Here is a 115343-nt window from a genome sequence, read left to right as displayed (position 1 = left end):
GAAGAACAACAGCTGGAAGCGGGCATGAAGCTGCCCGCCGAACGCCAGCTCGCCGCCCAGCTTGGCGTGTCGCGCAATTCACTGCGCGAGGCGCTGGCGACGCTGGTCAGCGAAGGGGTGCTGCTGAGCCGTCGCGGCGGCGGCACCTTTGTGCGCTGGCAGCATGACGACTGGTCCGAGCAAAACATCGTTCAGCCGCTGAAGACGCTGATGGAGAACGACCCGGACTACAGCTTCGACATCCTTGAAGCGCGTCACGCCATCGAAACCAGTACCGCCTGGCACGCGGCCATGCGGGCAACCGACGCCGACAAAGAGAAACTCATCGCCTGCTTTGAGGCCACGCAGAGCAGCGACCCGGATATCGCCTCCCAGGCGGACGTCCGTTTTCACCTGGCGATTGCCGAGGCGTCGCACAACGTGGTGCTGCTCCAGACCATGCGCGGGTTCTTCGACCTGCTGCAATCCTCCGTTAAACAGAGCCGCCAGCGCATGTATCTGGTTCCGCCGGTGTTTGCCCAGCTGACCGAACAGCACGAGGCGGTGCTCAACGCCATTCTGGCCGGTGATGCCGAGGCCGCGCGTAAAGCGATGATGGCGCATCTCGGCTTCGTGCACACCACCATTAAACGATTCGATGAAGACCAGGCCCGACAGGCGCGTATTACCCGTCTGCCTGGCGACAGTGATATTTCCAGGGAGAACAAAGCATGATTATTTCAGCAGCCAGTGACTATCGCGCCGCGGCGCAGCGCATTTTGCCCCCGTTCCTGTTCCACTATATCGACGGCGGGGCTTATGCCGAATACACCCTGCGCCGCAACGTGGAAGATCTGTCGGAGGTGGCTCTGCGCCAGCGCGTGCTGAAGAATATGTCTGACCTGAGCCTTGAGACGAAGCTGTTCAACGAAACGCTCTCCATGCCGGTGGCGCTCGCGCCTGTAGGCTTATGCGGGATGTATGCCCGCCGTGGCGAAGTGCAGGCCGCCGCTGCGGCGGATGCCAAAGGCATTCCGTTTACCCTTTCCACCGTGTCCGTCTGCCCGATTGAAGAGGTCGCCCCGACCATCAAGCGCCCGATGTGGTTCCAGCTGTACGTCCTGCGGGATCGCGGCTTTATGCGTAACGCGCTCGAGCGCGCGAAAGCGGCGGGCTGCTCCACGCTGGTCTTTACCGTCGATATGCCGACCCCCGGCGCGCGCTACCGCGATGCGCACTCCGGCATGAGCGGCCCGAACGCTGCGCTCCGTCGTTACTTGCAGGCCGTGACCCACCCGCAGTGGGCGTGGGATGTCGGGCTGAACGGTCGTCCGCACGATCTCGGGAATATCTCGGCTTACCTCGGCAAACCGACCGGGCTGGAGGATTACATCGGCTGGCTGGCGAACAACTTCGATCCGTCGATCTCGTGGAAGGACCTGGAGTGGATCCGCGAGTTCTGGGACGGCCCGATGGTGATCAAAGGGATCCTAGATCCGGAAGATGCCCGCGACGCGGTACGCTTTGGCGCAGACGGGATTGTGGTTTCTAACCACGGCGGACGCCAGCTCGACGGGGTGCTCTCCTCCGCACGCGCCCTGCCGGCCATCGCCGATGCGGTGAAAGGCGATATTGCCATCCTGGCCGACAGCGGCATCCGCAACGGGCTGGACGTGGTGCGAATGATTGCGCTGGGCGCTGACAGCGTACTGCTGGGGCGTGCGTATCTGTATGCGCTGGCGACGGCGGGCCAGGCGGGCGTGGCGAATCTGCTCAACCTGATCGAAAAAGAGATGAAGGTGGCGATGACGCTGACCGGTGCAAGAACGATTAGCGAAATCAGTAAGGATTCCCTGGTGCAGGAGTTAAGCAAATTACCGGCGGCGCTGGCTCCCCTTGCTCAGGGAAACGCGGCCTGATCTTCTCCGGTTCCTCCCCCCTTTCTCATGCGCCCGATTTTCCCCTCGGGCGCTTTTTTATGCCAAAAATAACATCCAGATAACATATTGGATAAGAAAATTTGACATCCACCCGCCGTCCGCAATTGTATAGACAAGCAAATACAAGAACACAAAAACAACATCAGATCGGAGTGGAGCGTATGGCGTATTCAGGTAAGGTGGATATTCAGCAGGTGATCGATGAGAGTCCCTTTTCAGGGTTTCACTGGCTGCTCATTGTGCTGGGCTTTCTGGTTCTGGCGATCGATGGTTTTGATACGGCAGCGATGGGTTACATCGCGCCTACGCTGTCGGCAGAATGGGGGATACACAAACAGGATCTGGGGCCGGTGCTGAGCGCAGCGCTGCTGGGGCTGTCGCTGGGCGCGCTGATTGCCGGTCCGGTATCTGACCGGATGGGGCGCAAGCGGGTGCTGGTCTTTTCGTGTCTGTTCTTCGGCCTTGCGAGCCTGGGGACGGCCTGGGCGCAAAGTCTGAATACGCTCACGCTGTGGCGCTTTCTGACGGGCCTGGGCCTCGGCGCCGCAATGCCTAACGCCATCACGCTTATCTCCGAGTTTGCCCCCCAGCGCTGTCGCGCCATGGCGATCAATACCATGTACTGCGGCTTCCCTCTGGGCGCGGCGGGCGGCGGCGCGATCTCTTCCTGGCTAATCCCCCACCACGGCTGGCGAAGCGTGCTGCTGACCGGGGCGATTGCTCCGCTGGTTTTAACCCTGCTGCTGGCGCTGTTTTTACCGGAGTCCGTGAAGTTTCTGGTGCAGCGCGGAAAGGACGTCATGCAGGTCCGCCGCATCGCCAGCCGGTTTGCCCGCAGCACGCTGGATAGCGTCACGGGCTTTTTCCTCGCGGAGGAGAAAGTCGCGTCTAAAAAAGGGAGCGTGTCGCAGCTGTTTTCCATGCCCTGGCTGCCCGGCACCCTGATGCTGTGGGTGACCTATTTTATGGGCCTGGTCATTTACTACGTCCTGCTGAGCTGGATGCCAACGCTGATGCAGGGGATGGGTTATGCTCTGGCGGAATCCGCCTGGCTCACCTCGCTGTTCACCTTCGGCGGCACCGCAGGCATTCTGCTCGCGGGCTGGATGATGGACCGCTGGGAAGCGCACAGGGTGGTCGCGTGTGGTTTCGTGCTGACAATGGGCCTTATTCTTTTGCTTGGCATTGAGCATAACCATATCGCCCTGTTTGGCGGGTTGATTTTCCTGATGGGGATCGCGATGAACGGCGCGCAGTCGGGCATGCAAACCCTGGCCGCCACCTTTTACCCTACCGAGTGCCGCGCGACGGGCATCGCCTGGATGCAGGGGATCGGCCGCTTTGGCGGCGTGGCGGGAACCATGACCAGCGCCCAGCTTCTTTCTATGCAGTGGCAGGCAGACAGTATTTTAATGATCCTCAGCGTGCCTGCTCTGGTGGCCGCTGCGGCAACCGTCTATAAAATGCTGTACAGCCGCTCGCAGGAACCCGGCGTCGCGTAGTTCCTCTCTTTTCTGCTATTCTGCCCCCGCAATTAAGGGGGCAGCATGCTTAACATCGTTTTATTCGAACCAGAAATTCCGCCGAATACCGGCAATATCATCCGCCTGTGTGCGAACACCGGTTTTCGTCTGCATATCATTGAGCCGATGGGCTTTACGTGGGACGACAAACGTCTGCGTCGCGCAGGGCTGGATTATCATGAATTTACCGCCGTCGTTCGCCATCACGATTACGCCGCGTTTCTGGAAGCAGAGAAGCCGCAGCGCATGTTCGCCCTGACTACCAAAGGCACGCCAGCGCATAGCGCCGTGAGCTATCAGGCAGGTGACTATCTGATGTTTGGCCCGGAAACCCGCGGCCTGCCGGCCACGATCCTGGATGCCCTGCCCGCCGAGCAGAAAATCCGTATTCCGATGATGCCGGACAGCCGCAGCATGAACCTGTCGAACGCGGTGTCGGTGGTGGTGTATGAAGCCTGGCGCCAAATGGGGTATGCGGGCGCCATATTACGGTAGGCCCGGTAAGCGCAGCGCCACCGGGCAAAATATCAGATACCGTCACCATACTCGAACGTATGGTGAATGCCGTTGAAGTGCTGATCCATGTCCATGGACGGCTTATCGCTGTCTGGTTTACCGACGATGCGCGCCGGTACGCCAGCGGCGGTGGTATGCGGAGGCACGGGCTGGAGCACCACGGAGCCTGCGCCGATCTTCGCACCGCGCCCGACTTCGATATTGCCGAGGATTTTGGCACCCGCGCCAATCATCACCCCTTCACGAATTTTCGGATGGCGATCGCCGCTGGTTTTACCGGTACCGCCCAGGGTGACAGACTGCAGGATCGAGACGTCATCTTCAATCACCGCCGTTTCCCCGACGACAATCCCGGTGGCGTGGTCGAGCATGATCCCGCGGCCAATTTTTGCTGCCGGGTGAATATCGACCTGGAAGGTCACGGAAACCTGGTTTTGCAGGAAGATCGCCAGCGCGCGGCGGCCTTCATTCCACAACCAGTGGCCGATGCGGTAAGCCTGCAGGGCGTGGAAGCCTTTCAGGTACAGCAGCGGCGTAGAATATTTATCGACCGCCGGGTCACGCGTGCGCACGGCCTGGATATCGCAGGCGGCAGAGGCGATCATTTCCGGGTCAGCGGCGTAAGCCTCTTCCACCACTTCACGAATGGCGATAGCTGGCATGATCGAGGAAGCCAGCTTGTTGGCGAGCATATAGCTCAGCGCGCTGCCGAGATTTTCGTGCTTGAGTAGCGTCGCGTGGTAGAAACTGGCCAGCATAGGCTCGCAGTCGGCCAGCGCCCGGGCTTCGGCTTTAATATTGTTCCAGACGATATCCAGTTCTTCACACGGCATTGCTTACTCCAGACGATAGTTAATGACCAGCCAGTTCTGCGCTGGCTGGGTCATTCAGGTGACAACGGTTCCGACTAGTTACTGCTGCGCTCGTCCTTGCGCGCACGACCTAATAAGGTCAATGCTGCCTCGCGCGCATTTTTTCCGCAATACAATACCTGATAAATTTCCTCGGTTATTGGCATTTCGACACCGAAACGGTGCGCCAACTCGCGGACTTCTTTGGTATTGCGGTAGCCTTCAACCACCTGACCAATCTTCTCCTGCGCGCCTTTTACATCGCTGCCCTGTCCGAGCATCATGCCAAAGCGGCGGTTACGAGACTGGTTGTCGGTACAGGTCAGCACCAGGTCGCCCAGGCCAGCCATCCCCATAAAGGTGGCCGGATCGGCACCCAGCGCTTCGCCCAGGCGGGACATTTCGGTCAGCCCTCGGGTGATCAGCGCCGTACGCGCATTGGCACCAAAACCAATGCCGTCTGACATCCCGGCACCAATCGCAATCACGTTCTTCACCGCACCGCCCAGCTGCACGCCGATAAAATCGGGGTTGCTGTAGACGCGGAAGCTCTTGCCGCAGTGCAGCAGCTGTTGAAGATCGTCGGAGAAGGCCTGATCGGTGGAGGCCAGCGAAATCGCCGTCGGCAGGCCAGCGGCCAGCTCTTTGGCAAAGGTCGGGCCGGAGATGACCGCCAGCGGGATCGCATCACCCAGCGCTTCGCGGGCAACGTCCTGCAGCAGGCGTCCGGTTTCGGCTTCCAGTCCTTTTGTCGCCCAGACAATGCGCGCATCCGGGCGCATCAGCGGCTTAATCTGACGGAGCACGTCGCCAAAGACATGGCTCGGGACCACAATCAGAATGTTGCGGCTGGCCGCCAGCGCGGTCGCAAGGTCGCTTTCAAGGTGCAGGGAGTCAGGGAACGGAACGTCCGGGAGAAACGCGACGTTACAACGATCGCGTTGCAGCGTGGCGATATGTTTTGGGTCGTGGCCCCAGAGAACCACTTCGTGACCATTTCTTGCCAGCGTGATGGCAAGAGCGGTGCCGTATGAGCCGGCACCGATCACAGTCATTGACGCATTAACAGTGCTCATCAGGCATCCTGATGTTGTTCAGCACCTTCGCCAGCTTGCTGCTGCAGATAGTTCATGAACAGCGCATCAAAGTTAACTGGCGCAAGGTTCAGTTGCGGGAATGTACCGCGGGAAACCAGGCTGGTGATGCATTCACGCGCATACGGGAACAGAATGTTCGGGCAGTACGCACCCAGGCAATGCGCCATCTGGTTGCCTTCGATACCGCCGATAGAGAAGATGCCGCCCTGCTGTACTTCACACAGGAATGCAGTTTCTTCGCCCAGAGATGCGGTAACGGTCACACGCAGCACGACTTCATACACGTCATCTGCCAGTTGGGTAGATGCGGTATCCAGATCAAGTTTAACCTCTGGCTGCCAATCTTTCTGGAAAACATGTGGCGCATTTGGCGCTTCGAAAGAGACGTCCTTGGTGTAGATACGCTGGATCTGGAAAGTCATTTCGGTGTTGTTTTGTTCTGACATGGAAATACCCTTTTTAATTGTCCTAAAGTCTCTTAGCTCAGCAGCGGATCGAGTCCACCACGGGCGTCGAGCGCATACAAGTCATCACAGCCGCCAATGTGCTGCGCATCAATAAAAATCTGCGGAACCGTCGTACGACCACTACGTTTGATCATCTCTTCGCGTTTAATCGCGTCACCGTCAATCGGCAGTTCCTGGAACGTGACGCCTTTGCTGTTCAGCAGCGCTTTCGCACGATGACAGAACGGGCACGTCGCTTTGGTATAGATCTCAATATTGGCCATGACTGAACTCCTTATTTACCGCGAACCAAAGGAAGATTTTCCCCGCTCCAGCCGGAAATACCTTCTTTCAGCACAGTTACGTTTTCGAAGCCTGCTTTATGAAGCGCGCTGGCAGATTCCTGTGCCTGCATGCCGGTCGCATCGACAACGATAATCGGCTGGGCTTTGTGTTTCTCAAGCTCACCGACGTTGTTCGCTTTGATTTCAGCTGGCAGCAGGTTGATTGCGCCCGCAATGTGACCTTTACGGAAATCGTCACGCTGACGCAGATCGACTACGACGGCATCTTCTTTGTTGATCAGACGCGTCGCTTCACCACGGGTGATAACCTTAATTTTAGACGTCAGGCTCTTAAATGTGGTGAACAGCACAGCAGCCAGCAGGCCAATCCACGCGATGCTCAGAACCGGATGGCGGCTAACGAATTGCATAATTTCTTGCATGGAGGGTAACTACTCCCGACTAAGTGATAAAAAAAACCAGGACAGGAGTATACCTGTGCGTTCTGGCAAATACAGCCAGCGACCATAACCTAATCCATTTTCTGCGGCATGCCACCTAAAAAAATGCCTCAAAATGGTCTGGTCAGCACCTTGCCCCTGCGCTTTCTTTGATCTTCTGCGGCTATTTGATCGATTCAGCTGTAGTAAAATTACGCAAATTTTGACTCTTGAGCATGAGGTTGTCGCAATGTCGGTTTCTAAAAAACCTATGGTACTGGTGATTCTGGATGGCTATGGCTACCGTGAAGACAGCCAGGATAACGCTATTTTCAACGCCAAAACCCCGGTCATGGATGCGCTGTGGGCAAAACGTCCGCATACGCTGATTGACGCGTCTGGCCTGGAAGTGGGCCTGCCGGACCGCCAGATGGGCAACTCCGAAGTCGGTCACGTAAACCTGGGCGCCGGGCGTATTGTGTATCAGGATCTGACGCGCCTGGACGTTGAAATCAAAGAACGCACCTTCTTCTCCAACCCAACGCTGTCTGGCGCGGTCGATAAAGCCGTTGCCGCTGGCAAGGCCGTACACATCATGGGCCTGCTCTCTGCAGGCGGCGTTCACAGCCACGAAGATCACATCATGGCGATGGTTGAACTGGCCGCCGAGCGCGGTGCGGAAAAAATCTATCTGCACGCCTTCCTGGACGGTCGCGATACGCCACCACGCAGCGCAAAAGGCTCTCTGCAAGCCTTCGAAGAGAAATTTGCCGCGCTGGGTAAAGGCCGCGTAGCGTCCATCATCGGCCGTTACTACGCCATGGACCGCGACAACCGCTGGGATCGCGTTGAACAGGCCTATGACCTGATGACCCTGGCCAAAGGTGAGTTCCAGTTCGCAACCGCCGTTGAAGCCCTTGAAGCGGCTTATGCACGTGATGAAAACGACGAATTCGTGAAAGCGTCGGTGATCCGTGCTGATGGCCAGGCTGATGCCGCCATGGAAGATGGCGACGCGTTGATCTTCATGAACTTCCGCGCTGACCGCGCGCGCGAAATCACCCGTGCGTTCGTCAACAGCGACTTCGACGGTTTCGCCCGCAAGAAAGTGGTAAAACTGGACTTCATCCAGCTGACTGAATACGCCGCAGACATCAAAGCGCCTTGCGCGTATCCACCAGCATCGCTGGCAAACACCTTCGGCGAGTGGATGGCGAAGAACGACAAAACGCAGCTGCGTATTTCCGAAACTGAAAAATATGCACACGTGACCTTCTTCTTTAACGGCGGCGTTGAAGAGCCGTTCAAAGGCGAAGACCGCATTCTGATCAACTCCCCGAAAGTGGCCACCTACGATCTGCAGCCAGAAATGAGCTCTGCCGAACTGACGGAAAAACTGGTTACGGCCATCGAGAGCGGTAAGTACGACACCATCATCTGTAACTACCCGAACGGCGACATGGTGGGGCATACCGGGGTGATGGAAGCGGCAGTGAAAGCGGTTGAAGCGCTGGACAACTGCGTTGAGCAGGTAGCGAAAGCGGTTGAATCCGTTGGCGGCCAGCTGCTGATCACCGCTGACCACGGTAACGCTGAACAGATGCGCGACCCGGCGACCGGCCAGGCGCACACGGCTCATACCAACCTGCCTGTTCCGCTGATTTATGTGGGTGATAAATCACTGAAAGCAGTGGAAGGCGGCAAGCTTTCTGACATCGCGCCAACCATGTTGTCGCTGATGGGTATGCCGATCCCTGAAGAGATGACTGGTAAGCCGCTGTTCATCGTGGAATAATCGCTCCCCATGAGGGGAAAGGCGATTTTTTCAATCACATGGGTCGTGAAGCCGCTTAGGTTATCAGTCAGACCTCTGTTTTACGCCAGCGCACTCAGCGCTGGCGTATTGCTGTGCGCCGCATCCGCCCACGCGGATGACCGCGACCAGCTGAAATCCATTCAGGCCGATATCGCCGCCAAAGAGCGTGCGGTACGCCAGCAGCAGCAGCAGCGCTCCGCCCTCCTCGCCCAGCTTAAGCAGCAGGAAGAGGCGATCTCCGCCGCCACGCGTAAACTCCGAGAAACGCAAAACACCCTCGCCCAGTTGAATAAACAGATCGACGAGATGAACGCGTCGATTGCCAAACTGGAGCGCCAGCGTGATGCGCAGGAGCGCAATCTTGCCGCACAGCTTGATGCCGCATTCCGCCAGGGCGAACATACCGGACTCCAGCTGATCCTCAGCGGCGAAGAGAGCCAGCGCGGCCAGCGCCTGCAGGCCTACTTTGGCTATCTCAACCAGGCGCGTCAGGAGACGATCGCGCAGCTGAAGCAGACGCGCGAAGAGGTCTCCACGCAAAAAGCCGAGCTGGAAGAGAAGCAGAGCCAGCAGCAGACGCTACTCTACGATCAGCAGGCCCAGCAGGCGAAGCTTGAGCAGGCTCGCAACGAGCGTAAGAAAACCCTTTCCGGCCTTGAATCCTCCATTCAGGAAGGTCAGAGCCAGCTGAGCGAAATGCGCGCCAACGAATCAAAACTGCGTAACAGCATCGCCCGTGCGGAAGCGGCGGCGAAAGCGCGCGCCGAAAAAGAGGCGCGCGAGGCGCAGGCCGTTCGCGACAAGCAGCAGGAAGCCTCCCGCAAAGGGACCACCTACAAGCCAAGCGAGAGCGAACGTTCTCTGATGTCGCGTACCGGCGGTTTGGGCTCTCCTCGCGGTCAGGCTTTCTGGCCCGTTCGCGGTTCAATTCTGCATCGCTATGGCGAACAGCTGCAGGGTGAGCTACGTTGGAAAGGGATCGTTATCGGTGCGTCTGAAGGTAGCGAAGTGAAAGCCATCGCCGATGGCCGCGTGATTCTGGCCGACTGGCTGCAGGGTTACGGACTGGTGGTGGTGGTCGAACACGGTAAAGGTGATATGAGCCTTTACGGCTACAACCAGAGCGCGCTGGTCAGCGTCGGCACGCAGGTGCGCGCCGGCCAACCCATCGCCCTTGTGGGCAGCAGTGGCGGTCAGGGCCGCCCGTCACTCTATTTCGAAATTCGTCGCCAGGGTCAGGCGGTCAATCCACAGCCGTGGTTGGGAAGATAAGTTTTGCTTCAATTTCGTCGAATGGTTTTCTCCGTCGTCAGCGCGCTGGCGCTGGCTGCACCGGTATATGCAGGTAAACTCGCTATCGTGATTGATGACTTCGGTTATCGTCCACACTATGAAAATCAGGTGCTGACGATGCCGTCGGCCATCTCTGTCGCCGTCCTTCCGAATGCCCCCCACGCGCGCGAGATGGCGACCAAAGCCCATAACAGCGGTCATCAGGTGCTGATCCACCTGCCCATGGCCCCGCTCAGCAAGCAGCCGCTGGAAAAAGATACCCTGCGCCCGGATATGAGCAGCGAGGAGATCGAGCGCATTATCCGCGACGCCTACAACAAAGTGCCGTATGCCGTAGGGCTGAACAACCATATGGGCAGCGCGATGACATCAAGCCTGTACGGGATGCTCAAAGTGATGCAGGCGCTGGAACGCTACAACCTCTACTTCCTCGACAGCATGACTATCGGCAACAGCCAGGCAATGCGTGCCGCTCAGGGAACGGGCGTAAAGGTGATTAAGCGCAAGGTGTTCCTGGACGATACCCAGAACGACGCCGATATCCGCATGCAGTTTAATCGCGCGGTTCAGCTGGCCCGCCGCAATGGCTCGGCCATTGCCATCGGTCACCCGCACCCGTCTACCGTTCGCGTCCTGCAGCAAATGCTGCCGACCTTGCCTGCCGATATCACGCTGGTGCGCCCGAGCGATCTGCTGAACGAGCCGCAGGTGGATACCTCCACACCGAATTCTGCGCAGCCCGCCCCGACGGCGCCGCGTAATCCGTTCCGCGGCGTGAAGCACTGCGTACCGAAGCAACCGCTTGAACCGGTCTATGCGACCCGCTTCTTCTCCGTCATCGGAGACAGCATCAGCAACAGCACGCTGGTGAAATACGTCCAGCAGCAGTGGCAGGGATGGGGTAAGAAAGCCTGACGCTTATTTTGCAATCTGAGAGTCCGTCTGCTCGTTAGCAACGGGCTCTTTTTTTTCCTGATGCTGATACCAGGATTTGAAATACTTCAAAAAGCTATAGGCTGTGGCATACAGTCCTGTCGCCACCCCCACTTTGCCCTGACGCCAGGCACCGCTAAACAGATACCATTTGAAAAAAGCCCCGATAGCGCTGATCACGCCGCGCGCGATAGAGGGCCGTATTTTTTGATGCTGAACCAGGCGGGTTGTATAACAATTTAATTTATTAAAAAGCTCATGCAGCGTGGGAAACGTATCATGTTTTACATAACCCGGAATACGTTCACAACGGAGAAAACCTTCGACCTGATCGTCTACCGGTCGGTTATTAAATCGGGACTGTTTTCGGTTAAAAAGACGCACGGGATAATCAGGAGATGAAACAGGATAAATCGTCCGGACCTCTTCACCCAGAACAAACCAGTGGCGGCATATCCGCCATGCCATTCCGGGGTCTGGCTCATCGCCTGCTTTTAACGTTAAAACGGCATTAACCGTTTCCTGGTCAAGAATTTCGTCGCTGTCAATGCACAGGACCCAGTCATGGCTGGCTAAGGATATGGCATGGTTCATCTGATCGCCATGCCAGCCAAATTTTTTATAGACGGGTCGCAGGCCAAAACTTTCACAAATATATCGTGTTTTGTCCGTACTGCCGGAATCGACCACAACAACTTCATCCGCTATTTTTAAAAGAGGCGGGATAACATCGTGCAATAATCTTTCAGAATTAAACGTTAATAAGCAGACCGTTATTTTAAACATTTCCCCACTCTCAATAGCAGCCTAAATTAATATTATTAATACTATAGAATTGAGTTGAGACGATTAAAGTCCAGAATCACACTTTCTAAATAAGCACGCTTAAAATTTTGTCCAGTCGCGAAGCGCAATAAAATAGAAAAATCTATTTTATTTCAACAGATTCTTTATAATGCAGTCAGATGAAGGGTAGCACACGGATTCAGACATGCCGCACAAAAGTAAAATTCTCCTCCTGGATACGGGTAAAGAATGGGGGGGAGGCACCAACAGTATGCTTGAGCTCCTGAAGCGAATCAATCGCGATAAATTCGATATTACCTGTTGTTTTTACAGTGATTATAGTCGTGCTGAAGGTGAGACAATTGGCCAGGTGCTCAACGGCATCGGCATCCCGCTCATCGTGATCCCTCAACGTCCGCAGCCGGTCTGGGCCAAATTGCTGAAGGAAGCGGGACGTAGCCTGCTGTTTTTCTCACGCAGCGCCCGCAAGGCATTGACGCGTCATGTGGATATCATGTGGCGCATCAGGCCTAACGTCAGCAAAATCGAAACCCTTTTCACCCAGGGCGGTTTCGATACGCTCTATATGAATAACCAGCCGGGCTCAAATGAGGAAGGCTATCTCGCGGCGGCAAAGCTGCAGGCGCGGTTGATTCAGCACTGCCGCATTGAGCCTGTTTTGACCCCACCGCTGGTGAAGCTGGTTAATGCCCATGCCACAAAAATCATCGCCGTCTCTCACGGCGTTGAACGCGTGTTGCTTCAGCATGGCGTCCGGCCCGAACTGTGTACGACGGTCAATAATGCCATCGACATCCACCAGCCTTTGCCTGACCGACGCGCGATGCGCCAGCGCCTGAACATCGATGACGACACGTTTGTGTTCGGCAGTATCGGGTCGTTAATCCCTCGCAAAGCCAATCACCACACGCTGGAGGCGCTGGCGCAGTTCAGCCAGAAGCATCCGCAGGCGAAATGGAAAATGGTGCTGGTCGGCGAAGGTGCCGAACGCCGCGCTTTAGCGGAACAGGCCCGAGCGCTGGGAATTGAACACCATGTCATCTTCACTGGCTTTCAGAATACCCCGTTTGATTACCTCGCAACGTTTGACGCCTTTATTCTCGCCTCAAAAAGCGAAGGGCTGCCGCGCGTGGTGCTGGAAGCGATGCTTCTCAATATCCCCGTGATTGGCTCTCAGGTGACCGGCACGGCGGAGTTGATTGATCATGATTCGACAGGGCTGCTTTTCCCCTGGAGCGATGTTTCACAGCTTGCACAGCATCTGGACAATATCTGGGCAGATGCGGATCTGCGGGCTCGGCTGGCGGCGGCCGCATACCAGAACGTCTGTCATACCTATGCCATCGAAAACTATGTCAGCGGTGTCGAAGCCGTGCTTGGCGCGCACTAACCAAACGAGATAACTATGTTTAAATTTCTTAATGCTCGCTATCGTCATATCACCGGGCGACACAACATTCCTTACAGTTCTCTGCCCGTGACGGGCGCAGCTGCTGCGGTGGATTCTATTGTGATTCCGTGTACCGGCGCAGATTTCGTCGAAGAGGCATTACTCTCTGCCACCTTCGCGGAACGCTATGCCACCGGGGTGAGCGAAATCGTCATCGTCAGCGATCAGCCTGAATCGGCCTTCGGGGTACTGCCGCCGAAAACCCGCGTAGTGACGCTTAACCTTCCCGTTCGTGAGGAAGGTTACCGCTATAAGCAGATCTACCTCAGCCGTCTGGTGAAGCTTAACGCCCCGCTGCAGGCGCGCGGTGAAGGCGTATTGATGATCGATTCCGATCTCAACCTGCTGAAAATGCCAGAGATCAACATGGCCGACATGCACATCTACTCCAGCTTCCGTCAGGGCAAAATGATTGCCAAGCTGGACGGTGCGCCAGCGGAGAAAGTGCCGGCGTATTACAAAGAGACGGTACGCCCGTATCTGGTCGATCACGTTAACGGCGCGTTTCTTGCGGCAACTAAAAAGACCTGGCGCCGCATCTGCCCGCTGTGGCTGACGCTGTTCCAGGATACCTGGGAGCTGATGGACGACACGCAGCCGCCGACCGATCAGCTGCCGCTCGCCGCGCTGCTGGACATGCTGGATTTAAAAACGGTTAACCTGGGCGACTGGATGAACTGGCCGGTCTCGAAGAAGATCGGCGGTCAGGAAGCCGTTGTACCGAAAGAGGTGATTGGCGCGCACGGCGGTTTCCCTCTCTCCGAATGGCAGAAGTATCTTGAATCGCCGGATAACACGCTGCTGTTCAAAGGTCAGGACTACACCCGCAAGGTGCGTTACCTGACGGATGAAGAGAAAAAGAATCAGTAAAAAAGGGGCTCAGGCTAAGAGGAATCCCCAGAAATCTATAAGCAGAAGCAATAAAGCTGCTTTCATAATGACTGCAGGCTTTCAGCGATGCCCTGGTCCGGCTGTAAATCGCCGAAGCGTTTCCGTAAGGCCGGGGCGAGGCGCAGGGATGCGCCGAGAGGGCGTGGCCTGCAGGGATGCAGGCTCATGCCCGACCCGATAGCCTGAAGGAATAAGCTGAGGACACCGCGAAGCGGCGATTTACCGCCGGGAGCCCGGGTTGCCAGGGTGGTGGCGACTGAACCACCCTGGCACGTTCACCGATACAAGAATCACAGAGCAGCAAGGAACATAAAGTGAACGGAATGACTACCAGAGCTGTATGTTCCCCCTCACCCCAACCCTCTCCCTCAAGGGAGAGGGGGTCGTCCATGCAAGCATTATTTTGTGGGGATCCCTCAGGCCTCAGGCCCCTTTTTGATTATTTATCCCAGCTCAGGATAACTTTCCCTGACTGGCCGGAACGCATCGCGTCGAAGCCCTGCTGGAACTCATCGATGGAGAAACGGTGAGTAATAATCGGGGACAGATCCAGACCGGACTGGATCAATGCTGCCATCTTGTACCAGGTCTCGAACATCTCGCGGCCATAGATGCCCTTGATGAACAGCCCTTTGAAGATGACTTTGTTCCAGTCGATAGACATATCTGACGGCGGGATCCCCAGCATCGCGATACGGCCACCGTGATTCATGGTGTCGAGCATGGTGCGGAACGCTGGTGGCGCGCCGGACATCTCCAGACCCACGTCAAAGCCTTCGGTCATGCCCAGCTCTTCCATCACGTCGGTCAGGCTCTCTTTCGAGACATCCACCGCGCGGGTGACGCCCATTTTGCGCGCCAGCGACAGACGGTATTCGTTCACGTCGGTGATCACAACGTTGCGCGCACCCACGTGCTTCGCTACGGCTGCCGCCATAATGCCGATTGGGCCCGCGCCGGAGACCAGCACGTCTTCACCGACCAGGTCGAAGGAGAGCGCCGTGTGTACCGCGTTGCCGAACGGATCGAAGATGGAGGCCAGATCGTCAGAGATATTGTCCGGGATTTTGAACGCGTTAAACGCCGGGATCACCAGATATTCCGCGAAGCAGCCCGGACGGTTTACGCCTACGCCAATGGTATTACGGCACAGGTGCGTACGTCCGCCGCGGCAGTTACGGCAGTGACCGCAGGTAATATGGCCTTCACCGGAGACGCGGTCGCCAATTTGGAAGCCTTTCACTTCCTGGCCGATACCCACCACTTCACCGACATATTCGTGACCGACAACCATCGGTACCGGAATGGTTTTCTGCGACCACTGGTCCCAGTTATAGATGTGAACGTCAGTACCGCAGATAGCCGTTTTACGAATTTTGATCAGCAGATCGTTATGACCGACTTCCGGCTCCGGCACGTCGGTCATCCAAATCCCTTCTTCCGCTTTCAGTTTGGATAACGCTTTCATCACACGTCCTCAGGCAATTACGCCCAGCTGTTTGCCGATGCGGGTGAAGGCTTCCACCGCACGTTCAATTTGTTCAGGCGAATGCGCCGCAGACATCTGGGTGCGGATACGCGCCTGACCTTTTGGCACCACCGGGAAGAAGAACCCGGTGACGTAAATCCCTTCTTTCTGCAGCTCGCGGGCAAATTGCTGCGCGACGACCGCATCGCCCAGCATTACCGGAATGATCGCGTGATCGGCACCGGCCAGGGTGAAGCCTGCGGCGCTCATTTTTTCACGGAACAGACGGGCGTTGGACCACAGGCGGTCGCGCAGCTCAGCGCCGGACTCCACCATCTCCAGCACTTTGATGGAGGCAGAAACAATCGCCGGCGCCAGGGAGTTGGAGAACAGATACGGACGGGAGCGCTGGCGCAGCCACTCAACCACCTCTTTACGCGCGGCGGTATAGCCGCCGGACGCGCCGCCGAGCGCTTTGCCCAGCGTACCGGTGATGATGTCCACGCGGCCCATCACGTCGCAGTATTCGTGCGAGCCACGGCCGTTTTCGCCGACAAAGCCGACCGCGTGAGAGTCATCGACCATCACCAGCGCATCGTATTTGTCCGCCAGGTCGCACACGCCCTTCAGGTTGGCGATCACGCCGTCCATGGAGAACACGCCGTCGGTGGCGATCAGCACGTGGCGAGCACCTGCTTCACGAGCCTCTTTCAGGCGCGCTTCCAGCTCAACCATATCGTTGTTGGCGTAGCGGAAACGCTTCGCTTTGCACAGGCGTACGCCGTCGATGATGGAGGCGTGGTTCAGGGCGTCGGAGATAATCGCATCTTCTGCGCCAAGCAGGGTCTCAAACAGACCGCCGTTAGCGTCGAAGCAGGAGGAGTACAGAATCGCGTCTTCCATTCCGAGGAAGCTCGCCAGCTTTTGCTCAAGCTGCTTGTGGCTGTCCTGCGTACCGCAGATAAAGCGTACGGAGGCCATGCCGAAACCGTGTGTGTCCATGCCGTTTTTTGCAGCGGCAATCAGCTCAGGGTGATTCGCAAGACCTAAGTAGTTGTTCGCACAAAAGTTGATCACATGGCTGCCGTCGGCAACGGTGATGTCCGCCTGCTGGGCAGACGTGATAATACGCTCTTCCTTGAACAACCCTTCCGCACGTGCGGTGTCGAGGTCGTTGTTTAACTGTTTGTAAAAATCACCACGCATTGCAATTCTCCAGACTCGGCAAATTTCGGGACATATTACCCAAACCTATAGTTCATGACGAGATGACACGTCATCTCTTGTCGTTTTTGCAGCATAAATCACGCGTACCCCTGCGCTGTGAAGGTGAATGGCTGAAGGGCAGCCATACTAATGATATGATAGAGACATTAGCGTCCGGGATTGTCCCCGGGCTCCACACTTCAAAGGTTACAGTTATGATCATCGTTACCGGCGGCGCGGGCTTTATCGGCAGCAATATTGTTAAGGCTCTCAATGACAAAGGCATCACCGACATCCTGGTGGTTGACAACCTGAAAGACGGCACCAAGTTCGTCAACCTGGTGGATCTGAACATCGCTGACTACATGGATAAAGAAGACTTCCTTATCCAGATTATGGCAGGCGAAGAGTTCGGCGAGATCGAAGCCATCTTCCACGAAGGTGCGTGTTCTTCCACCACCGAGTGGGACGGTAAGTACATGATGGACAACAACTATCAGTACTCAAAAGAGATCCTGCACTACTGCCTGGAGCGTGAAATTCCGTTCCTGTACGCCTCCTCCGCGGCAACCTACGGCGGCCGCACCTCGGACTTCATCGAGTCCCGCGAATATGAGCAGCCTCTGAACGTCTATGGTTACTCTAAATTCCTGTTCGACGAGTACGTGCGTCAGGTTCTGCCGGAAGCGAACTCGCAGATCGTCGGCTTCCGCTACTTCAACGTCTACGGACCTCGTGAAGGCCACAAAGGCAGCATGGCAAGCGTAGCGTTCCACCTGAATACCCAGCTGAATAACGGCGAAAGCCCGAAACTGTTCGAAGGCAGCGACGGCTTCAAGCGCGACTTCGTTTACGTGGGCGACGTTGCCGCAGTGAACCTGTGGTTCTGGGAAAACGGCGTATCCGGCATCTTCAACCTGGGGACCGGCCGCGCGGAGTCCTTCCAGGCAGTGGCTGACGCAACGCTGGCGTATCACAAAAAAGGCAGCATCGAGTACATTCCGTTCCCTGACAAGCTGAAAGGCCGTTATCAGGCGTTCACTCAGGCGGACCTGACCAACCTGCGCGCCGCAGGCTACGACAAGCCGTTCAAGACCGTTGCCGAAGGCGTAACGGAATATATGGCCTGGCTGAACCGCGACGCGTAAGTATGAAGATTCTGGTGATCGGCCCGTCATGGGTGGGCGACATGATGATGTCGCAAAGTCTCTATCGCACGCTCAAGGCGCGTTATCCCCAGGCGATAATCGACGTGATGGCACCCGCATGGTGCCGTCCGCTGTTGTCGCGTATGCCGGAAGTGAATGAAGCCATCCCGATGCCGCTCGGCCACGGGGCGCTGGAAATCGGCGAACGCCGCAAGCTCGGTCATAGCCTGCGCGAGAAGCGCTATGACCGCGCGTATGTGCTGCCAAACTCCTTTAAATCCGCCCTGGTGCCCTTTTTTGCGGGCATCCCGCACCGTACCGGCTGGCGCGGTGAAATGCGCTACGGCCTGCTGAACGACGCGCGGGTGCTGGATAAAGAGGCCTGGCCGCTGATGGTGGAGCGCTATGTGGCGCTGGCCTATGACAAAGGCGTGATGCGCAGTGCGAAAGATCTGCCGCAGCCGCTGCTCTGGCCACAGCTTCAGGTTAACGACGGGGAGAAATCCCAGACCTGCAGCGCGTTTGGTCTTTCGTCAGAACGCCCGATGATTGGCTTCTGCCCTGGCGCCGAGTTCGGCCCGGCAAAACGCTGGCCGCACTATCACTATGCGGAGCTGGCGAAACAGCTGATCGACGAAGGCTACCAGATTGTCCTGTTCGGTTCGGCAAAAGACCACGAGGCGGGCAACGAAATTCTCGCCACGCTCAGTAATGAACAGCAGGCCTGGTGCCGCAACCTGGCAGGCGAAACGCAGCTTGAGCAGGCGGTTATTCTGATTGCCGCCTGCAAGGCCGTGGTCAGCAACGACTCAGGCCTGATGCACGTCGCTGCCGCGCTCAACCGCCCGCTGGTGGCGCTGTATGGCCCAAGTAGCCCGGACTTCACGCCCCCGCTTTCTCATAAAGCGCGCGTCATCCGCCTGATCACCGGCTACCACAAAGTGCGTAAAGGCGATGCCGCAGAAGGCTATCATCAGAGCCTGATCGACATTACGCCAGAGCGCGTTCTCGAAGAGCTTAACGAACTGCTGTTGAGCGAAGAAGGATAACGAATGCGGGTACTGATCGTTAAAACTTCTTCGATGGGCGATGTTCTGCATACGTTGCCGTCACTGACGGACGCCATGCGGGCCGTTCCCGGCATTCGTTTTGACTGGGTGGTGGAGGAAGGCTTCGCGCAGATCCCCACCTGGCATGAAGCGGTTGACCGCGCGATCCCGGTGGCGATTCGCCGCTGGCGCAAAGCGTGGTTCTCCGCGCCGATTAAAGCCGAACGCAAAGCCTTCCGCGAGGCGGTGCAGGCGCAGCGTTACGACGCGGTTATCGACGCCCAGGGGCTGGTGAAAAGCGCCGCGCTGGTCACGCGTCTGGCACACGGCGTAAAGCACGGCATGGACTGGCACACCGCCCGCGAACCGCTGGCGAGCCTGTTCTATAACCGCCGCCACCACATCGCAAAGCAGCAGCACGCCGTCGAACGTACCCGCGAGCTTTTTGCAAAAAGCCTGGGCTACGCGAAACCGGAAACCCAGGGCGACTACGCCATTGCGCAGCACTTTTTGCGCAATACAGATCCCTGTGCTCAGCCTTATCTTGTCTTCCTGCATGCCACAACGCGCGACGATAAACACTGGCCGGAAACGCACTGGCGAAGCCTGATCGAACTGATGCAACCCACCGGCATCCATATTAAACTCCCGTGGGGCGCTGAACATGAGCGGCAGCGCGCAGAGCGTCTGGCAGCAGGCTTTTCGCATGTCGAGGTATTGCCGAAACTCACGCTGGCACAGGTTGCAGCGCAGCTGGCGGGGGCGAATGCTGTTGTTTCCGTTGATACTGGCTTAAGCCATTTAACCGCGGCGCTGGATCGTCCGAATATTACGATTTTTGGTCCGACCGATCCTGGATTGATCGGGGGTTACGGTAAAAACCAGCATCAGATGGTTAGCCCGACCCAGCAAACGAAGGATATCAGCGCAGATGCTATTTTTTCATTTTTACAGGGCAGCCGTTGGCTTTCCAACAGGGATATCTAACGCATGAGTTACGTATTTCTGCTGATTTTACTCTTTCCGGTGAAACTCATCCGGAAGCTGTTCCGCAAAGAGACGGGTAAAAACCTGGTCATTCAGACGGCAAAAATCGGCGATTTTGTTAATGCCACGCCCCTCCTGGCATACCTGCAAAAAAGCGACGTGCTCGTCAGTCGTAGCGTGGGTGCATTGGCGAAGCATGATGAGACGATCGACGAGATTTTTTTTATCGAGCAGCATAAGCGTAACCTGTGGCGAAAGCTGGTCTTTGCCTGCCGGATCATGAACCGCTATGACAATGTCTATCTCCTGCAACCTAACAGCGTGAACCTCTTTTTCGCCTCCGTGTGTAATGCTAAAAACAAACAGTTTTTAAGCACTTACACGCGCAGATGGTATCACGGCATTTTCTATGCAACGGCAGACGGGACTGTTGAACACGGTAGAAAGACGCTGTCGGTCACGAACTATCTCAAACTGGCCGATCGCGCTCTGAGCTGGCAAGACTCGCCAAAGCACGCCACAAAGCCACTGTTTAAACCCGCAACCTATCCGGCAATCCTTGATAAACCGGGCGTTATCCGCATTGGCATTAGCGTTGCCGCCGGGAATAAAGCGAAAACCGTTCCGCCGGTCATCTGGAAGCAAATTGCCGATCGCCTCGCCGACCTGCCCTGCGAATTTTATGTGTTTGGCGCCCCAAATGAACAATCGTGGATGGACGATATCACCCGCGCCTACGGTGAACTGCCAAACTTTATTAATCTGATTGGCAAGCTCTCGCTTGAAGAGCTACCGTGGGCCATTTCTAAAATGGATTGTTATATCGCATCTGACTCAGGAAATGTCTACATCGCCGATGCGGTGGACGTGCCGGTCATCTTACTGTTCGGGCCGTGCTGCCACTACGAGCAGCGTCCGCTTGGCAACGTATTGTTGATTGGCAACGATGCCAATATTTGCTCGTATGTTTTTGAAACACGATATTATTTCTCACAGAGCCGGGAAGAACTCTTCGCGGTAACAGACGAATCGCTGGACGAACTCAAACATTTCATTTGCGGGCTGCCACCAGCAAACTCTGCCTTTGATGCTCAGGGAAACTGATTACTATGGCTTTTCTCAGCATCATTATTGCCGCACATAACGCCGAAAACACCCTTCACGCCACGCTGGAAAGTCTGCAAAACGCGATTGAGAATGCAGGTGATGATGTAGAAGTCATTATCTTTAATGACAGTTCCACTGATGCCACTCAGGATATTATTGAGACGTGGTTACCAAAGCTTCCGAATGCGCAATCCCGATACGTTGAGTACCGTAACGTAGGTCACGTTCGAAACAGCGCATTCTCTCTGGCGTCAGGTGAATACATCACCATGCTGGATAGTGATGACCTGTTGAAACCGGGTAGCATTCGGGACGCCGTGGCATACCTCAAAACAGAGCGCCCTGATATGCTCCTGACGCGCCTGCTGGAAATTCGCGACACCAAAAAAATCACCGCCGACTGGCAGGGGTTCGCTCCTGTTGCTTTGTCACAACATGAGGCAATAAAACGGTTCCTGCAGCACAAAGATTTTCAGGCACATCTCATCGGGCAATTCATTGATCGGAAATTGTACGTAAGCAACCCGATTCCTTCGATGGTCTGCTATGAAGATTTCGCCGTATTTCCCGGCATGCTGATGCAATCGAGTAAAATAGTCTATCAGCGTCAGGGACACTATTATTACATCAAACGTAGCGACAGTTTATCGAGCCGTCTCGACGCCAGTAAAATCGCTACGCTTATCGAATGCACCTTACAGATGGAAAAAACATTCCCGCCATCATTTAGACATCTTGTGAATTGTCACTGGTTTGATATCTACAGTAACCACCGGCAACATCTGACCGAGATACAACTCAAACTGGTTAAACAGCGGGTTAAAGAACTTTATTCTTTCTCTTTCTTCTTCTCCAGAGATGTACGTTTCAGCTACAAAAAAAGGGTCATCGAGGCATTATGGAAAAAGTAAAACTGCGCCTTTATCAGCTTACGCTGATTTTGAGCCTTATTTCGCTTGCGCTCGCACTGCTGAGTTCAGGTAAGCAACGAGAGTTTTTCTATATTGCGATTTATGCCAGCATTATCGGCTTAGCGTGCGAATATAAAAAAATCACATTACGTCCTTTTTCTATCGCACTACCGATTTTGCTCATTGGGTTGCTTAATCTTTGCTGGTACATGGTGTATGAATATCATAGCGAAGGTCTGAACGTTTATAGCGATTATCTCGGTGCAAGTAAAAAATTGATTCTGGCAAGTATTCTCATTTTCTATCTTGACCGGTTTAAGTTTTATATTGATAGAACATCCTTCCAGAAATATTTCTTATACGCCTCTGGTGCAGGGTTTATACTCGCCACTGGTTATGGCTTATGGCAGGCATCACAGGGTATGGGGCGTATCGAGATGGCCATAAATCGACCTACCGTGTCGGCCTATGTTTACTCAGTATTGTCACTGGCGTTGGTATACAGCCTTTATCTACAGAAAAATATCAAACTGTATGTAGCCGCAGGACTCATCATCTTAATATCTTATTTCGTCATTCTTCTTACGGGTACCCGTGCCGCAATGGGGTTATACCTACTCCTGGCGATTGTACTCACGCTTTATCACTTCAGAAGAATACATCTTAAATCAACGCTGATTTTCTTATGTATTGTGGCGGGTATTGTTATCGTTAGCTACAAGCCATTAATTTTACCTAAGATACAACAAACACAAGCTGAAGTTGAAAGTTATCAAAAAGGATATGATGCAACCTCACTCGGCGCACGTTTTTCTATGTGGAGCGTTGGTATTCAAAATGGGCTTGCCCATCCTTTGGGGCAGTCGGTTGAAGACCGCGAAGTATGGACACAGCAATATGTGAAAAATGGGCATCCACATCTCGCAGCCGCACTCGAGTTTATAAGGATACATCTGCACAATGAGTTTATCGAAAAATATTCTCTGCAGGGGATCCCCGGCCTGGCGATATTATTCTTTTTCTATATATCGATGATCGCTTACGCGCTTAAAAACAGAAATGGTCTGCTGCTGACGACCATGCTCCTTTTATTACTCTATGGCCTGACGGATGTCATACTGTTGAGCTCAGAAGCCTTAATCTTCTTTGTCACCGTGTTTGCGCTGAGTACACCTTTCTCGCAAACCAGACAACGTCAATAAGTGATAATGCCCGCGTCGCGGGCATTATTTTTTCTTGTGTTGATAAAACTCCGCCAGCGTCATCCCCACCGTCTTATCGGATAACCAGCTAAAGAGCGTTTCTAAATCCTGATACAGCCCTTCGATCGCCGCCTCATCTTTAAACGTAGGGCTTCCGCCAGGCATAAATTCCGACGAATGAAGCATAAACTCCACGTACTCACTTCCCTGAGACAGGCATTGCTGTGCGACCTGAATCATCTGCGCCGCATTCCCACCGGACGGTCTTAGCCAGTTGACCGAAGGTGAGCGATATTTACCACGAAGCCTGTCGTAACCCTGCTTGATCGTGTTCAACCAGGCCGGGTGTTTATACTGAATGCTCATCGGCACTTCGAGTAATGGGCTATTGCCCGCCCGGGAAATATTATCTAAATCCATAAAATAGGCGTGGTCGGGGAAATGCTGATAATTCGTTCCGCCATTACCCTGCGGCGCACCTTTCGCATTGCGCCAGTTCACCCGCGGCGTCACGGAGCAATCCACCTGGTAACCCAGTTCAACGAGCAATTTTGCGTAGCGACTGTCAAATGCCCAACGTCCGGCACGGTGGCTTAACATTTTGGTCTGGAATGTCTCTTCCAGCAGGCGGGTCATGAACAGCACTTTCTCGCGCATCACCTCATCCGAAAATTCAATCAAATAAGGCTGCCAGCGCCAGTCGTCTCCCGTGAGATCGTGTTCCGGCGGGCTATTCCAGGCATGAAGGTGCATCCCCACCTCGCCCTGACCGCGGCCAATCACGTCTCTGGCGAATTCAATGAAAACGGGTTCGATCGCCATCTCGTAATTGGTCAGCCACACGGGCTTAAAACCGAAACGCTCACAAAGCGTCTGGAACCGCGCCAGATAGCGCGCGTTTTCCGTTTTAATGACGCGGTGATTTTGCCAGAGATTATCGCCCTCAGTATCAATTGTGATGATAAACGCTGGTTTGTTCATAATGAGTCCGCAAGACAGGAAAGTTAGCGCTATGTTACGCACTCTCCAAAGCATGAGTAAACCCTTCCAGGGAAATTCCTGAGATTATGGAGAAAGAGTGCAAGTCGCTATCAGGTCTATTAGAATTGCCATCAGTACAACGCCGATAAGATGATGATGAATAACTTACCTGACACACCTGATTTGCGCATTTTACTTATCAAACTCCGCCATCATGGCGACATGTTGCTGACCACTCCCGTCATTGATTCGTTACGTCAAAAATGGCCGCAGGCGCAGATTGATGTCCTGCTGTATGAAGAAACACGCGATATGCTCGCCGCCCATCCGGCGATCGGTACAATTTATGGAATCGATCGTAAATGGAAGCAGCTGGGCACGCTGAAGCATCTTCAAAAAGAGTGGCAGTTGCTGCGTGCGTTAAGAAATCAGCATTATCATCTGGTCATTAACCTTGCCGATCAATGGCGTAGCGCTATCGTCACCCGTTTCACCGGCGCACCCATTCGCCTCGGATTCGCGTTTAACAAACGCAACAGTGCATTCTGGCGTTTTTGTCATACCGATCTGGTCTCTGTCGACGGCCACAAATCCCTGCATACGGTCGAACAGAATCTCTCCATTTTAACGCCATTACCGGTTGCGCCGCAGCCTGCCGTCACCATGGCCTACGCCGCAGACGACTGGGATTATGCCCGTCAAAGACTGACGCAGGCGGGCGTGGGCGAGCGCTATATCGTGATCCAGCCGACGTCCCGCTGGTTCTTTAAATGCTGGAGCGAAGACAAAATGGCGCAAACCATTACTGCACTGCAGCAGGATGGTCATACGGTTGTACTCACCGCGGGCCCGGATAAAAAAGAGCTGGCGATGATCGATCGCATTCTCGCTGCCGCACCGAAAACCGGTGTCGTTTCGCTCGCGGGCCAGTTGACGCTGCGCCAACTGGCGTCGCTTATCGACCATGCCTCGCTGTTTATTGGTGTTGACTCCGTGCCGATGCATATGGCCGCCGCGCTGCAAACGCCCTGCGTGGCGCTGTTTGGCCCTTCTAAACTGACGTTTTGGTCTCCATGGCAGGTTAAAGGGGAAGTGATCTGGGCCGGCGATTACGGCCCGCTCCCCGATCCGGATGCCATTGATACCAAAACGAAAGAACGCTATCTCGACGCCATTCCCGTTGATGCTGTCGTCTCCGCCGCAAGGAGATATCTGTCATGAAACCCCATCGCCTGGCCATTGTTCGCCAAAAGTATCGCCCTGATGGCGGAGCGGAACGCTTCGTTTCGCGCGCCCTCACCGCGCTGAGCAATCAGAACCTTGAACTCAACGTCATCACGCGTGAGTGGCAGGGAGAGAAGCAAGACGACTGGCATATTCACATTTGCAACCCTCAAAAATGGGGTCGCATCAGTCGTGAACGCGGATTTGCACAGGCCGCCCGCGCGCTATGGCAGCAACAGCAGTTTGATATTGTTCAAAGCCATGAGCGCATCCCGGGTTGTGATATCTATCGCGCGGGTGATGGAGTGCATCGCCGCTGGCTGCTGCAGCGCGCGCGCATTTTACCTGCCTGGCGTGCGCAAATGCTGATGTATGACCGCTATCACCGCTACGTGATGCGTGCGGAACGGGAAATGTATCAGGCGCCTGAGTTAAAAGCCGTAATTTGTAATGCGGAGATGATCAAACGCGAAATCGTTGAAGACTTTGATATTGACGCAAATAAAATTCATGTGATTTATAATTCTATTGATTCCAGCCGCTTCATTCCGGCCCAGGAGTCACAGCGTGCGATTTTGCGCCAACAATTTGGTTTGCCAGCCGATGCCGTTGTGTTCTGTTTTGTCGGCTCAGGGTTTGAACGAAAAGGATTGGCCAGCGCCATACGCGCTATCGCGGGAACATCAGCCTGGCTGATTGTGGTTGGACAAGATAAAGCAGAAAGTCGTTATCGCGACCTCGCCCGTTCGTTAGGCTGCGAGGGGCAAATCCGCTTCCTGGGGGTGCAAAAAGAAACTCTGCCTTTTTATCAGCTATCCGATGGTTTACTGTTGCCAACGCTGTATGATCCCTTTCCTAACGTCATTCTTGAAGCGATGGCCTGCGGCTTGCCCGTCATTACTTCAGAGAGTTGCGGTGGTGCAGAATTTATTCAACAAGGCCAGAACGGATTTTATTGTGACGCACTTGATATCAGTACATTGAAGGAAGCGGTAGCCGCCATCCCTTCACTGGAAAAAAATAACAATATGGGACGAGCGGCACGTGAACGTGTAAAAGACGCCACTCCCGAAAAACTATCAAGTCAGCTTATTACGCTTTATCAAAAATTACTGGATTAAAAATGCGCATCCTAATGATTATTGATGGTTTACCCGGTGGAGGAGCTGAAAAAACGGTTCTTACACTCTCCCGCGGGCTAATAGAAATGGGGCATCAGGTCTCTCTATTCTCTCTGCGGAAAGTGTGCGACTACGCCATCCCGGAAGGCATCGATTATCAGGTTGTTCAGGACACATGTAAAAAACCGTGGCGAAAGCTGACGGAGATCCCACGCCGCGCCCAATTGCTGGATCAGGCGATTGAACGGGCTGAGCGCAGCGGCAAATTTGATGTGGTTTTCTCTCATTTGCACAAAACCGACCGCATTGTGGCGCACTGCCGCGCGCTGGAACGTGACAAAGTCTGGTTCTGCGTGCACGGCATGTTCTCGTTCTCCTATCTTCGCCATCGCAGCGGACTTTCACGCTGGTTTAAACACCTTAAAATTCGTCATACCTACGAAAACCGAAACGTTGTCGCCGTCTCAGGCGCCGTGTTGAAAGATCTTTCCGAGACGCTGGCCCTCAATCTTCGACGCAAAGCGGTTATCCATAATCCTTTCGATATTCCTGAAATTCAGCGTCTGGCGGATGCTCCCTTCGAGATGCAGGGAAAGGATTACATTATTCATGTTGGCCGCTTCCATGAGCACAAACGCCACGACCGCCTCTTACGTGCGTTCGCCCTGAGTAAAATTGACACAACGCTGGTCATGATGGGCAATGGATCCGAAGCGCAAATTCAAAAGCTCAAGCAGCTTGCTGCCGAGCTGGGTATTGAAAACAAAACGGTTTTCCGCCCGTTTGATTCCAATCCCTATCCGTGGATTAAAGGGGCACGCCTTTTAGTGTTAAGTTCTGACTGCGAAGGTTTTGGTAATGTGCTGGTTGAGGCCATTATCTGCCAGACGCCACCGGTCAGTACAAATTGCCCCGGTGGCCCCGCCGAAATCCTTACCGGAGCCTTAGCGCGCGGGCTGGCAGAGTTAAATGACGCGTCACTGGCAAAAACGCTGGCGGATATTTATACCGCCCCGCCGGTCGTTGGCGATGCAACCATCGCGTCGTTCGGTATCAGTGCCATTTGCCAGCAATATATTGCTCTGGTCGACAATCAAAAATAATCAGGTTTCTTATGCAAAATTCAGCCCCATTGTTGAGCGTGGTGGTTGCCGTTTATAACGGTGAAGCTTTCCTGGATCAGTTCTTTACCTGCCTTGTGAATCAACGCATCGACAGCATGGAAGTCATCATTGTCAATGACGGCTCTACTGACCGCTCGATGGAGATCGTCGAAAACTGGCGAGAAAAACTGCCGCAGCTGCAGGTCATAGAACAGCAAAACCAGGGCGTATCCATCGCGCGTAACACCGGTCTGGCCGTTGCGACGGGTCAATATCTCTCTTTCCCGGACATTGATGATGTCTTTAAACCCGGCATGTACCAGCACTTGCTGGAGATGGCCGTCACGCAGGATCTGGATGTCGCCACCTGTAACGGGAACTACGTCTGGGAGAACAACAAGAAGCCCTCGCGCCCGATCTTCCCAGAAGACAAACTGGCTTCGACAGGGGTCATGGCTGGCCCGGCGTGGTTAAAAATGGCGCTGGATTCGCGTAAGTTCCTTCACGTCACCTGGTTGAACATTTATCGCCACGACTTTATCCGTAAACACAATTTCCATTTCGAACCCGGCCTGCGTCATCAGGATATTCCGTGGACCACCGAGGTGCTGCTCGCCGCCGAGCGGGTTCAGTACACCAGCGAGCGTTATTACGACTACTACATTCACTCCGCATCGGTGTCCCATATGCCGGACAATGACGACACGCTGATTCGCTCTGCGCGCCACTACATGAAAATCCTGCAGCTGCTCGATGCCATCAATCAGCGTTACCCGGATAAAGTGAAAGGGATCCCTGCCTGCCACTGGCAAATTGCCAAAGAGGGGCTGGGAATTATTCACACCTTCGACAACATGAAGGATGAGAAGAAGAAATCAATGATTATTAAAGAGTTCTTCGAAACAGGCATCTGGAAACTCATCTGGAAAAGTGCAAAAAGTCCGCGTCTGCGCTGGCGGCTGGGTCGACGTTATTTCCGTTTGAAACGGTATCTGGCATAAGAGATAGCTTTACCTGGCCTAAATGCTTAGAATTTGCCCGCCGAAACTAAAAAAACGGATAATCGCTTGGAATTGTTGTATACCGCTCTGCTCTACATCATTCAGCCACTGGTGTGGCTGAGACTGTTGCTTCGTAGCCGGAAAGCGCCTGCGTATCGTAAACGCTGGGCTGAACGCTATGGCTTCTGCCGCAATAAAGTCGTACCGGACGGTATTTTGCTGCATTCCGTTTCTGTCGGTGAAACGCTGGCGGCGATCCCGCTGGTTCGCGCTCTGCGTCACCGCTACCCTTCGCTGCCAATCACCGTCACGACGATGACGCCGACCGGCTCCGAGCGCGCGTTATCCGCTTTCGGTAAAGACGTGCAGCACGTCTATCTGCCTTACGATCTGCCCTGCGCCATGAATCGTTTCCTGAATACCGTTCGCCCGAAGCTGGTGATCGTGATGGAAACCGAACTGTGGCCGAACATGATTTCCGCCCTGCATGCCCGTAAAATTCCGCTGGTAATTGCCAACGCGCGCCTGTCAGAGCGCTCGGCGAAAGGTTACGGCAAGCTGGGGAAATTTATGCGCCGCCTGCTCAGCAGGATCACGCTGATTGCCGCGCAGAACGAAGAGGACGCGGCGCGCTTTATCGCGCTGGGCCTGAAACGCAACCAGCTTGCGGTAACGGGCAGCCTGAAATTTGATATTTCCGTTACCCCTGAGCTCGCCGCCCGTGCGATCACACTGCGTCGCCAGTGGGCCCCACGCCGTCAGGTCTGGATTGCAACCAGTACTCATGATGGCGAAGAAGAGATCATCCTGCAGGCTCACCGCAAGCTGCTGGAAAAATTCCCTGATTTACTGCTGATCCTCGTGCCTCGTCATCCGGAGCGTTTTAAAGATGCCCGCGACATGGTGCAAAAAGGTGGCTTCAGCTATACCCTTCGCAGCAGCGGTGAAATCCCTTCCGGCAGCACCCAGGTGGTGATTGGCGATACGATGGGCGAACTGATGCTGCTGTACGGCATTGCTGACCTCGCGTTTGTCGGTGGCAGCCTGGTCGAGCGCGGCGGTCATAACCCGCTGGAGCCGGCAGCCCACGCTATTCCGGTGCTGATGGGGCCGCACACGTTTAACTTCAAAGACATCTGCGCGAAATTACAGCAGGCCGATGGTTTAATTACCGTGACCGATGCGGATTCGGTGGTCAAAGAGGTCTCGACCCTTCTGACTGACGAAGATTATCGCCTGTGGTACGGGCGTCATGCCGTCGAAGTGCTGCACCAGAACCAGGGCGCACTGACCCGACTGCTGCAGCTTCTGCAACCTTATCTGCCCCAGCGGAGCCACTAATGTCAACGCGTCTGTCGGTCGTGATGATCGCCAAAAACGCCGCCGACCTGCTTCCGGATTGCCTGGCGTCGGTTGCCTGGGCTGACGAGATAGTCATTCTTGACTCCGGAAGTACGGACAACACGGTGGACGTTGCCCGGGCAGCGGGTGCAAAAGTCTTTGTCGACGTTGACTGGCAAGGCTATGGCATCCAGCGCCAGCGCGCGCAGGGGTATGCCACAGGTGATTATGTCCTGATGCTCGATACTGACGAGCGCATTACGCCAGAACTTCAGCAGGCCATTCAGGCGGTGCTTTCCTCGCCCCAGCCTGGCGCCGTATACAGCATTGCCCGCCGCAACTACTTCCTTGGCCGTTTTATGCGCCACAGCGGCTGGTATCCTGACCGCGTGATGCGCCTCTACGAGCGCGAGCGGTATCAGTACAACGACAATCTGGTCCATGAATCCCTGAGCTGCGATAGCGCTCAGGTGATCCCCCTGACGGGCGACCTGTTGCACCTGACCTGTCGGGATTTCGCCAGCTTCCAGCGTAAACAGCTCAACTATGCCACCGCATGGGCGCAGGAGCGTCACCAGCGCGGCAAGAAGGCCTCGCTGACGGGTATCTTCACCCACACGCTGGGCGCGTTCCTGAAAACGCTGCTGCTGCGTGGTGGTGTACTGGACGGCAAACAGGGCTGGTTACTCGCGGTAGTAAATGCCCAGTATACTTTCAACAAATACACCGAGCTGTGGGCGCTCTGCCGCGGCTACTCAGAGAAAACGTGAGCCATGAGCACAAAAGCGATTTATCCGGGTACCTTCGATCCGATCACCAACGGTCATCTTGATATCATCACCCGTGCGGCGTGCATGTTCGACAAGGTGATCCTGGCCATTGCCGCCAGCCCCAGCAAAAAGCCGATGTTTGATCTCAACGAGCGCGTGCAGCTTGCCACCGATGCGATTGCGCACCTGCCGAATGTTGAGGTGGTCGGGTTTAGCGATCTGATGGCTAACTTCGCCCGCGCTCAGCAGGCAAACATTCTGATCCGTGGTTTACGCGCGGTGGCGGACTTCGAGTATGAGATGCAGCTGGCGCACATGAACCGCCACCTGATGCCGGAGCTGGAGAGCGTGTTCCTGATGCCCTCCAAAGAGTGGTCGTTTATCTCTTCTACGCTGGTAAAAGAGGTGGCGCGTCATCACGGCGACGTTACCCATTTCCTGCCGACTAACGTCCACCAGGCATTGATGGAAAAGCTAAAGTAACCCTATTTCTGGCACTGCCGGCAGTAGAACGTGGCGCGCTGGGCGTGCTTCGTGGCAATAACGGGCGTGCCGCAGACTCTGCACGGTTCGCCTTTACGGCCATACACCTGAAGCTCCTGGGCAAAATAGCCAGGCTTGCCGTCACTCTGCAGGAAGTCCTTCAACGTTGTCCCGCCCTGCTCAATAGAGCGCAGCAGTACCGCCTTAATCACCCGGACCAGCAGCTCACACTCCTGCGCTGACAGCGAAGAGGCCAGCCGATCGGGATGGATCCCGGCCGCGAACAGCGATTCGCTGGCATAGATATTCCCCACGCCGACCACCAGCTTGTTATCCATCAGCCAGGGCTTAATCGGGCTTTTCTTCTTCGCACACTTCGCCTTGAGGTATTCCGCATTAAACGCGTCTGAAAGCGGCTCCGGGCCCAGATGTGCCAGCACGTTATGTCCTTCCAGCTCCTTCGTCCACAGCCACGCGCCAAAGCGCCGTGGGTCGGTGTAACGGAGCACTTTGCCGTTGCTCATCACCAGATCGACGTGGTCGTGCTTTTCCGCTGGCAGTTCTTCGGTAAGAATGCGCAGGCTCCCGGACATCCCCAGGTGGATAATAATCCAGCCGTCGGGAAGCTCCAGCAGCAGGTACTTAGCGCGACGCTGTACGCTAAGGACGGGTTTATCGCTCAGGGCATGGATCTCATCGGACACCGGCCAGCGCAGACGTCCATTGCGGACCACCGCGTGAAGAATCGTCGCGCCGACCAGATGGGGCTCAATGCCGCGACGGCTGGTTTCTACCTCAGGTAATTCAGGCATGGTTCCTCCGTTGAGATACAGAATGCAAAAAACCCCGCAGTTGCGGGGTTTTTCGATACAAGGAGACTAAAACTATTTGATTTTAGCTTCTTTGTACAGTACGTGCTGGCGTACAACTGGATCGAATTTTTTCAGTTCCAGTTTTTCCGGCTTAGTACGTTTGTTCTTCGTGGTGGTGTAGAAGTGACCTGTACCAGCAGAAGAAACCAGCTTGATTTTCTCGCGAATACCTTTAGCCATGATTTATTTCCTCTTTAAGTACTTAGTACTTTTCGCCACGGGCACGCAGTTCGGACAGAACTGTATCGATGCCTTTCTTATCGATTACACGCATACCTTTAGCAGATACGCGCAGGGTGACAAAACGCTTCTCGCTCTCAACCCAGAAACGGTGAGAGTGCAGGTTCGGCAGGAAACGGCGTTTAGTCGCGTTCAGTGCGTGGGAACGGTTGTTACCGGTCACCGGACGCTTGCCAGTAACTTGGCAGACTCGGGACATGTCTATTCTCCAAAAATCAAATTAGCTCGAGCTTCGTATGGGGTATCGGCGCCTCGTCAGGCTTTACAGCCCGGTCATCGCATAGTTCTAAGTGAACTCTCGATTGCCAGGCCCAAATGCCAAACCCGAGATTCTCAAAGGTGGCGTAGTATACGCTGACTCGGCGGTGTGCTCAAGTCCCGAACAGACAAAGATCCCGATGGATCGCGAGAAATAGCCTAAATCCAGCCATGTTCTGCGAAAGAAATGTACTCACCGCGGCCAATTATCAGATGGTCCAGCACACGAATGTCCATGAATTGACAGCATTTGATAATGCGTTCGGTGATTTCTTTGTCCGCTCTGCTCGGTTCTGCACAGCCAGAGGGGTGATTATGCGCGAGGATCACACCCGCTGCATTCACTTTTATCGCTTCCCGCACAATTTCTCGCGGATGCACCTCAACGTGGCTCAACGTGCCCGCAAAGAGACAGCTATGTTTCAGCACCCGATTTCTGTTATCGACAAAGATCACCATAAAGATCTCGCGTTCGATATCGGTTAACTGGCTTTGCAGGAATTCGCGCGTCATCGCGGGCGTCAGGATCGGATCCTCCTTCTCCATGCGGACATTGTAAAAACGGCGGGCAAGTTCAGCAATGCCCCTCAACTGGGCATATTTCGCCACGCCGATCCCCTCAACGTGCTTAAAGTGCGACAGATCGGCGGTCAGTAAACCGTATAGCGAACCGAAATGTGCTATCAGCTCTTTTGCCAGCGTAAATACCGTCTTTCCTGGCGTGCCAGTACGTAAAAAGAGCGCCAGCAGTTCATCGTCTTTTAACAGGGTGACGCCATAGCGCAGCAGTTTTTCGCGCGGCAGCAGCTGCTCATCCTCATCTTCCATGCTCTTTCTCCTTTTTTAACCTTATGCTGCCACAGGCCATTTCGTCGCTCGACGGCCACATTGCGTTCTTGCGTAGCGCCTCGCAAAGTGGTCGAAGGACAAAATCACCCCGCTTTGGGGATTGTGATAAAATGCCCGCTCTCTGGTGAAACCCAACAGGAAAGAATCATGATGAGCCTGGCCGGTAAAAAAATCGTTCTTGGCGTGAGCGGCGGTATTGCTGCCTACAAAGCGCCGGAGCTGGTGCGTCGTCTGCGCGAACGCGGGGCAGATGTGCGGGTCGCGATAACCGAAGGCGGTAAAGCCTTTATCACTCCCCTGAGCCTGCAGGCCGTTTCAGGATACCCGGTATCTGACAGCTTGCTCGATCCGGCCGCCGAAGCCGCGATGGGCCATATTGAGCTGGGTAAATGGGCTGACCTGGTCATCCTCGCCCCCGCCACGGCTGATTTAATCGCTCGGGTGGCGGCCGGTATGGCAAACGACCTGGTCTCTACCATTTGTCTGGCCACGCCTGCGCCTGTTGCCGTCGTTCCTGCCATGAACCAGCAGATGTACCGTAACGCGGCCACCCAGCATAATCTGGAGACGCTGGCCTCCCGCGGCCTGCTTATCTGGGGCCCGGACAGCGGCAGCCAGGCCTGCGGCGATGTTGGCCCGGGTCGCATGCTTGACCCGCTGACGATTGTTGATATGGCCGCAGCCCATTTTTCGCCTGTCAACGATCTGCAACATCTCAACATCATGATTACCGCGGGCCCGACGCGCGAGCCGCTGGATCCGGTTCGCTACATCACCAACCACAGCTCCGGCAAAATGGGCTTTGCGATTGCCGCCGCCGCCGCAAGGCGTGGCGCGCACGTCACGCTGGTGAGCGGCCCGGTATCGCTGCCTACCCCTGCGTTTGTGAAGCGAATTGACGTTACCACCGCGCTGGAGATGGAAGCCGCCGTGCAGGCACATGCGCAAAGCCAGCAGATTTTTATCGGCTGTGCGGCCGTCGCAGACTATCGTGCCGAGACGATCGCTGAGGCTAAAATTAAAAAGCAAGGCGATGAATTAACACTAAAAATGGTGAAAAACCCGGACATTGTTGCCGGTGTCGCCGCACTAAAAAGCCATCGTCCATACGTTGTTGGGTTTGCCGCAGAAACGAATAATGTGGAAGAATATGCCCGGCAAAAACGTACCCGCAAAAACCTCGATTTGATTTGCGCGAACGACGTATCGCTGGCCACACAAGGATTTAACAGCGACAGCAACGCACTGCACCTTTTCTGGCAGGATGGAGATAAACTCTTACCGCTTGAGCGCAAGGAACTCCTGGGCCAACAATTACTCGACGAGATCGTTACCCGTTATGATGAAAAAAATCGACGTTAAGATTCTGGACCCGCGTGTTGGCGAGCAATTCCCGCTGCCAACCTATGCCACCTCCGGCTCTGCCGGTCTTGACCTGCGTGCCAGTCTCGATGACGCCGTAGAACTGGCTCCGGGTGCCACTACCCTGGTTCCAACTGGCCTGGCAATTCACATTGCTGACCCGTCGCTGGCAGCGGTGATCCTGCCGCGTTCTGGCCTGGGCCATAAGCACGGCGTTGTGCTGGGGAACCTGGTAGGCCTGATCGACTCCGACTACCAGGGTCAGCTGATGGTCTCCGTCTGGAACCGTGGTCAGGACAGCTTCACCATTGAACCGGGCGAGCGTATCGCACAGATGGTCTTTGTACCGGTGGTACAGGCAGAATTTAACCTGGTGGCAGACTTTGACGCCACCGACCGTGGCGAAGGCGGCTTCGGCCATTCCGGGCGCAAATAACGGCCCGAAAGACACGTATCTCACAGCGTCATAATGCAATAACAAACCGCAAACGTCAGTTTGCGGTCGCTGTGTGGATGCCAGCCTGGCAAGTGCTTATTTTCAGGGGTATTTTGTAACATGGCAGAAAAACAAACCGCGAAAAGGAATCGTCGCGAAGAAATACTTCAATCTCTGGCTCTGATGCTTGAATCCAGCGATGGCAGTCAACGCATCACCACCGCTAAACTGGCCGCCTCTGTGGGCGTGTCTGAGGCGGCGCTGTACCGTCATTTTCCGAGCAAGACCCGGATGTTCGACAGCCTGATCGAGTTTATTGAAGACAGCCTGATCACGCGCATCAACCTGATTCTGAAAGACGAAAAAGACACCACCGCACGTCTGCGTCTGATTGTGCTGTTAATCCTGGGCTTCGGTGAACGCAATCCGGGCTTAACCCGTATCCTTACCGGCCACGCGCTGATGTTTGAGCAGGACAGACTGCAGGGCCGCATTAACCAGCTTTTCGAACGTATTGAAGCGCAGCTGCGCCAGGTACTGCGCGAAAAGAAAATGCGTGAAGGCGAAGGGTACACCATCGATGAGACGCTGCTGGCGAGCCAGATTCTGGCGTTTTGTGAAGGGATGCTCTCCCGCTTTGTGCGTAGCGAGTTCAAATATTGTCCAACGGACGATTTTGACGCCCGCTGGCCGTTAGTCGCTGCTCAGTTGCAATAACACTGTTGCCGGATGGCGGCTTCGCCTTATCCGGCCTACGAAATGCGTAGGCCAGGTAAGCGTCGCGCCACCGGGCAATTTAATTACACCCCGAACTCTTCCCGGTACGCACGTACCGCCGCCAGATGGTCCGCCATCTCAGGCTTCTCTTCCAGATACGCAATCAGGTCTTTCAGGGTAATAATCGACGTCACTTTGCAGCTGTAATCGCGCTCGACTTCCTGAATAGCGGAAATTTCACCGCGACCGCGCTCCTGACGATCCAGGGAAATCAGCACGCCAGCAAGCGTCGCACCGTTGGCCTGAATAATCTCCATCGATTCGCGGATCGCCGTGCCTGCGGTAATCACATCGTCCACCAGCATGACGCGGCCCTGCAGCGCGCTGCCGACCAGATTCCCGCCTTCCCCGTGGGTTTTAGCCTCTTTGCGGTTAAAGCAGTACGGCACGTCGCGGTCATGGTGTTCCGCCAGCGCCACCGCGGTGGTGGTCGCAATCGGAATGCCTTTATAGGCTGGGCCAAACAGCAGGTCAAAATCAATCCCGGAATCAACCAGCGCTTCGGCATAGAAACGGCCTAACAGTGCCAGATCGCGCCCGGTATTAAACAGCCCGGCGTTGAAGAAATAGGGGCTCTTACGCCCGGATTTCAGCGTAAACTCGCCAAACTTAAGTACCTGTTTATTAATTGCAAACTCAATAAACTGGCGCTGATACGATTTCATGGATTCGCTCCTTTGGTTTTTTCTGTCTTACAGGCAAAAAAAAGGCGACTCATTGGTCGCCTTTAAAATCAATTTTCTAACGCCGCTTTCTGCGTCGTTACAATGGATTCGATTCCCCCTCGGGCCAACGCCAGCAGGGAGAGAAGCTCTTCATGGGTGAACGGCTCGCCTTCCGCCGTACCCTGTACTTCAATGATGCGACCATCTTCAGTCATCACCACATTCATGTCGGTTTCGGCTGCGGAATCTTCAACGTATTCCAGATCGCAAAGCGCTTCGCCGTTAACGATACCAACAGAAACCGCCGCAACCATCCCTTTCATTGGGTTGGTTTTCAGCTTACCGGCTGCAACCAGCTTGTTCAGGGCATCGGCCAGCGCTACGCAGGCACCGGTAATGGACGCAGTACGCGTGCCGCCGTCTGCCTGAATCACGTCGCAGTCCAGCGTGATGGTGAATTCACCGAGGATTTTCAGGTCAACGGCGGCGCGCAGCGCACGCGCGATCAGGCGCTGAATCTCCATGGTACGACCGCCCTGCTTACCCTTTGCCGCTTCACGGGCATTACGGGTATGGGTCGCACGCGGCAGCATGCCGTATTCTGCGGTGATCCAGCCCTGGCCCTGACCTTTCAGGAAGCGCGGAACGCCTTCTTCGATGGACGCGGTGCACAGCACTTTAGTGTCACCAAACTCAACCAGCACGGAGCCTTCAGCGTGTTTTGTATAGTTACGGGTCAGGGTGACGGGACGCACCTGATTGGCGCTACGACCTGATGGACGCATGATGGATTCTCCGGCTTGAAACGAATGTGGCTGCGCATTATACGGATAAAGGACGCTTATTCCTATCCTGAGAAGCCCCCGAAAGCTATAATCCCCCCATCTCTCCTTTAAAAACGGGAATGTCTATGATCCGCAGTATGACCGCCTACGCCCGGCGTGAAATCAAGGGTAGCTGGGGCAGCGCCACATGGGAAATGCGCTCGGTAAACCAGCGTTACCTGGAAACGTATTTCCGTATGCCGGAGCAGTTCCGCAGCCTTGAGCCTGTCGTACGTGAACGTATCCGTACGCGTCTGACGCGCGGAAAAGTGGAATGTAACCTGCGCTTTGAGCCCGATGCCAGCGCACAGGGCGAGTTGATTCTTAACGAAAAACTGGCGAAACAGCTCGTGAATGCGGCGAACTGGGTCAAAATGCAGAGCGATGAAGGCGAAATCAACCCGGTTGATATTCTGCGCTGGCCTGGCGTCATGGCCGCCGGTGAGCAGGATCTGGATGCTATTGCCGCTGAAATCCTGGCAGCCCTCGACGGCACGCTGGACGACTTTATCGTTGCCCGCGAAACCGAAGGTCAGGCGCTGAAAGCGATGATTGAGCAGCGTCTTGAAGGCGTGAGCACCGAAGTAGCCAAAGTCCGCACCCATATGCCAGAAGTGCTGCAATGGCAGCGCGAGCGTCTTGTCGCCAAACTGGAAGAAGCGGAAGTTCAGCTGGAAAACACCCGTCTGGAACAAGAGCTGGTGCTAATGGCGCAGCGTATTGATGTCGCTGAAGAGCTGGACCGTCTGGAAGCTCACGTTAAAGAAACCTACAACATTCTGAAGAAGAAAGAAGCTGTGGGCCGCCGTCTGGACTTTATGATGCAGGAGTTCAACCGCGAGTCGAACACCCTGGCGTCTAAATCGATCAATGCCGAAGTGACGAATTCAGCGATTGAGCTGAAAGTGCTGATTGAGCAGATGCGCGAGCAGATCCAGAATATCGAGTAATACCTTTTGGGTGGTGTCGACTGCACCACCCATTACTATTTCTAATCCAGCTCAACGCCCATTTTTGCGCCTCACCGCCTACCATCAAGCCTACTCAAGATAAATTGATAAAATTTTATAGGGCAACCTGACTCGCCTTAGAAAATCTCAATCGTGATCTTGCGCACAAATCGCTAACCTCCCCCGCGTTCACACCGGAGGGTATATGCTACTTCACATCCTTTATCTCATTGGCATCACTGCAGAAGCCATGACCGGCGCGCTTGCCGCCGGACGTCGCCGTATGGACACCTTCGGCGTAATCATTATTGCTACCGCGACCGCGCTGGGCGGCGGTTCCGTGCGCGATATCCTGCTTGGCCATTACCCGCTCGGCTGGGTTAAACACCCTGAGTACGTGATTATCGTGGCCACGGCTGCCGTATTAACCACCATCGTAGCGCCCGTTATGCCCCATCTTCGCCGCCTGTTCCTGGTACTTGATGCGCTGGGGCTGATCGTCTTTTCGATCATCGGTGCGCAAATCGCGCTCGATATGGGGGAAGGACCGGTTATCGCTACCATTGCTGCCGTGGTCACGGGCGTATTCGGTGGTGTGCTGCGCGATATGTTCTGCAAACGCATCCCCCTGGTCTTTCAAAAAGAGCTGTATGCCGGCATATCCTTTGCGGCAGCGGTGCTTTATATCGCCCTGCAGCACTACGTTTCGAACCATGATGTGGTGGTCATCTCGACGCTGCTGTTTGGCTTTACGACCCGCATGCTGGCGCTGCGTCTGAAGCTCGGGCTGCCCGTTTTCCATTACAAACACAGCGCGCACTAGCTTCAGAACCCGTTGATGTGCTGTTCAGCGAGCCATTTCGCCAGCACATCAATCTGAGGCGCGTGCATCCAGTTAACGATTTGCCTTGCCTTCTCTTCGCCTGTTCCCGGCAGGGCCTGCCAGTCCTTTGCGTTGCGCCCGCTCATCTCCTGCCACGATATGTCGCCCATCGCCTTCAGCGAAGCCTGCGTCATTGGCACACTCAATGCCATGAGCCAGCGGATAAACGGCTTCTCGCGCACCAGATTGAATCGGTGCCAGAGTGCCAGCCCGCGTGCTGAGGAAAACCCCGGTGTAGCCTGCAGCTGCGCCTGCGTTAATAACAGCCATGAAAAGAGATGTTCAAAACGATGCGCCTGCCAGAGAGTCCGCCAGCCTGACTCGCCTAATCCTTCAATATCAAAGACCTGCTTTGAGCTGAGCCACGTCAGCCGGGCAAAGAACTGCTCCATACACTCCGGCGAAGCATAGAAACAGCTAAGCGCATGATAGCGCGGGGCCGGAGGTTCTGGCTTATGCCTGTCCGTCCCGCGCCAGAGCACCTTATCAAACCGGGGGATACCCTGCCCGGCCAGGCTGACCTGTATCTGGTCCCCCGGGGCAATATCCAGCCTCTGCCAGCGCCCAACCGAACCCAGACTCACCCGCTGCACCTGTTTATCATCCAGTTGCACGGATTCCAGCGCTGCTACAACGGAAATTTTGCCCGTTCGCCCCACGGAAAAATGAATATCTCTCACCTCAGCGACCTGGGCTGCAGGAGGATACTTCCATGCGACGACCCAGCTGCCTTCTCCCGGTAACCAGCCTTCGCCCGCGGGTTCATCCTGCGAACGCACCACAATGCCATCCGTGGCAAAGGGTAATGCGGTCGCGTGCCAGGCCGCGCGCTGTTTCTCGACGGTATCAACAGATTTAGCGGGAAGCGTATACCGTGCCGACAGCGTAAAACCGGCCTGAGACAGCTCAGCCAACGAAGTCTGCATATCTTTCGGACCGTCCGGCCAGGCCCAGATGAATACGCCGATCTTGCTTAATAGCGCGTTATCCTTTTGCCGCATCATCGCCCCCGCTACCTTTGCGCGAGCGTTCATTCCGCCCATCTGGTTCTGAATGTGGTTGTCGCGTAACCAAAAAAGCTCGCCCTGTAAGACGCTATTCGCCAGCGCGCCGGTGAGCTTTTGCGGAACCGACGGGATTAAACGCACCTTCCCGGTCCAGTCTTCCCCTTTCAGGCCATCACCGCGGCTGATGGCCTGGGTTAACTTTCCGTCACGATAGACCAGCGTCACCGCTACACCGTCAACTTTGGGTTGCAGCCACAGATGCTGTCGGGCACGCATCCACTGTCTTAGTTCCTCTTTGCTGGCCACTTTATGTACGCCCGTATGGGCAACAGGGTGTTTTACGCCCCCCGTCAGCGCCGGGAGTTTCTCTTCTGAAGGCTCACTGCCAAAACAGCGCCGCCACTGCGTTAACCGCCCGTGAAGCTGGTCGTAAGCCTCATCGTTGATCTCGCTCATGCCCTGCTTCCAGTAAGCCTCATCCCAGCGTTTGATTTGTGCGCTTAACGACGCCATCTCTTGCTCTGCTTTTGTCTGGGACCACACCGGACATACCGCCGCGCTATAGCCACACCACAACAGCATTAACCCGCTTATCCATCGCCACATCGTTACCTCTCCTTTGCATTGCAGGAGGTATACCCGGATGCCTGAAACAACGCTAACGGCAACGTTTCACAATGCGAGACGCTATCCGGGATTTCTTTTGGTTGCTGAAAACCACAGATAAAACCTGAAAACGGCACACAAAATTCAATAATCCAGGGGAAAAAGTGTGACAAAGGCTACGTCACGGTGCGCCGACGTGTATAATAAGCCCGTATGTAGGACTTCTTCGTTAACACATACAAAAGACTCTCATGGCTCAAGGCACGCTTTATATTGTTTCTGCCCCTAGTGGCGCGGGTAAATCCAGCCTTATTCAGGCACTGTTAAAAACCCAACCGTTGTACGACACACAGGTTTCTGTTTCTCACACCACGCGCCAGCCGCGTCCGGGTGAAGTGCACGGTGAACATTATTTCTTTGTGGATCACGACGAATTCAGAGCGATGATCGGCAGAGACGCGTTTCTTGAACACGCTGAAGTATTCGGTAATTACTACGGTACCTCGCGTGAAACCATTGAGCAGGTTCTGGCCACGGGCGTGAATGTGTTCCTGGATATCGACTGGCAGGGCGCACAGCAAATTCGCAAGAAAATGCCTGACTCGCGCAGTATCTTTATTTTACCGCCATCGAAAGATGAGCTGGATCGCCGCCTGCGTGGCCGTGGTCAGGACAGCGAAGAAGTGATCGCAAAGCGTATGGAACAGGCTGTTGCAGAAATGAGCCATTACGCGGAATATGATTACCTTATTGTGAATGATGATTTTGATGCCGCCTTGAGCGATCTCAAAACCATTCTTCGTGCAGAACGTCTGCGTATGAGCCGCCAGAAGCAGCGACATGACGCATTAATCACCAAACTGTTGGCAGACTGAACCCACTTTCAGTATCATGCCCAGTCATTTCTTCACCTGTGGAGCATTTTAAGTATGGCACGCGTAACTGTTCAGGACGCTGTAGAGAAAATTGGTAACCGTTTTGACCTGGTGCTGGTCGCCGCGCGTCGCGCTCGTCAGATGCAGGTAGGCGGTAAAGATCCGCTGGTACCGGAAGAAAACGATAAAACCACCGTTATTGCACTTCGCGAAATCGAAGAAGGTCTGATCAACAACCAGATCCTCGACGTGCGTGAGCGCCAGGAGCAGCAAGAGCAGGAAGCCGCAGAACTGCAGGCCGTAACCGCTATTGCTGAAGGTCGTCGTTAATTAAACCTGCGGGTCGCCCTTGTATCTGTTTGAAAGCCTGAATCAACTGATTCAAACCTACCTGCCTGAAGACCAGATTAAGCGTCTTCAGCAGGCGTATCTCGTTGCACGTGACGCTCACGAGGGCCAGACACGTTCAAGCGGTGAACCCTATATCACGCACCCGGTAGCGGTGGCCTGTATTCTGGCCGAGATGAAACTCGACTACGAAACGCTGATGGCCGCTCTGCTGCACGACGTGATCGAAGATACCCCTGCCACCTATCAGGACATGGAACAGCTGTTTGGCAAAAGCGTTGCCGAACTGGTGGAAGGGGTCTCTAAGCTTGATAAGCTGAATTTCCGCGACAAGAAAGAGGCGCAAGCCGAAAACTTCCGCAAGATGATTATGGCGATGGTGCAGGATATCCGCGTCATTCTCATCAAACTCGCTGACCGTACCCACAATATGCGCACGCTGGGCTCACTTCGCCCGGATAAACGTCGCCGCATTGCCCGTGAAACCCTCGAAATCTACAGTCCGCTGGCGCACCGTTTAGGTATTCACCACATTAAAACCGAGCTGGAAGAGCTGGGTTTTGAAGCGTTGTACCCGAACCGCTATCGCGTGATTAAAGAGGTGGTAAAAGCCGCACGCGGTAACCGTAAAGAGATGATTCAAAAGATCCTCTCTGAAATTGAAGGGCGCTTACAGGAAGCGGGAATTCCGTGCCGCGTCAGCGGTCGCGAGAAACATTTGTACTCCATCTACTGCAAAATGGTGCTCAAAGAGCAGCGTTTTCACTCGATCATGGATATCTACGCCTTCCGCGTCATTGTCCACGATTCGGACACCTGCTATCGCGTGCTGGGGCAGATGCACAGCCTCTACAAACCGCGTCCAGGGCGTATGAAAGATTACATCGCCATTCCAAAAGCGAACGGCTATCAATCTTTGCACACCTCGATGATCGGTCCGCACGGCGTGCCTGTTGAGGTGCAGATCCGCACCGAAGACATGGACCAGATGGCAGAGATGGGTGTTGCCGCACACTGGGCGTATAAAGAGCACGGTGGTGAAAGCAGCACGACCGCACAAATCCGCGCCCAGCGCTGGATGCAGAGCCTGCTGGAGCTTCAGCAGAGTGCGGGTAGCTCGTTTGAATTTATCGAGAGCGTTAAATCCGATCTCTTCCCGGATGAGATTTACGTTTTCACCCCAGAAGGCCGCATTGTCGAACTGCCTGCGGGCGCAACGCCGGTCGACTTCGCTTACGCCGTGCATACCGACATCGGGCATGCCTGCGTCGGCGCACGCGTCGACAGACAGCCTTATCCGCTGTCTCAGCCGCTCTCCAGCGGCCAGACGGTAGAAATTATTACCGCACCGGGCGCACGTCCGAACGCAGCCTGGCTGAACTTTGTCGTGAGTTCCAAAGCGCGCGCCAAAATTCGTCAGCTGCTGAAAAACCTCAAGCGCGATGATTCCGTCAGCCTGGGGCGTCGTCTGCTCAACCACGCGTTGGGCGGCAGCCGTAAGCTGGCTGAAATTCCGCAGGAGAACGTCCAGCGTGAGCTGGAGCGCATGAAGCTCGCGTCGCTTGATGACCTGCTGGCAGAGATTGGCCTCGGCAACGCCATGAGCGTGGTGGTGGCGAAGAACCTGCAGCAAGGCGACACGACAGCGGTGCCAGCAACCACGCAAAGCCACGGACACCTGCCGATTAAAGGCGCGGATGGGGTGCTGATCACCTTCGCAAAATGCTGTCGTCCAATTCCTGGCGACCCGATTATTGCGCACGTCAGCCCGGGCAAAGGGCTGGTTATCCACCACGAGTCCTGTCGTAACATTCGCGGCTACCAGAAAGAAGCCGAGAAATTTATGGCTGTCGAGTGGGATAAAGAGACCGCACAGGAATTTATCACCGAAATTAAGGTGGATATGTTCAACCACCAGGGTGCCCTGGCGAACCTGACGGCAGCGATCAACACGGCCTCTTCCAATATTCAGAGCCTGAATACGGAAGAAAAAGATGGCCGTGTGTACAGCGCCTTTATTCGTCTGACCGCCCGCGACCGCGTGCATCTGGCGAATATTATGCGCAAGATCCGCGTCATGCCGGACGTGATTAAAGTCACCCGAAACCGAAACTAGGTTTATGAATTCACAACGTTATGCACGTATCTGCGAAATGCTCGCCAGGCGTCAGCCTGACCTGACGGTCTGCATGGAGCAGGTGCATAAGCCTCATAACGTCTCTGCTATCGTTCGTACCGCAGATGCCGTCGGTGTGCATGAAGTGCACGCCGTCTGGCCGGACGGCCGTATGCGCAATACGGTCTCGGCGGCGGCAGGCAGCAACAGCTGGGTGTCTGTCAAAAATCATCACACCATTGGCGAAGCCGTATCGCACCTGAAAGGGCGCGGGATGCAGATCCTGGCCACTAACCTGTCCGCTAAAGCCGTAGATTTCCGCGAGATCGACTACACCCGCCCGACCTGCATTTTGATGGGTCAGGAGAAAACCGGGATCACCCGGGAAGCGCTGGATCTGGCGGATCGGGACATCATCATTCCGATGATCGGCATGGTCCAGTCTCTCAACGTCTCCGTGGCGTCCGCGCTCATTCTGTATGAAGCGCAGCGCCAGCGTCAGAACGCCGGGATGTACGAGCGCAGCAACAGCATGCTGCCGGAAGAGGAACAGCAGCGCCTGCTGTTTGAAGGTGGTTATCCGGTGCTGGCTCGCGTTGCGAAGCAGAAAAAATTGCCTTACCCCCACGTCAACGCGCAGGGCGAAATTGAAGCCGATGCCGAGTGGTGGGCCACCATGCAGTACGCCGGGTAAGCGATGAAAGGCCGCCTGCTGGATGCCATCCCGCTTAACAGCCTGACGGGCGTGGGCGCGGCGCAAAGCAATAAGCTGGCAAAAATTGGCCTGCACACCGTGCAGGATCTCCTGCTTCACCTCCCCCTGCGTTACGAAGACCGCACCCAGCTCTACAAGATTGGCGATCTCCTTCCCGCGATTTACGCCACCGTTGAAGGCGAGGTCCTGAACTGCAACATCACCTTCGGCGGACGCCGGATGATGACCTGCCAGATCAGCGACGGCACCGGCATTCTCACCATGCGTTTTTTCAACTTCAGCGCGGCGATGAAAAACAGCCTGGCGACGGGCCGCAGGGTGCTGGCCTATGGCGAAGCCAAACGCGGGAAATACGGCGCAGAGATGATCCACCCGGAGTACCGCGTGCAGGGCGATCTCAGCACGCCGGAAATGCAGGAGACGCTCACCCCGGTTTACCCAACGACCGAAGGCATCAAGCAGGCGACGCTGCGTAAGCTCACCGATCAGGCGCTGGAGCTGCTGGATACCTGCGCCATTACCGAACTGCTGCCGCCCGAGCTGGCGCAGGGCATGATGAGCCTGCCCGAGGCGCTGCGCACCCTGCACCGCCCGCCGCCAACGCTGCAGCTCAGCGATTTAGAAAGCGGCAAACACCCCGCCCAACAGCGTCTTATCCTTGAGGAATTACTGGCCCATAACCTGAGCATGCTGGCGCTTCGCGCGGGCGCACAGCGTTTCCATGCCCAGCCCTTAAGCCCGCGTGATGAGCTCAAAGATAAGCTGCTGGCCTCGCTGCCGTTTAAACCCACCGGCGCACAGGCGCGCGTCACCGCCGAAATCGAACGCGATATGGCGCTCGACGTGCCGATGATGCGCCTGGTGCAGGGCGACGTAGGTTCCGGTAAAACGCTGGTCGCCGCGCTGGCGGCCCTGCGCGCGATCGCCCACGGTAAACAGGTGGCGCTGATGGCGCCGACCGAGCTGCTGGCCGAGCAGCACGCCAATAATTTCCGCGCCTGGTTTGCGCCGCTGGGGATTGAAGTGGGCTGGCTTGCCGGGAAGCAAAAAGGCAAAGCGCGTCTTGCGCAACAGGAGGCTATTGCCAGCGGGCAGGTGCAGATGATTGTCGGCACGCACGCCATCTTCCAGGAGCAGGTGCAGTTTAACGGTCTTGCGCTGGTGATTATCGACGAGCAGCACCGCTTCGGCGTGCATCAGCGTCTGGCACTGTGGGAGAAAGGCCTGCAGCAGGGCTTCCACCCGCACCAGCTGATCATGACCGCCACGCCGATTCCGCGCACCCTGGCGATGACCGCCTACGCCGATCTGGATACCTCCACCATTGACGAACTGCCGCCGGGCCGTACGCCGGTCACAACGGTCGCGATTCCTGACACGCGCCGCAGCGATATCATCGACCGCGTGCGCAACGCCTGCACCCATGAAGGGCGTCAGGCCTACTGGGTCTGTACGCTGATTGAAGAGTCTGAACTGCTGGAAGCACAGGCTGCCGAAGCAACGTGGGAAGAGCTTAAGCTGGCGCTGCCGGAGCTGAACGTGGGTCTGGTTCACGGACGCATGAAGCCCGCCGAAAAACAGGCGGTGATGCAGTCGTTCAAACAGGGTGATTTGCATCTGCTGATCGCCACCACGGTGATCGAAGTCGGCGTGGACGTCCCGAATTCCAGCCTGATGATCATCGAAAACCCGGAACGTCTCGGCCTTGCCCAGCTCCACCAGCTGCGCGGGCGCGTTGGTCGTGGCGCGGTAGCGTCCCACTGCGTACTGCTCTACAAAGCCCCGCTCTCAAAAACCGCCCAGATGCGGTTGCAGGTGCTGCGCGACAGCAACGACGGTTTTGTGATTGCGCAAAAAGACCTGGAGATCCGCGGCCCGGGCGAACTGCTCGGCACGCGTCAGACGGGGAACGCGGAATTCAAAGTGGCGGATTTGCTGCGCGATCAGGCGATGATCCCCGAAGTTCAGCGCCTGGCTCGCCATATTCATGAACGCTACCCCGAACAGGCGGCAGCGTTAATTGAGCGCTGGATGCCGGAAACCGAGCGCTATTCCAACGCCTGATCTCAGGCAAACATCGGCAACATCAGGTACAGCTTGATCACCAGCGCGTTGACGATATCAATGAAGAAGGCGCCAACCATCGGGACCACCAGAAACGCCATGTGCGATGGCCCGAACCGTTCGGTGATCGCCTGCATGTTGGCGATAGCCGTTGGGGTAGCCCCCAGGCCAAACCCGCAGTGACCCGCCGCCAGCACCGCCGCATCGTAGTTTTTGCCCATCATGCGCCAGGTCACGAACATGGCGTACAGCGCCATAAACAGCGCCTGCACCGCCAGAATCGCCACCATCGGCAGCGCCAGCGAGGCCAGCTCCCACAGCTTGAGGCTCATCAGCGCCATCGCCAAGAACAGCGACAGGCAGACGTTGCCGAGCACCGATACCGCCCGTTCAAACACGCGGTAGAAGCCCATCAGCGCCAGACCGTTGCTCAGGATCACCCCGATAAACAGCACGCAAACAAACGTCGGCAGTTCAAACGCCGAGCCCGCCAGCCATTGCGCAACCACTTTGCCCACGGTCAAGCAGATGGCGATCGTCGCGATGGTTTCAATCAGCACCAGCGAGGTAATGCTGCGCCCGACGTCCGGCTTTTCGAACGCGGTCGGCACCAGCTCATCGTCAGGCCTGCCGTTGGGCGTGGTGGAGTGTTTAACCAGATACCGCGCCACCGGGCCGCCAATCAGGCCACCTAGCACCAGACCAAAGGTCGCACAGGCCATCGCCACCTCCGTCGCGTTTTCAAACCCGTAGCGCTCGATGAACAGCTTGCTCCACGCAGCTCCGGTACCGTGACCGCCCGAAAGGGTAATCGACCCCGCCAGCAGCCCCATCAGCGGATCCAGCCCCAGCAGCGTCGCCATCCCGATGCCGATGGCGTTTTGCATCAGCAGCAGCCCCACCACCACAATCAGGAATACGCCGAGCACTTTACCGCCCGCCCGCAGGCTTGCCAGGTTGGCGTTCAGGCCGATGGTGGCAAAGAAGGCCAGCATTAGCGGGTCTTTCAGGGACATGTCAAAATCAATTTCCCAGCCCATGCTTTTTTTCAGTATCAGCAGGGCCAGCGCCACCAGCAGACCGCCGGCGACAGGTTCAGGAATGGTGTATTTCTTCAGAAGGGAAACGCTATGTACCAGCTTACGGCCAAGCAGTAAGACCAGCGTTGCGGCAACAAGGGTCGACAACGTATCGAGATGAATCATAGAAGGCTCCTGTTATGCGCGTGTTCCATACACACGCGGCGTTATCCTGGGCCGGTTTGCGCTCTTCATGAGCTCCCGGCGCGAAAAAGTGTAATTTTTTTTCCCGATGCGTTGTAGAAAACCTGCTCACAGCGGCAGATTTTCTTCCCTTTTTTTGCTGGCAATCGTTTGCTTTTACCAGGTGGTCAGATAAAATGCCCGCTTTTCCACCGTGGGATTGCCGCCGATGTCCGTTAACACCATAGAGTCGCCTGATGCGCAACCGATTGCGCAGAAGCAAAATAGCGAACTGATTTACCGCCTTGAAGACCGCCCGCCGCTGCCGCAAACGCTTTTCGCCGCCTGCCAGCATCTTCTGGCGATGTTTGTTGCGGTGATCACCCCGGCGCTGCTGATTTGCCAGGCGCTCGGTTTACCGGCGCAGGACACGCAGCACATTATCAGCATGTCTCTCTTCGCCTCCGGCGTGGCCTCGATTATTCAAATTAAAGCGTGGGGTCCGGTAGGGTCGGGATTATTGTCGATTCAGGGCACCAGCTTTAACTTCGTGGCACCGCTGATCATGGGCGGTACGGCGCTCAAAACCGGCGGTGCGGATGTTCCGACCATGATGGCGGCGCTGTTCGGCACGCTGATGCTGGCCAGCTGTACGGAGATGGTGATCTCCCGCGTTCTGCATCTGGCACGCCGCGTCATCACCCCGCTGGTTTCCGGCGTCGTCGTGATGATTATCGGCCTGTCGCTGATCCAGGTGGGCCTGACGTCCATCGGCGGCGGTTATGCCGCAATGAGCGACCACACCTTCGGCGCGCCGAAAAACCTGCTGCTGGCGGGCGTGGTGCTGGCGATCATTATTCTGCTTAACCGTCAGCGTAACCCTTACCTGCGCGTCGCCTCGCTGGTGATCGCCATGGCGGCGGGTTACCTGCTGGCGTGGGCGCTGGGCATGCTGCCTGAGAACACCGCGCCGACCAACAGCGCGCTGATCACCGTCCCTACGCCGCTTTACTACGGACTGGGCATTGACTGGGGCCTGCTCCTGCCGCTGATGCTGGTCTTTATGATCACCTCTCTGGAGACTATCGGTGATATCACCGCCACCTCCGACGTCTCCGAGCAGCCGGTGTCCGGCCCGCTGTACATGAAGCGCCTGAAAGGCGGCGTGCTGGCAAACGGTTTGAACTCGTTTGTCTCTGCCGTATTCAACACCTTCCCGAACTCCTGCTTTGGTCAGAACAACGGCGTGATCCAGCTGACCGGCGTGGCCAGCCGCTACGTCGGTTTTGTGGTGGCGCTGATGCTGATCGTCCTCGGCCTGTTCCCGGCGGTAAGCGGCTTTGTGCAGCACATCCCTGAGCCGGTGCTGGGCGGCGCAACGCTGGTGATGTTCGGGACTATCGCGGCCTCCGGCGTGCGTATCGTCTCCCGCGAGCCGCTGAACCGCCGCGCGATCATGATTATCGCGCTGTCGCTGGCCGTCGGTCTGGGTGTTTCCCAGCAGCCGCTGATCCTGCAGTTTGCGCCTGACTGGGTGAAAAACCTGCTCTCTTCCGGCATTGCCGCGGGCGGTATCACCGCTATCGTACTGAACCTCGTTTTCCCGCCTGAAAAGAACTGATCCTCTTCACGGCAGGCAGTCAATGCCTGCCGTGACATCTAATTACACCATTCCCGCCTTGAGGATTGCGCATAAATCGTGCATAACTCCCTTATGTGCGTTTTGCGGGATGGAAGACCATGAAATTTATTGGAAAGCTCCTCATCTATCTTCTGGTAGCCCTGCTCATTGTGATGCTGGCGCTCTACATTCTGCTCCAGACCCGCTGGGGCGCGTCTCAGGTCAGCAGCTGGGTGACGGTGAATACCGACTACGAACTCAGTTTCGACAAGATGAATCACCGCTTTTCGTCGCCTTCCCACATCATTCTGGAAAACGTCACCTTCGGTCGGGACGGTAAACCCGCCACGCTGGTAGCCAAAAAAGTCGATATTGGCCTGAGCAGCCGCCAGATAACCGATCCGCTGCATATGGATACCATCACCCTGTTCGACGGCACGCTGAATCTCTCGCCCCAGACGGCGCCGCTGCCTTTCCAGGCGGATTGCCTGCAGTTGAACGACATGGCGTTTAACAGCCCGAATACCGAATGGGACCTGAGCGCGCAGAAGGTCACGGGCGGCGTCAGCCCGTGGCAGCCGGAAGCGGGCAACGTGCTGGGGAACAACGCGCAGATTCAGATGAGCGCAGGCTCGCTGACCCTGAACGGCGTACCGGCCACCAACGTGCTGATCGAAGGCCAGCTTAACGGCAAGGAGGTGGTGCTGAAAACGATTGGTGCCGATATGGCCCGCGGCTCGCTCACCGGCTCCGCCCTGCGCAACGCCGACGGGAGCTGGATTATCGACACCATGCGCCTGAACGAGATCCGCCTGCAGAGCGATAAAACGCTGATGGCGTTCTTCGCGCCGCTGGCCACCATCCCCTCTCTGCAGATTGGTCGTCTGGACGTGACCGACGCCCGGCTTCAGGGCCCGGACTGGGCGGTGACCGATCTCGACTTAAGCCTGCGCAACCTGACGTTAAGCAAAGGCGACTGGCAGAGCCAGGAAGGCCGCCTGTCCATGAACGCCAGCGAGTTAATCTACGGCTCGCTGCATCTTTTCGACCCGATCCTGAATGCGGAGTTTTCCCCACAGGGTATGGCACTGCGTCAGTTCACCTCCCGCTGGGAGGGCGGCATGGTACGCACCTCCGGCAGCTGGCTGCGCGACGGTAAAGCGCTGGTGCTGGACGATGTCGCTATCGCCGGGCTGGAATACACCCTGCCGCAGAACTGGAAAACGCTGTGGATGGAGCCTCTGCCGGAATGGCTGAACAGCGTCACGCTGCAAAAATTCGGCCTGAGCCGCAACCTGGTGATCGACATCGATCCCGCCTTCCCGTGGCAGATCACCTCTCTGGACGGCTATGGCGCAAACCTGCAGCTGGTGAAAGATCGCCAGTGGGGTATCTGGGACGGCAGCGCAACATTGAACGGTGCGGCCGCAACCTTTAACCGCGTGGACGTGCGCCGTCCGTCGCTGGCGCTGAATGCAAACGCCGCCACGGTGAACATTACCGACCTGAGCGCGTTTACCGAGAAAGGTATTCTGGAAGCCACGGCGACGGTTTCACAGCTTCCGCAGCGGCAGACCACGGTGAGTCTGAACGGTCGCGGCGTGCCGCTCAACGTACTGCAGCAGTGGGGCTGGCCTGCGCTGCCGATTACGGGCGACGGCAATATTCAGCTCACCGCCAGCGGCAGCGTGCAGGCCAGCGCACCGTTGAAGCCAACGGTGAACGGTAAGCTGAACGCGGTGAATATGGATAAACAGCAGGTGCAGCAGACGATGACGGGCGGTGTGGTTTCACCACCGATGCAATAAACAAGCCGGGTGGCGGCTACGCCTTACCCGGCCTACGATCCCATGTAGGCCCGGTAAGCGAAGCGCCACCGGGCATTTTTACGGCTCAGAAGTGAACCACCACCTCATTCCCCTCGGCTTTCAGCACCACACCCCACTCGCTGCCCGCGTGTGAACCGCCCTTCACGCCGCTCACCTTCTGCACGTTGCGCAAGCACACCGACCAGTTTTGCGCGTCTCCCGCGCCGGTAAAGGTCACGATGTCGCCCCGACGTGACGCCTTCAGCGTAAACGCCACGGAGCCGTCCGCCGCAGGGACTTCGCTCACCGCCGTTGCGCCGTCGTCCAGGTTAAACAGCTGGAAGGCCGTCCCCTCATTCCACGCGTAGTCCGGCTTCTGGTTATTGTTACCCAGCGCCAGCAGGGTGTTATCGCGCACGTAGACCGGCAGACTCATAAAATCGTGCAGCTGCTTATGCCAGCGGCTGCCCTGAATTTCGTCGTTGAGCCACAGGTGCGTCCAGCGTCCTTCCGGCAGGTAGAACTGCACGTCCCCCGCCTCGGAGAACACCGGCGCAACCATCACCGAATCCCCCAGCATGTACTGGCGGTCGAGGTAATCGCACGCCGGATCGTCCGGGAACTCCAGCATCATCGCACGCAGCATCGGCGTGCCGAACTCGTGCGCCAGCGCCGCCTGATGATACAGATACGGCATCAGCTGACACTTCAGCTGCGTGAAGTGGCGCACCACGTCGCAGGACTCGTCATCGTACGCCCACGGCACGCGGTAGGATTTGCTGCCGTGCAGGCGGCTGTGGCTGGAGAAAAGCCCGAACGCGCACCAGCGCTTGTAGACGTGCGCCGGAGCGGTGTTTTCGAACCCGCCGATATCGTGGCTCCAGAACCCGAAGCCGGACAGGCCAATCGACAGCCCGCCGCGCAGGCTTTCGGCCATCGATTCATAGTTGGCGTAGCAGTCGCCGCCCCAGTGCACCGGGAACTGCTGCGCACCGACGGACGCGGAGCGGGCAAACAGCACCGCCTCTTCTTCCCCCACCGTCTCTTTCAGCACGTTCCACACCAGCTCGTTATAGATGTAGGCGTAGTGGTTGTGCATCTTCTGCGGATCGGACCCGTCGAACCACTGCACGTCCGTCGGGATACGCTCGCCGAAGTCGGTCTTGAAGCAGTCAACGCCGATATCCACCAGGCCTTTCAGCCTGTCGGCATACCACCGGCACGCGTCCGGGTTGGTGAAGTCATAGATCGCCAGCCCCGGCTGCCATTTGTCCCACTGCCACAGGGAGCCGTCCGGGCGCTTGAGCAGGTAACCCTTCTCTTTTAGCTCCCGGAAGATCGGGGATTTCTGGCCGATGTACGGGTTAATCCACACGCAGACCTTCAGCCCTTTCTCCTTCAGGCGGCGAATCATCCCTTCCGGGTCCGGGAAGGTCACCGGGTCCCACTCGAAATCGCACCACTGGAAGGCCTTCATCCAGAAGCAGTCGAAGTGGAAGACGTGCAGCGGCAGGTCGCGCTCGGCCATACCGTCGATAAAGCTGTTTACCGTCGCTTCGTCGTAGTTGGTGGTGAACGAGGTGGTCAGCCACAGGCCGAACGACCAGGCAGGCGGCAGCGCCGGACGCCCGGTGAACTGGGTATAGCGGTTCAGCACCTCTTTCGGCGTCGGGCCGTCGATCACGAAATACTCGAGATATTCCCCTTCCACGCTGAACTGCACTTTGGAGACCTTCTCGGAGCCGACTTCAAACGAGACGTTTTCCGGGTGATTCACCAGCACGCCGTAGCCGCGGTTGGTCAGGTAGAACGGGATGTTTTTGTAGGACTGCTCGGTGCTGGTACCGCCGTCGCGGTTCCAGGTTTCGACCGTCTGGCCGTTGCGCACCAGCGCGGTAAAGCGCTCGCCCAGACCGTAGACCGTTTCCCCCACGCCCAGATCCAGCCGTTCGAACACGTAATTGCGGTCGGCGTTGCTGTCCTGCACGTAGCCGTTGTTTTTCAGCTGGCTGCCGGTAATGCGCTGGCCGTTACGCAGGAAATCCAGCGCCCAGAACTCGCCTTTGGTGACGCGCACGCTGACGCTGCCGCTTTTCAGCTCGGCAAACTCGGCGTTATTTTCAATCTCTACCTTCACGTCTTTCAGAACGTTCAGCGGATAGTGCGGGCCGTTATTCAGCACGCCCTGGAAGTGCTCGATACGCACCCCAACGATCCCTTCCTGCGGGGCAAACAGGCGCACCGTGAACATCAACGTGTCGAGCTGCCAGGTGCGCTCGCGCACGTCGCGCGGCGCCACATACACCACCAGGTCATTGCCCTGCTGCTCCACGTCGAACACCTGCACCGGATACGTCACGTTCAGGCCCGGTTGAATAAGCCAGTTTCCATCACTGATTTTCATACTCTCGTCCTCTTAGTTCTGTAATTCTTTGCTGACCGGCAGGTTTTCAAACTCCTGCTGATTGCGGCGCGCGCCCTGCGCCAGCTCGCCCAGGATTTTGGTCAGGAAAGGGGTTTTCAGCGTGTAGTAGCGTTTGGCGATGATGGCGCTCAGCACGTAGCAGACCGCTGGGGCCAGGGTAAACAGGCCGATAATGATGCTGATGGTCGCGCTGTTCTGAGTTTTGGCTGCCGCGTCGTAGCCGCCGCCTGCCAGCATCCAGCCGATCATCGCCCCACCCAGCGCCAGGCCGAGCTTCAGCACGAACAGCGTGCCCGCAAAGCTGATGCCGGTCAGGCGCTTGCCGTTGGTCCATTCGCCGTAGTCGACGGTATCGGACATCATCACCCACTGAATCGGCGTCACCAGCTGGTGCAGCACGCCGATGACGAAGATAAAGGCGAACATCAGCACGGTGGCATGCATCGGCACGAAGAACATCGCCACGCTGACCACCGCCAGCGCGGCGTTGGTCCACCAGAAGATGCTGACCTTGCACTTCCAGTCGGTGAGCGGTTTCGCCAGCGCGGAGCCGATCAGGTTGCCGACGCAGTAGGTGGTGAGGAAGGCGACGAACACCTCCGGCGAGCCCATGATCCAGGTGCAGTAGTACATCATCGCCCCGCCGCGCACGCAGACGGCGAGGATGTTGAGGATGGTGAGCACGCCGACGATGCGCCACTGGTCGTTGTGCCAGATGTCGCGCAGGTCTTCCCGCATGGAGGTGGTGCTCGGCGGCACCTGGATGCGCTCTTTGGTGGTGAAGAAGCAGAACGCCAGCATCAGGAACGCGACGACCGACAGCACGGCGATCCCGCCCTGGAAGCCGAACGCTTTATCGTCGCCGCCAATCAGGTTCACCAGCGGCATCATCAGCACCGTGGAGAGCATGCCGCCTGCCGTTGCCAGCACAAAGCGCCAGGACTGAAGGGAGATACGCTGCGTCGGGTCGTTGGTGATCACGCCACCGAGCGCGCAGTACGGGATGTTCACCACGGTATAGAGCAGGGTCAGCAGGGTGTAGGTAACGGCGGCGAAAACCATTTTGCCGTTGAGGCTGAGGTCCGGCGTGGTATAGGCCAGCACGCAGACGATGCCGAACGGGATGGCACCAAACAAAATCCACGGACGAAACTTGCCCCAGCGGCTGCGGGTGCGGTCGGCAATCAGCCCCATGCACGGGTCGGAGATCGCATCCAGCGCGCGCGCCAGCAGGAACATGGTCCCGACAAACCCGGCGGGAATGCCGAAAATATCGGTGTAGAAAAACATCATGTACAACATGACGTTATCAAAAATGATGTGGCTGGCGGCATCTCCCATGCCGTAGCCAATCTTCTCTTTTACTGACAATACTTCGCTCATCTTTTTTTATCCTTCACGCTGTAGGGGGCGCTGAGACCGGTTGCATTGGTTTTAAACCATTGTTTCAAAGGCGGGTATTGCGTTTTCTGGTTAGCAGATTACGTTTCTTGTTTTTTGTGATCGCGGTAAATGTTGGGAGTACGAGGGGCTAACATGAGGATTTTCTTAGGAATTAACTGAAACAGAGGTGTACAGGTCAAAAGAGAGGTGAAAAAAGTGTGTCGGGGTATGTGGTAAATGCCTGAAAGTAGCTATAATGCGCCCCGCCTCCATGTAGCAATCGAGGCGCGGAAGATCGTCATCTCCGGTGAGGTGGCTGGACTTCAAATCCAGTTGGGGACGCCAGCGTTCCCGGGCAGGTTCGACTCCTGTGATCTTCCGCCAAAGTTCCTCCCCCCCGTCCGAGAAAGTCTAAAAACTATTTATTTTCAATATAGTTAGCAAATAGATCATCCGTAAACGCTCGATAAGTTCTCCTTGAATCCACGAAATATATGTATAGTGATGTGTATAGATTTTTTATACGCATTTATGATTTATATACATGGCACTTAAAGACATATAAATCAAACGAGCAAAGTCCCAAGACAAGCCCTACCCATTGAACGACGGACAAGGTCGGTCATTGCTTATCAATCCCGATGGTACCTAGGGCTGGCGCTTCCGCTTCGCCGGGTAAGCGAGGTTAATGTCATTTGGTCACTACGATTTAGTAAGTCTTGCAGAAACACGTGAGAAGCGTGAGACAGCCCGTAAGCAAGTTGCAAATGGCATTGACCCTGTTGAAGAACGAAAAGCCCAAAAACCGACACAGCAACTCCCAACAGAGAATTCATTCGAAACCATATGTTGAGACTGGCACGCCAACAAAGCTGACCACTGGACAGTGGCTTATCGCGAAGAAATCATTAAGACGTTCGAGCAAGATGCGTTTTCGTTGATTGGTATATGTCCTATCAGTAAAATCAAGCCGTTAGAACTGCTTGTAGTATTGCGACGAATAGAGAAGCGTGGTGCACTAGAGAAAATCAGAAAAGTGCGATAAAGATACGGTAAGGTCTATCGTTATGCGATCATAACTGGCCGTGCTGAATACAATCCGGCCCTGATTTGGCTATCGCTTTGGCCGTTCACCCTTTTTTATCTGCCGAAGAGTTGCCTCATTTTATTCAGGATCTTGAAGCGTATACCGGAAGCATCATCACTAAAAAAGCGACGAAGATAGTTATGCTAACTGATGTGAGAACGCAGGAAATGCATTTTGCTACATGAGAAGAGGTTGAGCATATAATGTCGACAATTTTACATGAACAGGGATTTGATAGTGCTTGGATCGAAATTCAGTTAGCGCAAGTGGATAAAATCCTATAAGAGGAGTATATAACCATGATTTATATTTTAAACAGAGAAGGGAAATGATGCAGTGGCATGCTTCTTTTCTATATAAAAAAGCTTCGGGTTAAAAATTTACAGAGGTAATAAGTCATATGGATTTAAAAGAGAAGATAGATATTTATAAGCTCTGCATTGATATGGCAGATAAAACTAGTGAACGTAGACTAAAGACTAATGCATTCATTATAGCAATTAACACAGGTCTTATATCACTTAATAGCTATCTATCAACTGCGGGGTTATCACAAATTGCATGGAGTTCCATTATATGTCTTGTATGTATCATAGTGAATCTGTACTGGATGTTCCTAGTTTCAACATACAAAAAAATAAACGAAGCGAAATATAAAACAATAAACAAGATAGAAAATGACAATAACTTTCCTTTCAAGCCGTTTAATGAAGAGTATAATTACCTTAAGTCAAAACGTTATTTTCACCTAACCTCAATTGAACGTTTGATTCCCCTGACCCTTATTATCTTGAATGTAGTTATAATATCACTCACATTTAATTCGGAAACCAAATCCACACCACAAACGACAATAATAAACATTATTCCCGAAAGGGCCTAATTAGATTTAAGTATGGCATTGATCGCATCAACGCCATACTTTATTGTCATAGAATTGATAAATGCACTTTCAATATGCTTTGCATAAGAAAGATACCCTTTCAATTTATAAACATCCTCAGCACTCAACTTATTAAGCGTATAATGATGTATTAAGCTACTAATCTTTCTTTTATTTTTCCGACCTAATGATAATTGGCCATCATTGTTTATAACTATTCCCGTGACTCGGCGACTCACAGACTTTGATGTATAAATCGTTTTTTTATCATTCAGCCTTAAATGCGGCGAAGGTATTTTCCGTAAAATCTTGATTATGTTTTTTTGAAAGCCTATAAGCTTTCCTTTCTCATTGCATGAAAACGTTAGATCATCCGCATATCTTGTATAGGTAATGCCCTCTTTGTTACATAGTTCTGTAACTTGCACATCAAATTCGTAAAGAACAGCATTTGAAATAAGCGGCGAACTTGGGGCACCAACACTTAAAGTAAGGCCACTTTTTTTCGTTTTTTTATAAAAAAATATTTTATCGATTAATAAAAGACTATATGCATCATTTTCAAAACCATTTTTTATTAAGACATGTCGCAAATCACTGGGTTTTATACTATTGAAAAAATCTGAGAAATCTAGCTTAAGAAAATATTCATTTCTTTTATGTTTTTGTGCATTTTCTTTGATGCTTTTCCCTTTTACATATGCAAATGCGTTTTCATGGATTGGCAAGAAATCAACTATTTTTTCAATGATAATTCGTTGCATAACCTTCAACTCGCGTGAAGGTTGAGCAATTTCACGAACGCCACCGCTATTTTTTGGTAAAAAATATTTTTTATAGCGATATGGCGCTGTATTAATAAAAACCATAACGTTAGGTGATGGAAGCAGGGTCTTTTTAGAAATAATATCAATTATGTTCATTGATCATCTCCTTTATCGAATTCAATGCCAACCGCCTTTTCTTATCATCACATCTTGCTACATCATTAATAAAAAGTAGCAAATCAGCTTTTATACCAACCTCATCAACCGTAACGCCAGATTTGTTTTTACCCAATCTAATGCTTCCTTTTGAACTCTTGGTATAATAATATTTTGTACCTCCATATTCATATACTTCAATATGGAAAAAGGTTTCAAGCAGGAACAGCATTCGTTCTATGTCTTTTTGCAAAGTGGCATTGATACCTAATTCACTTACACACATCATGATTTCTTTTAGTCTAATTGGCATGGCTAAAGAAATAATATGTGTAAGTAAAAAGGCCAGATGGCCTGAGTTATTTACATCAAACCTATATTCCTTTCCGTCGGAGGGGGTCAATGATTTTACATCATCGAGAATTAACTCTAAATGTTCGTTGTAATCCTTACCGTCAACAGGTCCTGGGTAAACGATATATGATTTCTCATTAACCTTTTCACGAAGATAAGATAGCGGGCCGAGATAAATAAACGACTCTTTTTTACCATCCTTTACTTCGTGTTCGGGGACAATAACTAAGAGCTTTTTATTTATATCTTCCAAATTACAAAACAAGCCTAATTCTGCAATGGAGCCACTACTTTCTAAAAATATAATAATCAAAGAAGATAAATTTGCAATGTCTTTTTCAAATGAAATCAAGTCAGGATAATGACTGTCTTTTAGATAGTTTTTAAACGCTTCAGCAAGAAGAAGTTTATTAAAAAGCCTAGAGTCATTGTCTTTACAGAATTCATAAAACATCCCTCTCATTGTCGTTTGAGGCTCATTGAATGGTGCGACTTTAGCCCCGCAAAGAAAAATTATTTGCTCGTCATAACATACGCGAAAATTTTTAAGCTCCCACCCTGATACATGTTTTTTTAACTTTTCCTCATATTTTTCTTTCTGATTTTTTTCCATGAGTAAAGACTTATTTTAATTGTCATAAAAGAAGCTTACGCCACATAGTGGCGTAAGCTTTGTGTTGCTCTTACCTAGAGGAAGCGCTTGGTGTTCCTCTGGATTGCGCGACGACGTGCAACTAGGAGTGCAATCCAGAGGCACACCAAGCGCAACCCTAAAGCCGTTCAATATAAAAGTGTCTGGCTAAGCGCCCGACAAGCATAACTAAATATGCCATACACGTTTAGAGCTATTGATTTATAACTGATCATTTGGTGGTAGTCCAGAGCTTAAGCAACGTAATTGTGCTCAATGCTCTCCCCACCCCCTCTGCCCACTTAAGAAGTCGCTTTCAATGCAGATGCATGGCCTGCCTCAGGGCCCGACAATACTGGCGCAGATGGGGCGTTTCAGTGTCGGTAATACACATGCAAAACCATGCATCTTATGCGTGCATGGCGTTTTTACGGGAAATGACGGGGTTTTCAGGGATTTTTGTAAGGACTACTGCGCGGCAGCGGATGTAATTCAGGCTCTTGCAAGTGTGAATTTTTCACGATTATCATCATGTAAAGCCGCGTCGGGCCTGAATCCTATGGCCGTTATAATGTCATTCTTCTGAGCCGAATAATTAATTTTCACCGGCGACTAACCAGACCTGTAGTGCCTTATGCAGATAGTCAACCGAGTGCTGCATGGCTCAGCGCTGAACGACGGAATGTTGCCCGGAATAATTCATCAGCTCGGGGGCAGGGACAGCGCTCCGCACCGTGCGCATGCATAAATGGTTCAGGCGGTTACGGATTCTAATGTGCTTTACCTGCTCATGCGAGCGGATAAAACATCCTGCAGCCTGATTAATAGCTTTTTTGACAACAATAATGTGTACGGGAATATGATCAGTCTGAAAATGTACAGATTGGGGCTCCCCGTAATGCTGAAAGTCTGCGATCTAAATCATGAAAAGTGACACCCTTAACAGGGATTCAGACCAACCACTCACACAAACAGGAGAGCTACTATTGGCTAACAATATGAGACGCCCCCGCAGCGAATGCTCCTATCCCAGACCGGGGATAGTAGATCTTTTTACATCTTCTAATATGACGAAATTTAACAAGAAAGACGGATTAGGAATTTATTCTTATCAAACGAAGATAGTTTTGGTTATTATCGGGTAAGGATATGGTGATGGGATTTTATTATGGAAGAAAGTGGAATGTCCGTCGTTATGTCACCAGTACAACTGGCGGCGGTGCTTTCAGATAAGAGTGTGACAGAAGCGGAAACGCTGAGTAACCGATTACTGGGGGGGCTTGGTGTTTTACTCGGGGCAGTAGAAATGGCCGGTGCTACGGCACTTTGTATTGCACCAGAACCAACTGGCCTCACGAAAGCGGGATGTGTGGTTGTGGGTGCACATAGTCTAGACGCCGTTCAAAGTGCAGCCAGACAAGCAATAACAGGACAGGATACCCGCTCTGCTACATACCAGCTTGCCGTGCGTGCTGCAAAGGAGCTTGGGGCGGATGAAAATACGGCTCTCAATATCGGCATGACGGTTGATATTGCTGTTCCACTTGGGTTTGCAGCGGCTATCGGTGCCGCCAGAGTAGCAGCCATTAAAGCTGGCCGCATCAAACTTATCCAGCATGAATCAGTTACAGGTCCCAAACCAGGTGGTCATACAATCGCAAATCATGTAGGGAAAACTGACAATGAGTTACTTGCCCGATTCGAGCATAATAAGCGACTCATCATGTCTTCAACGTTTAAAAATTTAAACGTTGCAGAGAGCGTTATTTCAAGAGCTATTTATTATAATCGAACAAATATCAAATCATTACTTGGCGGTGGAAAGAGTGGGGGACGCCTCACTATCGTTTACCCGGCAGGTCAGGAGATTGGATATGGATTTTCACGAGGTAGCACACAACGTATCAGCATGCGAAGTGTGAGGATTGTTATTGAACTGAAAGAATATAACGGGAAGCCTTACTATATCCTTACTGCATTCCCGACCCCATAGGTGAATTATGCAAAACTTCTATCATCTTGATCAGTTGATTCATGGTTACTTCAATCAGGATTATGACCTCATTAATGATGGTGAGGATACAATTGAGGGAATAATTGGGCTATTTAAAAAGACGGCACCTGGTTGGATGTTAAAGGAGTTAGCCGAAGAGATTGATACTTTCATTGAGTGTTACGGAGACAAGCTGGATGATGAGTTCAAAAGCCGATATGGATTTGATTTTTCGCCTGAGCTGTGGGAAACAACCTCTTACGACTTCCTGATGACAGTGCGCAGACTTGCCCTTGCTTAGCAAGCGCGACTAATTGTCGAAGCACAATGAACCCATAGCGGATTAATCAACTTCAGACCGGCAGCAGCCGGTCTGTTTCTTTCTTGCAAATATGGCAAAGTGAATTTTCTGTTATTCGCTCACCTCAGAAAAATCCATTCTTAATTATTAAAAAATGGTTTATAAAACCCAAGATTGAAAATTTAATGCAGCCTTATTTTATCGTATTACATGAGAACATATACTTAACTTAAGTAATTAGCTGCATATGTAACAATAAATTCCTATTTTCTTATTAAGAATTTATTTGCGTGAATTATCCCTTCGGCTCTAAACCTTTTCGCCGTAAAGCCTCCCTCGCCAGTTCCTTCAACCAGCTGGCGAGACTCACCCCTTCTTCAGCCGCCACAGCATCCAACTGCTCCTTCAATGCCGGATCAATACGCATCTTAAACTGCGGAGACTGCCCGCCGCCTTTTGGTTTTTTTTCGCGCGATACGATTGACATGAGGCCACCTATCCATCTACTCTGACACCTATAGGAGGCCACATAAACCTCCTGTAATTGCAACGCCCCGATGTGCGGGAACACAACCGGAGCGTCTAACCTCACCAACTATCAAGGATTTGATTATGGCTGATTCGCATTCTACCCCAGACACCGACCAATCCGGAACCGAGCGTTCGTTAATTGTGGGATACCGCCCGAATGTTTTCGACAAATCCACGCCGAAAATCATCCTTTCCGGCAAGTGGCTGCGCGCGGCGGGTTTTGATACCGGGCAGCAGGTCACGGTAAAGGTCATGAAAGGATGCATCGTTCTGGTGGCGTATAACGAGCAGGAGCAGAGGTTGCAGGATGATTATAAACGGACGAAGGCAAAGCTTATTGAGATAGAGAACGCGCTTGCAGCGATCCAAATTCCGCATGCTGGAAAGCGCCTCGCAAAATCAAATACAAACCACCTGGCTTAGCGGCTGTTTCTGGCATACTACGAACTTACCGACATCAACCTTATGAGGTGGGGCAGCATGACATATGAAGAATTAATCAATTCACCAGCCGGTGAGTTCGTCATGTTTGCCAGCAAGGATGGAAAAGTTTGCATTGAATGCCGCTTCGAAAGCGATACTTTGTGGCTCTCACAGGCTACGATCTGTGAGTTATACGGCAAAGCCAAAGCAACGATCAGTGGGCATATCAAGAATATTTTTGATGAGGGTGAGCTGGTCGAAAATTCAGTTGTTCGGTTTTACCGAACAACTGCCAGCGATGGTAAAGTATATAACGTTCAATATTTTAGCCTGCCAGTCATTCTCGCCATCGGCTATCGCGTCCGCTCCACGCGAGGTACACAGTTCCGCCAGTGGGCCACCCAAACGCTGCAGGAATATCTGGTAAAAGGCTTCGTTATGGACGACGAGCGCCTGAAAAATCCACCTGTCGGATCATCCGCCGTACCTGACTATTTCGATGAAATGCTGGAACGCATTCGCGATATACGGGCCAGCGAACGCCGGGTCTATCTCCGCGTGAGGGAGATTTTTGCATTAGCCGCTGATTATCAGCCATCACTCAAAGAAACCACGCAATTCTTCCAGATCATCCAGAATAAACTGCATTTTGCCTGCACGGGTATTACCGCTGCTGAGTTGATTCACCAGCGTGCGGATGCCGCTCAATCGCATATGGGGCTGACCAGCTATAAAGGCGAAGAAGTCCGTAAAAGCGATGTCACCACAGCAAAAAATTATCTGTCTCAGGATGAAGTCAGTGAACTAAATCGTGTCGTTAATATGTGGCTCGACTTTGCTGAAGATCAGGCCAAACGCCGCAAGCAGGTATTTTTACGAGACTGGCAAACCAAACTCGATCAGTTCCTGCAATTTAACGACCGGGACGTTTTAGAAGGCGCAGGCAAAATCAGCAAGAAAGCTGCTGATGAAAAGGCGTGCTCAGAATACCTAGAGTTTGAAAAAAAGCAGCGCCTGCTGAAAGAAGCCGAAGGTGAGAAAGATATCGTCGGCTTATTAAAATGGGATAAGCAGGCTAAGCGCTAATCCCGGTATTAATGCTCAGCTTCATATGCAGCAACGGAAACGGATTCCCCTGCCCGTCCAGTTCCGAGCGTCCGACCTGCTCAAACCCCATATGGCGATAAAATCCTACACCCTGCGGATTCTGCTCGTTCACATCCACTTCGTTTACGCCAAACTCTGCGATGGCATGTTGCAGCAGTAATTTCCCGATGCCTTTTCCCCGGCTCGCATCATCAACAAACAGCATTTCAATGCGGTTTTCATCCACGCCTAAAAAGCCGTGAATAACGCCTGCGTCATCGCGGGCCATCACGACGGTGAGATTTGGCAGATACGCGTTGAGCAATAGCGGACGCAGCGCCGCAATATCGCTTTCCTGTAGAAAGTGATGGGTGGCGCGAACGGAAGATTCCCAGATGGTGACCAGGCGTTCAAAGTGTGTGGGGTGTGCGGTTTCTATTTTCATGGGGGGGATCATGTTTGGAAAACCCAACTAATGCAAGTCACTCTGTGCAGCCTGTTCCCCCTCACCCTAACCCTCTCCCTCAAGGGAGAGGGAACTGGACGCGCTACGCTTTAATCTCCATCACCGCATACACCCCATCCTTCGGCACTACCACGGTGACGTTTTCCACCGGCACGCCCGCCGCGAGGTGGATATCCTGCAGATGCTGTAACGACCTCGGGTAAATATCCTCCCAGCCGATACCCCGCAGCACAAAGTCAATTTGCGGGCTGCTGGTCAGCATGTTCGACACAATCACCGCGCCGCCGGGCTTGACCAGCCGCAGCGCGCGCTGGAGAAAAATCACCGCATCGGTATCGTTGAAGTATTCGAAGATCCCCAGCGCGTCGACCAGTTCGGCCTGATGCTCGCCCAGCTCCAGCAACAAGTCCTCGTTACGCACCAGCGTATGGAGCAGGTTGCGCCTGAGCAGCGTCAGCTGTTCGCCCACCACAATGCCTTCCTGCGCCGCCATGGTTTCGGCCCAGCTGAGCGCCACCGGGTCTTTGTCTACCAGCGTGAGATACACCTGCTGGCCGTCGAGCTTTGCTTCGCGCAGCGCCTCCAGCACCGGGATGGCGGCCCCACTCGCAAGGCTGACCCAGTTGTTCTCGCTCTCATTATGAATGTACTTATCCACCAGCGCGGCCAGCACCCGGGCGCGGGAACGCACGCCAACTGCATCGTTAGCGTGGATAAACCACTGGCGGCTGTCACTGTCCATTTTAGTGCCGTCGGGCAGGCGATCTTCCAGCGGGTTTTGCACCACAAACAGCGCCAGCGCGGAGGGGACAAGCCGCGTTCGCCACGCGGCAAGCGCCGGGCGGTTGCGGAAGGCCTGTTCGGAATAGCGGTTCTGGGGAACCAGCACGGCCTGCCCCCCTTCGTCGTATTCCACCCTCGGCGGCCGGAGCGCTGGCTCGGCTTTCAGGGCGCGGTCAAGGGAGGCGATCTCACGGGCAGCATCGTCTTTCATCGGCCATTGGTCGCTGACGTCGGGAAATGACGCGCTAAAAATCGTCATATTTTCCGGTGCATCGCCGCGAAAAGGCTGCCAGTTCATGTCGTCTTCCCTCCGTTGGGCTTTTAACGGAAGTCTATCCAGGCGGGCCAGTAATACCCTACGAAGAAAGCACGAAATCGGCACATCAGTTCTGCGACGTGCGCCATACTCCCGGCGTACAGCCGTACTCGATCTGAAAATGACGAATAAAGTGGGCGCAGTCGCTGAACCGCATCCGCCGCGCAATATCCGTCACGCTTTGCTGAGAGTTTTTCAGCAGCCAGCAGGCATAGCGCAACCTGGCGCTGCGGATAAATTCCCGCGCCGTTTTGCCAAACTCGGCGTGAAACAGGCGGTTGAGCTGACGTTCGCTCAGCTTGACGTCCTGAGCGAGCCTGGCGGCGTTTAGCGGATGAGTCAGATATTGTTCGATAATCGTCACCGCCCTGCGCAGCCGTGAATCAGGGATCATGGCGACATTCGCGGGCCGTGGCGTGGCGGCATCATGCGGAGGAAGAGACAGACGCCGGGAGGTAGTAGCCGCAATGTCGTCTCCCCCGTGGGCGCGGATCAGCGACGTTACCAGGGTGAGCGTTGAGATCCCGCCCGGGCAGGTCAGCACATCACCTTCGTCGATATAATCGAGGCCTTGCTCAGCATATACCTGCGGGAACCGCTGAGTGAAAACGCCATGGTGATGAGGATGAATCGAGGCGCGGCGCTCGTTCAGTAACCCTTCCTCCGCCAGAATAAAGCTGCCGGTACCAATACCTATCAGAGGAGTGCTGTTGTGATGAGCATCCGTGAGAAACGCTCTGTCGCCACGGTGTCCCTGGTGAAGATGCTCCAGACCTCCACCAATCACCGCAATGTAGTCGAAGTCACCGGGCGGTGCATGGGCAGCATCGGGCCTTACGCTGATACCAGAACTGCTTACAACCGGTAAGTCGGGGTGAATGCTTATCAGGCTGAGTTTAAAGCATATTTTCTGGCTACGCTTTTGGACGCTGGATGCAATGCGTAACGCCTCTATCAATCCTGAAAATGCTAAAAGCGAGAACTGTGGCCACAGAAGTAAACCCATATGCAGGGATTTATTCCGTGCAGGCGTCATTCTGACGCTATCATCAATTAAAGTTTTCATTAACTTGCCGAAGAAGAATAATTACATTATCGCAACATTATTGCTGCTATTATATTCCCATAATGTATATCATAGCTGTTAAATCAAGCATAAATGACGCCGGCAAAACTTAAAAGAATTTCTCCCTTTCGCTATCTGTTTTTTGACGTGTGGCACACATAGGTTGGCAGCGTCCCCAGAATAAATAAATAATTCTCATTCTGCTGTTTCTTAATACGCATATAAATATTCTTGTCCGGGTAGATAAAAAATAAGGGCTCGTACTTTTCAAGCCAGCTGTCGCTAATGTTGTCGTCCGGAAATTTTATATTGCGTACGGACGTCAGGTTATAGACGCTGTCTCTACGCTCAATCTGAAAGAACACTTTGCGATTTAGCCTCTTCGTTGGATCGCTTTTCAACTTGCCATTCATGCTGAGTATTCCGCTGTTACCCTCCACGCTGTAATTCAGCCACAGAGAGAGCGTCTCATCCCGATGATGCTGAATAAAGTTCACCTGACAGGCAAAGGGCTGTATGTAATGGCGATGCCAGAGGTAATACGCCGCCACAACAGCCCCCATCAGCAGGCACAGGCAGAGCGCAAAGAGCATTTGACGGTAGCGAATCATACTAGCGATCCTCTATAAAATAATCAGACATACAGCGGTTGGATTCCGTCATTGGCCTGTCACAGCGAATGACCGACGCGCGAGGTAGCAATGTGTAGCCGCTGACATATACCCAGGGATAGTTCACGCACTGATCCTTAAACGGGGTGGCATAGACCAGGGCTTTATCCCGATCGCGTTGCGTTTCAATATCGCGAGCAAAATAGAGCTGGCACTCGCCCAACTTCGTCGCGAAGCGGTATCCGTCCACAAAATAGCTGTCATGCATCAGGCGATGGCTTATCACGCTCACGCCAGCCAATACCAGCAATACTACCAGCGCGGCTGGCAGCCAGAAGCGGCGTGTCGATACCATCGGAGCGACAGTCTCTTCGCAGACATCCGGCGCAGCGTGTTCTTCCTCTTCAGCCTGCGGCTGCGTCTCTTTAATAGTGATTTGCGTATCGCTTGCGAGCGTGAGTCCAATGCGCGGGATAGTGACAATCGGATCGGTTTCGAAACCCACCTTCTTCAGCCCTTTACGCAGAATAGAAATGTTCTGGTAATAGGTATTAGGCGAAACCAACATCCCCCGGCGCTGCCAGACAATATCCATGCACTCCTGTTGAGTCACAATACTTCCGACTCTCTCTATTAATAACAACAAACAGCGGCCCGCCGGGGAATTTAATACCACTACCCGCTCGGGATTGTTCAGATCGCGTAATGTGCTGGCTGCTGGGTGAAACTCTACCAGGCCATTAATAATGTAATACTTATGCATAGAATGGGCTAAATACCTCCGGTCAACACCTGTTACTACAGTAAAATCCCTTTACGATTAACCTGCGTATCCCTCGCCTGTGTAAGGATTAATGTGACGGATAAATGCGCAACTGTATATCCTGACGCCTGGCGAAAAATCTTATTTTTCCTTTCTCCTTATCTATCAGTCTGAACTTTTCTTAATCGCCGCTTAAGCCGTCTTGACACTGACAAAACTCGACAAATGCGCCAGTTGAACGCTTTAGTCATCGCTGTCTGAATTATTCAGCATGCTTAATTTATTTTTTTAGCGAAAAGCAGAGAGGACGTGCCCTGCCACCGGATTTCGAAAACGCGACCAATTCGAAAGCTATCGTCTTAATTAACAATTTCAGCTCGAAACTGTTAGTAACCGTCAGTAACAATGCGCCTCGTATGACATCACCAGACAATCCCCTTACAAAACATTTATTAAAGCCAACTTTTTAATAAAAAATACCGGTATCATTATTTACAGGCAGATAAGTAAGAGACGGTTCAACGAGGAGAATTGACGCTACACGTAAATTGCACTTAAAACAAATTAAGATTAATTCAGGTTACCTCTTTTACGCCTTGAGTATAGTGAGCTCACACCGTGCAATGCTTAATTGCTTCGAGAATATCAGGCATCGCCTTACCATACAGGCGAGTCTCATTACAATTATAAATCGAGGGAATGTCATGGCGAATAAACACAACAACACACGTCATTTAAATATCGCGCTATTGGGTGGGGATCACTTTACGCGCCAGGGGATCGCCGCGTTATTAAAAAACATTGCCCCTGACATGCAGATTAATGCATCAAGCAATGATTACGCGGAGCTCGAAAAGATGTTAACGGCAACACCTGTAGACGTGATTTTTTTATCCGGCACGGATAAATATCACGCGGGTTATGATTGCCTGAAATATATCAAGAAGATGAAAGTGCTCTATCCCGGCGTGCTTATTTGCATGTATTCCGCACCAGCAAATTCCTGGCTGTGGATACGCGGTGAAATAGACGCTTATATCTCGCTGCAGGACCCGCTTTATCACTGGCGAGCCAGCGTATTAAAACTGGTCGATAGCCGTTATCGCCCAATAAAGAAACCCACGGCGTTATCGCTGACGCCGGGCGAATGGAGGGTATTGAAGGAACTGCGAAAGGGTCTGGATATGCGTTACATCGCCGAAACAGAGCAGCTTTCTTACCGTCGTGTCAGCGCGTTAAAAAGCTCAGCGATAAGAAAACTCGGGCTCAGGAACAAGACAGATTTGCTGGTCTTTTTAACCAGTTAAACCTGCTCCTTTCAGAGCAAATCTCGACATAACAACATAATGGAATCAGGACAATGAAAGCTCAATTCAATACCAAAACGCTGCTTGCGGTCGCTATTGCTGCATTACTGCCAGCTGGCACGGCGCTGGCTGCCGGCACCAGCGGCGGCACGGTGAACTTTAACGGCAAAGTGGTGACCTCCGCCTGCGCCATCAGCGCAGGAAGCGCCAACATTGACGTGGATATGGGTGAAGTACGTACCGCGACGCTGGCGAGTGCGGGCAGCGAAGCCAGCACGGCGAAAGCGTTTGCCATCACCCTGGAAGATTGTGAAATCGCCGACACCTCAGCCTCAACTGAAGAGAACCCGATTGCCGCGACAACTGTGGCCGTCACCTTCACCGGCACGCCGGACGGTTCCGATGTAAATAGCCTGTCCGTCGGGGCAAACGGCAGCGCCAACTCTGCGCAAAACGTGGCTATTCGCCTTTATGACGAGCAGGGCAACGTAGTGAAGCTGGGTGAACCTGCTTCGGCCATCCCTCTGCGCAAGGGTGCCAACACCCTGAACTTCAGCGCGAAATATTACTCGCCGAAGGGCGGTGCCACCGCGGGTGATGCCAGCGCTGTCGCGACCTACACCGTGACCTATTCGTAATCTTCAGGCCCGGTCTGCTGGCCGGGCCTGGCTTAGCTTTCAGGAGAAACACTATGCGCGTAAACACATTGATTTGCCTGGCGGGTACGTTATGTTCCTCCGCCGTCTATGCTGGCGGCGTGGGGTTGGGCGCAACGCGAATGGTCTACTCCAGCGCGACCACCCAGTCGATGATGCAGGTGAGAAACACCCATCCCGACGCCACGTTCCTGATCCAGTCATGGATGGAAAATGAGAAAGGCGAACGTACCAACGACTTCGTGATCACGCCACCGCTGTACGTCATGAAACCGGCCAGCGAAAGCGCGGTGAAAATCATGTTTAACGGTAAAGCCCTGCCAGAGGATCGGGAGACGCTCTACTGGATGACGGTCAAAGCCATCCCCCAGCAGGCGAAAAGCGGATCCGGGAATACGCTGCAGTTTGCGTCGGCTAACCGCATCAAGGTCTTTTATCGCCCGGCGGGACTCAGTGAGAGCCCAGGAGAGGCGTGGAAACGCCTGACCGGTTCCTACCGCGCCGGAAAGGTCACGCTCAGCAACCCTACGCCGTACTACCTCACCACCATCAATGTGAAAATTGACGGTATCCCGGTGCAGCCGGTGATGGTGCCCCCGAAAGGTAGCGTGACGCTGGCCGAAACCTTCAGCCATGCGGGCAGCATGAGCTTTCAGACCATTAACGATTATGGGGCATGGACCCCCGCCACGCGCGCATCGTTATCCCAATAATACAAACAGTAAGGCGTGACCACGTGAAAAGAAAAATCCTGTGCGCCACGGTGATCTCCCTGGTGATTCGGCAAGCCGTGGCTGCTGAAAGCGAGCTGCAATTTAACCCCGCGTTCCTCAACGGCGAGAGCGCAAACAGCGCCGATCTCGCCTGGGTCAACGCCGGGAGCGCGTTGCCACCGGGTGATTACAACCTCAACGTGTATATCAATACCAACTACGCGTTCACAGGTAACATCACGTTCCGCCTTGCTGAAGACAGTACGGGTGAAGCGCTGCCCTGCCTCACGCCTGAGCAATTCGACGCGCTGGGCATCGATAGTCATCAGGCAAAGGGCGGAGCGCTGCCGCTGGCGCAGCGCTGCATCTTCTTAACGAAGGCGTTTGCGGATACGCAGTTTGACCTGGACCAGAAGACGCTCACCCTGAGCTTCACCGTACCGCAAAGTGCAATGCGCAATCTGCCGCGCGGGTATGTCAGCCCGGAAAGCTGGGAGGCGGGCATTCCTGCCGCGTGGCTGAATTACGTGGTCAATGGCTCGAACAATGAGTATCGCGGCGAGACGCGCACGCGGGAACAGCAGCTTTTTGCGAGCCTCAACAGCGGCGTCAACCTGGGTGCGTGGCGGCTGCGTGATTTCACCACGTGGACCAAAGACAGCAATGAACTCACCCACGTGCAGACCTGGCTGCAGCGCGATATTCACGCCCTGCGCGCGCAGGTGTATGCCGGGGAAACGTACACCTCGGCGCAGGTCTTCGATTCCGTGGGCCTGCGCGGCATCGCCCTGAAAACCGATGACAACATGCTGCCCGCCAGCCTCAGCGGCTATGCGCCGGAAGTCCGGGGCATCGCGCGCAGCAACGCGACCGTAACGGTTCGCCAGAACGGCAACATCATCTATCAAACCTCTGTTCCACCAGGGGCGTTTGTGCTGAAAGATCTCTACCCGACCTCCTCGGGCGGCGATCTGGCGGTCACCATTCAGGAGAACGACGGCAGCAAAACGCAATACACGCTTCCTTTTGCCAGCGTGCCGAACCTGGTGCGTAACGGACAGGTGAAATATGCCCTCGGTGCCGGGAAATACCGTCCGACGGGCAATCAGGATGCGCCCTCTTTCGCGCAGGGCGAACTGTTTTATGGCTGGCAATATGGCCTCACATTTTACGGCGGGGCACAGTTTGCCGATCGCTATAACGGCCTGGCCTTCGGGTTTGGGCAGAACCTCGGCCGCTTTGGCGCCTATTCCATCGACCTGACCCATGCCCGCAGCCAGCTGGCGGACGATCGGCACTACAGCGGTGATTCGGTGCGCCTGCGCTACAGCAAGCTGCTGAACGACATTGGCACGCGGGTGAACTTCTTCTCGCTGCGCTACTCCACGAAAGGGTTTTATACCCTCAGCGACACGACGTACAAAGGGATGTCGGGCGGATCGCCAAAGCAGACTGTGGAAGACGATGGCACCGTCACCACCCATTACGACAACGTGTACAACCTGCGCATGTCGCGCAAGGCAAAAAACCAGCTGCTGCTGTCCCAGCCGATGGGACAATACGGCTCGCTGTCACTGTCGTGGGATCAGCAGACCTACTGGAACACGTCAGACACCACGCAAAGCCTGCAATTTGCGTGGAACGCCACGTTTCGCAACGTGTCGCTTGGCGTCAGCGTTCAGCGAAGTTCAAGCCTGTATGACGACAAGAAAGATAACATCCTGTCGATGTCGATTTCGGTCCCGCTGGGCAATCCGGCGCTGTCTACCCGCGCGCGCTTTACCACGACCCATGCGGACTCCACAGGTACAACCGCCAGCACGGGCGTGAGCGGCTACCTGCCGGGCCAGGAAAATCTGTTCTATAGCGTCAACCAGCGCTACAGCGCCCAGCAGCACTACGGCGGCGATGCCACCCTGCAGTACGAAGGCGCGCGGGGAGACTACAACCTGGGCTACAGCTACACCAGCAACTCCCGCAACCTCAGCTACGGCATCAGCGGCGGTGCGGTAGTGCATGAAGATGGCCTGACGCTGAGCCAGCCGCTCGGGAACACCAACATTCTGGTAAAAGCCCCGGGAGCCAGCAACGTCGCCGTGCTTAACCACAAAGGCATCAAAACGGACAGCCGTGGCTATGCGGTGATCCCATACGCCACGCCGTACCGCGTTAACCAGGTCGCGCTGGACGTGACGACCGCTGGCAACGACGTGGAGCTGGAAAACGCCATCGCCAACAAAACGCCTACCGATGGTGCCCTGGTTCGCGCCACCTTCACCACGCATCAGGGAGCAAAAGCGATGTTTATCGTGCGTCACGGCAACGACGTGCTCCCCTTCGGCACGCTGGTCTCGCTCGATAATGACAAAACCAGCGGCATCGTCGGCGATGGCGGCAGCCTGTATCTGTCCGGTTTGTCAGAGAAGGGCAAGCTGAACGCCGTGTGGGGTCGCGGCAACAGCCAGCGCTGCGCCATTACCTACGCCTTAAACAAGCAGAACTATAACGCCCGCACCGGTCTCTATTCTCAGGAGGTGGTATGTCAGTAACGTTTCGGATCGGCTGCATCGCACTGCTGGCTTTCGCTCTCCCCGTTCGCGGGTATGACGTGCTGGTTTCCGTCACCGGCAATTTGATCGGCAACACCTGCGTGGTGGCGCAGGACTCCGAGGAGCAAAACGTGCCGCTGGGTACCATTGGCATCAAACAATTTACGCGCGCCGGGGCCGTCAGCAATATCAAAACGCCCTTTACGCTCAGGCTTGAAGCGTGCGGGCCAACCTTTGCTGGCGTAAAAATCCACTTCAGCGGTACGCCTGATGATGCCAACCCGCAGCTGCTGAAAATTGCCGACGGTGGCGCTACCGGCGTGGCGGTGCAGATCCTCGATAAAAAGAGCGTACTCATTCCCCTTAACACGCAAACCACCGCGTACGGAACAGCGGGGGATGACAGCGTACAGATGACCTTTTACGCACAGCTGGTTGCCACCGGCGCACCCGTGAGCGCCGGTGATGTGTCAGCCTTCGCCACCTGGACAACGGAGTATCTATGATGCGTTTAGCGTTTCTTCTCAGCGGATTACTTTTCTGCGTCAGCGCGCAGGCTCTGGACTGGAAATCGGACATTACCCTCTCCCCTCAGCCGATGACCTACAGCGGGCCAGCGGATTCGGTGGCACCGGGCAGTATTATCGGATCGACGTGGAGCGCCACCGCCAGCGTGCAGCAGGTGTTCTGGTGCGGGCTTATTTTTACCTGTAACAAAGGCACGCTGCAGCCCAGCAGCAGCGCGATTTCGAGCGGTGCGACGGTTACCGTCGACGGCGTGAACTACACCATTTTTGAGACCGGCGTGCCGGGCGTGGGGTACATCATCGGGCTGAAGGATTTTAATGGTACAAAATATATTCCCCTGCAAAACGGTATCACGCAAAGTTACCCGGCAGAGGGCACCAGTGGGTATGCCCAGGATCTGGGCTGGTCAGCAAAAGTCACCTTTATTAAAACCGGTACGGCGCTGAAATCCGGCGTCTATAACATCCCGACTATCAACGCCGCGGTGTTAACCGCCTATAACAACGAGGTCAAAACAGCGCAGGTCATCATCAGCCCGACCACCATCACGGTAACCGCCAGCGGGTGTACGGTCGGCAGCAAAAACGCCAGCGTGGCGCTCGGCACCATTGATATACGCACTCTGCCCACGGTGGGAAGCACGTCGCCATCCGGGACGTTTACCGTCGGCCTGACCTGCGACGCGGACGTGGCGGTTCACGCGGTGATGACCGATCAGACCACGCCGTCGAACACCTCGTCGGTGGTGACGCTGACCGGAGACTCCACGGCGTCCGGCGTTGGGGTGCAGTTTTTCTACAACGGCACCGGACCGCTGACGATGGGACCGGACAGCTCGGCCGCGGGCACGACCGGCCAGTTCTTTATCCAGAGCACCGCGGCGGCGCAAACCCTGTCGTTACCGTTCCAGGCGCAGTACATCCGAACCGGTGAACTGGTCCCCGGTTCGGCCAACGCGCTGGCCAGCATTACGTTTTCCTACCAGTAGGGGCTACTGCTTGACCCACACCAGTTGGTCAACCCGGAAGCCCAGACTGCGCGCGGTGTTCAGGTAATCCTGCTTCACCGCATCCGGAATGGTTGGCGTGCGCGACAGGATCCACAGGTAGTCGCGGTTTGGGCCGCTCACCAGCGCGTACTGGTACTTATCGTCCAGCCTGATCACGTTATAGCCACCGTAGAACGGGCCGAAGAACGACACCTTGAGCGCGGCGGTGGTCGGTTCGCCGGTAAAGTACGCTTTCCCTTCGCTCTCGTTCCACTTGTTCTTCACCGGATCGTAGCCCCGGTTAAGCACGCTGATGCCGCCGTCGCTGCGCTTGCCGTAGGTGGCGGTTACCTGCTCCAGCCCGCGTTCAAAGCGGTTTTCCAGACGGGCGACCTCGTACCATTTTCCGAGATAGCGGCTGGCGTCAAAACCAGAAATCGGCTGCACGCCCTTCGGCGGCGTGGGGGATTTACAGGCGACCAGCGTCAGCGCAATGGCAACACCGGTCACAACAGGCCATAGCTTCATGAGAATTCCTTTCATTTGCACGGTTGGACGTTAAGTGTAGTGCACCGTTTCGGCGCTTCATCCCGTTCGGGAAAATTCGTAGTATATTGAGAGTATTCCTCCACTCTGGACACGGACATGGCTTACTCCATCGGCGAATTCGCCCGACTCAGCGGCATCACCGCCACTACCCTGCGGGCGTGGCAGCGTCGCTATGGTTTACTCAAGCCACAGCGCACGGAAGGCGGCCACCGCCAGTACAGCGATGAGGACGTCCAGCAGGCGCTCAAAATCCTCGACTGGGTAAAAAAAGGCGTCCCGATCGGCCAGGTCAAACCGCTGCTGGAACGCCCGATGCCGGGTCGGACCAACAACTGGCAAACCCTGCAGCAGAACATGCTGCAACGCCTGCAGGACGGCAAAGTCGAGTCACTGCGCCAGATGATTTACGACGCCGGACGCGAATACCCCAGGCCGGAGCTGGTCGCGAACGTGCTGCGCCCGCTGCGCAGCCAGGTTTCGGCCAACGTCGCTGCCGCCATGACCCTGCGCGCGATCCTCGACGGCATCATCATCGCCTACACCTCGTTTTGCCTCGAAGGCGATAAAAAAGCGCCGGGCGATAACATTCTGCTCAGCGGCTGGCACCTTAACGACCCGTGCGAGATCTGGCTCGAAGCTTTAACGCGCACCGGGCAGGGCCACCGGATCGACATCCTGCCGGTTCCGCCTGACGCGCTGGCACCGGAAATTTTCCCGGAGCGCAAATGGCTTCTGGTCACCAGCGGCAAACTCACCGCCGGGCGGAAAAAGCAGCTGGAGCAGTGGCAGCAGCAGGTATCGCTTGAAGTGATTATCCTCTGATAATTTTCTCCTGCGGGAATCTTCACGAAAAGTTGAATATTTTCCCGCGCCGCAGATGCTAACGTTTTCCTGTGACGAATAACTCCACAGGAAAACACCATGAAAAAAACTGCCCCTCTGCTGATCCTGGCCTCGATGGCCTTTGCCCCTGCTGCCTTTAGCGCCCCTGCCGGCACGCTGAGCGTCCACATTCTCGACCAGCAAACCGGGATGCCGCCGTCGGATGTGACTGTGACTCTCGAAAAGCAACAGCAGGACAAATGGACCCCGATTGCCAGCGGCAAAACCGACCACGACGGCCGTATCAAATCGCTCTATCCGCAGGATCGGGACATGCAGCCTGGCGTGTATAAAGTGACCTTCAAAACCGCAGATTACTTCCACGGCAAAAAGCTGGACTCCTTCTTCCCGGAGATCCCGGTGCTGTTTACCGTGACCCGCACCAACGAAAAGCTGCACATCCCGCTTCTGCTGAGCCAGTACGGTTACTCGACCTACAAGGGTAGTTAAGATGCATTGATTTTAAAGGATTATAAAAAATAGTTCCGCGAATACTTGGACAAATTAGTCATGTTGTGTAAGTTTTAGTTATATGAACGGGAGGACCACACCATGACAACGAAACCTGTACTCGGTATTAGCGGATGTTTGACCGGATCCGCCGTTCGCTTTGACGGCGGACACAAGCGTATGGGCTTCGTCATGGATGAGCTGGCCCAGTGGGTGAATTTCAGGCCCGTCTGCCCGGAAATGGCTATCGGTCTGCCGACGCCTCGCCCGGCCATACGCCTGACGCTGACGGACAGCGGCGAAACGCAGCTCCGTTTCAGCAAGCCGCCTCATGACGACATTACGCAGAAAATGGCCGACTTTACGGCGGACTATCTGCCAAAAATCGGCGATCTGTCGGGATTTATCGTCTGCGCAAAATCCCCAAGCTGCGGCCTGGAACGCGTGCGGCTGTACGATGAAAACGGCAACCGGGGCCGCAAGGAGGGCGTCGGGCTGTTCACCGCCGCCCTTCTTGAAACCTACCCGTGGCTGCCCGTCGAGGAAGACGGTCGGCTGCACGACCCGGTGCTGCGGGAAAACTTTATCGAGCGGGTATTTGCCCTGCACGAGTTGAACACGCTGCGTAAAAATGGCCTCACGCGCCGCGCGCTGCTGGACTTCCACAGCCGTTACAAACTTCAGCTCCTGGCACACCATCAGGCAGGCTACCGTGAAATCGGCCCGTTCGTTGCCTCGCTGCACGAGTGGGAAGATCTGGACGCCTTCTTCGTGGCGTACCGGGAAAAGCTAATGACCATCCTGAAAAAACCCGCCTCGCGGAAGAATCACACCAACGTGCTGATGCATATCCAGGGGTATTTCCGTCGCCAGCTGAACACCCGCCAGCGCGGCGAGCTGCGCGACGTGATCCTGCACTATCGCAACGGACAGTTGCCTATCCTCGCCCCGATCACGCTGCTGAAGCACTACCTGGCCGAATACCCCGACCGGTATCTGATGACGCAAAACTACTTTGATCCCTATCCTGATGATTTGGGTCTGCGTCTGGCAGTCAAGTGATCATAAAAATGCGAAGGCCCCATTGACCCATAGAGGCCCAAAGCAGTACCCCGTTTAGACGACATCCTCACTGTCGTCTCTTTTTTGCATTTCATCTCAAAGACTGTGATTATATACAGGCTTATTCTGCAAAAGGGGCCTGCCTGTGATCAACACCCTGCACATTCAAAACTACCGCTCCATCCGCGAGATGTCGCTGGAGCTGGAGCAGCTCAACATCGTCTTCGGGCCGAACGGTACCGGGAAATCCAATATTTACAAGGCGATACATCTGATGCACAGCGCCGCTCAGGGGCAATTTTCCCAGGCGCTTGCGAATGAGGGCGGCATTCTGAAGGTGTTCTGGGCAGGCAAAACCCGCAGCGACCAGCTGCGGCGGATGAATCTGGCGGTGGAAACAGAGGCCTACGAATACGAGCTGCAGGTCGGGTTTGTGGAGAAGCTGCCCTATCCCTCGCAGTTTCAGCTCGACCCGGTTATCAAAGAGGAGTCCATCTGGCTGAGCGGCCAGCACCGTCGTCCTTCGTCACAGCTGATGAAGCGAAAAAATCAGGCCGTATTTCTGAACAACGTGCATCACGAGAAAGTGACCCACAGCGGCACGCTGTATGAGAACGAATCGGTATTCGGACAGCTCGGTGAACCGCATCTTTACCCGGAAGTGTCGCAGATGCGCGAATCCCTGCGTAACTGGCGCTTTTATCATGAGTTTTCCGTCTCATCCGGCTCGGCGATGCGCGCCCCACAGGTCGGTTTCCGCTCTCCGGTGCTGGCCAGCGACGGCGCTAACCTGGCGGCCGCGTTTCAGACCATCGTGGAGATTGGCGACGAGCTGCTGCTGATGCGCATTCTCGACCAGGCCTTCCCCGGCTGCGTGTTTTACAGCGACAACACCGGCGGACGTTTTCGCATGATGATGCAGCGCGAGGGGCTGAGCAGGCCGCTGGAACCGGCGGAGTTCTCCGACGGCACCCTGCGCTTTCTGTGCCTGGCGGTGGCGCTGTTAAGCCCGCGCCCACCGGCGTTTATCGCACTGAACGAACCGGAAAACAGCCTGCACCCGCAGATGCTGCCCGCGCTGGCGAGCTTAATCGCCGAGGCCAGCCGCTACTCGCAGATCTGGCTCACCAGCCACTCGCCGGAGCTGGCGCAGTTGATTGAGAAGCAGAGGTCGTTCTCGCTGTATCAGCTGTCAATGGTGGAGGGGGAGACGAGGGTGGAGAGGCTGGGGTAGTCTCCAGGGGGCACGGAGACTGTTTTTTCGCATCTCGCTTCAGTGAAGCATGCCAATAAAGAACCCCAGATACCCGGCCCTGCTTAACCATAAAAAAGGACTGATGAGGCCGGACCGCCGGAGATTAATCAACTCTCTCATGGGGGCCAGGCCATCATTTTTGATAACGACATTTTCGTGAGCTAAAACCATCTTTACTGGATAAAAACCAGCCCAAATCATTTCCTAAAATGCTCATTATCCATATACATCATTTCACTGCGATAGTTAATTTCGACAACAACACCCGCATTATTTTCGGAATTTTAAGTGATTGTAGTGGCGAATTTCTTTGTATAACAATGGCCAACTACCACAACCAATCAAAACCCCACCAATGAAACCAATTTTTATATATTTTACAACATAATCTGTTGTAAATAAATCAGATGACAGCATCCAAATCCCAAAAATTAAAATAAATGAGCATATGCACATCATAAAAAATACCCAAACAAAAAACAAAACCAGGAGGCGTTTCATTTCTCACTTCCTTTTACTTTATCTTGAGTAATAGAACTAAATCCTTCCGATGAAAACGCACCAAGACTCCCACCTAAAATACCGGGAAGAGAGCTCATTTGGCCGCCCTGATATATACCATACCCGACATATTTTTCCGAATACTGCAGTGAATACTTGCTAGCATCCATACCCAACTGATTTTTTATGTACTGGGATTCAAGTTTATTGGTGACTGCGGCACCTATACCATAACCAACACCTGTACCTGCCATACTCCCGATCACTGAAGACGTGCTGTCCTGACCTTCAATCTGGCTGCTCATGTATGCACTGCCTGCGCCAAGCAACTGGTTAGCGTAATACCCCTTACCTGCCGTTCCTGCTCCGGTCAATCCCGATAGAGCAAAACTCAGGTAATCAAACTTATCTCCCGTATTGCCCGTTGCAATCTGCACTGCCCCGTTAGCGCCATAGCTCAAACCGGCACTGACAAATTTTTCAGCCCACGTTGCTGATGATGTTAACAGCGAACCTGCTCCGGCAACCGAGCCCCAGAAATTTTCAGGCTCACCAAAAAACGCCAGTGCGCGGACACCATCAGAAGTATTGCTGTTCAGATAAGCCAAGTCATAGCTATTGCCTTCAATAACATAATTCTTAACATCCTGGTTTTCCAACGAACCATACAGCCAGCCAGGTCGACTCGCCGCGCTGAGTCCACCTTCAATATTCCACTTATCTTCACCGGACAGAGCCGTCAGAGGGTCCGCTGCTACATCAATATGCATTTTTAGTCTATTATTAGCACTAATTACTGCATATTTATTCTGAATGCCGCCACACTCCCCTCCGGATTTACGACAGGCAGTCATTTCTTTATCGAAAGCCTGTGCCTCATTCCAGCTCAAAAAGTTATTCTCAACACTATTCTTCCCTGCACTGGCCCCAACCGCAGCACCAGCCGTATTTCCCCCGGCAATCCCACCAGCTATGCCCGCTGAAATAGAGGCCAACGTACTCACGGTTTGCTTCTGTTTTTCCGTTAACTTCGACGAGTCTGTGTCCGGATAAAACTGTTTGGCAATCGCTGTCGCAATCAGTTCGCCGGATGCGGCCCCCACAGCGCCCGCTGCGGCACTGTTGCCCTGAAGGGCGGCGGTTACGCCGCCAAGGATGGCATGGGCAATCGCTTTTGCCGCCGTATCGTCATCAATGCCTGCATGATGGCCGATGATGTTCGCCAGCTCCGGTGCTGACGCGCCCGCCAGCGCCCCTCCGATATTACCGCCCGCCAGTCCCTGCAGCGCTGCCGTGGCCGCCTGGATGCCGCGCTGCATGGCGCTGCCGGTTCCGTAGGTCACCATCACATTTTTGTATGCCTGGGTATCACGCAGTTTCGCCAGATAATCCTGGCGCTGTTTCTCTGTTGCGTTTGCAGGGAGTGTTGCGCCGGTTTCTTTCTGGGCCGCCTTAAGCCCGTTAAGATCACCCTGCGTCCTGGCAATATCCGCCACCTGGCTGCCAATATCGCTGATCATCCCAACTGCGTTCAGGCGGTTCTGCTCTTTCTCCTTGTCGAAGATCGGGCTGATGCTGTCGTTGGCATGTTCGGTATCGCGGCTCAGATCGGCCACGTCCTGCGTCTGGTTTGATTTGTCGCGGATAGTGAGGGAGCCCTCTGCCACGGCGGCCTGCGTGGTGCCTTCCTTATGACCTTTATTACCCGCAGCGGAGATCATGCCGCCCGGCAGGTTGCCCTGGAATTTATCCCCGAAGCTGCCGCCGCCGCTCAGGCTGATACCGGAGTGCGAGGTTTTAAAGTCCGCTTCGTTGTGGATATCGCTGAAGCCCAGCGTCCCGGTATCGAGGCTGTTTTTGTCCGGCGTGGCGGTAGACGCGATAACTGCGCCATCAAGCTGGGTATGATGCCCCACGGTGATATCGAAGCCGCCGTCCCCGGCATACAGCCCGGTCTGTTCGGCCACCGAATCAAAGCGGCTCTTCATCTTGTCCTGGCTGGCGTTGATATAGCCTGAACCGGACATAGTGCCGAAGGTGAAACTGCCACCCGCCGCAACGCTGGTCTGCTTGCTGTCGTAGTCGCTGTTGTTCTGCTGGCTGCGCATCAGCAGGTCGTGACCAACATCTGCCACGATTTTATTGCCGTTAACCTGAGCGCCATCAAGCACGGTGTCGTGCCCGCTTTTTAGGGTGACGTTTTTGCCGCTGTCGATTGTGGTTTCGGTCCAGTCGGTACCGTTGCCTTTATCCTTGCCGTGCGCGGCGTTAACGTTGGCAAACACGCTGATACCCGCGCCGTTGCCTCCGGCACCGATGCTCACGCCAATGCCGCCACCGCTGCTGCTGTTCTTGCCGCTGGTTTTTTGGGTATTCGCCGCGCCGGACAGCAGAATGTCGTTCTGTGCATCCAGCGTGGTATCGCCCCCGGCTTTCAGCTGGCTGCCCGCAATCACGATGTCGCCGCTGTTTGCAACTTTGTTTTTGCCGTTCGCGGTGATGGCAAGATTGTTGCCTGCGTCCAGCGTGCTGCCTGCCACCGCATCACTCTCAGCATGCTGCTGTGATTTCGACTTCTGGGTCGTCAGCGAGAGGCTCACACCCATTGCGTTCGGGTCGCCGGTGGTTGCCGCCATATCCGCTGCCTGCCCGGCCTGCACGCCGGACAGCACCGTTTTGGTGGCCTGAAGGGCTTTCAGACGGCCATCACTTTGCTCTTTGGTCTCCTGCGCCGCGCTCACGGCATTGTTAATAGCGCTACCGACGGTGCCGGAGAGCGCCACGGTGAGCCCGCTTTTCTTCTGCTCGAAGGTTTCATCCCGGGTGCGCTTGTCGTGCCCCGGCTCGATGATGACGCTGTCGCCGCTGAGGCTTAAATCCTTCCCGGCGATCAGATCCGCCCCGCCGATGTGGGCCTGGTTTCCGGCAGAAATCGCGACGTTACCGCCCGTCGAGCCCACCGTACTGAAGCTCTGGCTCTGGGTGGTGCCCTTCTCACGAAGATCGTGCGTGCTTTTGCTGCTGCCGATGGTGAAGCCAATCCCGCCTGAGCCCATCAGGCCGGATTTTTTCTCTTCCTTGAAGCGCCAGGAGGTGTCGCTGTTCGTGGCCGCCACGATATCGACGTTGTTGCCCGCCTTAAGCTGCACGTCGCCATCGCCCGCCACGGCGGAGCCGAACACCCGCAGGTTATTGCCCGCCACCACCTGCACGTTGTCGCCGCTCAGCAAAGAGCCGGATTCACGCGTCGCGCTGTCCTCCTCGATGGTGTGGGTGGTTTTCTTGCTGAGGAAACCTTTTTTGGTTTTGGTCTGCTCTTTGTAGTGATAATCGCTCTCGGTTGCGGTATTGAGATTGACGTCGCGGCCTGCCGCCACGCCGATATCGCCCTTCGCCGTCACCTGCGCGGCTTCGGTGGTGACATCGCGTCCGGCGAGGATTTGAGTATTCGACCCGCTGGCGATCTCGGTTCCCTGCTGGCGCAAGGACTGGTTGATCTCGACTTTTTTCTTCGCGCTGTATTTATCGCTGGTTGTGGACTCTGCCGCCAGCAGATCGATATCCCGTCCGGCCTGCAGCCCCACGCGATCCTGTGCGGCAAGCGCCGCGGCGTTACTGCGCAGATCGCGGCCTGCGGCCAGCGTCAGATCGTCGCCAGCGCTAATGACAGTACGCGTATTATCCGTCTTCAGGGAATCCTTTTTCGCGGTCTGGCTGTGGCGGCTATTCTGCGCCACATCCAGCACCAGATCGTTCCCCGCCCAAAGCGCAGCGCTGCTTCCGGCCGTCAGATTACTGCCCGTAACGCTCAGATCGTGCCCCGCCAGCAGGCCAAGGTTGCCCCCGCTGTTTAGCGTACTGCCCTGGTTGGTGACGGTCTCATTAAGATTGCGGCCAAAGCGATCGCGCGTCACCAGCTGATTCCCGGTAATAGAGATATCATCCAGCGCTTTTAACAACATATCGCCACCGGCGCTGAGGTTAGCGCCGGTATTGATGATATCTTTCCCGGCGCTCAGGGTCAGGCTGCCCGTCGCGTTGATGGAAGCAAGAGCGCCCAGGTCGGTTTGCGTCAGCGAGACGGCCTGGCTGTTCCATCCGTTCGTAGCGCCCGAGATAGTCCACTGGTTGGTCAGCGTCTGGTTAATAATGCTGCCGCCCACGCTTTCAAGGCTAACCGTCTGCCCGCTGATGGTGGAACCCACGTTATTGATATTGCCCAGGGCGCTGAGCTGCAGGCTTCCGCTGGAACCGATCAGGCCGCCATTGATGTTGTTGATTGTGTTCTGGCTGCTGGCAGCCAGCAGGCTTTTACCTTGCAACGTACTGCCGTCATTCGTGATGCTGCCGGCATTAAGGATCACCTGGTTCCCGGCGATAATGCTCCCTTTGTTAAACGCCACGTCCTTCGCCGACAGGTAAAGCCTTGGCACGAGGACATTTTGCCCCTCAATCACCGTGTTTTCCCACCACAGGATACTGGAATCCAGCGAGGCAACCTGCTCTTCCGACAGGCTGACACCGAGCTGTAACCCCAGCTTATCCCGGGCCTGAGCGGCGCGGTCGATCAGATACTGCATCTGCTCAAGGTCGGAGCCCACGCCGTTAACGTAGCGGCTACCGGTCTCGTTCAGGATCTGATTGCTGACGTAGCGGGTGTCAAAGGCCGCATCGCCCAGGAAACGGTAATCATATTCCGGACGCAGATTAAGACGCGCCAGGAAATAATCCGACCCCAGGAACTGCGTGGCGTCGGTATAGGTTGTTCGGGTTTCCTGCGGCGCCGAAGGCGGCGTCGTCCCGGCCAGCTTGTACAAATCATTAAACAGGCTGCTATCCAGCTGCCCTAAACCCGCCAGTTTCGGGTTGGTAACTATGAGATACGGGCTTTTCGGATCGCGGTTTGCCACAAAATAGCCGTTATTACTGGCCGGTAGCGGATAGTCACTCAGCTTAATCGGCGAACCATTGCTGGTCAGCGCTGGGGCAACCGACGAGATATCGGTAAGCGAAATAGGACGGTAGTGATAGCCCGGCGGCGGAGGCGTTTTCCCGCCGCTGGAAAGCGAAATAATCTGAGCCGTCACCGCAGCGATTTCACCGATCTTATCGCGAGAAGCGAGAGAGGATGTCCCGCTTGTCCCCGTCTGCTGCTGACCCGCCAGCGCCACGGCATCGCTGGCAATATTCGTATGCTTGCCACCCACGCTGCCGGGAACCACCAGGGCTGCACCGGTCCCGTTCAAATCAACCGGCGTGCCATTCGCACCGCTCTGGCTGGTTAAACCTGTAGTCTGCAGGTGAATGTCAGCCAGCTTGCCGCCAGCCTGGCCAAAATCACCGATGCTCTGTGGACGGTTATCAATCGATGCCAGACCGTTATTACCGGCATTGCGACTGGTGAGTGATTCCGCATTACCTATGCCATTCCCACTGCCGGGCAGGTTAATGGTTGCCTGGGGGGCTGTAACGCTCTGGCTGGTTGCCGCGCCGAGTCCGGTAGCCTTAGCGCCAGACGCAACGGTCGGGCCGCCCGACAGGTTCAGCCCGGGAGCACTGAGCTCAGGCTTATAGCCCGGAGCGTTCGCCGTGGTGGAGGTATTGCTGATATTGTTGCTGAAGCTGGCGACTACCGCGCCGCCGGCCTGGATAACGGCGCGATAAACGTCTCCGCTGGCCCCTTCAGTGGTCACACTATCAAGAACATAGCTAATCGACTTCGATACCAGCTTGTCATAGCTTCGCGTGGTCTCATCAGGTCTGCGGGCATATTTATCGCCTACCCCATAGCGATAAACGTTATAAACAGTCGACGTGCCGTTTAGCCATGACTGGTTGTTTAAGGTACTTCCTGAAAGCTGAATATTTCTGTTCGCCAGAATCGACGACGCCATATTTTCAACGTTATCAGACCGGGCGATGATGTCTCTGCCAGCCGCAATGCGGGACTGCTGCCCCTTCGCACTAACGGAAACCGAAACGGTTTTGACGGCAACTTTTTGAACATCCGCATCTTCATAAGGCGCATAGTTGCCAAGCATTTGGTACCAGTCGTCACCGTGGCCGTGATAACGATGTCCTTCCGTCACATACATACCGTACTTGCCGGTACCGGAAGAAGAAATCCAGTCCACAGGAATATCTGCCGTTCCCCCCTTAACCCAGGACGGCGCGATATTCGTTTCGCTCTGCACAGCATTGAGCCCATCACGCTCGTTTACTAAATGCCCGGTCAGAATCGAAATGTCGCCACGCTGGGTTTCAATACTGCCTGAAGTATTCACAACTTCCGCGTTAGCGTTACCCGCGCTGTCGCGCTGCATCCACAGGTTGTTGCCAGCCAGAATATCGCCACGCGCGTTACGGATACTGTTCGCCAGCAGGCTCATATTATTGCCCGCGTACATCAGGGCGCTATTCAGCAGCGTGCTTCCGGCGCTGGCGATCAGATCGCCTGCGGTTCCGACAAACCCTGCGTTATTAATCCCGTTCTGGCTGCTCAGGCGCAGCGTACCGCCCGCCTCGATGCTGCCTGTACCATTCAGGTTTAGTTGCCCTGCGCTGAGCTGGCTTTCGCCATAGCCCGCCCGCAGTTGGCCGTTATTATTCAGCGTACCCGCGGCGGAAAGCTGTATCCCCTTGCCCTGCATCAGGCCATTGGTCGTGATATCGCCCTGGCTGGTGACGGACAACGTATTCCCGGCGGCGAGCGTAGTCAGCTGATTATAGGAATTCCTGCTCGCGAGGGAGAGGTCCCCGAGCGCCACAACCTGCCCCTGCAGGCTGGTATTCCCGGCGTTAATCGCCAGGTTACCCTGGCTCAGCATCCGGGCAGCAGCAGCGTTATTGACCTGCGAGGCTGTGATCCCCAGATTCTGGGTTGCATACACCGTACCGTTATTATCGAGCTGGCCCGGATTAACCGTCAGGGTCGCGCCCTGCAGCATGCCGTTGTTTACAATATAATTACCGCCCAAGGTTCCCTGCTGCTGCGCCAGCACCGTACCGCTGTTATTCAGCGAACCGGCGTTGAGCCACAAGGCAAAACCCTGCACCCAGCCGCTGTTGGTCAACCCCGGCGTATTCAGCGTCAGCGTTGCGCCACTGAGCAATTGCCCCTGATTACTCCCGCGATCGCGCAGGTCAAGCTGCGTATTACCGTTCCCCTGTAGCGTACCGTCATTATTCAGCGTCTGTGCGCCCAGCAGGAAAGTGCCCTGACTCAGCATCACGGCATTACGTCCGTTATCGACGTTACCGCGCAGCGTGGCGTTGAGCGCGGTATTTGCCTCCATGCGGCCCTGGTTATTCAGGCTACCGGCATTCAGCGTCAGGGTGTGCCCCTGGATATGGCCGAGGTTGGTCAGGATATTGGCGCCCATGCTGAGCAGGCCGTTGCTTAACAGCTTCGCACCGGCCTGCTGGTCAAGATCGCCGCTGAGCGTGACGCCAAGGCCGTCAGCGCCGCTGATGCTGCCGCTGTTACTGAGCGAACCGCCCGACAGCGACATCTTCTTCGCCAGCATTTGTCCCTGATTTTTCAGCGTTGGCGCCCCGAGCGTGGCCGTCCCGTTCGCCACCATTGAGCCCGTATTGGTCAGGGAGGCGGTCAGTGCGAGATCCATATTCCCCGCGCTTTGCAGCGTGCCGTTGTTCTGTAACTGCCGCGCGTTAACCTTCAGGTACTGCGACTGCCACTGACCCTCATTCGTGATGCTCTGCCCACCCGCCAGCAGCGTTCCCTGGGTTTTCATCGACGCACCGGCCCGGTTGGTCAGCCCCTGAAGAGGTTGAAGCGTAAGGGCGTTCAGACCAATCACGGAACCGGCGTTATCGACCGTGCCGCTATTTACCGTCAGGGTATTGCCCTGAAGACTGCCCCCGTTTGACAGGCTGCCGCCGTCCACTATCAGGTCACCGTCAACCAGCAGCGAGCCCTGGTTATTCAGCGCCCCCGCAGTGACGCGCGTACTCCCCTGGCCAAGCAGTCGACCCGTGTTGGTCAACTGGTTATCAACCTGAGCGGTCAGCCCGTCGGTACCGAGCGCGCTGCCGCTGTTGTTCCAGCCACTCGCGTTCACGCCGAGCCGTTGCCCCTGCATTATCCCGCCATTCGCGAGCTGACCGGCCTTAAGCGTCAGCTGTCCGCCGGTAAGCAGTTTCCCGCCCGTCAGGTTATTCAGCGTCGGTGCGGTAATCGACAGCCCGCTGTCGCCCTGAAGCACGCCGCGGTTGTTCAGGATATTGACCGCCAGCGCGGCATTACTCGCCGCCAGCTGACCTGCGTTATCCAGCCGTGCGGCCGTCAGGGTCAAGCCCTGCTGAGCGAGCAGCCGTCCACTTTGCTGGTTCGTCAGCAGGTTACCGATGTTCAGGCCCAGATCGCGCGCCTGCACGATGCCCTGGTTATCGAGATTATCGAGGTTAAGCGTGAGCCCCTGCTGCGAAAGCAGCAGCCCCTGGTTGGTCAGCTGCGGCAGAGAGAGCGTCAGCGCCCCGCCGGTAATAATTTGCCCGCCGGTCTTATTGTTAAGTACCAGGGTGGAAGGCGTGAGGGAGTTCAGCGCCAGCGCGCTGTTGCCCTGCAGCAAGCCGACGTTGGTCAGCAGGTTGGTGATGATATTCACCGAATCTCCCGCTAACGTGCCCTGGTTGTTAAGGCTGGCCGCGCTCAGGGTCAGATCTTTTTGTGCCACCAGACGCGCATTGCCGCGGTTCACGACGTCGCCGGAGAAGCTTAGCCCCACGCGGCTCCCTTGTAGCGTGCCCTGGTTATCCAGGGTTGCTCCGGATAGGATCAGCGCCTCTTTTACAGACATCAGCCCCAGGTTGACCATCTGCGGGATGGAGAGATTCAGCGAGCTGCCGCTAACAATTTGCCCATTCGTCAGATTGTTGAGCCGCGGCGTGTGCAGCCCCAGCGCACCGTCTCCCTGCAGGATGCCGTTGTTGTCGATCTGACCGCTGGTGAGATCGACACTCTTCGCGGCAAGCACGCCGTTATTCGTCAGGCCGGCGCTCTGGCTGCTAAGCTCACGAGCCGCCAGCAGCCTGCCCCCGCTCTGGTTACTCAGCTGTTGCGCGACGTTAAGGTTTAACGCTCCGGCAGACAATGTGCCCAGGTTGTCAAAGCTGCCGGTCGTCAGCGTCATATCCTGACTCGCCTGCACGAGCCCGCCGTTGGTAAACTGCGGCAGATTGAGATTGAGTGAACCGCCGGACAGAATTTGTCCACCGGTAAGGTTATCCAAAGCCCGGGTATTGAACGTCAACGCCGCGCTGCCCTGCAATAAACCGCTGTTGCTGATGCTGTCCGATTGCAGGTTAAGCGTGCCCGCAGCCAGCTGCCCGATGTTTTCTAAAGCGCCTGCGTGAATATCAAACCCGGCCTGGCTGAGTAACGTTCCGCTGTTTGCCAGCTTGCTGCTGACGTTCAGGCTCGCGCCTTGCTGGCCGAGCAATGTCCCCTCGTTATTCCAGCTTCCGGCCTTAACATTCAGCGTCCGGCCCTGTAGCGTGCCAGCGTTATCGCCCTTATCCGCGGCTAGCGCTAAATCACCGCCGCTTAACAGCTGTCCGCCGATCAGGTTATTAATCACTCTGGCAGCAGGCGTCTGCGCGATGTTGGCACTTCTCAGGCCCGAGGTCTGTGCCGCTTGTCCCTGGATCGCCAGCCCGTTGTTTCCCTGCACCAGGCCGCTATTATTCAGGATCCCGAGAGCCAGACGCGCATTATCTGCCGCCAGCGTGCCGCTGTTGGTTAACGTATTGCCGTCAAAAGCCAACGCCTGGGTGGCAAGGACTTTGCCCGTGTCCCGGTTGGTTAGCGCATTTTTTACCGCGAGGGTCAGCGTGTCGCCCTGAATCACGCCGCTGTTCGTCAGCATTGCGCTCGTGAGATTCAGCGCCTGTTTGGCCAGAAGCGTACCAACGTTGCTGAACGCGTCCGCCACGAGGTCCAGGGCACTATTACTTTGCAGCGTCCCGGTATTGTTCAGCTCTCCGGTGCTCACGCTCACCGCATTCGCCGCCAGAATACCGTTATTATCAAGATGATTCGCGGCAAGCTGCAGCGTGCCCTGGCTCAATATTTGCCCGGTGACGATCGCGGTATTATCCACATTCAGCGTCAGACCGCCTTTGCCTGTCAGCGAACCCGCATTATTGAAATCCGCGCTGTGCAGAAGCGTGCTCTGCCCCTGCATCAGGCCATTGTTATTCAGCTGCTGGCCGGTGATATCCAGCAGCCCGCCGCTGACTATCTTGCCTGCTCGATCGTTATCGAGGCCGGTAACGGTAAGTTTAAGGCCGGTATCGCCCTGCAACAGGCCGCTATTTTGCCCCTGGCCGGACGTAATAATGACGTTGTTGCCGATAAACTGTCCGTCGTTACGCCAGCTTCCGGCGTTAAGCGTCAGCAGGTCGTCGGCAAAAAGATGCCCCTCAGGCCGGTTGTTTACCTGACCGGACAGATTCAGCTGCACATTCAGCGCTTCCAGACCACCACGGTTATCAAGAGACGTCCCGTCGAGACGCAGGTTTTTTCCCGTCGAAATCAGCCCATCATTGATCAGCGAAGGTGCCGTGAGCGCTATATCATCGCCTGCCACCAGCGAACCGCCCTTCTGGTTGGACAATGAGGCGGCGGCGAAGCTGAGCTTGCCGTCGGCCTGAATTAACCCGCTGTTTTTTGCCTGCGCCGCCGCGCTGTCGACGTCAATCGTCGCGGCAGCAATGACGCCGGTATTCGTAACCCCTCCGCTTTTCAGGCTGAGGTTACTCTGGCTGATAAGGCGCCCGTCGTTGTTGAACGCTCCGGCGAACAGGATATTCAGCGCCTCGCGGCCCAGCATTTGTCCGCGGTTAACGCCGCCAGACTGTCCGCCCGTGAGCGTCAGGCTTTTCCCCTGAACCCGACCAGCATTCTCCAGGCGGGCAACGTTCAGCCCGACATCGCCATCGCTCAGCAATTGGCCGCTGGCAATGTTGGTAAGCTGGCTGCCCTGCAGCCCGAGGGACTGGTTGCCCTGAATCAGCCCGCTGTTTGTTAAGCTGCTCACCGCAAGACGCGCGTTGCTGCTGATAAGCTTCCCGGCGTTATCACCGCTGGCAGCGTCAAGCGAGAGAGTATTGTCCGCCAGCAGTACGCCACTGGCCTGATTATTCAGCGTCTGTACCGATGTTAACGTCAGATTGCCCGCTTCAATATTGCCGCCATTCGTTAGCGTCAGCGCGTCGATAGCCAGCCCCTGGCTGACCGAGATCAGTCCGGCGTTGACCAACTGCTCAACATGTAAACTGCCTCCGTTGCCGCCCATTTCTGCGCCAGCAGTATTATTCAATTCCCTGGCGGTGAGCGACAGGTCGTTGATAGCAAGCATCTGGCCGCTGTTATCCAGCCGCCCCGCACCAACCTGAACCGTATCCCCCTGCAGGCGACCGGCGTTTTTTCCCAGCACGGTATTCAGGGTCAGCGCACCGCCGCTCAGGAGTTGCCCCCCTGAAAGGTTATCCAGCGTCTGGCTGCTAACGGAAAGCCCCTGGTTTCCCTGCAGTAACCCCGCATTTGACAGGGTATCAGCGATTATCGTGCCTGAGCGGCTAATCAGCTGCCCCTGGTTGGTAAATACAGGCGTCGACAGATGAAGCGTATCATCCGCCAGCAGCACACCTTTCGCCTGGTTATTCAGCTGCTGGCGCAGCGTCAGCTGTAAATCCTTCGCCTCGATGTTCCCGGCGTTGTCCAGCGTCGCGGCCTCGATAGCCAGCCCCTGGATGACTGAAATCAAACCAGCGTTAACCAGGTCGGGAATGGCAAGCCTGAGCCCGCTGCCGCTGATAATGCTGCCCTGCTTCTGGTTATGGAGTGAGGAGGCGGTAAAACCAAACAGCTGGTCACCCTGTAGCAAACCGTTATTGGTCATCTGCCGGGTGTTGATATTCAGCTCGGGCGCCGCGATCTGTCCCTGATTATCCAGCTGCTCGCTCGTAAGGCTCAGTTTGCCTTTGCTGAGCAAATTACCGCTATTGGTGAGGCTTTCGGTTCCGCTCAGGCTAAGCGCAGATAATCCCAGCATCTGGCCACTGTTATCCGCCTTTCTGGTATTCAGACCAATGGTCTCGCCCTGTACCTTACCGGCGTTGCTGAACCGCTGGGTCTCATTGAACGTAAGCGAACCGCCGCTGACAATTTCACCTTCAGAAGCATTGTTAAACTGCTCACCGTCAGCGATAAGTGCCGAATTCCCCTGCAGCAAACCCTTATTGACGAGCGTCTTCGCGTTCAGCGTCGCGCTTTCCGACATCAGACGTCCGTCGTTATTGAGCTGCGGCGTCACGAGATTCAGGCTGCGCTGGGCCAGAACGATCCCATCAGCCAGGTTATTCAGCTTTTCGCGCAGCGTCAGCTGCAGATCCTGAGCTTCAATCCGCCCGTTGTTATCCAGCGTTAACGCATCAAGGGCAGCGCCTTGATGAGCGGAGATCGCGCCAGCATTAACCAGCTGCTGTACGGTAACGGCCAGACCGCTGCCTGCCTGAACAGTGCCGGAAAGCCCGTTTGCCAGCGCGCCAGCGTTAAGATCCAGCGCCCCGCCGCTTTGCAACCAGCCGTCGTTATTCAGGCTGTTGCCGCTAATGCGCAGAGTGCCTGCCGTGACGCCGCCGAAATTAGCAAACTGCCCGGCGTTCACGCGGCCGCTCTGCTGGCTGACAAGTCGCCCGTCGGCGAGGTTAGTAAACGTATCGCGGACATTGACCGACAGATCGTCCAGCCCCGAAGCCTGACCCCCGTTGCTCCACTCCCCGGCGTCAATTGTCAGCGTTTTGCCCTGAACGCTGCCCGCGTTATCAAACGCCGGGGTGGTCAGCGCCAGCGACGCTTCCGCCAGCAGTACGCCGCCTTGCTGATTACTTAATTTCTGACCCGCTTTCAGCGCCATCGACTGGGCTTCAAAATTGCCGCTGTTCGTCAGCATCAGGCTTTCAATGGTTAGCCCCTGCTTCACCGAAATCAGCCCGGCATTCACCAGCTGTGGGATATTCAGCGTCAGCCCGCTGCCGCTGATAATTTTCCCCCCGCTCTGGTTAGCCAGCCTTTCGGAAGCGAGCCGCAACGTTTGCCCGCCCTGCAGCAGGCCGCTATTGTCGAGGATATTCGCGTTCAGGTTCAGAGCGGATGAGGCCACTCTCCCGGCGTTATTGAACACCGGTGCGGTCAGGTCGAGCGTATTTTCGGCGAGCACGCTGCCGGAGGCCGTGTTGGTAAACGCGTTATTCAGCGTCAGCGCCAGCGCGCTTGCAGCCAGCTGGCCGTCGTTAGTTAAGGTATTTCCCGTCAGCGTGAGTCCGTTGCGGGCCGTCATTTTGCCGCTCGCGTGGTTATCCGTATGCCCGGTAATGGCAAGCGTTAAGGCATCGCTATCAAGAGAACCGCTGTTGGTCAACTGGCTGGCATTAATCTGCAGCGCTTTCTGCGCCAGCAGCGCCCCTCCGGCCTGCTGAACAATGGTTTCGGCGCTCAGCGCCATGGCATTATCCGCCTGCAGGGTGCCGCTGGTGTCAATCTGGTTAGTCTGCAGAGAAACGTTGCTTCCGCGGCTCGCACCGCGATGCGTTAAGCTGCCGGTAGCGAGCGTCAGGTTGCCTTTTGCAGCCTGGACACCGTTCAGCTCGGCGGCGTTATGCGCCTGCAACAGCATATCGCCCTGCGACTGAAGCTGCCCGCTCGCCAGCGTCGTGAGCCGGTCGCCGCTGAAGGACAGGCCGCCCTGGGCCAGAACCTCCCCGGCGATCTGCGCATCACCCGCATTGAGCTGCAGGCTGCCCCCGCTCGTCAGCGTGCTCCCCTGAAGGGCGCTGAATTGACGGCTGGTAAGCGCGAGATTCTGTTTCCCACTGACCAGCCCGTTGTTTATGACGCTGTCAGACTGCAGCCCGAGCCTGCCGGTGGATAACAATTGCCCGTTTTGCCCGATATTCAGCGCGCCGGTACCGCTAACGCTCAGATCGCTATCGCTGCTGAGCATGCCGTCAATCCAGGCATCCCCCGTTGAGATCTCCAGCACGCCGCCGGCCAGCAGCTGACCAGTATGGTTAAGCGTGCCCAGATCGAGCCGGGTATTTTTCTGCGCCTGTACCGCACCGCTATTGGTAAAACCTCCCGCCTTCACGTTCAGATCGCCGTTCGCGGTCATTTTCCCGCTGTTAGCGAGCTGGCCTGCGGAAAGGGAGATACCGCTGCCTGCCGTCATCTTACCCGCATGGTTTGCAGCCCCTGCGACGTTAGCCTGAATGGCGCCAGCCGCATTAACCTCACTGGTAGTATCTGCGGTAAGCGAACCAGAGTTCAGGTTGATGTCTTTACCCGCCGTTAACGTACCGTTAGCGACGCTCAGCTTTCCATTTCCGGCAAGCGTAATATCCCCATCGCTAACCAGTTTGCCGTTCGTCACCGCCATGTCTGAACGGCTGTTGATCAGCATCGCTCCCGTACTTTTATGATCGCCGCTGAGGACAACGCTATCCGCCTTTGCCGTCAGGCTACCGCTTGCAAGGCTGTTATTCACCATCAGCTTACCGTTGGTATCCAGCGTGATATCACCCTGGCGAGCGTTAAGATCCCCGAGGTTAACCCCGACGCCTTTTTCACTGGAAACAAGATGGATACGGTTGGCGTACATTCCCCCCAGCGCGCCAGTGTCCACAGAAACCTGAGGAGCCGCACCTTCCCCTGCGACAGGCGTGACGCTGCCGTCGGCGGCAACCCGGTTGGCGCCCACGGTTACCGTGAGATCTTTCGCGTGAATTGCGGCGTTCACTTCCGTTGCGCGCGCAATAATCGACAGCGCGTCGCTCTTGCTGGCGTCCAGCCCCTGGCCTTCAACCGTGATGGCCCCTTTCGTCACGTCCAGCGCCAGCAGGTTACCGTTAGCGTCAAACTGCGGCTTGCCCGTGGTCAGCGTGGCGTTGGGGGTATTGATAAACCCGCATCCGTTACAGGTGATACCGTACGGGTTAGCCACCATGACGTTTGCCGCCTTGCCGGCGACTTCCGTATAGCCCTGCAGCTGCGAGCGGTTAGCACCTGTGACTTCGTTGATGATGCCTTTCGCTTCCCGCCCGGCCTGCAGGTTGGGGTTGTTCTGGATAAGCCCGCCCAGTTGGGTCTGGGTTAAGCGGTCGGTGCCGTTGTTGAGGATAAGCCCCTCTTTACCGACGTTGTAATCCTGGAACTGGTTATGCGAAATGCCTGCCTGGTTTGGCGTGGCGATGTTGATGACCGGAACCCCGTTCCCCGCCTGATCCATCCGGGTACCTGGCGTAACCGGGTTGATTGATGCTGCGACTGCAGGAAAGACTGGCTGCCCTGCCACCAGAAACATGACCAGATAACTAATCAGACGCTTCGCTAATCCAACGGGATGCTTATCCATGCCTTTACCTTAAATCATCAACCCAATACGGTAATAAATGTCGAGGTGCCCGGGTGCCAAATTGCCCGGATAATAAAGCCAAGCGCCCTGCCCGATATTAAGCAGGCGGCGAATATCACGTTCAGTCAGGAGAAAGAGATGCGTTATTGCCGAGAGAGCAATACAATAACGAACAACGAAAGACAGCCTGGCTGTAATTACGCATAAGCAGAGAGAATTTTTTTAGTTTTCTTCAGTATGCCACCCCTGGCATAAATAGGAATAGTCCCAAAGGAAGCACTACCAGAATTAGTAGTGATATTTAGGTTAAGGATAAAAATAATTAAAAACATGTGATATCGATGGGCAGCAGCGATGAAAATGGCATTATTCCGCTCATCTTACTTCGCTATTTAAATAGAGATGGGGGGTCGTCTGCTCTAATTTTTGATACGTAAGACGATTGTAAGTCTCTGCTATACGCGGGAAGAGGATGGTTCTGGTGGGATATGCTGGGGGGCGTCGGGGGTTTAAGGGAAGGGCATTTTTAATAGCCTTGATGGCTGGTAAACAATTCTCGGCTCTAGAACTGGGATCACTAGCAGAATTTACCTAAAGTAGAATCGCCTGTCTAATCGGAAATTAACGTCTAAATTCTTACAGGAAACGTAGATCCTGCTCAGTAAATTATCCATACTTTTGCATTTGACTTCTTAGCGCGTCTGTATCGCTGCATACGGTTAGTTACATCCGCTTTCTTGCGGCACGAAATCTTTCCTTTGCGCATTTCTAACTCTTTTTAAAAATGCTCCTGACGTTGGTGTTGGGTGCATTTGTACGTTTTAGCGGTTATTTTTCTGAATTTATATATGTATACCTACTATCAATTTCCAGACCAAGATCATTAGCTATTTTAAGCACTTGCGTGTACTCATCTTTACTGATCACAACATCATGATCAGCAATATGATCACATAGCGTTTCGAATGCTAATACATTCTCTGAAAACCCAAGATAACCAAGGGCAAAGTCAACTAATGAAGGATCCAGACGATTTTTTAATCCTTCACCAAATTTTCTAATTTCTTCGTTAATATCCATTTCACCCACACTATTTTTTAATAGGCTTTAAAGTTGGAGGAGTCGGATTACTATCCGGAAACGCTGTTACAATTTTCCCACTAGCGGGCTCGTATACCACACGAACTCTGACACCATCTCGTTCTTCCCAAGCAACCCACCTTGCCGGCCTTCCTGCGTTTGTATACGCCCCACCAGTTCCGGTCTGAGCAAACCATTGGGTATCGGGGGAGGTAGCAATGTCTTCTGCCTGGCCCGTACCGATGGCCGGTGCCAGGTTGCGGTTTTTGCGGTTTTCACCGTTTCCTCTGCCACCCGCGCTGCCAGAAAGCGCCACCGTGTAGCTGTTGCCGCTGGTCTGGCTCTCGTTGTGGAAATTACTGAAACCCAGCGTGGTGCAGCGGGAGTGCTAAACGATATCGGCGATGTGCCGGTGATTAGGGGCCTGGAAGGGCATTTTAGGTGAGCCTGACGGCTAAAAGAAGATCCCGGCCCGGTGGCCGGGATCTATTATCTTAGTGAGTCTTTGGCAAATAAAATAACTTTTCAGCAATTATACGATCCAAATCACTATCTCCATTCAAACACATATGATCCGTAGCAACCCAATGTAAATATTGATAAATATCTTCGATTTCTTTTCCCGCGTATAACATCTCACAAATAGGTTGTACATATGCATCATATTCATCACTGGCCTCAATGAGATCATTGATACCTATAGGATCCCATTCTTGTAATAGAACAGATCTAACTTGCTCATATAAAAATCGATCATTCATTTCGTAGGTGCTCCCGGAATTACAGTTACAACATCGCCTGTATTAGTGTTAATTATTACCCGAAGATTGTTGGTTGCATCGTAGTATCCCGTAGTTCCAGGTTTTGTCGGATAAATGTTTCCTGTCTTTATTGTATTTTCTACTGCTGAAGGCGGGACGCCACGCCCCTGCATACGATCAACAGCATGAGCTGAATATGCTCGCTCACCAATTACCGCAGGTGAATTAGAACCTTTGGTATTCATGGGATTACCACTTCTACCTGTAGGATTGTAAGCACCTCTGGAGCCTCCACCTTCAATCAGCGGATTATCGCGGCAGTCCCAAGGACTTTCCGCGCACATCATGCTCTTCAGAGAGTTATTCTCAACCTCCACCTTCGCCGTTTCCGACGCCGTCGCCGCCACAATACCGTGCAGCGCGGCACGGGCTGACGGGTCTTTCTGCTCTTTGACCAGGGACGCCAGAAGAGGGGCAGCACCCGCTGCCGCGCCTGCCTTCAGGTTACCGCCAAGCGCACCCGCCAGTAATCCCGCCGCTGCGCTGCCCTTCGTCCAGAAAGCACTCCCCGGACCGTATTCGGTATTCTGATATTCGGACTGCGTCTTCAGGAATGCCCACTGAAACAGACGCCAGCGTAATCACGATTTGCTACTGGTCTTCAGCCTTGATTCGCACATTGGATGAGCCTGACGCTACACTTTAACAAACTCGAGGAGATATATTATTTTTCATTTAGTTATATACACCTAAAAAACATTGACACTTGGTCCTCATCACACGTAAATCCCTCTTGTGGTGTATCATGAGGCGTACCCTTTGTTGACCAATAGCGAAGATTCGGTATGTTGTCTTCAATTGATTGACGTAATTCAGGGGTCAATCTTCCAGACATCTCAATTACCTGATTCATCTTTGACCATCCAGTAGACACGTTCTCAACGTGATACCCAACTGATAAAGCCAGCGCTACGGCATGTTCGATGTAAGGGGACATAATCATTCTTAATGCTCCAGATCTATCTTATTGATCAATTGTAAATTATCTCGGTAATCCTTGATAAAATATTGCGTTGCGCCTCCCGGGCCAAGTAATGGGTTTTCTTTCACAATACCTGATGGAATTGTAATATCATGGAGTACCTCATAAACACCCATTTGCGGACGATATCCGAATTCAGGATGCGGTGATACCTGCAGGCTCTGGAATATACTTGTTCGACTGTAATTTCCGTTTATGAGCGTATCCAATGAAGTGTAGTAAGACGATTGCCCAGGAATGCCACCGTATACTTTTTGTCCCGCAGGTATAGTTACTCTCTCCCATAAATCAGCAGCATAACCCCACTGAATTTGATCGGATTTAGCGATGTGAATATCAAAATTCGATGATTCTCTACCTGCCTGGCTAGCAGCAATATTGGCTTTTACATTGCTGGCTATTGTCTTCGCTGTTGTCGCTTCAGCAACTGACTTGCCTATCCCTATTGCACCACCAGCTCCGACCCCCCCAGGCACTATCGCCTCTGAAGCCATTATTCCTGCATTGTTGAGACACAGTACCGCATTACTTGTGCAGGCTGCTAATACAGCTTTTGCTGCAGCGGCTATTTCCGGCGAAGCTGCGGCCAGAACACCACCGCCCAATCCCGCCGGGAGCGCCACCATCAACGCTTCCTGCGTAGACAGACCTCTTTGACATGCTGCACCATCAGGATCAGTATTACAGGACATAACATTTTTCGTATGTTCCTGCATGGCTTTTATCTGACCTTCTTCGGTTCCACCGCCTAGTAAATTATTCTCCGCAGTGTTCTTCCCAGCACTGGCCCCAGCCGCCGCACCAGCCGTATTTCCCCCGGCAATCCCGCCAGCTATGCCCGCTGAAACAGACGCCAGCGTGCTCACGGTCTGCCTCTGCTCTTCCGTCAGCGTCGACGGGTCTGTGACCGAATAGAGCTGTCTGGCAATCGCTGTCGCAATCAGTTCGCCGGATGCGGCCCCCACAGCGCCCGCTGCGGCACTGTTTCCCTGAAGGGCGGCGGTTACGCCGCCGAGGATGGCATGGGCAATCGCTTTTGCCGCCGTATCGTCATTAATGCCTGCACGGTGACCGATAATGTACGCCAGCTCCGGTGCTGACGCGCCCGCCAGCGCCCCGCCGATATTGCCGCCCGCCAGTCCCTGCAGCGCTGCCGTGGCCGCCTGGATACCGCGCTGCAGATCGCTGCCGGTACCAAATTTTTCCTGCGTCTCTTTATACTCCGGCGTAGCACGCAGTTTCGCCAGATAGTCCTGGCGATCTTTTTCTGTCGCGTTAGCCGGAATATCACCGTATTTATCCTTTGCCGCCTTCAGCCCGTTAAGATCACCCTGCGTCCTGGCAATATCCGCCACCTGGCTACCAATGTCGCTGATCATCCCAACTGCGTTCAGGCGGTTCTGCTCTTTCTCCTTGTCGAAGATCGGGCTGATGCTGTCGTTGGCATGTTCGGTATCGCGGCTCAGATCGGCCACGTCCTGCTTCTGGTTTGCCTTGTCGCGGATAGTGAGGGAGCCCTCTGCCACGGCGGCCTGCGTGGTGCCTTCCTTATGGCCTTTATTACCCGCAGCGGAGATCATGCCTCCCGGCAGGTTGCCCTGGAATTTATCCCCGAAGCTGCCGCCGCCGCTCAGGCTGATACCGGAGTGCGAGGTTTTAAAGTCCGCTTCGTTGTGGATATCGCTGAAGCCCAGCGTCCCGGTATCGAGGCTGTTTTTGTCCGGCGTGGCGGTAGACGCGATAACTGCGCCATCAAGCTGGGTATGATGCCCCACGGTGATATCGAAGCCGCCGTCCCCGGCATACAGCCCGGTCTGTTCGGCCACCGAATCAAAGCGGCTCTTCATCTTGTCCTGGCTGGCGTTGATATAGCCTGAACCGGACATAGTGCCGAAGGTGAAACTGCCACCCGCCGCAACGCTGGTCTGCTTGCTGTCGTAGTCGCTGTTGTTCTGCTGGCTGCGCATCAGCAGGTCGTGACCAACATCTGCCACGATTTTATTGCCGTTAACCTGAGCGCCATCAAGCACGGTGTCGTGCCCGCTTTTTAGGGTGACGTTTTTGCCGCTGTCGATTGTGGTTTCGGTCCAGTCGGTACCGTTGCCTTTATCCTTGCCGTGCGCGGCGTTAACGTTGGCAAACACGCTGATACCCGCGCCGTTGCCTCCGGCACCGATGCTCACGCCAATGCCGCCACCGCTGCTGCTGTTCTTGCCGCTGGTTTTTTGGGTATTCGCCGCGCCGGACAGCAGAATGTCGTTCTGTGCATCCAGCGTGGTGTCGCCCCCGGCTTTCAGCTGGCTGCCCGCAATCACGATATCGCCGCTGTTTGCACCTTTGTTTTTGCCGTTCGCGGTGATGGAGAGATTGTTGCCTGCGTTCAGCGTGCTGCCTGCCACCGCATCACTCTCAGCATGCTGCTGTGATTTCGACTTCTGGGTCGTCAGCGAGAGGCTCACACCCATTGCGTTCGGGTCGCCGGTGGTTGCCGCCATATCCGCTGCCTGCCCGGCCTGCACGCCGGACAGCACCGTTTTGGTGGCCTGAAGGGCTTTCAGACGGCCATCACTTTGCTCTTTGGTCTCCTGCGCCGCGCTCACGGCATTGTTAATAGCGCTACCGACGGTGCCGGAGAGCGCCACGGTGAGCCCGCTTTTCTTCTGCTCGAAGGTTTCATCCCGGGTGCGCTTGTCGTGCCCCGGCTCGATGATGACGCTGTCGCCGCTGAGGCTTAAATCCTTCCCGGCGATAAGATCCGCCCCGCCGATGTGGGCCTGGTTTCCGGCAGAAATCGCGACGTTACCGCCCGTCGAGCCCACCGTACTAAAGCTCTGGCTCTGGGTGGTGCCCTTCTCACGAAGATCGTGCGTGCTTTTGCTGCTTCCGATGGTGAAACCAATCCCGCCCGAGCCCATCAGGCCGGATTTTTTCTCTTCCTTAAAGCGCCAGGAGGTGTCGCTGTTCGTGGCCGCCACGATATCGACGTTGTTGCCCGCCTTAAGCTGCACATCGCCATCGCCCGCCACGGCGGAGCCGAACACCTGCAGGTTATTGCCCGCCACCACCTGCACGTTATCGCCGCTCAGCAATGAGCCGGATTCACGCGTCGCGATGTCCTCCTCGATGGTGTGGGTGGTTTTCTTGCTCAGGAAACCTTTTTTGGTTTTGGTCTGCTCTTTGTAGTGATAATCGCTCTCGGTTGCGGTATTGAGATTGACGTCGCGGCCTGCCGCCACGCCGATATCGCCCTTCGCCGTCACCTGCGCGGCTTCGGTGGTGACATCACGTCCGGCGAGGATTTGGGTATTCGCCCCGCTGGCGATCTCGGTTCCCTGCTGACGCACCGATTCGTTAATAACAGTTTTCTTGCCTGACCTATAGCTGTCGCCCTGCGTGGTCTCTTCCGCAGCCAGATTCACGTCGCGACCCGCCTGCAGCCCGACGCTTTTCTCCGCCGCCAGCGCGGCGGCCTGAGCGTTGATATCCTGCCCGGCCTTCAGGACCAGGTTATCGCCTGCGGAAATCGTGGTGCGGTCGATCCCGGCGCTGTGGGATTCCTTCTGCATCAAACGATCATTATTGTTGGATAGTTCAGAGTTCAGGTTAATATTTTTTCCTGCACTCAAAGTGACACTACCACCACTATTTAGATCGCTGGCATTAATATTAACGTCGTTCCTGGCATACGTGATAACGTCGCCTCCGGCGTTAACAACACTGCTTTGCCAATATACTGAACTACGGCTAATATTCGATTGACTTGATGCAAGCTCATTTCTAACTAAGTTTGCATTGACGGAAACATCGCCCCAAGCATTAAGTAAAATGTCACCACCAGATTCAAGCTTGGCTCCCGTGAGCGTAATGTTCTTTCCTGAATCAAACTTCAGCATCTCTTGGGCGGTGATTGTAGATAATTCACCTACCTCTGTATGACTGCTAGTAAGAGAGCCATACTTATCATTTACATTTCTATTTATTTGATCCAAGAGAGTTATATTATTGATATCGCCATTTACAGTTTCTAGCGCTACTGTTTTCCCGCGAATAGCAGAACCAATATTATTAATATCACCGATTGCGCTAAGATTAAGTTCTCCACCCGCTTTTATCAGTGATGCGTTTAAATTACTTATGCTATTTTGGCTATCAAGATTCAGATTACTAGCAGCAAGTAATGAACCGCCACTATTAATTATGTCGCCACCCTTTAAAGTGACATTGTTACCCGCAATCACGCTGCCGTTATTGACGGTGACGTCCTTCGGCGACAGGTAGAGTTTCGGCACCATCACCGTTTCGCCGTTGACGGTGGCTTTCTCCCACCACAGCAGGCTGTGGTCGAGCGCGGCAATCTGATCGGCGGTCAGCGAGACGCCAAACTGCAGGCCAAGCGAATGCTGCGCCGACGCGGCATTGTCCATCAGGTAGCGCATCTGATCCAGATCGGAGCCGATGCCGTTCAGATAGCGGTTACCGGTCTGGTTGAGCATCACATTGGAGACATAGCGGGTATCGAACGCCGCATCGCCGAGGAAACGGTAGTCGTAATCCGGGTTCAGGTTGAGGCGGCCGAGCATATAGGATGAACCGAGGAACTGCTTCTCGTCGGTAAACGCCAACCGCGTCTCTTGTGGCGCCGTGGACGACGGTTTGACCCCGAGCATTGCGTTCAGGTCGGCAAACAGGGCCGGATCAAGCTGCCCGAGACCGTTCAGTTTCGGGTTGATGCTGATTAGGTACGGGCTTTTCGGGTTGTCGGAGAAGACAAAATAGCCGTTGTTGCCCGACGGCAGCGGGTAAGCGCTGGTATCAACGCGCTGGCCCTGATAATGCCCGCTGGCGCTGCCTTTGATGGGGCTGAGTTCAGCGGTGATAATCCCCGCCTCCGTCAGCGCCCCCAGTTTTCCGAGGTTAGCGTTACCCTTCTGCGTAGTGGAAATCATACTGAGTGATGCATTTTCAGGTCTATTCGTTTCGATCGCACCACTACCATTGAACTGTATTAAGCTATCCTGTAACTGATCTTGCCAATCTGGCATCGCAGTCATATTATTTTCTACAGAAACAAGATCTAACGCTTTTGAAGTTGCAGGTGTACTGAGTAAATCAATCGATTGCAGAGTAGGTGGCGTGAAAGTAGGTGAAATTGTTCCTCGAACATCTGTCGAATCACTATTATTAGTAACACTGCCAAAATTAAGCACAACATTTCCATTACCCTGTAGTACTCCTCTTAAAGAGGAAGATAAATCTGTTCTATATTCTTCGGTTGGATGGTAGGCAAGCGAGCCGTATAAGTCAGGTATATTATAAAGCGGTGTATCGCTAAAGGTAATACCTAACTTTTCAATATAAACAGGATCAATTGCGTTATTAGAAAGTAACCCAGCATCGGGTGTAAAACGCTGATAAACCGTCTGAACCCCAGACTGATATGATTGATTATTAAGAACTTTACCGAAGATCGAAACATCTCGCCCTGCCAGTATATAGCTACCCAAGTTATCTAAAGTTCCTATCTCTCCATTGATATCTCGGCCAGAAACTATGCGCCCAGCATTTCCAGTCACTACTGTTGAATAGGTGATTTTTGAAACAGCAATTTCTTTGTCTTTTGTAGGATTGACCAAGACAAAATATGAATATGGTTTTGCTTTTTCTTCCTGCATTCCAAAGTCGAGTGGTTTACTTACATTGACATACCTAACTTCATCTGCAGAAAAAAAAGATAATGGGATATTAACAGTACCAGGAATACTCCAGGCGTATTCCGGGAAGGTATTCTTTATATCTTCTTTCTGAGTTTCGCCCTTGGTAATACTTAGCCATTGGTTGATTAAGCGTTCAGTTTTAACCGTAATATTCCCATCCTGCGTCTCAATATTCCCCGACGTATTCACCACCTGGCTGTTCGCATTCCCCGCCGCATCCCGCTGCATCCACAGGTTGTTCCCCGCCATGATGTCGCCGCGCTGGTTGGTGATGCTGTCGGCAAACAGCGCCAGGTTATTCGCCGCGTACAGCAGCGCGGTATTAACGATGGAGCCCGGCGCGCTGAGGGTCAGCGAGCCGCGCGTGCCGGTGAAGCCGTCGACGGTAATATTGCCCCTACTGGCAATCGTGATGTCGCCCCCGCCCTGCACCGCGCCCGCGGCGTTCAGCGCCACGCTGCTGCCGGAGAGCGTGCTGGTGCCGCCGCCGGTGGTGATTTGTCCGTTGTTGCTGAGCTGCCCGCCCGCGCTGAGGTTGACCGCCTGCCCCTGCAGCACGCTGCGGTTATCGATGTCGCCGCCGCTGCTGATGGTCAGAGTTCTGCCTGCCGCCACGGCGGTCCGGCTGGTAAACGCGTTCGTCAGCTGCAGCGTTAAATCCCCCAGGGACACCAGTTGGCCGGTGAGATCCAGCCCCCGGCTCTGCAGCCACAGGTTGCCGCCGCTCAGCAGCCTGCCGCCCGCGCTCTGGGTCACCTGGTCGGCATTAATGTTCAGCTGCGCGTTGCCGAGCAGCGTGCCGCTGTTGTTCAGCTGGCCGTAGTTAACCGTCAGCTGTCCCGCCTGGGTGGTGCCCTGGCTGGCAAGCGCGGTGCCGGTCAGCGTGGCCCGGTCGGCCACCCACGTGCCGCCGTTGACGGCGTTTGCCGCATTGAGTATCAGGTCGGTGGCCTGCAGCCAGCCGGTGCCGGTGAACTGCGGCGTGCCGAGCGTCAGGCGCGCGCCGGACAGGAGCCTGCCGTCGTTACGCGCCTGCGAGGAGGCGGTCACGCGCGTCTCGCCGCCGCCCTGAATCAGGCCGTAGTTAAACAGCGCGGGCGTGGTCAGCGTCAGGCCATCGCGGCTGACGATTTCGCCCCCGCTGTTATTGGTCAGCGTCCCGCTGAGGGCCAGCGTCGCGCCGTTATCGCCCTGCAGTCGTCCGCCGTTGGTGAGCGCCCCGGTGGTGATGTCGAGCGTGCTCCCCTGCATTTTGCCGTCGCTGGTGACGGAGGCCGCCGTGATGTTCAGCGCCCCGCCGGAGAGCAGGGTCCCGGTCGACTGCTGGCTGACCGCGCCGGTCTGGCTGAGGGTCAGGCCATTCACCCCGCTGATGGCACCGCTGTTGCTGAGCGTGCCGCCGGTCAGCGTCAGGTTTTTCGCCGCCCACTGCCCCTGGTTCGCCAGCGTGGCGGCCTGCAGCGTTGCCGCACCCAGCGCGGTAATCTTACTTCCCGCGGTCCCGGTGAGCGCGTCGGCCAGCGTCATCTGCAGCGCGTCGGCGCTCTGCACCGCGCCGCTGTTGGTGAGAGACTGGGCGTTAAGCACAATGTTCTGTGCCTGCCAGCTTCCGGCGTTGGTCACCGCGCCGGACGCAATCGTCAGGGTGCCCTGGGTGAGCAATTTTCCGCCTGCGCCGTTAATCAGCGCCTGCTGCGGTGCGGCCATCGCCATGCGCGCCATCAGCCGCTGCTGCCCCTGAACGGTCAGGCTCTGCAGGCCGGTCAGGGTGCCCTGGTTGTTAATGCTGCCCTGACGCAGCGCGAGGGTGCGCCCCTGCACGGTGCCGCTGTTTGTAAGCGTGCTGCCGCCGAGCGCCACATCGCCCTCGCTGAGGAGCTGCCCGCGGTTATCCAGCGTCTGTGCGGTGATGTCCGCCCCGCCCTGGCTCATCAGCGAGCCGGTTGAGGTCAGCGTGCCGCCGGTCGTGGCCGTCAGCGCCCCCTGGCTGAGCAGGGACCCGCCGTGCGTCCAGTCGGTGGCGCGGACGTCTGCACCGTTCCCCTGCAGCGTGCCCTGGGTGGTCAGCTGGCCAGCGTCCAGCGTCAGCAAGCCGCCGGAGAGGGTGCGCGAGGTCGCGCCCGTGGTCAGCGTGGTGCCGGTGAGCGCCAGGCCGTTCGTTCCCTGCATCAGCCCGCCGTTGTTCATATCGCGGGCAGTGAGGGACAGCGTGCCGCCGGTGATGCGCCCCGGGTTCGCCAGGGTGTCCGCGGTGAAGGTGGTTGTGCCGCCGCTCTGCAGCAGCCCGGTATTGGTTAACGCCCCGCTGAGCGTGCCGCCAAGTCCCGACTGCCCGTTCACCGTGCCGCTGTTGGTGAGGGTGATGCCGGTCATGCCCAGCGTCGCGCCCTGCAGCGTACCGGCGTTGGTCAGCTGTCCGCCTTTCAGCGTGAAGCCGCCGCCGGAGAGCCATTTACCGTTCAGCTCGTTGATAAAGCGGTCGGCGGTGGCGTTAACCGCGTTGCTGCCCTGCATCAGACCGCTGTTACGCAGTTCCGCCGCGCCTGCGGTCAGCGTTTTACCCGCCACCGTGCCGCTGCTGGTCAGCGTCGTCGCGTTAAGCGCGGCATCGTCGGTGGCAACGAGGTTCCCTGTATTTGTCAGGGTGTTGCTCAGGCCAAGATCCAGGCTCTGCGCCTGAATATCGCCCCGGTTCGTCAGGTCGCTGCCCCTGAGGGTGAATCCGCCATTCACCAGCAGCAGACCGGCGTTATCGAGCGTGTCCAGGGACACATTCAGGTCGCTGCCGCTCACCAGCTGCCCGGTGGCGCCGTTGCTCAGGGCGCGGGTGGTCAGCGCCAGCGTGTCGTTACCCTGCAGAATACCGGTGTTGCTCAGCTGCGCGGCGTTCACCGCCAGCGACTTCCCGGCCAGCTGGCCGTCGTTAAACAGCTGCGCCGCCGTCAGCGTGAACAGGTTCTGGCTGAGCAGGGATCCTTTGTTATCGAGCCTGCCGGTCGCGGCAAGCGTCAGGGCGTCCAGCGCCTGAACGCTGCCCTGGTTATTCAGGCTCCCGGCATCCAGCGTCGCACTGCGCCCCTGCAGGCTGCCCGCGTTGCTGAGGGTTTGTCCGCTCAGGGTCAGGGCCTCGCCGCCCGTCACCTGGCCCTGAGCCTGGTTCGCGAAGGTGTTGCCGGACCAGGCCAGCGCGCTGCTCCCCTGAAGCAGGCCGCTGTTCTGCAGGTCGCCCCGCAGGGTCAGCACTTTCGCCAGCAGCTGGCCACGGTTATCGGTCCTGCCGGCCTGGACGTCCAGCGCCTGCTGGCTGAGCACCTTGCCGCTGTTGGTCAGCGTGCCGGTCACCGCCGCAGTGATACCCGCTTCACCCAGCGCATTGCCGGTGTTGTTCCACTCGCCGGTGGCCAGGTTCAGGGTGTTGCCCTGCAGCAGGCCGGCGTTGTTCAGGGTGGTGTGGTGCAGGTCGAGTGCACCGCCGGAGAGCAGCATGCCTCCCTGCAGGTTGCTGAGCTGTACCCCGGTCGCCGTCAGGGAATGCGTTCCCTGCAGCGTGCCGCCGTTGGTCACCGACGCGCTGTTAAACTGCGCGTCGGTACCGGCCATCAGCCCGCTGTTCGTCAGGCTGGCGGCGGTCAGCGTCAGGCCGTCCCGGGCAATCACCCGGCCACCGGCCTCGTTGCTGACCTGACGGGTCAGGTTCAGCAGCAGCGCGGTGGCGCTGAGCTCGCCGCTGCTGGCAAGCGTATCGCCGTTAAGCGTCAGCGTTCCGCTGCTGCGCAGCGCGCCGCGGTTACTGAGGTCTGCCACGTCAAGCGTCAGGGCCGCGTCCCCCTCAACGGTACCCTGGTTCTCCAGGCTGTCCGCCGTGATGTGCAGGTCGCTGGCCGCTATATTGCCCGCGTTAGCAAGCGTGGTGCCGTTCAGCGTGAGGCGGTCGTCCGCCAGCAGGCGTCCGGTATCGGTGTTGGTCAGGCTGAGGTACTCACCGCTCAGGCTGACGCCGTTGATTTCACCCTGGTTTGTCAGCGTGTCGCCTTTAATGCGCAGCGTGCCGTCGGTGGTGATAAGCCCGCTGTTGGCCAGCACCGGAACGTTCAGCGTTAAATCCTGCGCGCTGTAGACAGACCCGCCCGCGAGGTTCGTGAGTGACCCGGTCTTCAGGCCGAGCAGGGTGGTCCCCTGCAGCAGCCCGCCGTTCTCCACCGAGGCAGCGTCCAGCGAGAGCGTACCGGCAACCAGAGAGCCGCTGCTGGTGATGCGCCCGGGGGCCGTCAGGGTCATGCGGTCCGCTTTTGCGGCGCCGGACTGGAGGATGTTCTGACCGCCGAGCGTGATGGCGCCGGCGGTAAGCTCCCCGCTACTGGTCAGGTCGCCGGTCGCGTTAAAGCTCAGCGTGTCACCGGTGGATTTCCCGGCGTGCGCAATCGTGCCCGCCGTCACCGACAGGGCGCCTTTCGCCGCCTGGGTGCCGTTCAGCGCGGCATTCTGCGCCTGCAGGGTGAGCCCCTGCCCGCTCTGCAGGTGCGCATCCCGGCCGGTGGTCAGGTCGCCAGCGCTGACGGTTAATGCTCCCGCCGCGTCCGTCTGCCCGTTCAGGCTGGCGCTGCGGGTCGCGGTAATCTGTACGTTGCCCTGGCTGGTGGTGCGGGACGCCTGACCGCTGGTCAGGGTACCGGCCTGCGCCGTCAGCGCCGTCGCGCCGGACAGGGTGCCGTTCTGCTCAAGCGTGCCTGCGGTCACGTTCATCGCGCCGTCAGCCAGCAGGCTGCCGCCGTTACGCAGGGTCTGCTGCGCCGTGACGTCCGCATTGCCTTTCGCGCTCAGCATGCCCCGCTGCTCCAGGGTTACGGCGCTTAACGCCAGGCTGCCGCCGCTCTGCAGGGTGCCATTGTTGGTCACCGTCTGGCCCTTCAGGGTGACGTCGTTGCCCTGCGCCGTGCCGCCGTTCGTCAGGTCTCCGGCGTTCACGTCCAGATGGCCTTTCGCCGCCAGTTGGCCGCCGTTTGACACCCTGTCGCCGGAGAGCGCAATGTCGCGCCCCGCATTCACCTGCCCCTGGTTACTGACTGTGCTGCCCGTCAGGCGGATATCTGCCGCGGCATCGGCCCGGCTCTGGCCGTCCAGCACCAGCTGCCCGCCGCTCAGCGTCAGGCTCTCCCCTGCCGAGACCGCACTGCCCGTGGATGTCAGCGTGCCGCCGCCGGTCAGCGTCGTGCGGGAATCGCTTCCGCTGCGGGTATTCGTCAGCGTGATATCCTTCCCGGCCGCCACGCTGAGCGCGCCCTTGCTGGTGACGCTGCCGCCGCGCTGCGTCAGGCTGCCGCCGGTGGACAGCGTGGTGTCGGCCTGGCCTGTCAGCGTCGCATCCGAAAGTGCCACTCCCTGCCCGCCTGCGACGGTCAGCGCCCCGCCCTGTGCCGACACGCCGCCGCCGTTGACGGTCAGGGTGCCTTTGCTGTTCAGCGTCGCCGCGCCGCGGGAGATGAGGGAGGTGTTGCTGAGCGTCATCGCCTGCCCGCTGCTGACCGCCAGCGCGCCCGCACTGTTTGTCCCGCCGCCCGTCGTCTGCACTTTCCCCGCAGCGGAAAGGCGCATATCGCCCTGGCTGGCGAGCGTGCTGTTATTGAGTTCCACATCCTGCGAGCTGGCCACATTCAGTGCGCCACCGGCCTGATGGCTGCCGCTGAGGGCCACCCCCGCGCCATTCGCGCTAATCGAGCCGCTGGCCAGGCTGTTCGTGACCGTCAGTTTGCCGCCCGCATCCAGCTGAATATCGCCCTGGCGCGCGGTGAGGTTGCCGAGGTTCACCCCCACGCCCGTCTCGCTGGAGACCAGGCGGATACGGTTGGCATACATCCCGCCGAGCGCGCCGGTATCCACCGCCACCACGGGCGCGGCGCCCTCACCGGTAATCGGCTTAACGCTGCCGTCTGCGCCCACGCGGTTCGCCCCTGCCGTCACCGTCAGGTCGTTTGCGTGTATCGCGGCGTTCACTTCCGTTGCGCGCGCAATAATCGACAGCGCGTCGCTCTTGCTGGCGTCCAGCCCCTGGCCTTCGACCGTGATGGCCCCTTTCGTGACATCCAGCGCCAGCAGGTTACCGCTGGCGTCAAACTGCGGCTTGCCGGTTGTCAGGGTGACGTTCGGGGTGTTGATAAATCCGCAACCGTTACAGGTGATCCCGTACGGGTTGGCCACCATGACGTTTGCCGCCTTACCGGCGACTTCCGTATAGCCCTGCAGCTGCGAGCGGCTGGCGCCCGTGACTTCGTTGATGATGCCTTTCGCTTCCCGCCCGGCCTGCAGGTTGGGGTTATTCTGGATAAGCCCGCCCAGTTGGGTCTGGGTTAAGCGGTCGGTGCCGTTGTTGAGGATAAGCCCCTCTTTGCCGACGTTATACTCACCGAACTGGTTATGCGAAATGCCCGCCCCGTTCGGCGTGGCAATGTTGACAACCGGCACCCCGTTCCCCGCCCGATCGACCGTGGTCTGCCCGGTCGGCGTAAGCGCCGCCGCAACGGCAGGTGCCATCGGCTGCCAGACCATCAGGCCGCAGACAATCCAGCTGATCAGACGCTGCGAGAAACGAACGGGTGGGTGACGGGTATCCATAGTCGTAGAGTCTCTTAAAGCATGAAGGCAATGCGCCAGTTAACGCTCACATGATCCGGGCCGAGCCAGTCGGGGTAGTGCAGGGGCGTACCGACCGAAATCTGGCTGCTGTACCAGCGCCCTGCGCTGCTCAGCCCCACCGAGCCTCCCCATAACGTGCCGGAGGCAAAGCGGTCCTGGCGATCTTTTTCCAGCCAGCCGCCGTCAACGGCGACCGTTGCGCTCACCGCGCCAATCACCGGGAGGGTGAAGAGGGAATACCCCAGCTCGTTACGCCAGTAGCCGCCGTTATCCCCGGACAGGTACTGTTCTTTAAAACCGCGCACGGAGCTTTCGCCGCCGAGCGTCAGGCGTTCGGAGCCGTACAGCCGGTCGGGCGACCACTGGCCGTAGGCGCTGGTCAGCCACCATGCGTTACGGGCGACAGGACGCTGGAAGCTGGCGTTCAGGCTCCATTTGCGGAATTCCGCGCGCGGCATATCCCCGGATTTGTTTTCGTCGGTTTCGGCATTGAACCATGGCATGCCGTGGCTCCAGGTCGGGTTGAAGGTCGCCACGCCGCCCAGCATTTTTTGCGTGTGGGTAATCCCCAGGACCAGGCTGGAGAGGTTGCGCGTGCTGCTCTGCAGCGGCGCGTCGTTGAGCCAGTTGCGGCTGGAGCGCTGAACCACGCCTGCCACAATGCCGGTTTTCACATCCCCGTTGCGGAAAACCACCCATGACGCGTTAAGGCGGTGGGTTTTGGTATCGCCCGTGGAGAGCCAGTTGAATCCCTGGTTATTGATGGTGGTTCGGTAGTTGCTCCAGGCGTAGCTGTAGTCCAGCAGGCCGTAGCCAAACGGCACGCTGACGCCCGCCTGGAAATTCTGTGCATCGTACGCGCTGGCAAAATCACTGCTGCGCCCGCCGCTGACAAACCATTTATCCGCCAGCCCCAGCATATTATTGGCGGTGAGCACGCCGTTAAGCTGGTTTTCACCGGTGCTCTTCTGCCCGCTATTATCCAGGCTTACGGATGCACTTAACGGAAATTCCGGTTTAGCCGTGAGATTAACGATGGAATATCCGGCCTGCGTTCCCGGAAGAATTTCAATCTGAACCGGTTCGGCGCGCAAACGGTTAATTTGCTCCATACCCTGTTCGATATCGCGTAAATTAAGGATACCGCCCACCCGTCCCGGAAACGCCATTTTCAGCATGCGCGGCGTTTCGCCTTCCAGACGGATCGCTTCCAGCCGCCCTTCCAGCACAACAATATTCAGCTGACCGCCGGAGAGATCCTGCTCGGTGAGAAAGGCGCGGCTGGTGATATATCCGCGGCTGATATACCAGTCAGAAATATGGGCGAGAAGTTCCGTTATTTTCGCCATATCCAGACACCGGCCCTGCCACGGCGCAACAAGGGCCTGCCGGGTTTTCGGGGGGATTAAGGTCGCGCCGGAAAGGGTAATGGTATTAATGGTGAAACAGGGCCCGGTGCCGGTAACGGGCAGCGGTCTGGCGGGTTCGGGCAGGGGAATACTCCGCTCGATTTCTTCACGCTGTTGCTGGTTCTGGAGCAAAAGCTGCTGCTGTTGCTGTTGAATGGCATCGCGATCGGCTGGCGACAGCGGCGCAGCGTGAGCGCTTGCTGAAAATAGCGCACCCAGGAACATAGCAATAGCATAATTTCTTAATGAAATTATTTTGTTTTTTATTTTAGACGTGTTCATCCATGCCACATAATTAAGACGCAATTATAATTTGTACAATATAAGAGCATTCTTAAGGCGAGTATATCTAATTTAAGTTATGGCATCTTAAAAAAGAGTATTTTAGAAACGGACGAAGTCATTTAACAAAAAATAAGAAATGTTTAACCAACCCTTAAATCTTAAGTTAGCTGTCATACATTAAATATGCAGACGAAACGTTTTTCGCCACTCAGCAGGGCTCACCCCAAAACGCGCCTTAAACTGCTGTCGCCAGGTGACGGCGGAATTAAATCCCACCAGCTCGGCCACGCGTTCAATCGGCATATTTCCGGCTTCAAGCAGGATCTGGCTGCGCCGCAGGCGCTCGGCGGTAAGCCAGTCAGCGACGCTCATTCCCGTGGCTTTAGTAAAATGACGGGTCAGCGTGCGGCGGCTCATCGAAACCACCTCCGCCAGCGAGTCCAGGCTATGCGGTTCGGTGATGTGCTGCTGTAGGTAGTCGATCAGGCAGTTAATGCGTCCGTCGCGGGTATCTTTGGGTACCGGCTGGGCGATGAACTGCGCCTGCCCGCCCTCGCGGTGGGGCGGTACAATCATCCGACGGGCAATCTGGTTGGCGACCACGCTGCCAAAGCGCTGGCGAATGATATACAGGCAGCAGTCCAGCGCCGCCGCGGTTCCGGCAGAGGTGATGATATTGCCGTCATCCACGTAGAGCGCATTGATATCCAGCTGGACATTCGGAAAGAGCGACTGAAACTGATGTTCAAACTCCCAGTGGGTGGCCGCACGTTTGCCGTCGAGGATCCCCGCATAGGCCAGCACAAATGACCCCAGACACAGCCCAACGATTTCCGCGCCGTTGTCTCTCGCCTGCACCAGGCTGTCGAGCAGCGTCTGGGGCGGGCGTTCAAGGACGTGCTGCCAGTAGGGAACGACGACGATATCGGCCTGACCAATGGCGGTGTAGTCCTGCGTGGCGTTGAGGGCGAACCCGTCTTTTGAGGTGAGGAACCCCGGCGTTTCGGCGCAGATCGTCACGTTAAAGCGCTTTTCGCCGGAGACCGAATCGCCAAACAGAATGCAGGGAACGGAGTAGTGGAACGGGCTGAACCCGTCTACCGCGACAATCGCGACGTTGATTAGCGACATCTGTCTCTCCTTTCCCTTTAACGCACTCAGAATATAACGGTTTCGCCATCCTGGGGAATGGTCACTGCATCACTCACCTGATTGGCTTCAACGTACTCACGCAGCGCGCTGCGGGTTAACAGGCAGTGGTTAATCGCCTCCATGTGGCTCGCCACAATGTTGGCCTGCGGCAGCAGGAAATGAACGTTGAGCACGTCCTCCTGCCCCATAATAATGGGCCCAAAACCAATGACGTGGGCATAGCCAGCGTTCAGCACCACCACGTCCGGCTGGTGCTTTTGCAGATCGGCCGCCACCTCGTCTCGCCAGACGGTATCCCCGGCAAGATAGAGCGTCTTCTCATCGGGATGACGCAGCACCACGCCACAGGCCTCGCCCAGCCGCTCCGCCAGCTCCGGCACGGCGTAAGCGCGATCGGTCCCGTGCTGTCCGCCCTGGGTTTTCGTAATCTGAATATCGCCGAAGAAGGTCGCGTCGGTCATGACCGTCAGGTTGCTAAACCCCTGGCTGCGCAGCAGCGCGGCGTCACGGTCGTTTTGCACGTAGATCGGTTTGTCTTTGGCGATCAGCTCCGCCGCGGCGCGATCCCAGTGATCGTCATGGGTATGGGTGACGATCACCGCGTCGGCGTCCAGCAGCGTATTGACGTCAACCGGGAGTTCGACAGTCGGGTTACGGCGTTCGGCATGCGCCGTGCCGGGAAAGCCCGGATAAGCGCCCTTCGGGGCCAGCATCGGGTCAATTAAAAGACGTTTTCCGGCGTAGGAAATCAGTTGGGTGGCGTTGCGAATATGGGTAATGTTCATGGGCTATCCTCCGGTTGGTGTGATAAGGAGGATAGCCATCCGTCACTATTGGCGCTGTGGGATAAAGGGCGATTACCGATGGAATCGGGCCAATTGAAGACTCCGCGTTTTCTGATGGTTCCCTTACCAGCCCGGCACTGCCCCGCCGTTAAAGATCGTCTCAGCCGCTTTTGCCACTTCAGGCGACTGATACGACTGGATAAACGCCTTCACGTTCTCCGCGTCCTTGTTGTCTTCGCGCGTCACCACGATGTTCACGTACGGCGAGTTTTTGTCTTCAATAAAGACGCTGTCATGCACCGGCGACAGCCCTGTTTGCTGAATATAGGTCGTGCTGATGATGGCGACATCCACTTTCGGGTCATCCAGTACCCGCGGCAGCTGCGCTCCTTCCAGCTCCATGATTTTCAGGTGCTTAGGGTTGGCGATAATATCCAGCGCCGTCGGCAGCAGCCCGGTGTCCGGCTTCAGGGTAATGAGCTTCTCCTTTTGCAGCAGCAGCAGCGCGCGGCCAAGGTTGGTCGGGTCGTTTGGAATGGCAATGGTTGCCCCGTCCTTCAGGTCAGACACGGATTTGATTTTGCGGGAATAGCCGGCCATCGGGAAAACAAAGGTGTTCGCCACGGCCACCAGCTTATAGCCATGCGCCTTGTTATCTTCTGCAAGGAACGGGCGATGCTGGAAGACGTTGGCATCCAGTTCCCCCTGGTTGGTGGCATCGTTGGGCAACAGCGATCCGCTGAAGCCGACCAGCTCCACGTCCAGGCCATATTTCTCTTTTGCCACCTTTTTGGCGACTTCCGCCACGTCCTGTTCAGCGCCGTTGATGACGCCGACCTTAATGTGTTTGGCATCATTGCTGTTTTGGTCACAGCCCGCGAGCAGCAGGCCAGTCAGGAGAAGCGCACCCAGTCGAAGTTTCACGAGACAGATCCTTTTGATAAACGTTTAGAAGACTATATCGACAACGCAACGGCTCTCTAAAAAACGAAAAAGAATCAATAAGAAGGATACGTTATATGCGGCCTATTGTCGGGTGGCGCTACGCTTACCCGACCTACGCGCGGAGGTGTTGTAGGCCCGGTAAGCAAAGCGCCACCGGGCGATGGAGTCACGCCTGCCGACGCAGCGGCGCCTCACGTAAAAACCACGACAGCGCAAACGCCAGCACCATAATCCCCGCCGCCAGCAGGAACACCCCGTGAATGGCCGAGCCAAACGCATCGAGATAGTCCAGCCTCAGGGCGTCTGGCAGATGATGAATGGCGGTCGGGTTCAGCTCGCGCGGCAGTTCCGCCCCTTCAGGCAGCCTGTCGACCAGCCCTGACTGCAGAACGTTCGTGAACACCGCGCCAAACAGCGCGACGCCAATGGCCCCGCCAATGGAACGGAAGAGCGTGACGCCAGAGGTGGCTACGCCGTATTGATCCGCCGACACGCTGTTCTGCACCGCCAGCACCAGCACCTGCATCACCAGGCCCAGCCCCATGCCCAGCACGCTGGTAAACAGGTACAGCTGCCAGGTCGGAGACGAGATAGAAATGCGGGTCAGTAAAAACATCCCCACCACGCCGAGCAGCGTGCCGAGGATCGGGAACAGACGGTATTTCCCGGTGCGGCTGATGATCCGCCCGCTGATAATGGAGGTCAGCAGCAGCCCGCCCATCAGCGGGATGAGCTGCAGGCCGGCCTGCGTTGGCGTGGCGCCTTTCACGACCTGCAGGTACAGAGGCAGGAAGG

General features: G+C 55.6%; 86 protein-coding genes, 1 tRNA gene and 5 pseudogenes (2 of these 92 only partly in view). 51 read left to right on the top strand and 41 right to left on the bottom strand.

Features of this window, described 5'->3' with window-relative positions:
- The 4 genes from lldR to trmL form a co-directional block, all read left to right on the top strand.
- Window positions 1–714: the 3' portion of a transcriptional regulator LldR gene (lldR, locus tag GVO84_RS00725; RefSeq protein ID WP_063145474.1), read on the top strand. Its footprint begins 60 nt before the window's first position; 714 of the gene's 774 nt are visible here — the last part of the coding sequence; the start codon falls outside the window, past its left edge; it ends in the stop codon at window positions 712–714.
- Entirely contained in the window at window positions 711–1898 is a 1188-nt protein-coding gene (gene lldD / locus GVO84_RS00720) for a quinone-dependent L-lactate dehydrogenase (RefSeq protein WP_121426007.1), read from the top strand. The genes lldR and lldD overlap by 4 nt, the downstream gene beginning before the upstream one ends.
- A gap of 182 nt (window positions 1899–2080) precedes the next feature.
- Window positions 2081–3421 carry an MFS transporter gene (locus GVO84_RS00715; protein WP_063438990.1) on the top strand — a complete coding sequence of 447 codons (1341 nt, stop codon included), beginning with the start codon at window positions 2081–2083 and terminating at the stop codon, window positions 3419–3421.
- 45 nt (window positions 3422–3466) lie between these two features.
- Window positions 3467–3937 (top strand): tRNA (uridine(34)/cytosine(34)/5-carboxymethylaminomethyluridine(34)-2'-O)-methyltransferase TrmL, encoded by a 471-nt coding sequence (gene trmL / locus GVO84_RS00710; protein WP_159515253.1) that lies wholly within the window; start codon window positions 3467–3469, stop codon window positions 3935–3937.
- A gap of 32 nt (window positions 3938–3969) precedes the next feature.
- Here trmL and cysE read toward each other — a convergent pair whose 3' ends face one another.
- The 5 genes from cysE to GVO84_RS00685 form a co-directional block, all read right to left on the bottom strand.
- Entirely contained in the window at window positions 3970–4791 is an 822-nt protein-coding gene (gene cysE / locus GVO84_RS00705) for a serine O-acetyltransferase (RefSeq protein WP_008502718.1), read from the bottom strand.
- Window positions 4792–4865: 74 nt separating this feature from the next.
- Entirely contained in the window at window positions 4866–5885 is a 1020-nt protein-coding gene (gene gpsA, locus GVO84_RS00700) for an NAD(P)H-dependent glycerol-3-phosphate dehydrogenase (RefSeq protein ID WP_023334039.1), read from the bottom strand.
- Window positions 5885–6352 carry a protein-export chaperone SecB gene (gene secB / locus GVO84_RS00695; protein WP_003860835.1) on the bottom strand — a complete coding sequence of 156 codons (468 nt, stop codon included), beginning with the start codon at window positions 6350–6352 and terminating at the stop codon, window positions 5885–5887. Before secB ends, gpsA begins: the two co-directional genes overlap by 1 nt.
- A gap of 32 nt (window positions 6353–6384) precedes the next feature.
- Window positions 6385–6636, bottom strand: a complete 252-nt coding sequence (gene grxC, locus GVO84_RS00690) for a glutaredoxin 3 (RefSeq protein ID WP_023309914.1) — start codon at window positions 6634–6636, stop codon at window positions 6385–6387.
- A gap of 11 nt (window positions 6637–6647) precedes the next feature.
- The gene (locus GVO84_RS00685; RefSeq protein ID WP_023309913.1) at window positions 6648–7079 is read right to left on the bottom strand and encodes a rhodanese-like domain-containing protein; all 432 of its coding nucleotides are present in this window, start codon (window positions 7077–7079) and stop codon (window positions 6648–6650) included.
- A 247-nt stretch (window positions 7080–7326) separates the two neighbouring features.
- Here GVO84_RS00685 and gpmM point away from each other — a divergent pair, with 247 nt between their 5' ends.
- Genes gpmM through GVO84_RS00670 form a run of 3 tightly spaced genes read left to right on the top strand, consistent with a single transcriptional unit; the run spans window position 7327 to window position 11100 of the window.
- A complete protein-coding gene (gpmM, locus tag GVO84_RS00680) occupies window positions 7327–8871 on the top strand; it encodes a 2,3-bisphosphoglycerate-independent phosphoglycerate mutase (RefSeq protein WP_159515252.1) in 1545 nt (514 codons plus the stop codon).
- Between the two features lie 33 nt (window positions 8872–8904).
- Window positions 8905–10164 carry a murein hydrolase activator EnvC gene (envC, locus tag GVO84_RS00675; protein WP_229231479.1) on the top strand — a complete coding sequence of 420 codons (1260 nt, stop codon included), beginning with the start codon at window positions 8905–8907 and terminating at the stop codon, window positions 10162–10164.
- A gap of 3 nt (window positions 10165–10167) precedes the next feature.
- On the top strand, window positions 10168–11100 hold the full coding sequence (locus GVO84_RS00670; protein WP_159515251.1) for a divergent polysaccharide deacetylase family protein: 933 nt from the start codon (window positions 10168–10170) through the stop codon (window positions 11098–11100).
- 3 nt (window positions 11101–11103) lie between these two features.
- Here the strand turns inward: GVO84_RS00670 and GVO84_RS00665 are convergent, their stop codons facing one another.
- The gene (locus GVO84_RS00665) at window positions 11104–11904 is read right to left on the bottom strand and encodes a glycosyltransferase family 2 protein (protein ID WP_121426012.1); all 801 of its coding nucleotides are present in this window, start codon (window positions 11902–11904) and stop codon (window positions 11104–11106) included.
- Between the two features lie 205 nt (window positions 11905–12109).
- Between GVO84_RS00665 and GVO84_RS00660 the strand changes: the two genes are divergently transcribed.
- Window positions 12110–13315: a glycosyltransferase gene (locus tag GVO84_RS00660; protein WP_121426013.1), complete on the top strand. Its 1206-nt coding sequence runs from the start codon at window positions 12110–12112 to the stop codon at window positions 13313–13315.
- Between the two features lie 15 nt (window positions 13316–13330).
- Window positions 13331–14245: a hypothetical protein gene (locus tag GVO84_RS00655; RefSeq protein WP_159515250.1), complete on the top strand. Its 915-nt coding sequence runs from the start codon at window positions 13331–13333 to the stop codon at window positions 14243–14245.
- Window positions 14246–14705: 460 nt separating this feature from the next.
- Here GVO84_RS00655 and tdh read toward each other — a convergent pair whose 3' ends face one another.
- On the bottom strand, window positions 14706–15734 hold the full coding sequence (gene tdh / locus GVO84_RS00650; RefSeq protein WP_023309906.1) for an L-threonine 3-dehydrogenase: 1029 nt from the start codon (window positions 15732–15734) through the stop codon (window positions 14706–14708).
- Window positions 15735–15743: 9 nt separating this feature from the next.
- Window positions 15744–16940 carry a glycine C-acetyltransferase gene (gene kbl / locus GVO84_RS00645; RefSeq protein WP_121426015.1) on the bottom strand — a complete coding sequence of 399 codons (1197 nt, stop codon included), beginning with the start codon at window positions 16938–16940 and terminating at the stop codon, window positions 15744–15746.
- A 215-nt stretch (window positions 16941–17155) separates the two neighbouring features.
- Here kbl and rfaD point away from each other — a divergent pair, with 215 nt between their 5' ends.
- Genes rfaD through GVO84_RS00615 form a run of 6 tightly spaced genes read left to right on the top strand, consistent with a single transcriptional unit; the run spans window position 17156 to window position 23344 of the window.
- Complete coding sequence (gene rfaD / locus GVO84_RS00640; protein ID WP_008502707.1) at window positions 17156–18088, top strand: ADP-glyceromanno-heptose 6-epimerase; 933 nt, start codon at window positions 17156–17158, stop codon at window positions 18086–18088.
- Between the two features lie 2 nt (window positions 18089–18090).
- Entirely contained in the window at window positions 18091–19137 is a 1047-nt protein-coding gene (rfaF, locus tag GVO84_RS00635) for an ADP-heptose--LPS heptosyltransferase RfaF (RefSeq protein ID WP_063438983.1), read from the top strand.
- A gap of 3 nt (window positions 19138–19140) precedes the next feature.
- Window positions 19141–20124, top strand: coding sequence for a lipopolysaccharide heptosyltransferase RfaC (gene rfaC, locus GVO84_RS00630; protein ID WP_159515249.1), 984 nt, complete (start codon window positions 19141–19143; stop codon window positions 20122–20124).
- A gap of 3 nt (window positions 20125–20127) precedes the next feature.
- Window positions 20128–21228 (top strand): glycosyltransferase family 9 protein, encoded by a 1101-nt coding sequence (locus GVO84_RS00625; RefSeq protein WP_121426017.1) that lies wholly within the window; start codon window positions 20128–20130, stop codon window positions 21226–21228.
- Between the two features lie 5 nt (window positions 21229–21233).
- Window positions 21234–22142, top strand: a complete 909-nt coding sequence (locus tag GVO84_RS00620) for a glycosyltransferase family 2 protein (RefSeq protein WP_159515248.1) — start codon at window positions 21234–21236, stop codon at window positions 22140–22142.
- Window positions 22130–23344 (top strand): O-antigen ligase family protein, encoded by a 1215-nt coding sequence (locus GVO84_RS00615; protein ID WP_159515247.1) that lies wholly within the window; start codon window positions 22130–22132, stop codon window positions 23342–23344. The genes GVO84_RS00620 and GVO84_RS00615 overlap by 13 nt, the downstream gene beginning before the upstream one ends.
- Window positions 23345–23368: 24 nt before the next feature.
- On the opposite strand, the gene GVO84_RS00610 is transcribed toward GVO84_RS00615, so the two are convergent.
- Window positions 23369–24325, bottom strand: a complete 957-nt coding sequence (locus tag GVO84_RS00610; protein WP_159515246.1) for a polysaccharide deacetylase family protein — start codon at window positions 24323–24325, stop codon at window positions 23369–23371.
- 150 nt (window positions 24326–24475) lie between these two features.
- Here GVO84_RS00610 and rfaQ point away from each other — a divergent pair, with 150 nt between their 5' ends.
- From rfaQ to coaD, 7 genes are all read left to right on the top strand, one after another.
- Window positions 24476–25546, top strand: a complete 1071-nt coding sequence (gene rfaQ / locus GVO84_RS00605; RefSeq protein WP_159515245.1) for a putative lipopolysaccharide heptosyltransferase III — start codon at window positions 24476–24478, stop codon at window positions 25544–25546.
- Window positions 25543–26670, top strand: a complete 1128-nt coding sequence (locus GVO84_RS00600) for a glycosyltransferase family 4 protein (protein WP_121426022.1) — start codon at window positions 25543–25545, stop codon at window positions 26668–26670. Before rfaQ ends, GVO84_RS00600 begins: the two co-directional genes overlap by 4 nt.
- A gap of 2 nt (window positions 26671–26672) precedes the next feature.
- Entirely contained in the window at window positions 26673–27773 is a 1101-nt protein-coding gene (locus tag GVO84_RS00595; RefSeq protein WP_121426023.1) for a glycosyltransferase, read from the top strand.
- Window positions 27774–27784: 11 nt separating this feature from the next.
- On the top strand, window positions 27785–28774 hold the full coding sequence (locus tag GVO84_RS00590; protein ID WP_159515244.1) for a glycosyltransferase: 990 nt from the start codon (window positions 27785–27787) through the stop codon (window positions 28772–28774).
- Between the two features lie 66 nt (window positions 28775–28840).
- The gene (waaA, locus tag GVO84_RS00585) at window positions 28841–30115 is read left to right on the top strand and encodes a lipid IV(A) 3-deoxy-D-manno-octulosonic acid transferase (RefSeq protein ID WP_159515243.1); all 1275 of its coding nucleotides are present in this window, start codon (window positions 28841–28843) and stop codon (window positions 30113–30115) included.
- Window positions 30115–30885 (top strand): glycosyltransferase family 2 protein, encoded by a 771-nt coding sequence (locus tag GVO84_RS00580; RefSeq protein WP_159515242.1) that lies wholly within the window; start codon window positions 30115–30117, stop codon window positions 30883–30885. Before waaA ends, GVO84_RS00580 begins: the two co-directional genes overlap by 1 nt.
- Window positions 30886–30888: 3 nt before the next feature.
- Window positions 30889–31368: a pantetheine-phosphate adenylyltransferase gene (coaD, locus tag GVO84_RS00575; protein ID WP_159515241.1), complete on the top strand. Its 480-nt coding sequence runs from the start codon at window positions 30889–30891 to the stop codon at window positions 31366–31368.
- Between the two features lie 2 nt (window positions 31369–31370).
- On the opposite strand, the gene mutM is transcribed toward coaD, so the two are convergent.
- The 4 genes from mutM to radC form a co-directional block, all read right to left on the bottom strand.
- Window positions 31371–32180, bottom strand: coding sequence for a bifunctional DNA-formamidopyrimidine glycosylase/DNA-(apurinic or apyrimidinic site) lyase (mutM, locus tag GVO84_RS00570; RefSeq protein WP_023309890.1), 810 nt, complete (start codon window positions 32178–32180; stop codon window positions 31371–31373).
- Window positions 32181–32252: 72 nt separating this feature from the next.
- Window positions 32253–32420 carry a 50S ribosomal protein L33 gene (gene rpmG, locus GVO84_RS00565; RefSeq protein WP_003024094.1) on the bottom strand — a complete coding sequence of 56 codons (168 nt, stop codon included), beginning with the start codon at window positions 32418–32420 and terminating at the stop codon, window positions 32253–32255.
- Window positions 32421–32442: 22 nt separating this feature from the next.
- A complete protein-coding gene (gene rpmB, locus GVO84_RS00560; protein ID WP_002436699.1) occupies window positions 32443–32679 on the bottom strand; it encodes a 50S ribosomal protein L28 in 237 nt (78 codons plus the stop codon).
- Window positions 32680–32897: 218 nt separating this feature from the next.
- The gene (gene radC / locus GVO84_RS00555; protein WP_159515240.1) at window positions 32898–33566 is read right to left on the bottom strand and encodes a RadC family protein; all 669 of its coding nucleotides are present in this window, start codon (window positions 33564–33566) and stop codon (window positions 32898–32900) included.
- A gap of 171 nt (window positions 33567–33737) precedes the next feature.
- Between radC and coaBC the strand changes: the two genes are divergently transcribed.
- The 3 genes from coaBC (at window position 33738) to slmA (ending at window position 36102) form a co-directional block, all read left to right on the top strand.
- A complete protein-coding gene (gene coaBC / locus GVO84_RS00550) occupies window positions 33738–34949 on the top strand; it encodes a bifunctional phosphopantothenoylcysteine decarboxylase/phosphopantothenate--cysteine ligase CoaBC (RefSeq protein ID WP_159515695.1) in 1212 nt (403 codons plus the stop codon).
- The gene (gene dut, locus GVO84_RS00545) at window positions 34927–35385 is read left to right on the top strand and encodes a dUTP diphosphatase (protein WP_201283082.1); all 459 of its coding nucleotides are present in this window, start codon (window positions 34927–34929) and stop codon (window positions 35383–35385) included. The genes coaBC and dut overlap by 23 nt, the downstream gene beginning before the upstream one ends.
- A 120-nt stretch (window positions 35386–35505) precedes the next feature.
- Window positions 35506–36102, top strand: a complete 597-nt coding sequence (slmA, locus tag GVO84_RS00540; RefSeq protein WP_121426029.1) for a nucleoid occlusion factor SlmA — start codon at window positions 35506–35508, stop codon at window positions 36100–36102.
- A gap of 83 nt (window positions 36103–36185) precedes the next feature.
- On the opposite strand, the gene pyrE is transcribed toward slmA, so the two are convergent.
- A complete protein-coding gene (gene pyrE, locus GVO84_RS00535; RefSeq protein WP_121426030.1) occupies window positions 36186–36827 on the bottom strand; it encodes an orotate phosphoribosyltransferase in 642 nt (213 codons plus the stop codon).
- 68 nt (window positions 36828–36895) lie between these two features.
- Window positions 36896–37612, bottom strand: coding sequence for a ribonuclease PH (gene rph / locus GVO84_RS00530; RefSeq protein WP_010426431.1), 717 nt, complete (start codon window positions 37610–37612; stop codon window positions 36896–36898).
- 125 nt (window positions 37613–37737) lie between these two features.
- Here rph and GVO84_RS00525 point away from each other — a divergent pair, with 125 nt between their 5' ends.
- Window positions 37738–38601 carry a YicC/YloC family endoribonuclease gene (locus GVO84_RS00525; RefSeq protein ID WP_023309886.1) on the top strand — a complete coding sequence of 288 codons (864 nt, stop codon included), beginning with the start codon at window positions 37738–37740 and terminating at the stop codon, window positions 38599–38601.
- A 205-nt stretch (window positions 38602–38806) separates the two neighbouring features.
- Entirely contained in the window at window positions 38807–39424 is a 618-nt protein-coding gene (locus tag GVO84_RS00520) for a trimeric intracellular cation channel family protein (protein ID WP_121426031.1), read from the top strand.
- A 2-nt stretch (window positions 39425–39426) separates the two neighbouring features.
- Here GVO84_RS00520 and ligB read toward each other — a convergent pair whose 3' ends face one another.
- Window positions 39427–41097, bottom strand: a complete 1671-nt coding sequence (ligB, locus tag GVO84_RS00515) for an NAD-dependent DNA ligase LigB (RefSeq protein ID WP_159515239.1) — start codon at window positions 41095–41097, stop codon at window positions 39427–39429.
- Window positions 41098–41348: 251 nt separating this feature from the next.
- On the opposite strand from ligB, the gene gmk reads away from it, so the two are divergent.
- The 5 genes from gmk to recG are packed head-to-tail and all read left to right on the top strand — an operon-like array spanning window position 41349 to window position 47215.
- Window positions 41349–41972, top strand: coding sequence for a guanylate kinase (gene gmk, locus GVO84_RS00510; protein ID WP_008502674.1), 624 nt, complete (start codon window positions 41349–41351; stop codon window positions 41970–41972).
- A 54-nt stretch (window positions 41973–42026) separates the two neighbouring features.
- Window positions 42027–42302 carry a DNA-directed RNA polymerase subunit omega gene (gene rpoZ / locus GVO84_RS00505; RefSeq protein ID WP_000135058.1) on the top strand — a complete coding sequence of 92 codons (276 nt, stop codon included), beginning with the start codon at window positions 42027–42029 and terminating at the stop codon, window positions 42300–42302.
- A 19-nt stretch (window positions 42303–42321) separates the two neighbouring features.
- The gene (gene spoT / locus GVO84_RS00500; RefSeq protein ID WP_023309883.1) at window positions 42322–44436 is read left to right on the top strand and encodes a bifunctional GTP diphosphokinase/guanosine-3',5'-bis pyrophosphate 3'-pyrophosphohydrolase; all 2115 of its coding nucleotides are present in this window, start codon (window positions 42322–42324) and stop codon (window positions 44434–44436) included.
- 4 nt (window positions 44437–44440) lie between these two features.
- Window positions 44441–45130 (top strand): tRNA (guanosine(18)-2'-O)-methyltransferase TrmH, encoded by a 690-nt coding sequence (gene trmH, locus GVO84_RS00495; RefSeq protein WP_159515238.1) that lies wholly within the window; start codon window positions 44441–44443, stop codon window positions 45128–45130.
- Window positions 45131–45133: 3 nt separating this feature from the next.
- Window positions 45134–47215, top strand: coding sequence for an ATP-dependent DNA helicase RecG (gene recG / locus GVO84_RS00490; protein WP_159515237.1), 2082 nt, complete (start codon window positions 45134–45136; stop codon window positions 47213–47215).
- 2 nt (window positions 47216–47217) lie between these two features.
- Here recG and gltS read toward each other — a convergent pair whose 3' ends face one another.
- A complete protein-coding gene (gltS, locus tag GVO84_RS00485) occupies window positions 47218–48420 on the bottom strand; it encodes a sodium/glutamate symporter (protein WP_121426035.1) in 1203 nt (400 codons plus the stop codon).
- 226 nt (window positions 48421–48646) lie between these two features.
- Between gltS and xanP the strand changes: the two genes are divergently transcribed.
- Both xanP and GVO84_RS00475 read left to right on the top strand, forming a co-directional pair.
- The gene (xanP, locus tag GVO84_RS00480) at window positions 48647–50038 is read left to right on the top strand and encodes a xanthine/proton symporter XanP (protein WP_014881972.1); all 1392 of its coding nucleotides are present in this window, start codon (window positions 48647–48649) and stop codon (window positions 50036–50038) included.
- A gap of 119 nt (window positions 50039–50157) precedes the next feature.
- Window positions 50158–51846 carry an AsmA family protein gene (locus GVO84_RS00475; protein ID WP_159515236.1) on the top strand — a complete coding sequence of 563 codons (1689 nt, stop codon included), beginning with the start codon at window positions 50158–50160 and terminating at the stop codon, window positions 51844–51846.
- Between the two features lie 85 nt (window positions 51847–51931).
- Here the strand turns inward: GVO84_RS00475 and yicI are convergent, their stop codons facing one another.
- Both yicI and GVO84_RS00465 read right to left on the bottom strand, forming a co-directional pair.
- Window positions 51932–54250 carry an alpha-xylosidase gene (yicI, locus tag GVO84_RS00470; protein WP_159515235.1) on the bottom strand — a complete coding sequence of 773 codons (2319 nt, stop codon included), beginning with the start codon at window positions 54248–54250 and terminating at the stop codon, window positions 51932–51934.
- Between the two features lie 12 nt (window positions 54251–54262).
- On the bottom strand, window positions 54263–55654 hold the full coding sequence (locus GVO84_RS00465; RefSeq protein ID WP_159515234.1) for a glycoside-pentoside-hexuronide family transporter: 1392 nt from the start codon (window positions 55652–55654) through the stop codon (window positions 54263–54265).
- 289 nt (window positions 55655–55943) lie between these two features.
- Here GVO84_RS00465 and GVO84_RS00460 point away from each other — a divergent pair.
- The 3 genes and pseudogenes from GVO84_RS00460 to GVO84_RS00450 all read left to right on the top strand — a co-directional run bounded on the left by GVO84_RS00460 (window position 55944) and on the right by GVO84_RS00450 (window position 57624).
- Window positions 55944–56038, top strand: a tRNA-Sec gene (locus GVO84_RS00460).
- Between the two features lie 181 nt (window positions 56039–56219).
- Window positions 56220–57117 (top strand): annotated as a pseudogene (locus GVO84_RS00455) (tyrosine-type recombinase/integrase).
- Window positions 57118–57141: 24 nt separating this feature from the next.
- On the top strand, window positions 57142–57624 hold the full coding sequence (locus tag GVO84_RS00450) for a RipA family octameric membrane protein (RefSeq protein WP_423257766.1): 483 nt from the start codon (window positions 57142–57144) through the stop codon (window positions 57622–57624).
- Here GVO84_RS00450 and GVO84_RS00445 read toward each other — a convergent pair.
- The 3 genes and pseudogenes from GVO84_RS00445 to GVO84_RS00435 all read right to left on the bottom strand — a co-directional run.
- Window positions 57621–58547 (bottom strand): retron St85 family RNA-directed DNA polymerase, encoded by a 927-nt coding sequence (locus GVO84_RS00445; RefSeq protein ID WP_159515233.1) that lies wholly within the window; start codon window positions 58545–58547, stop codon window positions 57621–57623. The genes GVO84_RS00450 and GVO84_RS00445 overlap by 4 nt on opposite strands.
- Complete coding sequence (locus GVO84_RS00440) at window positions 58534–59514, bottom strand: retron St85 family effector protein (RefSeq protein ID WP_159515232.1); 981 nt, start codon at window positions 59512–59514, stop codon at window positions 58534–58536. The genes GVO84_RS00445 and GVO84_RS00440 overlap by 14 nt, the downstream gene beginning before the upstream one ends.
- A gap of 510 nt (window positions 59515–60024) precedes the next feature.
- Window positions 60025–60382 (bottom strand): annotated as a pseudogene (locus GVO84_RS00435) (phage polarity suppression protein); the annotation flags it as partial.
- A 318-nt stretch (window positions 60383–60700) separates the two neighbouring features.
- Between GVO84_RS00435 and GVO84_RS00430 the strand changes: the two are divergent.
- Both GVO84_RS00430 and GVO84_RS00425 read left to right on the top strand, forming a co-directional pair.
- Window positions 60701–61525, top strand: coding sequence for an RNase A-like domain-containing protein (locus GVO84_RS00430; protein WP_423297024.1), 825 nt, complete (start codon window positions 60701–60703; stop codon window positions 61523–61525).
- Between the two features lie 7 nt (window positions 61526–61532).
- A complete protein-coding gene (locus GVO84_RS00425) occupies window positions 61533–61826 on the top strand; it encodes a contact-dependent growth inhibition system immunity protein (RefSeq protein WP_159515231.1) in 294 nt (97 codons plus the stop codon).
- Window positions 61827–62121: 295 nt separating this feature from the next.
- On the opposite strand, the gene GVO84_RS00420 is transcribed toward GVO84_RS00425, so the two are convergent.
- Window positions 62122–62313: a toxin-antitoxin system HicB family antitoxin gene (locus tag GVO84_RS00420; protein ID WP_159515230.1), complete on the bottom strand. Its 192-nt coding sequence runs from the start codon at window positions 62311–62313 to the stop codon at window positions 62122–62124.
- A 125-nt stretch (window positions 62314–62438) separates the two neighbouring features.
- On the opposite strand from GVO84_RS00420, the gene GVO84_RS00415 reads away from it, so the two are divergent.
- Together GVO84_RS00415 and GVO84_RS00410 are read left to right on the top strand one after the other, a co-directional pair.
- Window positions 62439–62780 (top strand): SymE family type I addiction module toxin, encoded by a 342-nt coding sequence (locus tag GVO84_RS00415; RefSeq protein WP_159515229.1) that lies wholly within the window; start codon window positions 62439–62441, stop codon window positions 62778–62780.
- A 57-nt stretch (window positions 62781–62837) separates the two neighbouring features.
- Window positions 62838–63866, top strand: coding sequence for a virulence RhuM family protein (locus tag GVO84_RS00410; protein WP_159515228.1), 1029 nt, complete (start codon window positions 62838–62840; stop codon window positions 63864–63866).
- Here the strand turns inward: GVO84_RS00410 and GVO84_RS00405 are convergent.
- The 5 genes from GVO84_RS00405 to GVO84_RS00385 all read right to left on the bottom strand — a co-directional run bounded on the left by GVO84_RS00405 (window position 63856) and on the right by GVO84_RS00385 (window position 67871).
- Entirely contained in the window at window positions 63856–64311 is a 456-nt protein-coding gene (locus GVO84_RS00405) for an acetyltransferase (protein ID WP_159515227.1), read from the bottom strand. The genes GVO84_RS00410 and GVO84_RS00405 overlap by 11 nt on opposite strands.
- A 103-nt stretch (window positions 64312–64414) precedes the next feature.
- Complete coding sequence (locus tag GVO84_RS00400) at window positions 64415–65413, bottom strand: class I SAM-dependent methyltransferase (protein WP_159515226.1); 999 nt, start codon at window positions 65411–65413, stop codon at window positions 64415–64417.
- 85 nt (window positions 65414–65498) lie between these two features.
- Window positions 65499–66497: a GlxA family transcriptional regulator gene (locus GVO84_RS00395; RefSeq protein ID WP_236545906.1), complete on the bottom strand. Its 999-nt coding sequence runs from the start codon at window positions 66495–66497 to the stop codon at window positions 65499–65501.
- Between the two features lie 131 nt (window positions 66498–66628).
- A complete protein-coding gene (locus tag GVO84_RS00390) occupies window positions 66629–67108 on the bottom strand; it encodes a hypothetical protein (RefSeq protein ID WP_159515225.1) in 480 nt (159 codons plus the stop codon).
- 1 nt (window position 67109) lies between these two features.
- On the bottom strand, window positions 67110–67871 hold the full coding sequence (locus GVO84_RS00385; protein WP_121426048.1) for a winged helix-turn-helix domain-containing protein: 762 nt from the start codon (window positions 67869–67871) through the stop codon (window positions 67110–67112).
- 704 nt (window positions 67872–68575) lie between these two features.
- Here GVO84_RS00385 and GVO84_RS00380 point away from each other — a divergent pair.
- The 6 genes from GVO84_RS00380 to GVO84_RS00355 are packed head-to-tail and all read left to right on the top strand — an operon-like array spanning window position 68576 to window position 74612.
- Entirely contained in the window at window positions 68576–69178 is a 603-nt protein-coding gene (locus tag GVO84_RS00380) for a helix-turn-helix transcriptional regulator (RefSeq protein WP_121426049.1), read from the top strand.
- Window positions 69179–69231: 53 nt separating this feature from the next.
- Window positions 69232–69816, top strand: a complete 585-nt coding sequence (locus GVO84_RS00375; RefSeq protein WP_159515224.1) for a fimbrial protein — start codon at window positions 69232–69234, stop codon at window positions 69814–69816.
- Window positions 69817–69869: 53 nt separating this feature from the next.
- Window positions 69870–70547 carry a fimbrial biogenesis chaperone gene (locus tag GVO84_RS00370; protein ID WP_121426051.1) on the top strand — a complete coding sequence of 226 codons (678 nt, stop codon included), beginning with the start codon at window positions 69870–69872 and terminating at the stop codon, window positions 70545–70547.
- A gap of 23 nt (window positions 70548–70570) precedes the next feature.
- On the top strand, window positions 70571–73096 hold the full coding sequence (locus GVO84_RS00365; protein ID WP_159515223.1) for a fimbria/pilus outer membrane usher protein: 2526 nt from the start codon (window positions 70571–70573) through the stop codon (window positions 73094–73096).
- Window positions 73087–73602, top strand: a complete 516-nt coding sequence (locus GVO84_RS00360) for a fimbrial protein (protein ID WP_159515222.1) — start codon at window positions 73087–73089, stop codon at window positions 73600–73602. Before GVO84_RS00365 ends, GVO84_RS00360 begins: the two co-directional genes overlap by 10 nt.
- Window positions 73602–74612 carry a fimbrial protein gene (locus GVO84_RS00355; protein WP_159515691.1) on the top strand — a complete coding sequence of 337 codons (1011 nt, stop codon included), beginning with the start codon at window positions 73602–73604 and terminating at the stop codon, window positions 74610–74612. The genes GVO84_RS00360 and GVO84_RS00355 overlap by 1 nt, the downstream gene beginning before the upstream one ends.
- Before the next feature lie 3 nt (window positions 74613–74615).
- Here GVO84_RS00355 and GVO84_RS00350 read toward each other — a convergent pair whose 3' ends face one another.
- The gene (locus tag GVO84_RS00350; protein ID WP_033147067.1) at window positions 74616–75140 is read right to left on the bottom strand and encodes a lipocalin family protein; all 525 of its coding nucleotides are present in this window, start codon (window positions 75138–75140) and stop codon (window positions 74616–74618) included.
- Between the two features lie 117 nt (window positions 75141–75257).
- Here GVO84_RS00350 and GVO84_RS00345 point away from each other — a divergent pair, with 117 nt between their 5' ends.
- The 4 genes from GVO84_RS00345 (at window position 75258) to GVO84_RS00330 (ending at window position 78789) form a co-directional block, all read left to right on the top strand.
- On the top strand, window positions 75258–75983 hold the full coding sequence (locus tag GVO84_RS00345) for a MerR family transcriptional regulator (RefSeq protein WP_121426055.1): 726 nt from the start codon (window positions 75258–75260) through the stop codon (window positions 75981–75983).
- Window positions 75984–76082: 99 nt separating this feature from the next.
- Entirely contained in the window at window positions 76083–76493 is a 411-nt protein-coding gene (gene uraH, locus GVO84_RS00340) for a hydroxyisourate hydrolase (protein ID WP_159515221.1), read from the top strand.
- Window positions 76494–76595: 102 nt separating this feature from the next.
- A complete protein-coding gene (locus tag GVO84_RS00335) occupies window positions 76596–77555 on the top strand; it encodes a YbgA family protein (protein WP_063145778.1) in 960 nt (319 codons plus the stop codon).
- Between the two features lie 145 nt (window positions 77556–77700).
- Window positions 77701–78789, top strand: a complete 1089-nt coding sequence (locus tag GVO84_RS00330; protein ID WP_159515220.1) for an AAA family ATPase — start codon at window positions 77701–77703, stop codon at window positions 78787–78789.
- 518 nt (window positions 78790–79307) lie between these two features.
- On the opposite strand, the pseudogene GVO84_RS00325 reads toward GVO84_RS00330, so the two are convergent.
- From GVO84_RS00325 to GVO84_RS00270, 12 genes and pseudogenes are all read right to left on the bottom strand, one after another.
- Window positions 79308–83291: pseudogene (locus GVO84_RS00325) on the bottom strand (hemagglutinin repeat-containing protein); the annotation flags it as partial.
- A 2445-nt stretch (window positions 83292–85736) separates the two neighbouring features.
- A pseudogene (locus tag GVO84_RS00320) lies at window positions 85737–94694 on the bottom strand (filamentous hemagglutinin N-terminal domain-containing protein); the annotation flags it as partial.
- Window positions 94695–95573: 879 nt separating this feature from the next.
- Window positions 95574–95825 carry a MafI family immunity protein gene (locus GVO84_RS00315; RefSeq protein WP_159515218.1) on the bottom strand — a complete coding sequence of 84 codons (252 nt, stop codon included), beginning with the start codon at window positions 95823–95825 and terminating at the stop codon, window positions 95574–95576.
- Between the two features lie 494 nt (window positions 95826–96319).
- Complete coding sequence (locus GVO84_RS00310) at window positions 96320–96586, bottom strand: hypothetical protein (RefSeq protein ID WP_094935933.1); 267 nt, start codon at window positions 96584–96586, stop codon at window positions 96320–96322.
- Window positions 96583–96831, bottom strand: coding sequence for a DUF4258 domain-containing protein (locus GVO84_RS00305; RefSeq protein ID WP_159515217.1), 249 nt, complete (start codon window positions 96829–96831; stop codon window positions 96583–96585). Before GVO84_RS00305 ends, GVO84_RS00310 begins: the two co-directional genes overlap by 4 nt.
- Before the next feature lie 760 nt (window positions 96832–97591).
- Window positions 97592–108085, bottom strand: coding sequence for a hemagglutinin repeat-containing protein (locus GVO84_RS00300; RefSeq protein WP_370686482.1), 10494 nt, complete (start codon window positions 108083–108085; stop codon window positions 97592–97594).
- A 1056-nt stretch (window positions 108086–109141) separates the two neighbouring features.
- Window positions 109142–109870, bottom strand: a pseudogene (locus GVO84_RS00295) (filamentous hemagglutinin N-terminal domain-containing protein); the annotation flags it as partial.
- 95 nt (window positions 109871–109965) lie between these two features.
- On the bottom strand, window positions 109966–111606 hold the full coding sequence (locus tag GVO84_RS00290; RefSeq protein WP_159515215.1) for a ShlB/FhaC/HecB family hemolysin secretion/activation protein: 1641 nt from the start codon (window positions 111604–111606) through the stop codon (window positions 109966–109968).
- Between the two features lie 237 nt (window positions 111607–111843).
- The gene (locus tag GVO84_RS00285; RefSeq protein WP_159515214.1) at window positions 111844–112797 is read right to left on the bottom strand and encodes a GlxA family transcriptional regulator; all 954 of its coding nucleotides are present in this window, start codon (window positions 112795–112797) and stop codon (window positions 111844–111846) included.
- Window positions 112798–112823: 26 nt separating this feature from the next.
- The gene (locus GVO84_RS00280; protein WP_121426060.1) at window positions 112824–113603 is read right to left on the bottom strand and encodes an MBL fold metallo-hydrolase; all 780 of its coding nucleotides are present in this window, start codon (window positions 113601–113603) and stop codon (window positions 112824–112826) included.
- A gap of 123 nt (window positions 113604–113726) precedes the next feature.
- The gene (gene nlpA, locus GVO84_RS00275; protein WP_121426061.1) at window positions 113727–114527 is read right to left on the bottom strand and encodes a lipoprotein NlpA; all 801 of its coding nucleotides are present in this window, start codon (window positions 114525–114527) and stop codon (window positions 113727–113729) included.
- A gap of 187 nt (window positions 114528–114714) precedes the next feature.
- A protein-coding gene (locus GVO84_RS00270) for an MDR family MFS transporter (protein ID WP_159515213.1) crosses the window boundary here: on the bottom strand, window positions 114715–115343 show its end. The gene runs 871 nt beyond the window's last position; the window shows 629 of its 1500 coding nt (coding positions 872–1500); its start codon lies off the right edge, out of view; it ends in the stop codon at window positions 114715–114717.

Origin of the sequence: Enterobacter sp. SM3, assembly GCF_009811935.2 — a bacterium.
GTDB classification, from domain to species: domain Bacteria; phylum Pseudomonadota; class Gammaproteobacteria; order Enterobacterales; family Enterobacteriaceae; genus Enterobacter; species Enterobacter asburiae_D.
The sequence above is the reverse complement of the archived record's forward strand: the minus strand, read 5'-3'. Positions and strand labels throughout refer to the sequence as shown.

What these genes read in the sequence shown, in the direction of transcription:
- yicI (WP_159515235.1), bottom strand. Translation starts at nt 54,250, where the DNA reads ATGAAAATCAGTGATGGAAACTGGCTTATTCAACCGGGCCTGAACGTG.
- uraH (WP_159515221.1), top strand. Translation starts at nt 76,083, where the DNA reads ATGAAAAAAACTGCCCCTCTGCTGATCCTGGCCTCGATGGCCTTTGCC.
- secB (WP_003860835.1), bottom strand. Translation starts at nt 6,352, where the DNA reads ATGTCAGAACAAAACAACACCGAAATGACTTTCCAGATCCAGCGTATC.
- rpmG (WP_003024094.1), bottom strand. Translation starts at nt 32,420, where the DNA reads ATGGCTAAAGGTATTCGCGAGAAAATCAAGCTGGTTTCTTCTGCTGGT.
- GVO84_RS00625 (WP_121426017.1), top strand. Translation starts at nt 20,128, where the DNA reads ATGAGTTACGTATTTCTGCTGATTTTACTCTTTCCGGTGAAACTCATC.
- cysE (WP_008502718.1), bottom strand. Translation starts at nt 4,791, where the DNA reads ATGCCGTGTGAAGAACTGGATATCGTCTGGAACAATATTAAAGCCGAA.
- kbl (WP_121426015.1), bottom strand. Translation starts at nt 16,940, where the DNA reads ATGCGTGGTGATTTTTACAAACAGTTAAACAACGACCTCGACACCGCA.
- rph (WP_010426431.1), bottom strand. Translation starts at nt 37,612, where the DNA reads ATGCGTCCATCAGGTCGTAGCGCCAATCAGGTGCGTCCCGTCACCCTG.
- GVO84_RS00280 (WP_121426060.1), bottom strand. Translation starts at nt 113,603, where the DNA reads ATGAACATTACCCATATTCGCAACGCCACCCAACTGATTTCCTACGCC.
- recG (WP_159515237.1), top strand. Translation starts at nt 45,134, where the DNA reads ATGAAAGGCCGCCTGCTGGATGCCATCCCGCTTAACAGCCTGACGGGC.
- rfaD (WP_008502707.1), top strand. Translation starts at nt 17,156, where the DNA reads ATGATCATCGTTACCGGCGGCGCGGGCTTTATCGGCAGCAATATTGTT.
- tdh (WP_023309906.1), bottom strand. Translation starts at nt 15,734, where the DNA reads ATGAAAGCGTTATCCAAACTGAAAGCGGAAGAAGGGATTTGGATGACC.
- GVO84_RS00660 (WP_121426013.1), top strand. Translation starts at nt 12,110, where the DNA reads ATGCCGCACAAAAGTAAAATTCTCCTCCTGGATACGGGTAAAGAATGG.
- GVO84_RS00665 (WP_121426012.1), bottom strand. Translation starts at nt 11,904, where the DNA reads ATGTTTAAAATAACGGTCTGCTTATTAACGTTTAATTCTGAAAGATTA.
- GVO84_RS00595 (WP_121426023.1), top strand. Translation starts at nt 26,673, where the DNA reads ATGCGCATCCTAATGATTATTGATGGTTTACCCGGTGGAGGAGCTGAA.
- GVO84_RS00450 (WP_423257766.1), top strand. Translation starts at nt 57,142, where the DNA reads ATGGATTTAAAAGAGAAGATAGATATTTATAAGCTCTGCATTGATATG.
- coaD (WP_159515241.1), top strand. Translation starts at nt 30,889, where the DNA reads ATGAGCACAAAAGCGATTTATCCGGGTACCTTCGATCCGATCACCAAC.
- GVO84_RS00345 (WP_121426055.1), top strand. Translation starts at nt 75,258, where the DNA reads ATGGCTTACTCCATCGGCGAATTCGCCCGACTCAGCGGCATCACCGCC.
- rpoZ (WP_000135058.1), top strand. Translation starts at nt 42,027, where the DNA reads ATGGCACGCGTAACTGTTCAGGACGCTGTAGAGAAAATTGGTAACCGT.
- gmk (WP_008502674.1), top strand. Translation starts at nt 41,349, where the DNA reads ATGGCTCAAGGCACGCTTTATATTGTTTCTGCCCCTAGTGGCGCGGGT.
- lldD (WP_121426007.1), top strand. Translation starts at nt 711, where the DNA reads ATGATTATTTCAGCAGCCAGTGACTATCGCGCCGCGGCGCAGCGCATT.
- GVO84_RS00610 (WP_159515246.1), bottom strand. Translation starts at nt 24,325, where the DNA reads ATGAACAAACCAGCGTTTATCATCACAATTGATACTGAGGGCGATAAT.
- GVO84_RS00360 (WP_159515222.1), top strand. Translation starts at nt 73,087, where the DNA reads ATGTCAGTAACGTTTCGGATCGGCTGCATCGCACTGCTGGCTTTCGCT.
- GVO84_RS00430 (WP_423297024.1), top strand. Translation starts at nt 60,701, where the DNA reads ATGGAAGAAAGTGGAATGTCCGTCGTTATGTCACCAGTACAACTGGCG.
- GVO84_RS00350 (WP_033147067.1), bottom strand. Translation starts at nt 75,140, where the DNA reads ATGAAGCTATGGCCTGTTGTGACCGGTGTTGCCATTGCGCTGACGCTG.
- GVO84_RS00425 (WP_159515231.1), top strand. Translation starts at nt 61,533, where the DNA reads ATGCAAAACTTCTATCATCTTGATCAGTTGATTCATGGTTACTTCAAT.
- GVO84_RS00390 (WP_159515225.1), bottom strand. Translation starts at nt 67,108, where the DNA reads ATGATTCGCTACCGTCAAATGCTCTTTGCGCTCTGCCTGTGCCTGCTG.
- pyrE (WP_121426030.1), bottom strand. Translation starts at nt 36,827, where the DNA reads ATGAAATCGTATCAGCGCCAGTTTATTGAGTTTGCAATTAATAAACAG.
- trmH (WP_159515238.1), top strand. Translation starts at nt 44,441, where the DNA reads ATGAATTCACAACGTTATGCACGTATCTGCGAAATGCTCGCCAGGCGT.
- GVO84_RS00410 (WP_159515228.1), top strand. Translation starts at nt 62,838, where the DNA reads ATGACATATGAAGAATTAATCAATTCACCAGCCGGTGAGTTCGTCATG.
- GVO84_RS00355 (WP_159515691.1), top strand. Translation starts at nt 73,602, where the DNA reads ATGCGTTTAGCGTTTCTTCTCAGCGGATTACTTTTCTGCGTCAGCGCG.
- ligB (WP_159515239.1), bottom strand. Translation starts at nt 41,097, where the DNA reads ATGTGGCGATGGATAAGCGGGTTAATGCTGTTGTGGTGTGGCTATAGC.
- gpsA (WP_023334039.1), bottom strand. Translation starts at nt 5,885, where the DNA reads ATGAGCACTGTTAATGCGTCAATGACTGTGATCGGTGCCGGCTCATAC.
- GVO84_RS00580 (WP_159515242.1), top strand. Translation starts at nt 30,115, where the DNA reads ATGTCAACGCGTCTGTCGGTCGTGATGATCGCCAAAAACGCCGCCGAC.
- xanP (WP_014881972.1), top strand. Translation starts at nt 48,647, where the DNA reads ATGTCCGTTAACACCATAGAGTCGCCTGATGCGCAACCGATTGCGCAG.
- GVO84_RS00685 (WP_023309913.1), bottom strand. Translation starts at nt 7,079, where the DNA reads ATGCAAGAAATTATGCAATTCGTTAGCCGCCATCCGGTTCTGAGCATC.
- GVO84_RS00440 (WP_159515232.1), bottom strand. Translation starts at nt 59,514, where the DNA reads ATGGAAAAAAATCAGAAAGAAAAATATGAGGAAAAGTTAAAAAAACAT.
- GVO84_RS00590 (WP_159515244.1), top strand. Translation starts at nt 27,785, where the DNA reads ATGCAAAATTCAGCCCCATTGTTGAGCGTGGTGGTTGCCGTTTATAAC.
- GVO84_RS00715 (WP_063438990.1), top strand. Translation starts at nt 2,081, where the DNA reads ATGGCGTATTCAGGTAAGGTGGATATTCAGCAGGTGATCGATGAGAGT.
- GVO84_RS00395 (WP_236545906.1), bottom strand. Translation starts at nt 66,497, where the DNA reads ATGAAAACTTTAATTGATGATAGCGTCAGAATGACGCCTGCACGGAAT.
- rfaQ (WP_159515245.1), top strand. Translation starts at nt 24,476, where the DNA reads ATGATGATGAATAACTTACCTGACACACCTGATTTGCGCATTTTACTT.
- GVO84_RS00525 (WP_023309886.1), top strand. Translation starts at nt 37,738, where the DNA reads ATGATCCGCAGTATGACCGCCTACGCCCGGCGTGAAATCAAGGGTAGC.
- GVO84_RS00415 (WP_159515229.1), top strand. Translation starts at nt 62,439, where the DNA reads ATGGCTGATTCGCATTCTACCCCAGACACCGACCAATCCGGAACCGAG.
- mutM (WP_023309890.1), bottom strand. Translation starts at nt 32,180, where the DNA reads ATGCCTGAATTACCTGAGGTAGAAACCAGCCGTCGCGGCATTGAGCCC.
- rfaF (WP_063438983.1), top strand. Translation starts at nt 18,091, where the DNA reads ATGAAGATTCTGGTGATCGGCCCGTCATGGGTGGGCGACATGATGATG.
- GVO84_RS00655 (WP_159515250.1), top strand. Translation starts at nt 13,331, where the DNA reads ATGTTTAAATTTCTTAATGCTCGCTATCGTCATATCACCGGGCGACAC.
- gltS (WP_121426035.1), bottom strand. Translation starts at nt 48,420, where the DNA reads ATGATTCATCTCGATACGTTGTCGACCCTTGTTGCCGCAACGCTGGTC.
- GVO84_RS00465 (WP_159515234.1), bottom strand. Translation starts at nt 55,654, where the DNA reads ATGAGCGAAGTATTGTCAGTAAAAGAGAAGATTGGCTACGGCATGGGA.
- GVO84_RS00300 (WP_370686482.1), bottom strand. Translation starts at nt 108,085, where the DNA reads ATGAACGTGACCGCAGGCACGCTTGAGCAGAACGGCACCCTGTCCGGC.
- GVO84_RS00600 (WP_121426022.1), top strand. Translation starts at nt 25,543, where the DNA reads ATGAAACCCCATCGCCTGGCCATTGTTCGCCAAAAGTATCGCCCTGAT.
- GVO84_RS00375 (WP_159515224.1), top strand. Translation starts at nt 69,232, where the DNA reads ATGAAAGCTCAATTCAATACCAAAACGCTGCTTGCGGTCGCTATTGCT.
- GVO84_RS00315 (WP_159515218.1), bottom strand. Translation starts at nt 95,825, where the DNA reads ATGGATATTAACGAAGAAATTAGAAAATTTGGTGAAGGATTAAAAAAT.
- GVO84_RS00620 (WP_159515248.1), top strand. Translation starts at nt 21,234, where the DNA reads ATGGCTTTTCTCAGCATCATTATTGCCGCACATAACGCCGAAAACACC.
- radC (WP_159515240.1), bottom strand. Translation starts at nt 33,566, where the DNA reads ATGGAAGATGAGGATGAGCAGCTGCTGCCGCGCGAAAAACTGCTGCGC.
- rpmB (WP_002436699.1), bottom strand. Translation starts at nt 32,679, where the DNA reads ATGTCCCGAGTCTGCCAAGTTACTGGCAAGCGTCCGGTGACCGGTAAC.
- rfaC (WP_159515249.1), top strand. Translation starts at nt 19,141, where the DNA reads ATGCGGGTACTGATCGTTAAAACTTCTTCGATGGGCGATGTTCTGCAT.
- GVO84_RS00290 (WP_159515215.1), bottom strand. Translation starts at nt 111,606, where the DNA reads ATGTTCCTGGGTGCGCTATTTTCAGCAAGCGCTCACGCTGCGCCGCTG.
- GVO84_RS00420 (WP_159515230.1), bottom strand. Translation starts at nt 62,313, where the DNA reads ATGTCAATCGTATCGCGCGAAAAAAAACCAAAAGGCGGCGGGCAGTCT.
- gpmM (WP_159515252.1), top strand. Translation starts at nt 7,327, where the DNA reads ATGTCGGTTTCTAAAAAACCTATGGTACTGGTGATTCTGGATGGCTAT.
- dut (WP_201283082.1), top strand. Translation starts at nt 34,927, where the DNA reads ATGATGAAAAAAATCGACGTTAAGATTCTGGACCCGCGTGTTGGCGAG.
- GVO84_RS00380 (WP_121426049.1), top strand. Translation starts at nt 68,576, where the DNA reads ATGGCGAATAAACACAACAACACACGTCATTTAAATATCGCGCTATTG.
- coaBC (WP_159515695.1), top strand. Translation starts at nt 33,738, where the DNA reads ATGAGCCTGGCCGGTAAAAAAATCGTTCTTGGCGTGAGCGGCGGTATT.
- grxC (WP_023309914.1), bottom strand. Translation starts at nt 6,636, where the DNA reads ATGGCCAATATTGAGATCTATACCAAAGCGACGTGCCCGTTCTGTCAT.
- GVO84_RS00520 (WP_121426031.1), top strand. Translation starts at nt 38,807, where the DNA reads ATGCTACTTCACATCCTTTATCTCATTGGCATCACTGCAGAAGCCATG.
- trmL (WP_159515253.1), top strand. Translation starts at nt 3,467, where the DNA reads ATGCTTAACATCGTTTTATTCGAACCAGAAATTCCGCCGAATACCGGC.
- GVO84_RS00400 (WP_159515226.1), bottom strand. Translation starts at nt 65,413, where the DNA reads ATGAACTGGCAGCCTTTTCGCGGCGATGCACCGGAAAATATGACGATT.
- GVO84_RS00385 (WP_121426048.1), bottom strand. Translation starts at nt 67,871, where the DNA reads ATGCATAAGTATTACATTATTAATGGCCTGGTAGAGTTTCACCCAGCA.
- GVO84_RS00305 (WP_159515217.1), bottom strand. Translation starts at nt 96,831, where the DNA reads ATGAATACCAAAGGTTCTAATTCACCTGCGGTAATTGGTGAGCGAGCA.
- GVO84_RS00405 (WP_159515227.1), bottom strand. Translation starts at nt 64,311, where the DNA reads ATGAAAATAGAAACCGCACACCCCACACACTTTGAACGCCTGGTCACC.
- GVO84_RS00310 (WP_094935933.1), bottom strand. Translation starts at nt 96,586, where the DNA reads ATGAATGATCGATTTTTATATGAGCAAGTTAGATCTGTTCTATTACAA.
- GVO84_RS00475 (WP_159515236.1), top strand. Translation starts at nt 50,158, where the DNA reads ATGAAATTTATTGGAAAGCTCCTCATCTATCTTCTGGTAGCCCTGCTC.
- GVO84_RS00285 (WP_159515214.1), bottom strand. Translation starts at nt 112,797, where the DNA reads ATGTCGCTAATCAACGTCGCGATTGTCGCGGTAGACGGGTTCAGCCCG.
- GVO84_RS00615 (WP_159515247.1), top strand. Translation starts at nt 22,130, where the DNA reads ATGGAAAAAGTAAAACTGCGCCTTTATCAGCTTACGCTGATTTTGAGC.
- GVO84_RS00370 (WP_121426051.1), top strand. Translation starts at nt 69,870, where the DNA reads ATGCGCGTAAACACATTGATTTGCCTGGCGGGTACGTTATGTTCCTCC.
- slmA (WP_121426029.1), top strand. Translation starts at nt 35,506, where the DNA reads ATGGCAGAAAAACAAACCGCGAAAAGGAATCGTCGCGAAGAAATACTT.
- GVO84_RS00445 (WP_159515233.1), bottom strand. Translation starts at nt 58,547, where the DNA reads ATGAACATAATTGATATTATTTCTAAAAAGACCCTGCTTCCATCACCT.
- GVO84_RS00335 (WP_063145778.1), top strand. Translation starts at nt 76,596, where the DNA reads ATGACAACGAAACCTGTACTCGGTATTAGCGGATGTTTGACCGGATCC.